This window comes from Sulfitobacter litoralis (genome assembly GCF_900103185.1).
Classification (GTDB): domain Bacteria; phylum Pseudomonadota; class Alphaproteobacteria; order Rhodobacterales; family Rhodobacteraceae; genus Sulfitobacter; species Sulfitobacter litoralis.
In genome coordinates this window covers 164854-276144 of the sequence record NZ_FNJD01000002.1, presented here as the reverse complement: position 1 = coordinate 276144, position 111291 = coordinate 164854, and the positions used below count along the sequence as shown (strand labels likewise).

General features: G+C 59.2%; 118 protein-coding genes (2 of these 118 cut by a window edge). 45 read left to right on the top strand and 73 right to left on the bottom strand.

Annotated elements, in window-relative coordinates; genetic code table 11:
* A protein-coding gene (locus tag BLQ98_RS03315; RefSeq protein WP_093731917.1) for a Hint domain-containing protein crosses the window boundary here: on the top strand, positions 1-76 show its 3' portion. The gene continues 677 nt to the left of window position 1, outside the view; 76 of the gene's 753 nt are visible here — the last part of the coding sequence; its start codon lies off the left edge, out of view; its stop codon occupies positions 74-76.
* Positions 77-112: 36 nt separating this feature from the next.
* Here the strand turns inward: BLQ98_RS03315 and BLQ98_RS03310 are convergent, their stop codons facing one another.
* The gene (locus tag BLQ98_RS03310; protein WP_093731916.1) at positions 113-613 is read right to left on the bottom strand and encodes an Lrp/AsnC family transcriptional regulator; all 501 of its coding nucleotides are present in this window, start codon (positions 611-613) and stop codon (positions 113-115) included.
* Positions 614-832: 219 nt separating this feature from the next.
* Here BLQ98_RS03310 and trxB point away from each other — a divergent pair, with 219 nt between their 5' ends.
* Together trxB and BLQ98_RS03300 are read left to right on the top strand one after the other, a co-directional pair.
* On the top strand, positions 833-1837 hold the full coding sequence (trxB, locus tag BLQ98_RS03305; protein WP_093731915.1) for a thioredoxin-disulfide reductase: 1005 nt from the start codon (positions 833-835) through the stop codon (positions 1835-1837).
* 167 nt (positions 1838-2004) lie between these two features.
* Entirely contained in the window at positions 2005-3717 is a 1713-nt protein-coding gene (locus BLQ98_RS03300; RefSeq protein ID WP_093731914.1) for a bifunctional sulfate adenylyltransferase/adenylylsulfate kinase, read from the top strand.
* 132 nt (positions 3718-3849) lie between these two features.
* Here BLQ98_RS03300 and BLQ98_RS03295 read toward each other — a convergent pair whose 3' ends face one another.
* The gene (locus BLQ98_RS03295) at positions 3850-4068 is read right to left on the bottom strand and encodes a DUF1150 family protein (RefSeq protein WP_009825186.1); all 219 of its coding nucleotides are present in this window, start codon (positions 4066-4068) and stop codon (positions 3850-3852) included.
* A 1-nt stretch (position 4069) separates the two neighbouring features.
* The gene (locus tag BLQ98_RS03290) at positions 4070-4486 is read right to left on the bottom strand and encodes an Hsp20 family protein (RefSeq protein WP_093731913.1); all 417 of its coding nucleotides are present in this window, start codon (positions 4484-4486) and stop codon (positions 4070-4072) included.
* Positions 4487-4647: 161 nt separating this feature from the next.
* On the opposite strand from BLQ98_RS03290, the gene BLQ98_RS03285 reads away from it, so the two are divergent.
* From BLQ98_RS03285 to BLQ98_RS03275, 3 genes are all read left to right on the top strand, one after another.
* Entirely contained in the window at positions 4648-4872 is a 225-nt protein-coding gene (locus BLQ98_RS03285; protein WP_005849528.1) for a YdcH family protein, read from the top strand.
* An 81-nt stretch (positions 4873-4953) separates the two neighbouring features.
* The gene (gene purE / locus BLQ98_RS03280) at positions 4954-5442 is read left to right on the top strand and encodes a 5-(carboxyamino)imidazole ribonucleotide mutase (protein ID WP_093731912.1); all 489 of its coding nucleotides are present in this window, start codon (positions 4954-4956) and stop codon (positions 5440-5442) included.
* Complete coding sequence (locus BLQ98_RS03275) at positions 5435-6508, top strand: 5-(carboxyamino)imidazole ribonucleotide synthase (protein ID WP_093731911.1); 1074 nt, start codon at positions 5435-5437, stop codon at positions 6506-6508. The genes purE and BLQ98_RS03275 overlap by 8 nt, the downstream gene beginning before the upstream one ends.
* Before the next feature lie 18 nt (positions 6509-6526).
* Here BLQ98_RS03275 and BLQ98_RS03270 read toward each other — a convergent pair whose 3' ends face one another.
* Positions 6527-7669 carry an alpha-D-ribose 1-methylphosphonate 5-triphosphate diphosphatase gene (locus BLQ98_RS03270; RefSeq protein WP_093731910.1) on the bottom strand — a complete coding sequence of 381 codons (1143 nt, stop codon included), beginning with the start codon at positions 7667-7669 and terminating at the stop codon, positions 6527-6529.
* The gene (locus tag BLQ98_RS03265; RefSeq protein ID WP_093731909.1) at positions 7656-8465 is read right to left on the bottom strand and encodes an esterase/lipase family protein; all 810 of its coding nucleotides are present in this window, start codon (positions 8463-8465) and stop codon (positions 7656-7658) included. The genes BLQ98_RS03270 and BLQ98_RS03265 overlap by 14 nt, the downstream gene beginning before the upstream one ends.
* A 73-nt stretch (positions 8466-8538) precedes the next feature.
* Between BLQ98_RS03265 and BLQ98_RS03260 the strand changes: the two genes are divergently transcribed.
* On the top strand, positions 8539-8991 hold the full coding sequence (locus tag BLQ98_RS03260; protein WP_208596009.1) for an NUDIX domain-containing protein: 453 nt from the start codon (positions 8539-8541) through the stop codon (positions 8989-8991).
* Here the strand turns inward: BLQ98_RS03260 and BLQ98_RS03255 are convergent.
* The 4 genes from BLQ98_RS03255 to BLQ98_RS03240 all read right to left on the bottom strand — a co-directional run bounded on the left by BLQ98_RS03255 (position 8957) and on the right by BLQ98_RS03240 (position 12784).
* Positions 8957-9805 carry a DMT family transporter gene (locus tag BLQ98_RS03255; protein WP_093731907.1) on the bottom strand — a complete coding sequence of 283 codons (849 nt, stop codon included), beginning with the start codon at positions 9803-9805 and terminating at the stop codon, positions 8957-8959. The two genes, BLQ98_RS03260 and BLQ98_RS03255, sit on opposite strands and share 35 nt — an antisense overlap.
* Before the next feature lie 110 nt (positions 9806-9915).
* A complete protein-coding gene (gene groL / locus BLQ98_RS03250) occupies positions 9916-11565 on the bottom strand; it encodes a chaperonin GroEL (protein WP_093731906.1) in 1650 nt (549 codons plus the stop codon).
* 73 nt (positions 11566-11638) lie between these two features.
* Positions 11639-11926 carry a co-chaperone GroES gene (locus BLQ98_RS03245; protein WP_005849542.1) on the bottom strand — a complete coding sequence of 96 codons (288 nt, stop codon included), beginning with the start codon at positions 11924-11926 and terminating at the stop codon, positions 11639-11641.
* A 177-nt stretch (positions 11927-12103) separates the two neighbouring features.
* Entirely contained in the window at positions 12104-12784 is a 681-nt protein-coding gene (locus tag BLQ98_RS03240) for a DUF2161 domain-containing phosphodiesterase (RefSeq protein WP_093731905.1), read from the bottom strand.
* Between the two features lie 133 nt (positions 12785-12917).
* Here BLQ98_RS03240 and BLQ98_RS03235 point away from each other — a divergent pair, with 133 nt between their 5' ends.
* Positions 12918-13838, top strand: a complete 921-nt coding sequence (locus BLQ98_RS03235; RefSeq protein ID WP_093731904.1) for a manganese-dependent inorganic pyrophosphatase — start codon at positions 12918-12920, stop codon at positions 13836-13838.
* 104 nt (positions 13839-13942) lie between these two features.
* Here BLQ98_RS03235 and BLQ98_RS03230 read toward each other — a convergent pair whose 3' ends face one another.
* The gene (locus BLQ98_RS03230) at positions 13943-14509 is read right to left on the bottom strand and encodes a carboxymuconolactone decarboxylase family protein (RefSeq protein WP_009825196.1); all 567 of its coding nucleotides are present in this window, start codon (positions 14507-14509) and stop codon (positions 13943-13945) included.
* 99 nt (positions 14510-14608) lie between these two features.
* On the opposite strand from BLQ98_RS03230, the gene BLQ98_RS03225 reads away from it, so the two are divergent.
* The 6 genes from BLQ98_RS03225 to BLQ98_RS03200 all read left to right on the top strand — a co-directional run bounded on the left by BLQ98_RS03225 (position 14609) and on the right by BLQ98_RS03200 (position 19220).
* Positions 14609-15181: a TetR/AcrR family transcriptional regulator gene (locus tag BLQ98_RS03225; protein ID WP_093731903.1), complete on the top strand. Its 573-nt coding sequence runs from the start codon at positions 14609-14611 to the stop codon at positions 15179-15181.
* A 90-nt stretch (positions 15182-15271) separates the two neighbouring features.
* Complete coding sequence (locus BLQ98_RS03220; RefSeq protein WP_093731902.1) at positions 15272-16144, top strand: TIGR01459 family HAD-type hydrolase; 873 nt, start codon at positions 15272-15274, stop codon at positions 16142-16144.
* 90 nt (positions 16145-16234) lie between these two features.
* Positions 16235-16678 carry a MaoC family dehydratase gene (locus BLQ98_RS03215; RefSeq protein WP_093731901.1) on the top strand — a complete coding sequence of 148 codons (444 nt, stop codon included), beginning with the start codon at positions 16235-16237 and terminating at the stop codon, positions 16676-16678.
* A 105-nt stretch (positions 16679-16783) separates the two neighbouring features.
* Positions 16784-17716 carry a bifunctional riboflavin kinase/FAD synthetase gene (locus BLQ98_RS03210; protein WP_093731900.1) on the top strand — a complete coding sequence of 311 codons (933 nt, stop codon included), beginning with the start codon at positions 16784-16786 and terminating at the stop codon, positions 17714-17716.
* Positions 17713-18183, top strand: a complete 471-nt coding sequence (locus BLQ98_RS03205) for a YcgN family cysteine cluster protein (RefSeq protein ID WP_093731899.1) — start codon at positions 17713-17715, stop codon at positions 18181-18183. Before BLQ98_RS03210 ends, BLQ98_RS03205 begins: the two co-directional genes overlap by 4 nt.
* Positions 18183-19220, top strand: a complete 1038-nt coding sequence (locus BLQ98_RS03200) for a threonine aldolase family protein (protein WP_093731898.1) — start codon at positions 18183-18185, stop codon at positions 19218-19220. Before BLQ98_RS03205 ends, BLQ98_RS03200 begins: the two co-directional genes overlap by 1 nt.
* 3 nt (positions 19221-19223) lie before the next feature.
* Here BLQ98_RS03200 and BLQ98_RS03195 read toward each other — a convergent pair whose 3' ends face one another.
* Together BLQ98_RS03195 and BLQ98_RS03190 are read right to left on the bottom strand one after the other, a co-directional pair.
* A complete protein-coding gene (locus BLQ98_RS03195) occupies positions 19224-20012 on the bottom strand; it encodes an alpha/beta fold hydrolase (protein WP_093731897.1) in 789 nt (262 codons plus the stop codon).
* On the bottom strand, positions 20009-20605 hold the full coding sequence (locus BLQ98_RS03190; protein ID WP_093731896.1) for a 2-hydroxychromene-2-carboxylate isomerase: 597 nt from the start codon (positions 20603-20605) through the stop codon (positions 20009-20011). The genes BLQ98_RS03195 and BLQ98_RS03190 overlap by 4 nt, the downstream gene beginning before the upstream one ends.
* A 109-nt stretch (positions 20606-20714) precedes the next feature.
* Here BLQ98_RS03190 and BLQ98_RS03185 point away from each other — a divergent pair, with 109 nt between their 5' ends.
* Positions 20715-21734 carry a ribose-phosphate pyrophosphokinase gene (locus tag BLQ98_RS03185; RefSeq protein WP_093731895.1) on the top strand — a complete coding sequence of 340 codons (1020 nt, stop codon included), beginning with the start codon at positions 20715-20717 and terminating at the stop codon, positions 21732-21734.
* Positions 21735-21765: 31 nt separating this feature from the next.
* On the opposite strand, the gene BLQ98_RS03180 is transcribed toward BLQ98_RS03185, so the two are convergent.
* From BLQ98_RS03180 to BLQ98_RS03150, 7 genes are all read right to left on the bottom strand, one after another.
* A complete protein-coding gene (locus BLQ98_RS03180) occupies positions 21766-22104 on the bottom strand; it encodes an H-type lectin domain-containing protein (protein ID WP_093731894.1) in 339 nt (112 codons plus the stop codon).
* 127 nt (positions 22105-22231) lie between these two features.
* Entirely contained in the window at positions 22232-22669 is a 438-nt protein-coding gene (locus BLQ98_RS03175) for a F0F1 ATP synthase subunit epsilon (RefSeq protein ID WP_093731893.1), read from the bottom strand.
* Between the two features lie 12 nt (positions 22670-22681).
* Positions 22682-24106: a F0F1 ATP synthase subunit beta gene (gene atpD, locus BLQ98_RS03170; protein ID WP_093731892.1), complete on the bottom strand. Its 1425-nt coding sequence runs from the start codon at positions 24104-24106 to the stop codon at positions 22682-22684.
* Positions 24107-24125: 19 nt separating this feature from the next.
* Positions 24126-25004, bottom strand: coding sequence for a F0F1 ATP synthase subunit gamma (locus BLQ98_RS03165; protein ID WP_093731891.1), 879 nt, complete (start codon positions 25002-25004; stop codon positions 24126-24128).
* A 14-nt stretch (positions 25005-25018) separates the two neighbouring features.
* Positions 25019-26557, bottom strand: a complete 1539-nt coding sequence (gene atpA, locus BLQ98_RS03160; protein WP_005849573.1) for a F0F1 ATP synthase subunit alpha — start codon at positions 26555-26557, stop codon at positions 25019-25021.
* Positions 26558-27118 (bottom strand): F0F1 ATP synthase subunit delta, encoded by a 561-nt coding sequence (locus BLQ98_RS03155; RefSeq protein ID WP_208596008.1) that lies wholly within the window; start codon positions 27116-27118, stop codon positions 26558-26560.
* A gap of 302 nt (positions 27119-27420) precedes the next feature.
* Positions 27421-28167, bottom strand: a complete 747-nt coding sequence (locus BLQ98_RS03150; RefSeq protein ID WP_093731889.1) for a methyltransferase domain-containing protein — start codon at positions 28165-28167, stop codon at positions 27421-27423.
* A gap of 151 nt (positions 28168-28318) precedes the next feature.
* On the opposite strand from BLQ98_RS03150, the gene gloB reads away from it, so the two are divergent.
* From gloB to BLQ98_RS03135, 3 genes are all read left to right on the top strand, one after another.
* Positions 28319-29086: a hydroxyacylglutathione hydrolase gene (gene gloB, locus BLQ98_RS03145; protein WP_093731888.1), complete on the top strand. Its 768-nt coding sequence runs from the start codon at positions 28319-28321 to the stop codon at positions 29084-29086.
* A gap of 175 nt (positions 29087-29261) precedes the next feature.
* Entirely contained in the window at positions 29262-31583 is a 2322-nt protein-coding gene (clpA, locus tag BLQ98_RS03140; protein WP_093731887.1) for an ATP-dependent Clp protease ATP-binding subunit ClpA, read from the top strand.
* A complete protein-coding gene (locus BLQ98_RS03135) occupies positions 31580-32548 on the top strand; it encodes a M23 family metallopeptidase (RefSeq protein WP_093731886.1) in 969 nt (322 codons plus the stop codon). The genes clpA and BLQ98_RS03135 overlap by 4 nt, the downstream gene beginning before the upstream one ends.
* Positions 32549-32550: 2 nt before the next feature.
* On the opposite strand, the gene BLQ98_RS03130 is transcribed toward BLQ98_RS03135, so the two are convergent.
* The 3 genes from BLQ98_RS03130 to BLQ98_RS03120 all read right to left on the bottom strand — a co-directional run bounded on the left by BLQ98_RS03130 (position 32551) and on the right by BLQ98_RS03120 (position 36109).
* A complete protein-coding gene (locus BLQ98_RS03130; protein WP_093731885.1) occupies positions 32551-34299 on the bottom strand; it encodes a peptidoglycan -binding protein in 1749 nt (582 codons plus the stop codon).
* Positions 34300-34301: 2 nt separating this feature from the next.
* The gene (locus tag BLQ98_RS03125; protein WP_093731884.1) at positions 34302-35504 is read right to left on the bottom strand and encodes a biopolymer transporter ExbB; all 1203 of its coding nucleotides are present in this window, start codon (positions 35502-35504) and stop codon (positions 34302-34304) included.
* Positions 35505-35578: 74 nt separating this feature from the next.
* Positions 35579-36109, bottom strand: coding sequence for a gamma-glutamylcyclotransferase (locus tag BLQ98_RS03120; RefSeq protein ID WP_093731883.1), 531 nt, complete (start codon positions 36107-36109; stop codon positions 35579-35581).
* A 70-nt stretch (positions 36110-36179) separates the two neighbouring features.
* On the opposite strand from BLQ98_RS03120, the gene BLQ98_RS03115 reads away from it, so the two are divergent.
* Positions 36180-37202, top strand: coding sequence for a DUF2125 domain-containing protein (locus BLQ98_RS03115; protein ID WP_093731882.1), 1023 nt, complete (start codon positions 36180-36182; stop codon positions 37200-37202).
* A 33-nt stretch (positions 37203-37235) separates the two neighbouring features.
* Here BLQ98_RS03115 and BLQ98_RS03110 read toward each other — a convergent pair whose 3' ends face one another.
* From BLQ98_RS03110 to rpsD, 3 genes are all read right to left on the bottom strand, one after another.
* Positions 37236-38156 carry a prephenate/arogenate dehydrogenase family protein gene (locus BLQ98_RS03110; RefSeq protein WP_093731881.1) on the bottom strand — a complete coding sequence of 307 codons (921 nt, stop codon included), beginning with the start codon at positions 38154-38156 and terminating at the stop codon, positions 37236-37238.
* A gap of 1 nt (position 38157) precedes the next feature.
* On the bottom strand, positions 38158-39240 hold the full coding sequence (hisC, locus tag BLQ98_RS03105) for a histidinol-phosphate transaminase (protein ID WP_093731880.1): 1083 nt from the start codon (positions 39238-39240) through the stop codon (positions 38158-38160).
* A 167-nt stretch (positions 39241-39407) separates the two neighbouring features.
* Entirely contained in the window at positions 39408-40028 is a 621-nt protein-coding gene (gene rpsD / locus BLQ98_RS03100) for a 30S ribosomal protein S4 (RefSeq protein ID WP_093731879.1), read from the bottom strand.
* 478 nt (positions 40029-40506) lie between these two features.
* Here rpsD and BLQ98_RS03095 point away from each other — a divergent pair, with 478 nt between their 5' ends.
* The gene (locus BLQ98_RS03095) at positions 40507-41430 is read left to right on the top strand and encodes a response regulator (protein WP_093731878.1); all 924 of its coding nucleotides are present in this window, start codon (positions 40507-40509) and stop codon (positions 41428-41430) included.
* Positions 41431-41460: 30 nt separating this feature from the next.
* Here the strand turns inward: BLQ98_RS03095 and BLQ98_RS03090 are convergent, their stop codons facing one another.
* Positions 41461-42048 carry a DNA-3-methyladenine glycosylase I gene (locus tag BLQ98_RS03090; protein ID WP_093731877.1) on the bottom strand — a complete coding sequence of 196 codons (588 nt, stop codon included), beginning with the start codon at positions 42046-42048 and terminating at the stop codon, positions 41461-41463.
* A gap of 133 nt (positions 42049-42181) precedes the next feature.
* Between BLQ98_RS03090 and BLQ98_RS03085 the strand changes: the two genes are divergently transcribed.
* The 3 genes from BLQ98_RS03085 to phbB all read left to right on the top strand — a co-directional run bounded on the left by BLQ98_RS03085 (position 42182) and on the right by phbB (position 45216).
* Complete coding sequence (locus BLQ98_RS03085) at positions 42182-43015, top strand: EAL domain-containing protein (protein ID WP_425263959.1); 834 nt, start codon at positions 42182-42184, stop codon at positions 43013-43015.
* A gap of 120 nt (positions 43016-43135) precedes the next feature.
* The gene (locus BLQ98_RS03080; protein WP_093731875.1) at positions 43136-44311 is read left to right on the top strand and encodes an acetyl-CoA C-acetyltransferase; all 1176 of its coding nucleotides are present in this window, start codon (positions 43136-43138) and stop codon (positions 44309-44311) included.
* A gap of 182 nt (positions 44312-44493) precedes the next feature.
* Positions 44494-45216 (top strand): acetoacetyl-CoA reductase, encoded by a 723-nt coding sequence (phbB, locus tag BLQ98_RS03075; RefSeq protein WP_093731874.1) that lies wholly within the window; start codon positions 44494-44496, stop codon positions 45214-45216.
* 93 nt (positions 45217-45309) lie between these two features.
* Here the strand turns inward: phbB and BLQ98_RS03070 are convergent, their stop codons facing one another.
* From BLQ98_RS03070 to BLQ98_RS03060, 3 genes are all read right to left on the bottom strand, one after another.
* Positions 45310-45474, bottom strand: a complete 165-nt coding sequence (locus BLQ98_RS03070) for a YdcH family protein (protein ID WP_093731873.1) — start codon at positions 45472-45474, stop codon at positions 45310-45312.
* Positions 45475-45586: 112 nt separating this feature from the next.
* Entirely contained in the window at positions 45587-46336 is a 750-nt protein-coding gene (locus tag BLQ98_RS03065; protein ID WP_093731872.1) for a tRNA1(Val) (adenine(37)-N6)-methyltransferase, read from the bottom strand.
* Between the two features lie 5 nt (positions 46337-46341).
* Positions 46342-46563 carry a putative signal transducing protein gene (locus tag BLQ98_RS03060; RefSeq protein ID WP_093731946.1) on the bottom strand — a complete coding sequence of 74 codons (222 nt, stop codon included), beginning with the start codon at positions 46561-46563 and terminating at the stop codon, positions 46342-46344.
* 59 nt (positions 46564-46622) lie between these two features.
* Between BLQ98_RS03060 and BLQ98_RS03055 the strand changes: the two genes are divergently transcribed.
* Complete coding sequence (locus tag BLQ98_RS03055; protein ID WP_093731871.1) at positions 46623-47621, top strand: polyprenyl synthetase family protein; 999 nt, start codon at positions 46623-46625, stop codon at positions 47619-47621.
* On the opposite strand, the gene BLQ98_RS03050 is transcribed toward BLQ98_RS03055, so the two are convergent.
* The 3 genes from BLQ98_RS03050 to BLQ98_RS03040 all read right to left on the bottom strand — a co-directional run bounded on the left by BLQ98_RS03050 (position 47618) and on the right by BLQ98_RS03040 (position 52006).
* Positions 47618-48475, bottom strand: a complete 858-nt coding sequence (locus BLQ98_RS03050) for a 4-(cytidine 5'-diphospho)-2-C-methyl-D-erythritol kinase (protein WP_093731870.1) — start codon at positions 48473-48475, stop codon at positions 47618-47620. The two genes, BLQ98_RS03055 and BLQ98_RS03050, sit on opposite strands and share 4 nt — an antisense overlap.
* Complete coding sequence (locus BLQ98_RS03045; protein WP_093731869.1) at positions 48472-50190, bottom strand: tetratricopeptide repeat protein; 1719 nt, start codon at positions 50188-50190, stop codon at positions 48472-48474. The genes BLQ98_RS03050 and BLQ98_RS03045 overlap by 4 nt, the downstream gene beginning before the upstream one ends.
* Before the next feature lie 166 nt (positions 50191-50356).
* Positions 50357-52006: an electron transfer flavoprotein-ubiquinone oxidoreductase gene (locus tag BLQ98_RS03040; protein WP_093731868.1), complete on the bottom strand. Its 1650-nt coding sequence runs from the start codon at positions 52004-52006 to the stop codon at positions 50357-50359.
* A 318-nt stretch (positions 52007-52324) separates the two neighbouring features.
* Between BLQ98_RS03040 and greA the strand changes: the two genes are divergently transcribed.
* Both greA and BLQ98_RS03030 read left to right on the top strand, forming a co-directional pair.
* Positions 52325-52795 carry a transcription elongation factor GreA gene (gene greA / locus BLQ98_RS03035; RefSeq protein ID WP_093731867.1) on the top strand — a complete coding sequence of 157 codons (471 nt, stop codon included), beginning with the start codon at positions 52325-52327 and terminating at the stop codon, positions 52793-52795.
* A 15-nt stretch (positions 52796-52810) separates the two neighbouring features.
* Positions 52811-53842, top strand: coding sequence for a hypothetical protein (locus BLQ98_RS03030; protein WP_093731866.1), 1032 nt, complete (start codon positions 52811-52813; stop codon positions 53840-53842).
* A 3-nt stretch (positions 53843-53845) separates the two neighbouring features.
* On the opposite strand, the gene BLQ98_RS03025 is transcribed toward BLQ98_RS03030, so the two are convergent.
* From BLQ98_RS03025 to BLQ98_RS03010, 4 genes are read right to left on the bottom strand one after another with little or no spacing between them, the layout of a single operon-like run.
* Positions 53846-55921 (bottom strand): molybdopterin-binding protein, encoded by a 2076-nt coding sequence (locus BLQ98_RS03025; RefSeq protein WP_208596007.1) that lies wholly within the window; start codon positions 55919-55921, stop codon positions 53846-53848.
* On the bottom strand, positions 55918-56409 hold the full coding sequence (gene mobB, locus BLQ98_RS03020) for a molybdopterin-guanine dinucleotide biosynthesis protein B (protein WP_093731865.1): 492 nt from the start codon (positions 56407-56409) through the stop codon (positions 55918-55920). Before mobB ends, BLQ98_RS03025 begins: the two co-directional genes overlap by 4 nt.
* Positions 56406-57008 carry a molybdenum cofactor guanylyltransferase MobA gene (mobA, locus tag BLQ98_RS03015; protein ID WP_093731864.1) on the bottom strand — a complete coding sequence of 201 codons (603 nt, stop codon included), beginning with the start codon at positions 57006-57008 and terminating at the stop codon, positions 56406-56408. Before mobA ends, mobB begins: the two co-directional genes overlap by 4 nt.
* Entirely contained in the window at positions 57005-57892 is an 888-nt protein-coding gene (locus BLQ98_RS03010) for a formate dehydrogenase accessory sulfurtransferase FdhD (protein WP_093731863.1), read from the bottom strand. Before BLQ98_RS03010 ends, mobA begins: the two co-directional genes overlap by 4 nt.
* A 48-nt stretch (positions 57893-57940) precedes the next feature.
* Here BLQ98_RS03010 and BLQ98_RS03005 point away from each other — a divergent pair, with 48 nt between their 5' ends.
* Entirely contained in the window at positions 57941-58675 is a 735-nt protein-coding gene (locus BLQ98_RS03005; RefSeq protein ID WP_093731862.1) for an AzlC family ABC transporter permease, read from the top strand.
* Positions 58675-59007, top strand: a complete 333-nt coding sequence (locus tag BLQ98_RS03000; protein WP_093731861.1) for an AzlD domain-containing protein — start codon at positions 58675-58677, stop codon at positions 59005-59007. The genes BLQ98_RS03005 and BLQ98_RS03000 overlap by 1 nt, the downstream gene beginning before the upstream one ends.
* On the opposite strand, the gene BLQ98_RS02995 is transcribed toward BLQ98_RS03000, so the two are convergent.
* The 5 genes from BLQ98_RS02995 to BLQ98_RS02975 all read right to left on the bottom strand — a co-directional run bounded on the left by BLQ98_RS02995 (position 58996) and on the right by BLQ98_RS02975 (position 63107).
* Entirely contained in the window at positions 58996-59598 is a 603-nt protein-coding gene (locus BLQ98_RS02995) for a hypothetical protein (protein WP_093731860.1), read from the bottom strand. The two genes, BLQ98_RS03000 and BLQ98_RS02995, sit on opposite strands and share 12 nt — an antisense overlap.
* Positions 59599-59629: 31 nt before the next feature.
* A complete protein-coding gene (locus BLQ98_RS02990) occupies positions 59630-59764 on the bottom strand; it encodes an aa3-type cytochrome c oxidase subunit IV (protein WP_005849635.1) in 135 nt (44 codons plus the stop codon).
* A gap of 89 nt (positions 59765-59853) precedes the next feature.
* Positions 59854-60339, bottom strand: a complete 486-nt coding sequence (locus BLQ98_RS02985) for a DUF6173 family protein (RefSeq protein ID WP_093731859.1) — start codon at positions 60337-60339, stop codon at positions 59854-59856.
* A gap of 3 nt (positions 60340-60342) precedes the next feature.
* Entirely contained in the window at positions 60343-61392 is a 1050-nt protein-coding gene (locus BLQ98_RS02980; RefSeq protein WP_093731858.1) for an MBL fold metallo-hydrolase, read from the bottom strand.
* Complete coding sequence (locus tag BLQ98_RS02975) at positions 61392-63107, bottom strand: acyl-CoA dehydrogenase (protein ID WP_093731857.1); 1716 nt, start codon at positions 63105-63107, stop codon at positions 61392-61394. The genes BLQ98_RS02980 and BLQ98_RS02975 overlap by 1 nt, the downstream gene beginning before the upstream one ends.
* Before the next feature lie 151 nt (positions 63108-63258).
* Between BLQ98_RS02975 and BLQ98_RS02970 the strand changes: the two genes are divergently transcribed.
* Positions 63259-64203 carry an L-threonylcarbamoyladenylate synthase gene (locus tag BLQ98_RS02970; protein WP_093731856.1) on the top strand — a complete coding sequence of 315 codons (945 nt, stop codon included), beginning with the start codon at positions 63259-63261 and terminating at the stop codon, positions 64201-64203.
* Positions 64204-64218: 15 nt separating this feature from the next.
* Here the strand turns inward: BLQ98_RS02970 and BLQ98_RS02965 are convergent, their stop codons facing one another.
* On the bottom strand, positions 64219-64779 hold the full coding sequence (locus BLQ98_RS02965) for a YqgE/AlgH family protein (protein WP_093731855.1): 561 nt from the start codon (positions 64777-64779) through the stop codon (positions 64219-64221).
* Between the two features lie 129 nt (positions 64780-64908).
* Here BLQ98_RS02965 and BLQ98_RS02960 point away from each other — a divergent pair, with 129 nt between their 5' ends.
* Positions 64909-65706: a protein-disulfide reductase DsbD domain-containing protein gene (locus BLQ98_RS02960; RefSeq protein WP_237271284.1), complete on the top strand. Its 798-nt coding sequence runs from the start codon at positions 64909-64911 to the stop codon at positions 65704-65706.
* Here the strand turns inward: BLQ98_RS02960 and BLQ98_RS02955 are convergent, their stop codons facing one another.
* The 5 genes from BLQ98_RS02955 to BLQ98_RS02935 form a co-directional block, all read right to left on the bottom strand.
* Complete coding sequence (locus BLQ98_RS02955) at positions 65707-69108, bottom strand: efflux RND transporter permease subunit (RefSeq protein ID WP_093731853.1); 3402 nt, start codon at positions 69106-69108, stop codon at positions 65707-65709.
* 3 nt (positions 69109-69111) lie between these two features.
* The gene (locus tag BLQ98_RS02950) at positions 69112-70572 is read right to left on the bottom strand and encodes an efflux RND transporter periplasmic adaptor subunit (protein WP_093731852.1); all 1461 of its coding nucleotides are present in this window, start codon (positions 70570-70572) and stop codon (positions 69112-69114) included.
* Between the two features lie 147 nt (positions 70573-70719).
* On the bottom strand, positions 70720-71262 hold the full coding sequence (gene moaB, locus BLQ98_RS02945; RefSeq protein ID WP_093731851.1) for a molybdenum cofactor biosynthesis protein B: 543 nt from the start codon (positions 71260-71262) through the stop codon (positions 70720-70722).
* The gene (locus tag BLQ98_RS02940; RefSeq protein WP_093731850.1) at positions 71259-71867 is read right to left on the bottom strand and encodes a LysE family translocator; all 609 of its coding nucleotides are present in this window, start codon (positions 71865-71867) and stop codon (positions 71259-71261) included. The genes moaB and BLQ98_RS02940 overlap by 4 nt, the downstream gene beginning before the upstream one ends.
* Positions 71860-72633, bottom strand: coding sequence for a uracil-DNA glycosylase (locus tag BLQ98_RS02935; protein WP_093731849.1), 774 nt, complete (start codon positions 72631-72633; stop codon positions 71860-71862). Before BLQ98_RS02935 ends, BLQ98_RS02940 begins: the two co-directional genes overlap by 8 nt.
* A 156-nt stretch (positions 72634-72789) precedes the next feature.
* On the opposite strand from BLQ98_RS02935, the gene BLQ98_RS02930 reads away from it, so the two are divergent.
* From BLQ98_RS02930 to BLQ98_RS02900, 7 genes are all read left to right on the top strand, one after another.
* A complete protein-coding gene (locus BLQ98_RS02930) occupies positions 72790-73737 on the top strand; it encodes an aspartate carbamoyltransferase catalytic subunit (RefSeq protein ID WP_093731944.1) in 948 nt (315 codons plus the stop codon).
* A complete protein-coding gene (locus tag BLQ98_RS02925) occupies positions 73734-74174 on the top strand; it encodes a hypothetical protein (protein ID WP_093731848.1) in 441 nt (146 codons plus the stop codon). Before BLQ98_RS02930 ends, BLQ98_RS02925 begins: the two co-directional genes overlap by 4 nt.
* Entirely contained in the window at positions 74171-74686 is a 516-nt protein-coding gene (locus BLQ98_RS02920) for a hypothetical protein (RefSeq protein ID WP_093731847.1), read from the top strand. The genes BLQ98_RS02925 and BLQ98_RS02920 overlap by 4 nt, the downstream gene beginning before the upstream one ends.
* A complete protein-coding gene (locus BLQ98_RS02915; protein ID WP_093731846.1) occupies positions 74683-75219 on the top strand; it encodes a hypothetical protein in 537 nt (178 codons plus the stop codon). Before BLQ98_RS02920 ends, BLQ98_RS02915 begins: the two co-directional genes overlap by 4 nt.
* A 155-nt stretch (positions 75220-75374) precedes the next feature.
* Positions 75375-76655, top strand: a complete 1281-nt coding sequence (gene pyrC / locus BLQ98_RS02910) for a dihydroorotase (RefSeq protein ID WP_093731845.1) — start codon at positions 75375-75377, stop codon at positions 76653-76655.
* 2 nt (positions 76656-76657) lie between these two features.
* Positions 76658-77269 (top strand): glycerol-3-phosphate 1-O-acyltransferase PlsY, encoded by a 612-nt coding sequence (gene plsY, locus BLQ98_RS02905; RefSeq protein WP_093731844.1) that lies wholly within the window; start codon positions 76658-76660, stop codon positions 77267-77269.
* Between the two features lie 4 nt (positions 77270-77273).
* Entirely contained in the window at positions 77274-77546 is a 273-nt protein-coding gene (locus BLQ98_RS02900) for a hypothetical protein (protein WP_093731843.1), read from the top strand.
* Here the strand turns inward: BLQ98_RS02900 and BLQ98_RS02895 are convergent.
* From BLQ98_RS02895 to BLQ98_RS02885, 3 genes are all read right to left on the bottom strand, one after another.
* Positions 77543-78913, bottom strand: a complete 1371-nt coding sequence (locus BLQ98_RS02895) for a glutamate--cysteine ligase (protein ID WP_093731842.1) — start codon at positions 78911-78913, stop codon at positions 77543-77545. The genes BLQ98_RS02900 and BLQ98_RS02895 overlap by 4 nt on opposite strands.
* Before the next feature lie 60 nt (positions 78914-78973).
* Positions 78974-79501, bottom strand: a complete 528-nt coding sequence (locus BLQ98_RS02890) for a hypothetical protein (protein WP_093731841.1) — start codon at positions 79499-79501, stop codon at positions 78974-78976.
* 97 nt (positions 79502-79598) lie between these two features.
* Positions 79599-80321: a 16S rRNA (uracil(1498)-N(3))-methyltransferase gene (locus BLQ98_RS02885; protein ID WP_093731840.1), complete on the bottom strand. Its 723-nt coding sequence runs from the start codon at positions 80319-80321 to the stop codon at positions 79599-79601.
* 12 nt (positions 80322-80333) lie between these two features.
* Here BLQ98_RS02885 and ubiA point away from each other — a divergent pair, with 12 nt between their 5' ends.
* The 3 genes from ubiA (at position 80334) to BLQ98_RS02870 (ending at position 83607) form a co-directional block, all read left to right on the top strand.
* Complete coding sequence (gene ubiA, locus BLQ98_RS02880) at positions 80334-81308, top strand: 4-hydroxybenzoate octaprenyltransferase (protein ID WP_093731839.1); 975 nt, start codon at positions 80334-80336, stop codon at positions 81306-81308.
* 63 nt (positions 81309-81371) lie between these two features.
* Positions 81372-83279, top strand: coding sequence for an OmpA family protein (locus BLQ98_RS02875; protein WP_093731838.1), 1908 nt, complete (start codon positions 81372-81374; stop codon positions 83277-83279).
* A gap of 1 nt (position 83280) precedes the next feature.
* Entirely contained in the window at positions 83281-83607 is a 327-nt protein-coding gene (locus BLQ98_RS02870; RefSeq protein WP_005849689.1) for a hypothetical protein, read from the top strand.
* Positions 83608-83623: 16 nt separating this feature from the next.
* On the opposite strand, the gene BLQ98_RS02865 is transcribed toward BLQ98_RS02870, so the two are convergent.
* From BLQ98_RS02865 to BLQ98_RS02820, 10 genes are all read right to left on the bottom strand, one after another.
* Complete coding sequence (locus BLQ98_RS02865) at positions 83624-84067, bottom strand: molybdenum cofactor biosynthesis protein MoaE (protein ID WP_093731837.1); 444 nt, start codon at positions 84065-84067, stop codon at positions 83624-83626.
* Position 84068: 1 nt separating this feature from the next.
* Positions 84069-84314 carry a molybdopterin converting factor subunit 1 gene (gene moaD, locus BLQ98_RS02860; RefSeq protein WP_093731836.1) on the bottom strand — a complete coding sequence of 82 codons (246 nt, stop codon included), beginning with the start codon at positions 84312-84314 and terminating at the stop codon, positions 84069-84071.
* A complete protein-coding gene (gene pgsA, locus BLQ98_RS02855) occupies positions 84314-84979 on the bottom strand; it encodes a CDP-diacylglycerol--glycerol-3-phosphate 3-phosphatidyltransferase (RefSeq protein ID WP_093731835.1) in 666 nt (221 codons plus the stop codon). Before pgsA ends, moaD begins: the two co-directional genes overlap by 1 nt.
* A gap of 121 nt (positions 84980-85100) precedes the next feature.
* The gene (uvrC, locus tag BLQ98_RS02850; RefSeq protein WP_093731834.1) at positions 85101-86966 is read right to left on the bottom strand and encodes an excinuclease ABC subunit UvrC; all 1866 of its coding nucleotides are present in this window, start codon (positions 86964-86966) and stop codon (positions 85101-85103) included.
* Positions 86967-87250: 284 nt separating this feature from the next.
* Positions 87251-88030: an SDR family oxidoreductase gene (locus BLQ98_RS02845; RefSeq protein ID WP_093731833.1), complete on the bottom strand. Its 780-nt coding sequence runs from the start codon at positions 88028-88030 to the stop codon at positions 87251-87253.
* A gap of 11 nt (positions 88031-88041) precedes the next feature.
* Positions 88042-88995, bottom strand: coding sequence for a calcium/sodium antiporter (locus BLQ98_RS02840; RefSeq protein WP_093731832.1), 954 nt, complete (start codon positions 88993-88995; stop codon positions 88042-88044).
* Between the two features lie 173 nt (positions 88996-89168).
* Entirely contained in the window at positions 89169-89966 is a 798-nt protein-coding gene (locus BLQ98_RS02835; protein WP_093731831.1) for a S49 family peptidase, read from the bottom strand.
* Between the two features lie 52 nt (positions 89967-90018).
* A complete protein-coding gene (locus BLQ98_RS02830) occupies positions 90019-90780 on the bottom strand; it encodes an ABC transporter permease (RefSeq protein ID WP_093731830.1) in 762 nt (253 codons plus the stop codon).
* Complete coding sequence (locus tag BLQ98_RS02825; protein ID WP_093731829.1) at positions 90777-91706, bottom strand: ABC transporter ATP-binding protein; 930 nt, start codon at positions 91704-91706, stop codon at positions 90777-90779. Before BLQ98_RS02825 ends, BLQ98_RS02830 begins: the two co-directional genes overlap by 4 nt.
* Positions 91707-91771: 65 nt before the next feature.
* Positions 91772-92296: an SRPBCC family protein gene (locus tag BLQ98_RS02820; RefSeq protein ID WP_093731828.1), complete on the bottom strand. Its 525-nt coding sequence runs from the start codon at positions 92294-92296 to the stop codon at positions 91772-91774.
* A gap of 105 nt (positions 92297-92401) precedes the next feature.
* Here BLQ98_RS02820 and BLQ98_RS02815 point away from each other — a divergent pair, with 105 nt between their 5' ends.
* Positions 92402-93382 carry a DMT family transporter gene (locus tag BLQ98_RS02815; RefSeq protein WP_093731827.1) on the top strand — a complete coding sequence of 327 codons (981 nt, stop codon included), beginning with the start codon at positions 92402-92404 and terminating at the stop codon, positions 93380-93382.
* Here the strand turns inward: BLQ98_RS02815 and BLQ98_RS02810 are convergent.
* The 6 genes from BLQ98_RS02810 to BLQ98_RS02785 all read right to left on the bottom strand — a co-directional run bounded on the left by BLQ98_RS02810 (position 93379) and on the right by BLQ98_RS02785 (position 99121).
* On the bottom strand, positions 93379-94341 hold the full coding sequence (locus BLQ98_RS02810) for an NADPH:quinone oxidoreductase family protein (protein WP_093731826.1): 963 nt from the start codon (positions 94339-94341) through the stop codon (positions 93379-93381). The genes BLQ98_RS02815 and BLQ98_RS02810 overlap by 4 nt on opposite strands.
* A 114-nt stretch (positions 94342-94455) precedes the next feature.
* Positions 94456-94566 carry a DUF2474 family protein gene (locus tag BLQ98_RS02805; protein ID WP_093731825.1) on the bottom strand — a complete coding sequence of 37 codons (111 nt, stop codon included), beginning with the start codon at positions 94564-94566 and terminating at the stop codon, positions 94456-94458.
* Positions 94566-95573 (bottom strand): cytochrome d ubiquinol oxidase subunit II, encoded by a 1008-nt coding sequence (gene cydB / locus BLQ98_RS02800; protein ID WP_093731824.1) that lies wholly within the window; start codon positions 95571-95573, stop codon positions 94566-94568. The genes BLQ98_RS02805 and cydB overlap by 1 nt, the downstream gene beginning before the upstream one ends.
* A gap of 10 nt (positions 95574-95583) precedes the next feature.
* Positions 95584-96999: a cytochrome ubiquinol oxidase subunit I gene (locus BLQ98_RS02795; protein WP_093731823.1), complete on the bottom strand. Its 1416-nt coding sequence runs from the start codon at positions 96997-96999 to the stop codon at positions 95584-95586.
* Between the two features lie 110 nt (positions 97000-97109).
* Positions 97110-98453, bottom strand: coding sequence for a sensor histidine kinase (locus BLQ98_RS02790; protein ID WP_093731822.1), 1344 nt, complete (start codon positions 98451-98453; stop codon positions 97110-97112).
* Positions 98450-99121: a winged helix-turn-helix domain-containing protein gene (locus BLQ98_RS02785; protein ID WP_093731821.1), complete on the bottom strand. Its 672-nt coding sequence runs from the start codon at positions 99119-99121 to the stop codon at positions 98450-98452. Before BLQ98_RS02785 ends, BLQ98_RS02790 begins: the two co-directional genes overlap by 4 nt.
* Before the next feature lie 157 nt (positions 99122-99278).
* On the opposite strand from BLQ98_RS02785, the gene BLQ98_RS02780 reads away from it, so the two are divergent.
* Positions 99279-100397: a Do family serine endopeptidase gene (locus tag BLQ98_RS02780; RefSeq protein WP_093731820.1), complete on the top strand. Its 1119-nt coding sequence runs from the start codon at positions 99279-99281 to the stop codon at positions 100395-100397.
* Between the two features lie 152 nt (positions 100398-100549).
* On the opposite strand, the gene BLQ98_RS02775 is transcribed toward BLQ98_RS02780, so the two are convergent.
* The 7 genes from BLQ98_RS02775 to BLQ98_RS02745 all read right to left on the bottom strand — a co-directional run bounded on the left by BLQ98_RS02775 (position 100550) and on the right by BLQ98_RS02745 (position 108221).
* Positions 100550-101695, bottom strand: a complete 1146-nt coding sequence (locus BLQ98_RS02775; protein ID WP_093731819.1) for an iron-containing alcohol dehydrogenase — start codon at positions 101693-101695, stop codon at positions 100550-100552.
* 5 nt (positions 101696-101700) lie between these two features.
* Positions 101701-103077: an aldehyde dehydrogenase family protein gene (locus tag BLQ98_RS02770; protein ID WP_093731818.1), complete on the bottom strand. Its 1377-nt coding sequence runs from the start codon at positions 103075-103077 to the stop codon at positions 101701-101703.
* 3 nt (positions 103078-103080) lie between these two features.
* Entirely contained in the window at positions 103081-104442 is a 1362-nt protein-coding gene (locus BLQ98_RS02765; RefSeq protein ID WP_093731817.1) for a glutamine synthetase family protein, read from the bottom strand.
* A 73-nt stretch (positions 104443-104515) separates the two neighbouring features.
* Positions 104516-105553: a TRAP transporter substrate-binding protein gene (locus BLQ98_RS02760; protein WP_093731816.1), complete on the bottom strand. Its 1038-nt coding sequence runs from the start codon at positions 105551-105553 to the stop codon at positions 104516-104518.
* A gap of 67 nt (positions 105554-105620) precedes the next feature.
* A complete protein-coding gene (locus BLQ98_RS02755) occupies positions 105621-106946 on the bottom strand; it encodes a TRAP transporter large permease (protein WP_093731815.1) in 1326 nt (441 codons plus the stop codon).
* On the bottom strand, positions 106936-107457 hold the full coding sequence (locus tag BLQ98_RS02750; RefSeq protein WP_093731814.1) for a TRAP transporter small permease subunit: 522 nt from the start codon (positions 107455-107457) through the stop codon (positions 106936-106938). Before BLQ98_RS02750 ends, BLQ98_RS02755 begins: the two co-directional genes overlap by 11 nt.
* Positions 107454-108221, bottom strand: coding sequence for an N-formylglutamate amidohydrolase (locus BLQ98_RS02745; protein ID WP_093731813.1), 768 nt, complete (start codon positions 108219-108221; stop codon positions 107454-107456). The genes BLQ98_RS02750 and BLQ98_RS02745 overlap by 4 nt, the downstream gene beginning before the upstream one ends.
* A 114-nt stretch (positions 108222-108335) precedes the next feature.
* On the opposite strand from BLQ98_RS02745, the gene BLQ98_RS02740 reads away from it, so the two are divergent.
* From BLQ98_RS02740 to BLQ98_RS02730, 3 genes are all read left to right on the top strand, one after another.
* A complete protein-coding gene (locus BLQ98_RS02740) occupies positions 108336-109196 on the top strand; it encodes a MurR/RpiR family transcriptional regulator (RefSeq protein WP_093731812.1) in 861 nt (286 codons plus the stop codon).
* A 131-nt stretch (positions 109197-109327) separates the two neighbouring features.
* Positions 109328-110422, top strand: coding sequence for a carboxynorspermidine decarboxylase (nspC, locus tag BLQ98_RS02735; RefSeq protein WP_093731811.1), 1095 nt, complete (start codon positions 109328-109330; stop codon positions 110420-110422).
* Between the two features lie 30 nt (positions 110423-110452).
* On the top strand, positions 110453-111291 hold the 5' portion of the coding sequence (locus BLQ98_RS02730; RefSeq protein WP_093731810.1) for a saccharopine dehydrogenase family protein. Its footprint extends 409 nt past the window's final position; 839 of the gene's 1248 nt are visible here — the first part of the coding sequence; it begins with the start codon at positions 110453-110455; its stop codon lies beyond the right edge, outside the window.

Below are 111291 nucleotides of genomic sequence, written 5' to 3'. Positions count from 1 at the left end.
CGATGCGTTTGTGTCGATGTTCCCCCATATCGGTGCGACGACGGGCTTTGGCCCGCTGTGTCACCCGCGGGCGTAAGGCCGAGGTTGGGCATTCTATACTGGGCGAAACGCCTTAGGGCGCGTTTTTCAGACGGCTTTCCAGCACATCAAAGGGCACACCCGGTTCATCCTTGGCCGGCCGGATCACAAGGCTGGTCTTGACGCTTTCGACATTTGGGGTGGTTAGCAGTTGGCCCGTCAAAAAGCTCTGAAAGCTCGACAGGTCAGGTGCAACGCATTTCAGCAGGAAATCCACCTCGCCATTCAACATATGGCATTCGCGGACAAGCGGCCAGTTGCGGCATTTTTCCTCAAAAGCGGTTAGATCGGATTCAGCCTGGCTGGCCAGTCCGACCATCGCAAACACCTGCACCTCGAACCCGAGCTCGCGTGCATTTACGTTGGCATGATAGCCTCGGATATAGCCGCTTTCCTCGAGAGTCCGGACCCGACGCAAGCACGGCGGTGCAGAGATGCCGACGCGTTTCGCCAACTCGACGTTGGTCATGCGTCCATCTGCCTGCAATTCGGCTAAAATTTTCCGATCAATCGGATCAAGCCGCGTCCCTGCCATAATACCCCCATAGGATTTTCAATTGTTATAGCACCAACAACGTTAGACGCAATAATCTTTCGCCGGTGCGCAATGTTCTGAATTCAAGCAAAAATCAACCGCATTTTCGATGACGGTGATCTTTGCAGAGCGGATATGCAAACTTGGGGTTTAAGGCAACACGAGCGGCGTCTATATCGGTTGGAACGCAACATATAATACACTCTGGGGTTCTTTATCATGGCCGAAACACGCGAAACCAAGCTCTTGATCATCGGCTCCGGCCCTGCGGGATACACTGCGGGCGTTTATGCCAGCCGCGCGATGCTGAACCCGATCCTTGTGCAAGGCATCGAACCGGGTGGGCAGTTGACCACCACAACCGAGGTCGAAAACTGGCCCGGCGATAGCGAAGTCCAAGGCCCCGATCTGATGATCCGCATGCAGGACCACGCCAAGGCGATGGGGACCGAAATCATCGGCGACATCATCACCGATCTGGACCTGTCCAGCCGCCCCTTCCACGCCAAAGGCGACAGCGGCACGACCTATGTTGCCGATGCGGTGATCCTTGCGACGGGCGCGCGTGCGAAATGGCTGGGGCTGGAAACCGAAGAGAAGTTCAAAGGCTTTGGCGTTTCGGCCTGTGCCACCTGCGACGGCTTTTTCTATCGCAATCAGGAAATTGTGGTTATCGGCGGCGGTAACACCGCCGTAGAAGAAGCGCTGTTCCTGACCAACTTTGCCTCCAAGGTGACATTGATCCACCGCCGTGACGAGCTGCGCGCCGAAAAGATCCTGATCGACCGTCTGATGAAAAACCCCAAGATCGAACCGTTATGGTTCCACCAGCTGGACGAAGTCTATGGCACCGATGCGCCGCTTGGCGTTGAAGGTGTGAAGGTCAAACATGTGGAAACTGGCGAGATTACCGACATCCCCTGTAAAGGTGTCTTCGTCGCCATCGGCCACGCGCCCGCGAATGAATTGGTCAAGGATACGCTGGAAACGCATATGGGCGGCTATGTCGTCACCAAGCCGGACAGCACCGAAACCTCTGTCCCCGGTGTATTCGCGGCGGGCGACCTGACCGACCACAAATACCGTCAGGCCGTGACCAGCGCCGGCATGGGCTGCATGGCCGCGCTAGAGGCTGAACGATTCCTTGCAGAGGTCGGCGACGACTCCGGCAAGGACACATCGCTGCCGCTTGGCTATGGGGCCGAGGTAAAAGACGACGCATAACGTTCGCCCTGAATGGCATTTGCTGGGATAAGATTGGCTTTTCCCAGCAAAAAACACGTCACTGTCCGTAATTCGCCATAAACCGGCGGCAAAGGTTGCCTAGCCCAAGCTGGGCGGTCTATCAGCCCGAATATCCGAATTTGAACCCAAAATATTGCGAGACGCCCATGCAAACGCCCAACCTTGCTCCGATCCCTGAACTTTATGTCTCTTACGATTCGGCGCAAAAGCTGAAGGTGGAAGCTGGCGATCTGGTCAGCCATGACCTGACGCCGCGCCAGATCTGCGATCTAGAGCTGCTGATGAACGGTGGCTTTAACCCTCTTAAGGGTTTCTTGACCGAAGAAGACTATGACGGTGTTGTCGAAAACATGCGTCTGGCGGATGGGTCGCTTTGGCCGATGCCGATCAACCTTGATGTGTCCGAGAAGTTTGCCGAAGGGCTCGAGATCGGGCAGGACATTGCGCTGCGCGATCAGGAAGGCGTGATCTTGGCGGTGATGACCGTCACCGACCGTTGGGTCCCGAACAAGGCCCGCGAAGCAGAGAACGTGTTTGGCGCGGACGACAGCGCGCATCCGGCGGTGAACTATCTGCACAACACCGCGGGCAACGTCTATCTGGGCGGCCCTGTGACTGGCATCCAGCAGCCCGTCCACTATGATTTCAAGGCGCGTCGCGACACGCCGAACGAGCTGCGTGCCTATTTCCGCAAGATGGGGTGGCGCAAGGTTGTGGCCTTCCAGACCCGCAACCCCCTGCACCGCGCGCACCAGGAACTGACCTTCCGCGCCGCGCGTGAAGCGCAGGCGAACCTGTTGATCCACCCTGTTGTCGGCCTGACCAAGCCCGGCGATGTGGACCACTTTACCCGCGTGCGCTGCTACGAGGCCGTGCTGAACAAATACCCCGCTGCCACCACCGCTATGAGCCTGCTAAACCTTGCCATGCGCATGGCCGGCCCCCGCGAGGCCGTCTGGCACGGTCTGATCCGCAAGAACCACGGCTGCACCCATTTCATCGTGGGCCGCGACCATGCGGGCCCCGGCAAGAACTCTGCCGGTGATGATTTCTATGGCCCCTATGATGCGCAGGACCTGTTCCGCACCCATGAGGAAGAAATGGGCATCGAAATGGTCGACTTCAAACATATGGTTTGGGTAGCCGAGCGCGCGCAATACGAGGCGATTGACGAGATCGAAGACAAGGATGACATCACCATCCTCAACATCTCGGGCACAGAGCTGCGCCGTCGTCTACAGGAAGGGCTGGAAATCCCCGAATGGTTCTCCTTCCCCGAGGTGGTTGAAGAGCTGCGCCGCACCAAGCCGCCACGCAACAAGCAGGGCTTTACCGTTTTCTTCACCGGTTTCTCCGGTTCGGGGAAATCGACGATCGCCAACGCTTTGATGGTCAAACTGATGGAGATGGGCGGTCGTCCCGTCACGCTGCTGGATGGGGATATCGTCCGCAAGAACCTGTCGTCGGAATTGGGCTTTAGCAAAGAGCACCGCGATCTGAACATCCGCCGCATCGGCTATGTCGCGTCCGAGATCACCAAGAACGGCGGCATCGCCATCTGCGCGCCCATTGCGCCGTATGCCACCACCCGCCGCGCCGTGCGCGAAGACGTGGAAAGCTTTGGTGCCTTCGTCGAGGTGCATGTCGCCACCTCCATCGAGGAATGCGAACGCCGTGACCGCAAGGGTCTGTACAAGCTGGCCCGTGAAGGCAAGATCAAGGAATTCACAGGAATTTCAGACCCCTATGACGTCCCCGCCGACCCCGAACTGCGCGTCGAGACAGAGAATGTCGACGTCGACAACTGCGCGCATCAGGTACTGCTCAAGCTGGAAAGCATGGGGCTGATCAAGGGGTGACCCTTTCACCAAGTCGAACAACGAAAGGCCAGCCTTCATGGGCTGGCCTTTATCGTGCGTGATGTTGGACGTCGTGCACAAAAAAGGGCCGCAAAACAGCGACCCTTTTCAGCAAATTTCAGGTGATACAGTTTAATGCACCATCACGGGCGCATAATCGTGATCGCGTGCAAGGCTAAACGCAAGCTTGCGGTCACCGACCAACGCCAGCTGCTGCCCTTCGGCGTCATGTACGGCGTAAAGCTGTTTCAACCCTTCCGCCTGCTCGCGCACCTCTAGGGGAAGGTCGGACACAGCGATCATCTTGACGTAGACGGTGCGATCCTGGACATGCGTTTCTTCGTTATGCATTTTATTCCCCTTTTCTGATCTTGATGGTCTGAACGACCTTTTCGGGTTTGGCGCGGGTCAGATCCACATGAAGCAGACCGTTTTCAATCAGCGCTTCACCGACATCTACGCCATCTGCCAGCACGAAAGACCGCTGGAACTGTCGCGCCGCAATACCGCGGTGCAGAAAGATACGTTCATCTTGCGCGTCGACCTGTCGGCCACGGATTACAAGCTGTCTGTCCTCAACGGTTATCGACAGATCTTGTTCCGCAAAACCTGCAACCGCAAGCGTGATGCGATAGCTGTAATCGGAAGTTTGTTCGATGTTGAACGGTGGATAGCCTTCGTTGCCGGCCTTTGCCGTACGTTCCATCACCCGTTCCAACTGCTCAAAACCCAGCATATGAGGGTAGGAAGCCAGCGTTAGTTTCGTCATAAGACACGTCCTTTAAGATAAGCGACAGTCAGTCATCTGGCCCCGCAATCGGCGACCTGTTTCAAATATGGGGGGCATGGGGACAGGACGCAAGGGCTATGCCTTTGAATTACAGACGCCTATATTCACAAGCCCAGATATAGCAAGAATCAGCCAGCCTTATGAATCCTCCCTCCGATCTGTCGATGAAGAATGACGATGTCCTGCGTGTCGAGCTCGAGGTTTTTCGCCGCGAGCATCGAGATTTGGACGACGCCATTCAAGCGCTGGTCGACAAAGGCACCGGGGATCAACTGACGCTGCAGCGGCTGAAAAAACGCAAGCTGCGGCTGAAAGACCTGATTGCCCAGATCGAAGACCGGCTGACCCCCGATATTACCGCCTGACAGCGCCTGCCAGCGGATTGCCACGCGGGCGATCATGGCTATAGTGCGCGCTTCTTATACGCTCTAGCAAAGGCCCTTTTCATGGAAAATCCACCTGTCGGCATCATCATGGGCTCGCAGTCCGATTGGGCCACCATGCGCGAGGCAGCAACGCTGCTGGATGAACTTGGTATCGCTTACGAGACCAAGATCGTCTCGGCACATCGCACGCCCGACCGGTTGTGGAGCTATGGCAAAACTGCCGCTGATCGTGGCCTGCAGGTCATCATCGCTGGTGCGGGCGGTGCTGCGCATTTGCCCGGCATGATGGCCTCCAAAACCCGCGTGCCTGTGATCGGGGTGCCGGTGCAGACCAAGGCATTGTCAGGTGTGGATTCGCTTTATTCTATCGTCCAGATGCCCCGTGGCTTTCCGGTCGCGACCATGGCAATCGGTGCGGCCGGCGCCGCCAACGCAGCACTGATGGCGGCGGGTATTCTGGCCCTCCAAGACCCTGCCCTTGCCACCCGTCTTGACGCTTGGCGCGATGCGCTCAGCGCGTCCATCCCGGAGGAGCCTTCGAATGACTGAAGCATTGCAAACAGGGGCCACCATTGGGATTTTGGGCGGCGGGCAATTGGGCCGTATGCTGGCTGTTGCCGCCGCACGTCTGGGATTTCGCACGCATATCTTTGAACCCGGTGCCACCCCGCCTGCAGGTGATGTCGCCCACGCGCTGACCACCGCGGGCTATGATGACGTCGACGCGTTGACCGCCTTTGCCAAGTCGGTTGATATTGTCACGTTCGAGTTCGAGAACATCCCGACCGACGCGCTGGATGTGATCGAAAACATCACCCCCATCCGTCCCAACCGCGAGGCCCTGCGGACCAGTCAGGACCGTTTGGTCGAAAAACAGTTCCTCGAAGGTTTGGGCCTGACTGTTGCCCCCTTTGCCGATATCGCCAATGCCGCCGATCTGGACGCCGCGATGACGACCATCGGCGCGCCGTCGATCCTGAAAACACGTCGATTTGGCTATGACGGCAAGGGCCAGTCGCGTCTGCGCAGTGCGGATGATGCGGCGGGTGCGTTGGCAGATATGGCGGGTAATCCCGCCGTGCTCGAAGGGTTCGTGAACTTCACCGCCGAAGTGTCGGTCATTGCCGCGCGCAGCCCCTCGGGCGAGGTTGCCTGTTTCGATCCGGGCGAAAATGTGCACCGCGACGGCATCCTGCACACCACCACTGTGCCAGCCCGGCTGAGCGCAGCGCAGCGCATGGACGCGGTACTTCTTGCCGCCAAGATACTGAATGCGCTCGATTATGTCGGTGTTCTTGGGGTCGAGCTTTTCGTCACGCGACAGGGATTCATCGTGAACGAGATCGCGCCACGGGTCCATAACTCGGGTCATTGGACGCAGAACGGCTGTGCGGTGGACCAGTTCGAACAGCATATCCGTGCCGTGGCCGGATGGCCGTTGGGCGATGGCAGCCGCTATGCCGATGTGGTGATGGAGAACCTGATTGGCGATGACATGGACCGCGTGCCCGAGCTGGCCAAACAGCGCGACACGGCGCTGCATCTTTACGGTAAGGCGGATGTTAAACCGGGCCGTAAGATGGGCCATGTGAACATTGTCAAACGGCCAAGCTAGGGCAAATTCCGCGCGAGCCTAACGAAGGAACCGCGCGGCAATATCACCGGACATATAGCTCACGCGACCGCCCGCCATGGTCATGGCGACGCGGCGTGTTTGCGCATCCAGCACCAGTAGATCGGCGCGTTTGCCTGTGGCGATTTCACCGCGATCGGACAGCCCCAGCACCGCCGCCGGACCGCCGGAAACCAGATGCCATGCCTGCGCCAAGGATAACACACCGCTGTCGGCCAGCATGAAGGCCGCGCGTCGTGGCGAGGGGTAGTGATAGTCAGAGGCAAGCGCCCCGCCGATCCCCATCGAAATCAGTTCAAGCGCCGACACATTGCCGTTGTGAGACCCGCCGCGCACCACGTTAGGCGACCCCAGCACAACGTGATCCCCGCCCGCCGCTGCGGCTTCCGCAGCCTCCAACGTCTCGGGGAACTCGGCGACGGAAACGCCCCGTTTGCGCCATGCGGCTCGGCCTTCGGCGGTGGTGTCATCATGGCTGCCCATCTGGATGCCACGCCCCGCCAAAACTTTGCATAGCCAGTCCAGCGCACCGGGCACGTCCGCGCTTTGGGCATGTAGGTCTTGCATCATTCTCAGGTGGTCATCGGGGTTACGCCCCGCCTTGAGCGCTTGGCCGACCATACGTTTGGGGACCTGCCCTTTCGCCAACCTGTCGTGTGGCAAATGGTCGTTGAACACAATATACGACAGTCCCCAACCGGCCATGCGCTCGGGTAGATCGGCGAAAAGATCCAGCAGATGCGTCTCTAGCCGAAGTTGACCGCGCAGATCGGTCACCAGCGTATCAGAGACGCTCTGGATCGCGCCGAACACTTGATCGGCAAACTCATATCCGCGCAAGCCGCCTTCCCAGCTGATGAATTGCGCAAGAACGGCGGTGGTGATCCCATTGGCCGCCAGTTCTGCCTCGGCTGCGACCAGCCCTTCATACATGGTTTTCATCGCACCGCGACGGGGGGCCAGATGCCGTTCGAACCCGTCACCGTGTACGTCTACGATTCCCGGCATGATGATATAGCCGCACAGATCGACGCTGGCGGGTTGCGCGACATCGGTAATCAGCCCCTGCGCAACCGCTAACGGACGGGTCTCTAGCGTTTGCGCACCCAAGACCTGTGCGCCGGTAAATTCAACGTTCAGCATCGTCAGCCTCTTGTCCCGGCAGGCAAGCCCCATCGGGGCATCCAATTGAATCGAGCACGGCGTCCACGAACCCCAGCGACCGGTCGAATTTACCTGTGTTCAGATAGGTCATCGTCTGCGCAATCACCGTCGGGTTCATCATCATGAACGTATGCGTCACCGGCAGCATCAAAAAATCCCGCATGCCGTCGACACGCGCGGATTGCACCGACACCTTGCCATCATCTCGCCCCGGCAGCAGCGACGAGAAATAGGGGTTCAACGATTGCGTCCCCGCGATCACACCCAGATCAAAGGTAACCGGGGGCAGACGCAGCGGGAGGGAGTTTTCACCCGTGCCCATCTGCGCCCCTGCCGGTCCGTTCATCCAGTCAAACGCGGCCAGATCACCCAGTGTGTCCACGACCTCGCTGCCGTGATTGGGCGGGGCCAGCATGACGACGCGGCCAATACGCGCATCGCCCGTTTCGGCCACCCATTGCCGCAGAAGGATACCGCCCATGGAATGGGTCACGAAATCGACCGATGCCGTCCCGCAGGCCGCGACTGCGTCGGGCAAGGTGCGGCGGGTCAGCTCTTCGACGGGGGCGGTGGTTGACGGGTAGCCGGGGCGCACGACGGTGTAGCCTTCGGTTTCCAGCGCGGCTTCCATCAAAGCGAATGACGTTTCTGTTCTGGCAAGCCCGTGCAAGAGCACCACGCAACGCCCCTCCCCCGCCGTAGATAGCGTTGACTGCGCCTGCGCCATGCCCGACAGCACAGCGAGCGAGAAAGTGATTGTGACCAGTGTTTTCATAGCTAGGGTCAAATAGACTGAAAACGCCGCATGTGAAATACTTTGACGCATACACCGCGAGATTGAGGGTAATATGGCGGAAAATAGCCCGCGTTTGGCGGTACGGGCCGTGTTGGTCCATGACGGGCGGCTGCTGTTGGTCAACGCCTATCCCGATGGCAAAAGCGACCTGATGTGTGCACCCGGTGGCGGGGTAGAACGCGGAAGCGCCCTGCCCGACAATCTGATCCGCGAAGTCTATGAAGAAACCGGCCTGCAGATCGCCGTGGGTGCGCCCTGTCTAGTGAATGAATTCCACGACCCTCAGGGGGATTTCCATCAGGTGGATATCTACTTTCGCTGCACTGTGATCGGCTCTGCCGATGTGGACCCCGCGTGGCAGGACGCCGAAAGGATCGTGACCGACCGCCGCTGGGTCACCCCCGACGAGATGCGCGACCTGCGGGTCAAGCCGGACAGTCTGGCGCAGGTTGCCTTTGGCAATGATCCGGTCACTTACGACCCGTTGGAGCCGATCGTGCGCTGACCGCCAGCGCGATCCCACCAAGCACCAGTGCGGTGGCGACAACAACCTTTGCCCCGAGCGGTTCGCCTAGGATCAAAGCGCCGGCAATGATCGCGATCACGGGCACCGACAGTTGCACCACCGCCGCCGTCGCTTGCGCCAGCCTTGGCAACACAGCATACCACAGCGCATATCCCAGCCCAGAGGTCACCGCCCCGCACAAAACGCCAAGTGCAATCCCTGTGGGTGAGTAGAAGGTTGGCTGCACGAGCAGCAGCGCCGCAACCAGCGGTGTGCAGATCACAAAGTTCCCCGCGCTGCCTGCCAGCGGGTCGGACGCGCCACGGCCAATGATCGTATAGGCGGCCCAGCCGAGCCCTGCGGCGATCATCAACGCGGCTCCCAATGGGTCAACCGCCACGCCTTGCGACGGCCACAGCACCAGCACCAATCCTGAAAAGGCCACCGCCGCCCCCAGCAACTTGCGCGGTGTCGGGGTCACGCCGAACAGCGCGCCATGGGTGAACATTGCAATTTGCACCACGCCGAAAAGGATCAGCGCACCCAGCCCTGCGTCCAGCGTGAGATAGGCGAGGGAAAAGCCGATGATATAGATCGCAAGCGTGATCGCCCCAAGCCCCTGCTGACGTCGTATCAGTGGCACCCGCCCGCCGCGTATCAGCACCAGCATGGCAAGCAGCACCGCGCCGGACAGCACCCGCACGACGGCAAAACCAGTGGGGTCTATATGCCCCCCTGCAATGGCAAAACGGGTCAGAATGGAATTGGCAGCAAAGGCGACCATCACAAGGGCGGTTAGGCAAAGGATACGCATGGCGTTTGCTTAGGCCACCCTTGCACGACGCGCCACGAAAAAGGGGCGCATCGGGTGATGCGCCCCTTCATTCTGTCAGCACAAGGGCGTGATCGCCCCGGCGGCGTGATTTACATCATGCCGCCCATGCCGCCCATGCCACCCATGTCGGGCATGCCGCCGCCTGCGCCGCCGTCTTTCGACGGTTTATCGGCAACCATGGCTTCGGTTGTGATCAGCAGACCGGCAACGGATGCCGCGTCTTGCAGAGCTGTACGCACAACTTTGGCAGGGTCGATAACACCAAACTTGAACATGTCGCCATATTCTTCGGTCTGAGCGTTAAAGCCAAACTTCAGGTCGTCGCTTTCGCGGATTTTGCCGGCCACTACGGAACCGTCAACACCTGCGTTTTCAGCAATCTGACGCAGAGGCGCTTCGAGTGCTTTACGAACGATGCTGATACCAACGTTTTGGTCTGCGTTGTCGCCTGTCAGGCCTTCGAGCTTTTTGCCCGCTTGGACCAGTGCAACACCACCACCAACAACGATACCTTCTTGAACAGCAGCACGTGTCGCGTTCAGGGCATCATCAACGCGGTCTTTGCGCTCTTTTACTTCAACTTCGGACATGCCGCCGACGCGGATCACGGCAACACCGCCTGCCAGTTTGGCAACGCGCTCTTGCAGCTTTTCTTTGTCGTAGTCGGATGTGGTTTCTTCGATCTGGTTACGGATCTGAGCAACACGTGCTTCGATCTCTGCCTTCTCGCCAGCGCCGTCAACGATTGTTGTTTCGTCTTTGGTGATGGTGACTTTCTTGGCCGAACCCAGCATGTCCATGGTCACGGACTCGAGCTTCATACCCAGATCTTCGGAGATCACTTGACCGCCTGTCAGGATTGCAAGGTCTTGCAGCATGGCTTTGCGGCGATCGCCGAAACCAGGTGCTTTGACCGCTGCGATTTTCAGGCCGCCTCGCAGTTTGTTAACAACCAGAGTTGCCAGCGCTTCGCCTTCAACATCTTCCGAGATGATCAGCAGTGGTTTTTGCGACTGGATCACTTGCTCAAGCAGGGGAACCATTGGCTGCAGCGAGGAGAGTTTTTTCTCGTGCAGCAGGATGATTGCGTCTTCCAGCTCGACAGTCATTTTGTCGGAGTTGGTGACGAAGTAGGGGGACAGGTAACCGCGGTCGAACTGCATGCCTTCAACAACATCGGTCTCTGTTTCCAGGCCTTTGTTCTCTTCGACGGTGATCACACCTTCGTTGCCGACTTTCTGCATCGCGTCTGCGATCTGACGGCCGATTTCTTTCTCGCCGTTTGCAGAGATGGTGCCGACTTGGGCAACTTCGTCGCTGTCGTTGACAGGGCGCGCCGCTGCTTTAATCGCTTCGACGACTTTCAACGTGGCCAAATCGATGCCGCGCTTCAGGTCCATCGGGTTCATGCCAGCGGCAACCGATTTCATACCTTCTTTAACGATGGCTTGGGCCAGAACGGTTGCGGTTGTTGTACCGTCACCCGCTTCGTCGTTGGTCCGGGAAGCAACTTCCTTAACCATCTGTGCGCCCATGTTTTCGAACTTGTCTTCCAGTTCGATCTCTTTGGCTACGGATACACCGTCTTTAGTGATGCGTGGTGCGCCAAAGGATTTGTCCAGCACAACGTTACGGCCTTTGGGGCCCAGTGTGACTTTGACGGCATCGGCAAGGATGTTCACACCCTTAAGCATCTTGTTACGGGCGTCGGTCCCGAATTTTACGTCCTTAGCAGACATAGTGTCTCTCCTAAAATCTTGGGTTGATGTCAGCGTATCTTGGGTGAGGCGCTAGGCCCCGGTCTGCCTGAGCTCAGGACAGGATCCCCATAATGTCGCTTTCTTTCATCATCAGCAGTTCTTCGCCGTCCAGGGTGACTTCTGTGCCGGACCACTTGCCGAACAGAACCTTGTCGCCGGCTTTTACAGCCATTGCGATCAGCTCACCGCTGTCCTTGCGCGCGCCTTCGCCACAAGAAACAACTTCACCCTCAGAGGGTTTTTCTTTCGCGGAATCAGGGATGATCAAGCCACCCTTGGTTTTTTCTTCGCTTTCGGTGCGGCGCACCAGCACACGGTCATGCAGCGGTTTAAATGCCATCTTTCAGCTCCTTAAGGCTCAAAGTTATTCTCCCAAGCCGTCCCTCCGGTCGAGGGATCTAGCCATTAGCACTCAGGCCCGCCGAGTGCTAACGAGGGATAGCTAAGGGCGTCACCCGCACTAGTCAACCACGGTAATTTGAAAAATTTTAGGCAATCCACCCCTTGCAAAGCAGGGCTAGTCAACGCCCAACACGCGGCCCGCGGCTGAAACGGCGTCGGCACCTGTCGGGGTTAGGCCGTATACGCCTGTCTCGATCTTTTCAAACCACCCATAATGATTGTCACGCATCATGGCGGTTGCCCGCTGAACCCCGGCTTCGCGGGCGACATGCGCGCCCTTGCTGGCCCCTGCCTCGAACAGATACATCGCGAGCTTTAGCGCATCCTGCCGGTACGCAGTGACCAGCCCTGCCCGCGTCTGCCCCCCGTCATTCGGGTCGCCCTGCCGCCGTGCGAATTCGCGCAGCAGCCGCGCCTGCCGTTTCGCGTTCTTGCGCGGCGCATATGGCCCCGGATCGCAGTGCACCTCGACCAACCCGTCCTTCAACCGCACGGTGATCAGCCCCAACCCCAGACGCCGCGCCAGCGCTGTATTATCCTTGACCGCCTTGGCAAACCGTTTACCGGGCTGGCGCGCGACAGCCAGATAGACGTCATCACTGACGGACAGGCGCGCGATACATTGATGAAACAGCGTCAGGCTAAAGCCGAGCTTCAGCTCTACCACCACCGGCGGCTCTGCCCCCCGTACGGCCACGACATCCGCCGCGCCCACCTCGGATTTAACGACATAACCCTGATCCTCCAGAAAGGATTTGATCGGCGGGTAAAGGTCGGTTTCGCGCGGGTTTGTCATAAACGCAGTGCTACCAGCTTTGCCCCGCCGCTGAGAACCCCAAAGCTGCGCGTATCAGGCAGGTGGTGACAAGTGGTGCAACCAGCCATATAAGGCGCGCAAATCAACACTCTCCCACTTCAGGATATCCCCTATGACAACGCTTGTTTTTGGCCATAAATCCCCCGACACCGACAGCACCGGCAGCCCGATCATCTGGGCATGGTATCTGAACGAAATCAAAGGCGTCGCCGCCGCCCCCGCCCTGCTGGGCGAACCCAACACCGAAGCGCTGTTCATGCTGGACCACTGGAAACTGGACAAGCCACAGATCATCGAAGACGTGCAAGCCGACCAACCCGTTGTGATCGTAGACACCAACAACCCTGCGGAACTGCCTGCCAGCATCAATGACGCGAACATCACCGCCATCATCGACCACCACCGTCTGGTGGGCGGGCTTGAAACCAAAGGTCCCGTCAACATCGTGATGGAAACGCTCGCCTGTACAGCGACGATCATGTACAAAATGATCGGTGATGACATGGCGCAGATGCCCGAGAACATCAAAGGCGCGATGCTGACCTGCATCCTGTCCGACACGCTGGAATTCCGCAGCCCGACCACCACGCAAGAAGACACCGCCATCGCCCACGCGCTGGCCAAAGATCTGGGCGTCGACATTGCCGAATACGCGGCGCAGATGTTTGCGGCGAAATCCGACGTTTCGTCTTTCTCCGAAGCGGAACTGCTGCGGATGGACAGCAAGGAATACGAAGTCGGCGGCAAGAAATTCCGGGTCTCTGTTCTGGAAACCACTTCGCCTGCCACGGTGCTGAACCGCAAGGATGCACTGATGGCTGCGATGCCCGGCGTTGCCACAGAAGACGGGGCCGATCAGGTATTGCTCTTCGTTGTCGACATCCTGAACGAAGAAGCCACCATGCTGATCCCCAACGACTTTACCAAGTCCGTGGCAGAGAAAAGCTTTGGCGCGACCGTCACCGGTGACAGCGTTGTCCTGCCGGGCGTGATGAGCCGTAAAAAGCAGATCATCCCGAACATCAAAGCCTAAACAGACCCATCTGCCCCCCGCCTGGCGGGGGTAACAAACGCAAAAGGCCCCCTGCGATTAGGGGGCCTTTTGTCATTCCAGCGCAGCGCAGAAGCGCAGGTGGCTTATACCTTCAAAGGGGTATCGCCGCGTTCCCATGCCAGCGGCTTGAACACGTCGTCGACGGGCGTCTGTGCGACGTGGTTCACGTAGTTGGACATGGTTTTCTGCGCCATACCAAGGATCACATCCAGCACGGCACGGTGGCCATAGCCCGCGTCAAAGAACGCTTTCATCTGATCGTCAGAGACGTTGCCACGCTGGCGGAACATCTGAACGGTGAACGTACGCAGTGCCTCCAGCTTGGGTGTGGGCAGCGCGGTTTCGTTGCGCAGAGCATCGGAAATTTCGTCCGATACCTTCATCATTTTGGCAATACCGGTGTGTGCAGGCACACAGTAGTGGCATTCGTTTTCAACGTTGATCGCCTGCCAGACAACCGTCAGCTCTTCCGCATCAAAATCGGTTTCGGTGAACAGCTTGTGCAGCACCTGATAGCCTTCATAGGCCTGCGGGCTCTCAGCCAGAACCTTGTGCAGACCGGGCAAACGGCCAAAAGCTTTCTGCGACTGCTCAAGCAGCGGCTTGGAGGCTTCGGGGGCGGTATCAAGATCGTGGGACGGGAAGGACATGGAAAAACTCCTGTAAATGTTTCGTTGAGATACATTTAGGGTTTATTGAGCGATCACTCAAGTATATAATTGAGCAATCATTCAAGAAAAGGTGATCCTATGCCTCGCAAGCCGAACTATGACCGTGACGATCTGATCGAACGCGCGCGCGATCTGTTCTGGCAACGTGGCTGGGCTGGCACCTCGCTTAAGCATCTGGAAGCGAGCCTGCAGATGAAGCCGGGCAGTTTTTACGCCGCCTTCGGGTCTAAGGACGCGTTGTTCGAGCTTGCACTGGATAGATACGCCGCCGACGGGACAGAGCGGATGAAGACGCTTGCCCGCACCGAAGGGCCCCTCCCCGCGCTGCAAAAATTTCCATGTATGGTCATTTCAAACGACACCGCCCCCGCCAAGGCCTGCATGTTGTCGAAGACTTTGCTGGAACTTCAGGCCCACCGTCACCCGCTGGCCAAAAAGGCAAACACCCACTTGCTGAAGATGGAGCAGATGTTCGCAGAGCTGTTTGCCCAAGCCCAAGCCGCGGGCGATATCAGCGCCGGTCACAACCCGCGCAGTCTGGCGCGGCGCTATCAGTCTGACGTGTTGGGGTTGCGCGTTTCTGCGGAACGTGAGGGCGTGGATGCCGCCGCCATCGCGGGCGAAATCGCGGACGGGCTGGCGCGGTTATAACCCCTGCGCCAACGACACGCTGCCCAGTTGCCCCGCGGAGGGATGTGTGCTTTCTGCGGTGCAAACCTCTTGCAGATTGGAAAGCGGCCCATGACCCAGATTATCAGTAACCTTTTCGAAATCTCTGACCGCTATGACGCGTTATTTGTCGACCTCTGGGGTTGTGTCCATGACGGCGTCAAGGCGCTGCCAGACGCGGTGACCGCACTGCAAGCCTACCGTAAAGGTGGTGGCAAGGTGGTGCTCGTTACGAATTCCCCCCGCCCCCGCGACGGCGTGATCAAACAGCTCGCGCATTTCGGCGTACCGGATGATGCGTGGGACGATATTGCCACCTCGGGCGACTCTGCGCGCACGGCGATGTATCGCGGCATGGTGGGCACGCAGGTTTGGCACCTTGGTCCGCCCAGCGATAAACATTTCTTTGACCCAAGTGATGTGCTTGATGATCCCGCCGACATCCATCGCGTTGACCTAGAAGACGCCGAAGGCATCGTGTGCACCGGCCCGTTCGATCCATCCGAAGACCCCTCTGTGCTGCGCCCACAACTGCTTTATGCCAAGCAAAAGGGGCTCAAGCTGCTCTGCGCGAACCCTGATATCGTGGTGGACCGTGGCGATGTGCGCGAATGGTGCGCGGGGGCTGTGGCGGCGCTTTATACCGAGATGGGCGGTGAAAGCCTGTATTTCGGCAAGCCGCACCCACCGATCTATGATCTGGCCCGCCGCAAGCTTTATGCCTTGGACAAAGACATCTCTGACACTGGCATCCTCGCCATCGGTGACGGCATTCATACCGACATCAAAGGAGCCATGGGCGAGGATATCGATTCGCTTTTCATCTCTGGTGGGCTTGCCGCGCGGGAGACGGAAACCGAAACCCAACCCGATCCCGATGCGCTAACCCGCTATCTTGAAAAGGAAACGTCGGCCCCGACTTACACTATTGGGCACCTACGCTGACCTACTTTTTCCTTGCGTTTCTGCGCCCGCAAAGTAATTAAGTTTCACACCACCGGAAACTGGCGTCACTTTATTACTGAAAGGGCTGGCATGTTGGATAATCTGCCCCGCGGAACGATCTGTATCGAAGATATCGAAATCGGCATGACGCGCTATCTGCGCAAGGTCGTGACCGACGAAGACATCGAGATGTTCGCCCAGGTGTCCACCGACCGTAATCCGGTGCACCTGGACGACGCCTATGCGCAGGATACCATCTTTGAAGGGCGGATTGCCCATGGGATGCTGACCGCCGGCCTGATTTCTGCTGTAATCGGAGAGCAACTGCCGGGGCATGGTACCGTTTATATGGCACAGTCGCTCAAGTTTCTGGCCCCCGTGCGCCCCGGCGATCTGGTCTATGCAGAGGTGAAGGTCACCAATATCGAATTCGACAAACGCCGTGTAAAACTGGATTGTCACTGTGCAATTGACGGCAAAAAGGTCCTGATTGGCGAGGCAACCGTTCTGGCCCCGTCGCGCAAGTTCGACTGACCCCACATCTGTGATACCTGCGCTACCGACGACGCTGCGGTTTTTCACCACCCTGTGCCACCCCGCTGCTTGTAAGCGGGGGCAGACGGGGCTACCACCTAGCGCATGGAAATCATTCGCGACTATCAATTTGTAACGGCTTCCGATCAGGGGGCAACTGCCGCTATTGGCAACTTTGACGGCGTGCATCTGGGGCATCTGTCGGTCATCGACATGGCCCGTGCTGCCCTGCCCGAAGCACCTTTGGGGGTGGTCACATTCGAGCCGCACCCGCGCGAATACTTCGCCCCAGACGCCCCCCCTTTCCGCCTGATGGGTGCAGAGGCGCGCGCGCACCAGTTGCAAAAGATCGGCGTCGACAAGCTGTATGAGTTGGGGTTCGATGCCACTTTGTCCAGCCTGAGCCCCCGCGCCTTTGCGCAGGAGGTGATCGTTGACGGGTTGGGCCTGCGCCATGTGGTCGTGGGCGCTGACTTCCGCTTTGGCAAGGCGCGCGCTGGCACGGCTGAACAGCTGCAGGCCTTCGGTGCCGAGATGGGATTTGGCGTGACGATCGCGCCGCTGATGGCGAAGGGACCCGATACCGTGTCTTCGACCGCGATCCGCAACGCACTGACAGAGGCACGTCCCCGCGATGCCGCCGCGATGCTGGGACATTGGCATCGTGTTGAAGGCCCCGTCTTGCATGGTGAAAAGCGCGGCCGTGAACTGGGCTACCCAACGGCGAATATGTCGATCGACGGGCTGCACCCGCCAGCCTTTGGTGTCTACGCTGTGCTGGTTGATGTGCTTGAGGGGCCGCAATCCGGTCGGTACCACGGCGTCGCCAGTCTTGGCGTGCGCCCGATGTTCGGGGAGAACAAAGCCAACCTCGAGACCTTCATTTTTGACTTCAAGGGCGATCTATACGGCAAGCATGTCTCGGTCGCGCTGGTCGACCACCTGCGCGGCGAGGAAAAATTCGACGGTCTTGAGGCGTTAATCACCCAGATGGATGCGGACAGCGCTCAGGCCCGCAGCATTCTGGCCGCGCTATGACCGATCCGATTGCCGCCAAAGGTCTTGCCAAACGGTTCTGGGAAAAGAAGCCGCTCACCAAGATGTCGCAAGACGAATGGGAAGCGCTATGTGACGGTTGCGGTAAATGCTGCCTGAACAAGCTCGAAGACGAAGACACCGAAGAAGTCGCCCTGACCAGTGTGGCCTGCCGTCTGCTAGATGACGCGACTTGCCGGTGCAGTCACTATCAAAACCGGCACCAGTTCGTGCCCGACTGCATCGTCCTGAAGCCCGAAAACCTTGATACCCACGCCTATTGGATGCCGCTGACCTGCGCCTATCGGCTGCTGTGGCAGGGTAAACCACTTTATGATTGGCACCCGTTGATCAGCGGTGATCCCGACAGTGTGCATCGCGCCGGTATTTCTGTTCAAAACAAGACTGTTTCGGAATTCGACACCCCATTCGAGGAATGGGAAGACCACATCATCGAGGAGCCAACCTGATGTTTTTTGCTTCTGACAACGCGGGCCCTGTCCATCCCCAGATCATGAACCGTCTGGCGCAGGCGAACAGCGGCCACGCGATGCCCTATGGCAATGATGCGATCATGGACGAAGTCCGTGACGCGATCCGCACCACGTTCGAGGCACCCGAGGCCGCGGTCTATCTGGTCGCAACCGGCACCGCTGCCAATGCGCTCGCGCTGGCTTGCTATACCCAGCCGTGGCAGACGATCTTTTGCTCGGTCACCTCGCATATCCACGAAGACGAATGTAACGCGCCCGAATTCTATGCCGGCGCTGCAAAACTGACCATGGTTGAAACAGACGATAAGATGACCCCCGAGGCGCTGACAAAGGCGATCGAGAAGCACCCAGAGGGCAATGTGCATGGCGCGCAGCGCGGACCGGTGTCGATCACGCAGGTGACCGAACGCGGTTCCGTTCATTCGCTAGAGGAGTTGAACGCGTTGACCGCCGTTGCCAAACGCTATGACCTGCCGGTGCATCTGGACGGGGCGCGGTTTGCCAATGCGCTGGTTGCCTTGGGATGCAGCCCGGCAGAGATGACATGGAAAGCGGGCGTCGATGTCGTCAGCTTTGGCGGCACCAAGAACGGCTGCATGGGTGTCGAGGCAGTGATCTTCTTTGACCCCGCCAAAGCGTGGGAATTCGAGCTGCGGCGCAAACGCGGTGCGCATCTGTTTTCCAAGCACCGTTTCCTGTCAGCGCAGATGGCGGGCTATCTGCAGGACGATCTGTGGAGGGCGACCGCCCGCCAAGCCAATGACAATGCGCGCTATCTGGCGGACGGACTACGCGCTGCGGGCGCGACAATGTTGCATGAACCCGACGCCAACATGATCTTTGCCAAATGGCCTCGCCGCATCCACCAAAAGTTGCAAGCTGCGGGGGCCAAATACTATGTCATGGACGGCCCGCTGGACAGCGGCGATCCAGATACGCCTTTGTCTGCACGGTTGGTCTGTGACTGGTCGGTCGGCACAGAGGCGATCGACCAGTTCCTGTCGTATTTCTGACTGTTATACCGTTTCAAGAAAGCTGCGGATTTCAGCGGCGACGGCCTGCGGGTGGGTGATCGGGGCCATGTGCCCTGCCCCGTCAATCGCCTTGCGTGTCACTTTCGGCAGGCGTCGTGCAATGGATGTGCTGATTGCGTCCACCATATCGCCCGACGCACCGCCGTCGATCAACAGCACCGGCATCGTGGCGCGGGCGAACCTGCCGGGTTCTAGCAGTCCGGCATTGTCGTCACGCAAGAACGGCTGGCTGGCGGGCACATAGTGGATACGGTCCGCCATATACTGACGCAGCTTTTGGGGCGTCTTTTCCCATCCGCTGCCGTCACCCCAGCCGGTGTTAAAGATGCGCGCCGCTTCCATCCGGTCGCCCGCGTCAAACGCTGCGTCGAACCCGCCGGAGTTACGATCCCCCGCGGCCACCCGCGCCGGATCATCGGCAAGTGCTGCGGCGAAGTAAACCGGTTCGATCATCGTCAGGCTGCGCACCAGTTCGGGATTTTCGATCGCAATTCGCAGACCGATCGTCGCACCGAAGGAATGACCAATGATGTCAGTAGGTTCGGTCAGCAAATCCCGCACCAAATCTGTCGAACGTTCGTGCAGATCACCGTCTCCGTCCCAATCCTGCGATTTACCATGGGAGGGCAGATCGCAGCACAAAAGCGTCAGATCGTCTGCCAGCGCTTCACCCACGCCGCGCCACGCGCCGGAATGGGCGAGTGTGCAATGGATCGCCAGCGCCTGACGCGGGCCATGTCCGAAGCGTCGGGTAAACAAGGCTGAAGTCACAGTTTGCCCGCCATCACAAGGTCAAGGTCGTCCAACCGGTCCTGCCCCCAGAACTTGTGTGTGTCATCTAGGATATAGAAAGGCGCACCAAAGACGCCCTTTTCAACGGCTTCCTCCAGATTGCGTGCATAGGTATCGGCGCCCTGTAGCAGCCCTTTGTCGGCCAGCGCGGGATCAAAGCCCGCCTTTTCAAGGCAATCGCGGACGACTTCGTCATCGGCAATATCACGTTCCTCGGCCCAAACGGCGGTCATAAAGAGCTGGCATAGCTTGCCCACATCGCCGCCTTCGTTCTGTGTCGCGATGATTGCATAGGATGAAGGCGCACCGTTGGTGGGCCAATGCGCGGGTTTGAGGTTGAACGGCATCCCCAGCTTCTTGGCCTGACGCGGCAGTTCAATCGCGCGGTATTCCTGCCGCGACGGGTGCCGGTCCTTGGGCGGCTGACCACCGGTTCGCCCAAAAGCGGTAATCAAATCGAAAGGTTTATAGGTGATCGTTGCCCCGTGTTTAGCGGCAATTTCCTCAAGCCGGTTTCCCGCCAAATAGGCATATGGTGAAAGTGTCGCAAAAAAATAGTCGATATGGGCCATTTGGGGTCTCCGATCAGGGCTGTGCAGCTTTGCCAGACCGTAAGGCCATGCTAAGCGGTGTCAACGTCACGATTCTGTCACATGTTCTGCATCCAGGGACCCTTTGCACATGGCTCAAACCACCGAACCCAAACTGATCTCAGGTAACGCGAACATGCCGTTGGCCAAAGCCATCGCACGGCGGATGTCGCTGCATCGGGGGGTCAACGTAGGGCTGGTCGACGCACGTGTCGAACGGTTCAATGACGGCGAAATCTTTGTCGAAGTTTACGAAAACGTCCGCGGCGAGGATATGTTCATCATCCAGCCAACGTCGAACCCCGCCAACGACAACCTGATGGAACTGCTGGTCATGGCCGACGCGCTGCGCCGGTCATCCGCCGCGCGTGTCACAGCGGTTCTACCCTATTTCGGCTACGCTCGTCAGGACCGCCGCACCAAGGCGCGCACACCGATCACGGCCAAGATGGTCGCGAATATGATGGTGGGCAGCGGCATTGAACGCATCCTGACGATGGATTTGCACGCCGCACAGATCCAGGGCTTCTTTGATATTCCCGTCGACAACCTTTATGCGTCGCCCGTATTCGCGCTGGATATTCAGAACGAATTCAAGGGCCGCATGGATGAGCTGATGGTCATTTCCCCTGATGTGGGCGGCGTTGCCCGCGCGCGTGAATTGGCCAAACGCATCAACTCCCCCCTCGCTATCGTGGACAAGCGCCGCGAGAAGGCTGGCGAGATTGCTGAAATGACCGTGATCGGCGATGTGACCGACAAGGTGTGCCTGATTGTGGACGATATTTGCGACACCGCCGGCACCCTGTGCAAAGCCGCCGAAGTGTTGCTCGAGAATGGTGCGAAGGAAGTGCACTCCTACATCAGCCACGGCGTGATGTCTGGCCCTGCGGTTGAACGCATCAGCAATTCCGTGATGAAGTCGCTGGTTATCACTGACAGCATCGCCCCCACACCGGCGGTAAAGCAGGCCGCTAACATTCGGATCGTGCCCACGGCACCGATCTTTGCGCAAGCGATCCTGAATATCTGGAACGGCACGTCTGTCTCGTCGCTGTTCGACGCCGACACACTCGAACCGATCTATGACGGCATGTACAAGCCCGGCTAAGCGCCCCTGAAACAGCGGCTGGGGGCCTGTATTAGAGCTCCCAGTCGTCTTGCGGTGACAATGGCCCAATGGCCATCCAAGACGCCCTGACGCGCGCGATACGCGTATCGCCCCAGGTGCGGAACACCAGTTCAAACCCCTCGTTTGTCAAATTCTCTGCCCGTAGATCCGCGCGCATAACTGTCGCGTTATCCACGTCCCACAACGCGAGGGACGTGTGTACAGTGGGGATATCGCGGTACGGTGTTGCAAACCTGATCGAGTTACGCCGCTCGCGCTGGCCCTTCCCTGTCCACATTTCGCCCCCATCTTGAAAGTCGGAAAACAAAACAGCCTCTCCGCTGTCGACACCTACACTACTTGCGTTCATTCGTTTCATCGAGATGGTCTGCCCTACCCTGTCCTACCCAAACAATCAGACAACCTTATGTTAAGGGTAACAAATAGAAAAGGCCCCGCGATTGCAGGGCCTTTTCATCAAAACGGGCAAGGAAACGTCAGAGGCTGGGTTGCTTGCTCGACAAGCCGATTTCGTCCCCCATGGCAACCATGTCGGACAGCAGCTTGGCTGCGTCGTCTACGGGGCCAGGTTCATTCACGAAACCCTCTTTTGCCGTTGTGTACATGGCTTTGGCTTCGGCGATCATTTCATCCAGATGCTCTTGGGTCATATCACCCTTGGGCACGGCGCGTTCGGCCAAAACCGACACCCCATCAAACGAAATTTCAGCGAAGCCGCCGGTTACCACATACTCAGCAGTGCCTTCCGGGCCTTCAACACGCAGCACACCGGGGCGCAGCGTGGTGATGGTGGGGGCATGATCAGGCATTGCTGTCATGTCCCCGTCCGCACCCGGAATCTGAACGGCCGTCACCTGCATCGAGGCCAGCCGCCGCTCGGGCGAAACGAGGTCGAATTGCATTGTGTCTGCCATTTTCAGCGCTCCTTAAGCGGCGTCTGCCGCCATTTTTTCAGCTTTCGCTTTCACTTCTTCGATGCCACCAACCATGTAGAAGGCACCTTCGGGCAGGTGATCGTATTCACCGGCTACAACCGCCTTGAAGGAGGTGATTGTCTCTTCCAGTGGGACCTGCTTACCGTCGGAACCTGTAAATACTTTCGCAACGTCGAAAGGCTGGCTCAGGAAGCGTTCTATCTTACGCGCACGGGCAACGGTCAGTTTGTCGTCTTCCGACAGTTCGTCCATGCCGAGGATCGCGATGATGTCCTGCAGCGACTTGTAGCGTTGCAGGATACCCTGAACGTCACGCGCCACGTTGTAGTGCTCTTCGCCAACGATGGACGGGTCCATCAGACGCGATGTGGAGCCGAGCGGATCAACAGCAGGGTAGATACCCTTTTCAGAGATCGAGCGGTCCAGAACGGTCGTCGCGTCAAGGTGCGCAAAGGATGTCGCAGGCGCAGGGTCGGTAAGGTCATCCGCAGGAACGTAAACGGCTTGAACCGAAGTAATCGAACCGGATTTGGTCGATGTAATACGTTCTTGCATCTGGCCCATGTCGGTCGCCAGAGTTGGCTGGTAGCCCACGGCCGAAGGGATACGACCCAACAGAGCCGAAACTTCGGAACCGGCTTGGGTAAAGCGGAAGATGTTGTCGACGAAGAACAGAACGTCGGTACCGGATTGGTCACGGAACTGTTCGGCCAGTGTCAGACCGGTCAGAGCAACACGCATACGCGCTCCGGGAGGTTCGTTCATCTGGCCGTACACCAGCGCAACCTGCGATTTCTCAAGGTCATCAGGGTTGATAACATTGGATTCGATCATCTCGTGGTACAGATCGTTCCCTTCACGCGTACGTTCACCAACGCCCGCGAAAACCGAATAACCGGAGTGCACTTTGGCGATGTTGTTGATCAGTTCCATGATCAGAACGGTTTTACCAACACCGGCACCACCGAACAGACCAATTTTACCACCCTTGGCGTAGGGTGCCAGAAGGTCGATTACCTTGATGCCTGTTTCCAGCACTTCGGATGTGGTCGACTGTTCCGCGAACTCGGGCGCATCCGCGTGGATCGAGCGGCGCTCGGCCGATACGATTTCGCCTTTTTCGTCGATGGCTTCGCCAACAACGTTCATGATGCGGCCCAATGTGGCGTTGCCCACTGGGATCGAGATTGGCGCGCCTGTGTCTTCGACGCGCTGGCCACGCACCAGACCTTCGGTCGCATCCATCGCGATGGTACGCACGGTGTTTTCGCCAAGGTGCTGAGCCACTTCGAGGATCAGTTTCTTGCCGTGGTTTTCAGTTACAACAGCGTTGAGGATCTCTGGCAGGTGATCCTCGAACTGCACATCGACGACGGCGCCGATGACTTGTGTGATTTTGCCGACTGCATTTGCCATGTCGTTTCTCCGATTTGTTCTACAGCGCTTCCGCGCCGGAAATGATTTCGATCAGCTCGTTGGTGATGACGGCCTGACGCGAACGGTTATACTCGATGGTCAGATCTTCGATCATATCACCGGCGTTCCGTGTTGCGTTGTCCATTGCCGACATCCGGGCACCCTGTTCAGAGGCCGCGTTTTCCAGCAGAGCCGAGAAGATCGCCGTTGCAACGCCGCGCGGCAGCAGGTCGGCCAGAATGGCCTCTTCGCTGGGCTCGTAGTCGAACAGTGTTGCTGCCTCGTCCGCGCCTTCGGTCTCTTCGAAGGTCGCCGGGATGATCTGCTGTGCCGTCGGGATCTGACTGACAACGTTCACGAACTTCGAATAGAAGATCGTGGCGATGTCATATTCACCCGCGTCAAAACGGCCAAGTACGTCCTTGGCGATCCCCTGCGCATCGGCATAGCCAAGGCGCTTGACGTCGCTGAGGTCAACGTGGCCGACCAATAGGTCTGCAAAGTCACGACGGATGCTGTCGCGGCCTTTCTTACCAACGGTCAAGATTTTGACCTCCTTACCCTTGGCGATCAGGCCGCGGGCATGGGCTTTGGCAAGCTTGGCGATGTTGGCGTTAAAGCCACCGCACAAGCCACGTTCAGCGGTCATGACAACCAACAGGTGAACCTGATCCGACCCCGTGCCGCTTAGCAGCTTGGGGGCGGTGTCAGACCCACCTACCGAGGCAGCCAACCGCGACATCACAGCGTTAAAACGCTCTGTGTAGGGGCGGGACTGCTCGGCAGCGTCCTGCGCGCGGCGAAGCTTCGCCGCGGCAACCATTTGCATGGCTTTCGTGATCTTGCGGGTCGATTTGACCGACGCGATCCGGTTTTTTAGGTCCTTGAGGTTTGGCATCTGCCCTCCCTCCCTTAAGCGAAGTCAGCGGCGAAAGAATCGATGGCAGCTTTGATCTTGTCTTCCAGCTCACCCTTCACCTTGCGGTCGTTGTTGGTGATGTCAGCCATCAGGTCGGCGTGCTTGCTGCGCAGGTGCGCCAGCAGGCCCGCTTCAAAGCGGCCGACTTCTTTGACGTCGATCTTGTCGAGGTAGCCGTTTGTACCCGCATAGATCACGCAGACGATTTCCGCGTTGGTCAGAGGGGAGTACTGAGGCTGCTTCATCAGCTCGGTCAGGCGCGCACCACGGTTCAGCAGCTGCTGAGTGGAGGCGTCAAGGTCGGAACCGAACTGAGCAAAGGCCGCCATTTCGCGGTACTGAGCCAAGGACAGTTTAACCGGACCAGCAACAGAAGACATCGCTTTGGTCTGAGCCGAGGACCCAACGCGCGAAACCGACAGACCGGTGTTCACAGCAGGACGGATACCTTGGTAGAACAATTCGGTTTCCAAGAAGATCTGACCATCGGTGATCGAGATCACGTTGGTTGGAATAAACGCGGAAACGTCACCACCTTGGGTTTCGATGATCGGCAGAGCTGTCAAAGAGCCGTTGCCTGCGTCATCGCCCAGCTTCGCCGAACGCTCGAGCAGACGGGAGTGGAGATAGAAAACGTCACCTGGGTAAGCTTCACGCCCGGGCGGACGACGCAGCAGCAGGGACATCTGGCGGTAGGACACGGCTTGCTTGGAAAGGTCATCATAGATGATCAGCGCGTGACGGCCGTTGTCGCGGAAGAATTCCGCCATAGCTGTTGCGGAGTATGGTGCGAGGTACTGCATAGGCGCAGGCTCGGACGCGGTGGCGGCAACAACGATGGAATAGTCAATCGCGCCTGTTTCTTCGAGCTTTTTAACCAGCTGGGCAACAGTCGAACGTTTTTGGCCGATCGCAACGTACACGCAGTACATTTTCTTGCTCTCGTCGTCGCCTGCGGCGTCGTTGATCTGCTGTTGGTTCAGGATCGCGTCCAGAGCAACGGCAGTTTTACCGGTCTGACGGTCACCAATGATCAATTCGCGCTGGCCACGGCCAACGGGGATCATCGCGTCAACGGATTTCAGGCCAGTCGCCATTGGTTCGTGAACCGATTTCCGTGGGATAATGCCGGGGGCTTTGACGTCCGCGAGGCCACGCTCGGTGGATTCGATGGGGCCTTTGCCGTCGATGGGGTTACCCAGACCGTCAACAACACGACCCAGCAGACCGTTGCCGATTGGCACGTCCACGATGGAGTTAGTGCGCTTGACGGTGTCGCCTTCTTTGATGTCACGGTCGGAACCGAAGATAACAACACCGACGTTGTCTGTCTCGAGGTTCAAGGCCATGCCCATGATGCCGCCGGGGAATTCGACCATCTCGCCAGCCTGGACGTTGTCCAGACCATACACGCGAGCGATACCATCACCAACGGACAGAACGCGGCCGACTTCGGCAACTTCTGCTTCTTGACCAAAGTTCTTGATCTGGTCCTTCAGGATCGCAGAAATCTCTGCAGCTTGGATACCCATTTATCCGACCTCTTTCATTACATTCTGGAGGGAATTGAGCTTTGCGCGGATCGACGTGTCGATCATCTTAGAGCCCACTTTTACGATAAGACCGCCGATGAGGGAGTCATCAACGGTCGCATTCAACGTTACTTTTTTGCCTGTGGTCGCGGCGAGCGACTTGGACAATTTTTCGGACTGCGCCTTGGTCAACGCCTTGGCCGAAATCACATCAGCAGTTACTTCGCCCTTTTCGACGGCGATAATATCGCGCAGGTTCTGGACCAGCTGCGGCAGGACGAACAGACGCCGCTTGTTGGCCATCAGTTCCAGCGTGCTTGCCAGCGTTTGGGACAGGTCCATCTTTTTGGCGATGGCACTGATCGACGCGGCTTGCTGTTCGCGCGTGTAGATCGGCGAATGGATCAGATCGCGGAAATCTTCGCTTTCGGCCAATGCGGCTTGCAGCGCATCAAGATCTTTCTCGATCTGGGGAAGGGCTTTGGCCTCTTGGGCCAGCTCGTACACGGCGGTCGCATAGCGTTGTGCGATACCTGTAGAGATTGATGCTGTTTCGGACACGTCCATCCTCTCATACGTCAGGGCCGGATAAGCGAATACATCGCGTCACCGGGGTGTTGGCGCGACTTGAAATTACCCAAGACGTCTAAATCAGGGCGGATGTAGCAGACGGACCCGCATCCCGCAACACAGTATAGTGTGCTTGCCTCACGAAAGCGCCCCTTATTCTTAACGTAAAGCACCGCTGCGACGCTTTGACCTGATCGACCTGCCTAAAAATCAATGGACATCCGGCTTTCTCGGGCAAGATAACGATTCTTGCCACCGTGGCGCGGTGGTCACATCGGCTGCGACAGCAACGCTTAGACCATTGCGGGCGTTACCGCGCCGACCCCCTCAAGAACGCGGATAGACCGGCGCGCAGGCGTCCGCGCGACCTTGCCCTTGGGCGGATACACAAGCTTGGTCACCTCGACCATAAAGGCACCGCCTGCCATGATCGTCGGCATGTGCCGACCAACCTTTTCAAACAGCGGGCCAGAGCGGCGAAAGGCGCGCCGCGTCGAGGGCATCAGATAAAGCGCGCCCAACTGGCGTTCTGGTAAAAACTGGTGCTTGCGAAGCTGCGTTTCCAACTGCCCCAGCGAATACGGTCGCCCATAGCCAAACGGCGTGATATCACTGCGCGCCCAAAAGCCAGCGCGGTTAGGAACGATGAACAGTGCCCTGCCCCCCGGCCCCAACACGCGCCAGCATTCCTCAAGCAGATCACCCTGCCGGTCCGAGGTCTCAAGCCCGTGCATCAATACCAGCCGGTCAACATGGCCGGTTTCAATCGGCCACAGTGTTTCCTCGGTCAGGACAGAAGTATTGGGCATCCCGGCGGGCCACGGCATCACCCCTTGCGGCCCCGGCATCAAGGTCATCACCCGCCGCGCATCCGCAAGATAGGGACGCAGCAAGGGGGCGGCGAAACCGAAACCCACGACCGTCTGGCCCTTGGCCTCGGGCCAAAGTTCAAGCATGCGAGTGCGCAAGGAGTGTTGCGCCGCGCGACCAAGGGCACTGCGATAGTAAAAGTTGCGCAGGTCTTGGACATCAAGGTGCATGGGCAAGGGGCCTTGTTGGGTGGATCGCCCCGACCCTAGACCAAAGCCACGCGCCGCAAAAGAGCGGACTGCGCGAAACCCGTTTGCAGCACCGCCCTGCCCGCGCTAGCGTGGTGATCCGCATCCCGAAACCCCGACCGGAGCCGCTGCCATGCCCTTTGATCTTGTGACCATCCCCTGCCTGTCCGACAACTATGCCTTCTTGCTGCGCGACCAGACCAGCGGCAAGGTCGCCCTGATCGACGTGCCCGAAGCCGCGCCGATTGCCGCCAAACTGGACGAGCTGGGCTGGACGCTGACAGAAATCTGGCTGACCCATCACCACCCAGACCACATTCAAGGCGTGCCCGATCTGATTGCCGACCACCCCGCCCGCGTGATTGGGGCCAAAGCTGATGAACACCGTTTGCCGCCGCTGGATGCCGCTTATGACGACGGGCAGTCCTTCACCTTTGGTGACCATACTGTCGATGTGATCGACGTGTCGGGTCATACCGTCGGTCATATCGCTTTTCACGTGCCCGCCGCCAAATGCGTCTTTACTGCTGACAGCCTGATGGCGCTTGGCTGTGGCCGCCTGTTCGAAGGAACACCGGCGCAGATGTGGGACAGCCTGCAAAAGCTGATGCAACTGCCAGCCGACACTACCGTATGTTCGGGCCACGAATACACCCAGTCGAACGCAAAATTCGCCCTGACGGTTGATCCCGAAAATGCGGCGCTTATATCTCGTACAAGAGAGATCGATCAGGCCCGTGCAGATGGCGTGCCGACAGTTCCCTCGACGCTCTCAACGGAACTTGAAACCAACCCGTTTTTGCGCCCGTCCGATCCGGGCATTCGCGCGCAACTGGGGATGGTCAACGCCACCGACACCGATGTGTTTGCCGAAATTCGCGCGCGCAAAGACCGTTTCTGACCGCCGCAATCATGGTTAAAAATCGACGTTCACGATAAATGTGACAACGATATTGCAGAAAAACCTTGAAGCTGCGCCGTGATCAACCAAACTCTAATACTATGAGGCCATGCTTGGTTGTGGCGCGTCTTGTTTCTGACGCCCCTTCCGACACAGATCGAAAAGGAGCACGCCTGTGCCTTCATTCTCGTCTACCCTAGAACAAGCTATCCACTCGGCGTTGGCGCTTGCGAATGCTCGCAAGCACGAATTCGCCACGCTTGAGCATCTTTTACTGGCCCTGATCGACGAACCCGACGCCGTGCAGGTGATGAAAGCCTGCTCTGTCGATATGACCGAACTGCGCGAGACGCTGGTCGAATTCGTCGATGAAGACCTGAATAATCTGGTCACCGACGTTGACGGTTCCGAAGCGGTACCCACGGCAGCCTTCCAGCGGGTGATCCAACGCGCGGCGATCCACGTGCAATCGTCGGGCCGGACCGAGGTGACGGGTGCCAATGTGCTGGTCGCCATCTTTGCCGAACGCGAAAGCAACGCGGCCTATTTCCTGCAAGAGCAGGACATGACGCGTTATGATGCGGTGAACTATATCGCGCATGGCGTCGCCAAGGACCCTGCTTTTGGCGAACCACGCTCTGTTTCGGGTGCCCCCGACCACGAGGAAGATGCCCAAGGCGTCACAGACGGTGACAAAAAAGAATCCGCGCTGGCGAAGTATACTGTCGATCTGAATGCCAAATCCCGCGAGGGTGATGTCGATCCGCTGATCGGCCGCTCGGACGAGGTGGAACGTTGCATTCAGGTGCTGTGCCGCCGGCGTAAGAACAACCCGCTGCTGGTGGGTGATCCCGGTGTCGGTAAAACCGCTATCGCAGAAGGGCTCGCGCGCAAAATCGTCGCCGGTGAAACACCCGAAGTACTCGCCAACACCACGATCTATTCGCTCGATATGGGCGCGTTGCTGGCCGGCACCCGCTACCGCGGCGATTTCGAAGAGCGCCTCAAGGCCGTCGTGACCGAGCTGGAAGCCCACAAAGACGCCGTGTTGTTCATAGACGAAATTCACACCGTCATCGGTGCCGGTGCAACTTCCGGTGGGGCCATGGATGCGTCCAACCTGCTCAAACCCGCCCTTGCGGGCGGCAAACTGCGCACCATGGGGTCGACCACCTACAAGGAGTTCCGCCAGCATTTCGAAAAAGACCGTGCCCTTGCGCGTCGTTTCCAAAAGATCGACGTGAACGAGCCTTCGGTCGAAGATGCGGTGAAAATTCTGCGCGGGATCAAACCGTATTTCGAGGATCACCACTCGGTCAAATATACATCTGACGCGATCCGCACCTCGGTTGAATTGGCACATCGCTATATCAACGACCGCAAACTGCCGGATTCTGCGATCGACGTGATCGATGAAGCCGGTGCTGCACAGCATCTGCTGTCTGCATCCAAGCGGCGCAAGACCATCGGCACCAAAGAAGTCGAAGCCGTGGTCGCCAAAATCGCACGGATTCCGCCCAAGAACGTGTCGAAGGACGACGTGATTGTGCTCAAGGATCTCGAGGCATCGCTGAAACGTGTGGTCTTTGGTCAGGACAAAGCGATCGAGGCGCTGTCCTCGGCGATCAAACTGGCCCGTGCCGGTTTGCGTGAACCTGAAAAACCCATCGGCAACTACCTGTTCGCAGGGCCGACAGGTGTGGGTAAGACCGAGGTGGCGAAACAGCTGGCGGATACGCTTGGTGTGGAATTGCTGCGCTTTGACATGTCTGAGTATATGGAGAAGCACGCTGTTTCCCGTCTGATCGGTGCCCCTCCCGGCTATGTCGGGTTTGACCAAGGCGGCATGCTGACCGACGGCGTAGACCAGCATCCGCACTGTGTTCTGCTGCTCGACGAGATGGAGAAAGCGCACCCGGACGTCTACAACATTCTGTTGCAGGTGATGGACCACGGCAAGCTGACTGATCATAACGGCCGCACGGTGGACTTCCGTAATGTCGTGCTGATCATGACCTCGAACGCAGGCGCGTCTGACCAAGCGAAAGAGGCAATCGGCTTTGGTCGTGACCGTCGCACCGGCGAAGACACCGCAGCGATTGAACGGACATTCACGCCCGAATTCCGCAACCGTCTTGATGCAGTGATCAGCTTTGCGCCGCTGCCGAAAGAAGTGATCCTGCGCGTGGTCGAAAAGTTTGTGCTGCAGCTCGAAGCGCAACTGATGGACCGCAACGTGACCATCGAATTGTCGACAAAAGCCGCCGAATGGCTGGGTGAAAAAGGCTATGACGCTCGGATGGGTGCGCGACCTCTTGGCCGTGTTATTCAAGAGCACATCAAAAAGCCCCTCGCCGAAGAACTGTTGTTCGGCAAGCTTGCCAAAGGCGGCGTGGTCAAGATCGACGTCAAGAAGGGCGAACTGGATCTGACGATCCTCAGCTCGGAAAACCCCAAACTGACGGGCAACAAGCCACCGTTGCTGACAGCTGAATGATACCACGCAGCGCCGTATTTGCGCTTGCCCTGCCCTTTGCCAGCCCCGTGCTGGCAGAGGGTTTTCTTATTTCCCCACCCCTTGAATGTGACCTCGAAAAAGACTGCGATATCCAACAGTATGTCGATAGCGACCCGTCATCCGATGCGATGGATTTCACCTGCGGCGCGCTTAGCTATGACGGTCACAAGGGCACCGACTTCGCGCTCCCCGACCGTGCGCGCATCAACGACAATATCCCCGTGCTTGCCAGTGCCGCGGGCCGCGTCAGCGGGATGCGTGATGGTATGGCCGACAGCGGCTATAGCAGCGCAACTGCCGACGATATCGACGGCAAAGAATGCGGCAATGGCGTTGTGCTCGACCACGGGAACGGCTGGGAAACGCAGTATTGCCACCTGAAACAGGGCTCCATCAGCGTTAAGACGGGACAAGAAGTGGCATTGGGAGAAACCCTTGGCTTTGTCGGGCAGTCGGGCAAGGCCGCTTTCCCCCATGTTCATCTGTCCGTGCGTCAAGACGGGGCGGTCATCGACCCCTTTGATCCAGACGGCACTGTCACCTGCGACACGCCAGGTGACAGCAGCCTATGGTCACTGCGCCCTGAATATCGCGGGGGCGGATTGATCAGCATCGGTTTTTCGGATGCCGTGCCCGCCTATAACGCGATCAAGCATGGCGACGCCGCAGCGCCCTCTTTGTCGGTGCAGGCCGATGCGCTGGTGATCTGGGGCCATATGTTCGGCACGCGGGCCGATGATATTATCAATCTGTCGATCACCGGACCTGACGGTATGGTGATCTCTGATGATGTGACACTGACGAAAACCCAGGCGCAGGCCTTTCGCGCGATCGGCAAACGCGGCCGCGTGGATTGGCCCGCGGGCACCTATACCGGCACGGTGACGATGATCCGTGGTTTGCAGATCATCAGCCAGCGCAGTACCGACATTGAAATAAGATAGCGTTACTTTTCGGTCAGCTTCAATTCGATCCTGCGGTTCTGGGCGCGGGCGGTTTCCGTTTTCCCGTTGGCAACTGGTTGGTACTGGCCAAATCCATTTGCCGCCAGGCGCTCTGGCGCGATACCGAGGAAGCTGATCATATACTTAACCACTGACAAGGCCCGCGCTTGGCTCAGCTCCCAATTGTCGGCGAAGGCACCCAGGCCCGACAAAGGCTGGTTATCCGTATGCCCGTCAACGCGAATGACCCAGTCGATTTCAGGCGGAATGTCGGCCGCAATATTGCGTAAAATACCGGCGACTTTGGCAATTTCTTTTCGGCCCTCGGCTGAGAGCGTCGCGGCACCGGGTGGGAACAGCACTTCGGAAGAGAAGACGAACCGGTCACCCTCGATGCGAACCCCCTCTTGATTCCCTAAAAGCTCTCTCAACCGCCCGAAGAACTCGGAGCGGTATTGTTCAAGGTTCTTGGTCTCCGCCTCAAGCCGCGCACGCTCTGCCGCCTCTAGCTCGGCGCGGCGACGTTCTTCGGCGGCGACGCGCGCGAGCGCGGTGTTCAGATCGGAGCCAAGCGATTGCAGTTGCACTTCTTTCACGGCATCCCGTGCGACGGCATCATCCAGTAAAGACTGGAGTTCCCCCAGTTGGCCACGCAGCGCTGCAACCTGCTGGTTCAATAGCTCTGTCTGACGCTGTGCCGCAGCGGTGGCGGCCTCCTCCTGCGCCAGCTCGGCCCGCGCCGCATTCAGCAAGGCTGCTCGTTTTTCCGCATCCGAACGCGTGTCCTCGGCCCGGCTTTCTGCCGCCAACTTTGCGGCAAGCGCGTCGGCCAGCTTGGCACGCAGCGCGGCACGGTCTGCCTGCGCGGCCTCAAGGGTTTCTGTCTCTGTAAGGGCGGCAGCAAGCTCAGCGTCCAGGGTTTCCTTGGCGGCACGTGCGGCAGCCAGCAAGGTCAGCGTATCCTCTGCCTCTTGGCGCTGAGTCTCAAGCGCCAAAGTCATCGCTGTCAGCTCTGCATCCGCGTTTTGCAGCTTTTCACGCAATTGCTCTGCCGCGGCGGCTTCGGCCAGACGGGCAGCTTCGGCGTCTGAAAGCGCTGCGGCATTTGCGTCGGCAGCACTTTGCAATGCGGCCTGGGTTTCTTGGTTCTTGGCGCGCAGGTCATCGACAAGCGCTGTCAAAGCATCGCGACGGGCCGCCGCAAGCCGCGCAGCTTCAGCCTGTGCATCTGTTTCGGATCGGGCCTGCGTCAACGCGAGGTTCAACGCGTCTTGCGCGCTCAACAATTCTTTCTGACGTGCCTCGAGCGTTTCACCACGCGCGACGGCTGCATCACGTTGGGACAACAAGTTAGCGACCTGTGTCTCGAAACCGGTTATCTTGGCCTCGGCGGCGTTCAACTGCACGGCTTGGGCATCGCGTGTAGCCGACAACGACGCAATCATCGCCGCCTGTTCTGCCGCCTTATCACGTGCCGCCGTCAGCGACGTGGTGAGCGACCCCAATTGGGTTTCAAGATCTGCAGCATTTTGTCGTTCCATTCCAAGTGCTTGGGCCAATGCAGCGACTTCACCCGACAGAGAATTCAGTTCGCTTTCCTGCCCATTGATGCGTTGTGTCTGCACGGCTTGCAACACCATGAAGATGGTCAGTACGAACATCAAAACCAGCAACAGGCCGGTCATCGCATCCACGAACCCGGGCCAGATCGAACCCTGAAAGCGTGACCCTGTACGTCGGGAAAGCGCCATCCTCAGCTTTCCTCGGTGTCGGAACGGTCAGGGGTGCGCAAACGGCGGGGTTCAGCACCGCGTGGCGCGGAAAGCGCCTTGGCCAGCAACGAAATATCCTTGCGCAATTCAGCCATGGTTTCCTGCCGCCCCGCAGATATTTCCTCGAGGATACGCAGCATCTGTACATCGATCGACCGCAGGCGCATCCGGCTTTCCGCATCCGCCCGTTCATGGTCGCCCTGCCCTTCAAGTACGGCGACCATGCGTTCTTGCCCCTTGGCGATCCGGTCCAGACTTTCCGCCGCTGTATCGGTTTGGGCGGCCCGTGCCGACAGCTCCTCCATCGTGGTGGCAAGCGCGCCGATCTCGCGGTTGAGCACAGTCTGGCTCTCGGTGGATTGTCCGATCAGCTGGCGCAGGCTGTCCATTTGTTCTGCCATATGATCCAGCACGCCGGCCACAGCAACCTGATCCGACGCGCCGTCCTCGCCCGAGGAAAAGCCAACACGGGTGATCGAGCTGAGCCAGTCTTCCAACTCCTGATAAAAGCGGTTCTGGCCATGGCCTGCAAAGAGTTCAAGCAGACCGACAACCAGCGACCCCGCCAGCCCCAAAAGGGAGGACCCAAAGGCCACACCCATGCCGCCAAGCTGCGATTCCAGTCCGGTCATCAGCCGCGCGAACATATCGGTGCTGCCGTCGCCTTCTTGGGGCGCGAGGCTGCGGATCGTTTCCACAACTGCCGGAACAGTCGTGGCAAGCCCATAGAAAGTACCCAAAAGACCGAGAAAAATCAGCATGTTGACGATATAACGTGTAATCTCGCGTGCTTCGTCGATGCGGGTTGCCACGGAATCCAGAATAGAGCGGGTCGAGGTTGCGTTCACCTGCATGCGCGCGCCGCGTGTGCGCAACAACGATGCAAGCGGGGCCAAAAGCTGCGGTGCTACGGCATCTGCATTCGGCTCGTTTGAGGCAAAGTTTTCAATCCACCTGACAGAGCCGATCAGCTGCAACACCTGATAAAAACAGGCGATAACGCCGATAAAGAAGACGACGATAATCACGCCATTCAGATAGGGATTTGCTGCAAAAATAGGCAAAACGCTTGGCAGCGCCAGAAAAGCCCCGATGCCGGTGAGCGCAAGGGCGATCAGCATCAGCGTGATCTGCCGCACCGGCTGGGAAAACTGTGGTTTGGATTCGCGGTCTGACTGCGCCATGCCTCGTGGCTCCCGACACTTTTGTGCTTCTATCGCCGCAGCCTACACTTAATCCCGACTGTTATGCCACGGGTTTATGCGCCAAGAGACTTCACACGGTCATGAAGCCATGCAAGCGACGGATCATGCAGCCCGATCTGGGTCAAATGGGATGCCGTGTTAAACAGATATTCGGTATTCGGCCCCATCCCGCCTACCGCGCCCGAGATGATCTGCGCCTGCTCCTCCAGCGGCAAGCCGCCGCAATATTGCTCGTGGGCGGCATCGATCACATAGACCAATGCCTCGACGGTGCGGCCATCCTCTAGCTGTACCTCAAGCGTCTTTTCAACATAGGCCGATGACACCAGCTCGCGTTCGCGCAAATAGGTTAACGTGGCATCTTCGGTCCCCGGCGCAACACGCAGCGCCATACCATCGCAGGCCGTGCCTGTATCGGCATCCAGCGCCAGCACCAGCCCCGGACGGTCAACCGATCCGCGATGGTGGATCGACCGCATGCAGAACGACCGCGCGTACCCGGGCAACCGCCCGATCACGCTTTCCGCCACGTCAAACCCCGGTTTCCACAATAAGCTGCCGTAACCGAACACCCACATCGCCATGTCTCTGGTCCTTTATCGTTGGCTTGTTTAAAGCTGCGCTATCGCAGGCGTTAATAAGGTTTTAAGAAAAATGGGCAAGCTCGTGTTGATTATTGTCGTCCTAGCGGCGGTTTGGTGCGGATGGTGGTTCGCTGCGTCTTCGGGGCTGCAAAGGGGCATCGCCAAACTGATCGAAACACGACGTGCAGCCGGATGGCAGGCTGACGTGGGCGAAATGAACAAACAAGGCTTCCCGGTGCGGCTACAGACCCGCCTGACCGATGTGTCCCTGACACCGCCTGCCGCAAGTGCGCAGCGGGGCATCGCCAGCGCTGTCGCTGCCAAGCGTATCGATATCTCCACCCCCGCCTATTGGCCGGGCTATATGACGGTGTCCACCCCCTACGTTGAACTCGGTCTGTCCGGCCCCAAACTGCGTGCCATGCTGACCGCAGAGGACGTCACCACCGATTTGCGCCTGCGGCCAAGCGTTTCTGGCCAACTGGACCGGCTAACGTTGGACGGTGGCGCCTGGTTGCTTGATCTGCCGGCAACAGGCCCCGTCGAAGGGCGCGGCCTGAACGTCAGCGCCGTTCAGCAGACCGTAGGTCAACCCATCTATGACCTAGCCTTTGATGCGCAGAGCGTTACCCCAAGCACCGCGCTGCGCAATATGTTCGGCCTGCCTGACGACTGGACGGATGCCTTTGAAACGGTGACGGCCAAGGCGACCATCACCTTCGACCGCCTGTGGGACCGCAGCGCGCTTGGCCGGACCCGCCCACAGCCGCGCGTCATCGACCTGCGACATGCGGAACTGGCATGGGGGGATGTGGCGCTGACGCTAAAAGGGACGATGGCCGTTGCCGAGGACGGTCTGGCGACAGGGACGCTGTCGGTACAAGCGCAAGATTGGCCAATGATGCTGACCATGGCGGAAAACGCCGGTTTTATCCCGCCCAACTTTCGCCCCCAAGCGGAACAAATGCTCAAGGGGCTGGCTCAAATGTCTGGCAACACGAATGGGCTGGATCTGGACATCAGCGTGAAGGACGGGAAAATGTCGATGGGGTTCATCCCCTTAGGACGCGCACCCAAGATTATCTTGCGCTGAGGCGAGACAGCGCCACAAACCCCGCCGCCTGGATTATTTGTTGCCCGGTTGGCGCCCAAAGTTCGGCGCATCCGTGTCCTGACCCGCCTCGATAATTCCACGGCGGATGGCACGGGTGCGGGTAAAATAATCATGAAGATGATCACCGTCACCCATGCGGATCGCCCGCTGCAACGCAAAAAGTTCTTCGGTGAAGCGACCCAGTATCTCGAGTGTGGCGTCCTTGTTGGTCAGGAAAACATCCCGCCACATGGTCGGATCGCTGGCAGCGATACGGGTGAAGTCACGAAAGCCGGCGGCCGAGTATTTGATGACTTCGCTGTCGGTCACGCGGCGCAGATCATCTGCCACCCCGACCATCGTATAGGCGATCAGGTGCGGGGCATGGCTGGTCACCGCAAGCACCAGATCGTGATGCTCCGCGTCCATTTCCTCGACGTTGGCCCCCATGCCGTCCCATAGGTTTCGCAACCGTGAAATCGCATTGGCGTTGGTGTCGGGCACGGGCACCAGCAGGCACCAGCGGTTGTCGAACAGTTCTGCGAAACCGCTGCGTGGACCGGAATGTTCGGTCCCCGCCAACGGATGCGCTGGAATAAAATGGACGCCCTCGGGCAGGAGCGGGCCAACCTGTGCGATCACATCCGCCTTGACCGATCCCACATCCGTGACCGTGCAGCCCGGCTTCAGATATCCGGCCATTTCCGCAGCAACCGAGCCCATGACGCCCACGGGCACACAAAGAACCACCAGATCCGCATCTTTCACGGTTTTCGCAATGGAATCGCAGACCTCGTCGCACAGGCCAATTTCGCGTGCGGTGTCGCGGGTGTCCGCACTGCGCGCAAAGCCCGACACATGGCCCGCAAGCCCGCCGCGTTTCATCGCCCAGAACATCGAAGAGGCGATCAAGCCCAACCCGATTAACGCTACTTTTTCATAAATTACGGGCATATTAGTCGCCTTTAAACTGTCGGATCGCATGAACCACGCGGCGGCATGCGCTTTCATCGCCCACGGTAATGCGCAGGCAATTGGGCAGCTGGTATCCGGCAACGCGCCGCACGATCAAGCCTTGGGTCTTGAGGTGTTCATCACAAGCCTCGGCCTCGGCCTGCGACTTGAACCGCGCGAGAATAAAATTCGCGCAGGACACATCCGATGGAACGCCAATTTCGGCTAAGGCATCAGCCATCCAGGTGCGCCATTTCGCATTTTCGCTGCGGCAATGAGCAGCATACCCTGTGTCCTTGATCGCCGCCGTCGCCGCGTTCAACGCGGCTTGCGACAGGTTAAACGGCCCCCGCACCCGGTTCAGTACGTCGATGACATGGGCCGGCGCATAGCCCCAGCCGATGCGCAAGCCACCCAAGCCATACAGCTTTGAGAAGGTTCGCGTCATCACAATATTATCGTGGCTGTCGACCAAAGCAGCCCCGCCGTCATATCCTTCGACATATTCAGCATAGGCCCCGTCCAGAACCAGAATGGCTTTTTCGGGGATACCCGCGGCCAGCCGTTCAATTTCACTTAGCCCGATCATTGTGCCTGTGGGGTTATTCGGGTTCGCGATAAACACCAACCGTGTCTTGTCGGTGCAGCCCGCGAGCAATGCGTCCACATCCGTCACCCGTTCATTTTCGGGCACCTCGACCGGGGTCGCCCCATTGGCCAGCGCGGAAATCCGGTACATGCCAAAGCCGTGCACCGTGTGCAGCACCTCGGTGCCCTCGCCCGAAAACGCTTGGCACAGAAATGCAATAATCTCGTCCGAACCGGCCCCACAAATGATGCGATCGGCGTCGAGCCCGTGCACCTGCGCAATGGCTTGACGCAGTGCTGCGTGATCGGATGACGGGTACCGATGCAGGTCATATGACGCATCCCGGAACGCTTTGATGGCGACGTCGGACGGGCCAAGCGGGTTCTCGTTCGAGCTCAGCTTGATCACATTTTCAAGCCCTGCCACATGAGACGCCCCGCCTTGATACAGCGCGATGTCCATAATGCCGGGTTGCGGGCGAATAGCGGTTGTCATGTGTCATATCTCCTGTCCGGCGGACCATAAACACGCACCGGGACCAACGCCACTACGATCTTGTCTCGGCGTCACTTTGCCCAACGCTAAAGTCGCAGCACCAAACGCAAAAAGGGCCACGCCGGTCTTTCCAGCGGGGCCCCTTCGGCATTGATATGCGAGGAACCTTAGTTCTTCGCGTAGAATTCGACCACGAGGTTCGGTTCCATCATGACAGGGTATGGCACGTCGCCCAAAGCGGGGGTGCGCACGAAAGTCGCTGTCATCTTGGAGTGATCTGCTTCGATGTAGTCAGGCACGTCACGCTCTGCCAGCTGAGTGGCTTCGAGCAGCGCAACCATCTGCTTGGAACGATCACGCACTTCGATCACGTCGCCTTCTTTGACGCGGTAGGAAGGAATGTTAACCTTCTTGCCATTCACTTTGACGTGGCCGTGGTTTACGAACTGGCGCGCAGCAAAAACGGTCGCTACGAACTTCGCACGGTAGACAACGGCGTCCAGGCGACGTTCCAGCAGACCGATCAAATTTTCACCTGTGTCGCCTTTTACACGCTCAGCTTCACCATAGATGCGGCGGAATTGCTTCTCGGTCAGATCGCCGTAGTAGCCTTTCAGCTTCTGCTTTGCGCGCAGCTGAATACCAAAGTCGGACAGTTTGCCCTTGCGGCGCTGACCATGCTGGCCGGGGCCGTATTCACGACGGTTCACTGGGGACTTTGGGCGGCCCCAGATGTTTTCGCCCATACGGCGGTCAATTTTGTGCTTGGCAGCTGTACGCTTAGTCACGGCTGTTCTCCTTTTTGAGGCCCTGCAGAATTGCGGCGGGCGGTAAAGGGCGTTGTCCTTTGGCCGAAGCCTGACAGGGTTCCCCTTGCGGGGTCCACCAACACCAATCAAGCGGCGCTTATACGGCGCTGCGGCGCGGAGTCAATGATGGAACTCGGGTCAATTTGCTACAAATCAAGACGCATACTTCCGCAGCCCCCCATTGCGGTGCAAATGGCCCGCTGATCAAATCCATTCACCCGCTTGGCATCCGCACTTTTGAGCCCCGCGGTGCCTCAAAATCTCTTAATTCATTAACAAATGGTTAACGCGGCTAATTTTAAGTTGAAATCAGCAAAATTGTCGCTCACCATCAGTATGTTGATGAGTAAACAAGGGGGGCTAGTGTGATGGAAAACCTGCACGATCGCCGCAAGAACAATCTGCATTTGGTCCGCATGACCCCGAAAACGGTGTCCAAAACTGCCGAGTATCTGGTATGAGGATACTTGCCGTTGAGGACAATCAAGATCTGCGTAATTTGTTGGAAGAATATCTTCGGACGCAGGATCACGAGTATGTCCGGACGGCCGCCTCCGGTAAAGAAGCCCTTGAAGTCATTCATGGTGCACCGGTTATATTCGACTGCTTGCTACTGGACATCCAGATGCCTGAAATGACTGGCATCGAGCTAATCTCTCATATCCGCAAAATTGAAGGCTACGAATTTGTACCGATCATTATGCTCACCGGCGTTAAGAACAATGAAAGCATAGCGAAAGCTTTTGTCGCTGGCGCGTGGGACTATATTGTCAAACCGTTCGAGTTTTTCGATCTCGAAGCCCGCATTCACGGTGCAGAACTGCGCAATGCAGAATATGTGCGTCACCTCCGACGCCCCCATGAATCCCCGAACCAAGAAAATTTCGACATTTTGAAAGAACTCGCGCTTGATCGAGCATTGGTGCCATCCGAGCTTTCGGAAAGCGGGCTTGTGCCCCAGGATGCGTTCGAAAATTGCATTATGCGGATGCAGTCCGAATTTGGCGGCGGCATGCAGATTGCCGTTATCGTGCTGCAGGATTTTGCGAAGGTCCTGTCCAGCATACCCGAGGGCCAGCGTGTCAATTTCTCTGTCAGCCTCGCCCGCAAGCTTACTGATGCGCTCAGTAGCCTTAACCTGATCGTGACCTATCGGTCCAACGGGGCATTTGCCGCGCTGTCTCCCGCGCTCAAGACCCAATCAAACTTGAACATCGTGGACGTAGCCACAGCTGCGATTCAATCGGCCACCGAGGACTTTTCGGCAAGCGGCATCACGGTCAAGATTGACTATTGCCGCACCAAAGCGTTTTCGACCAGCAGCGACACAATCGTGGTGTTGGACCAGCTGGCAAGCTCCCTTGGCGCTATCCCCGCGTAAGGCGACCCAGGTCAACTAGACACCGACCGGTTATCGCAGCGCCCAATCGTGCTTGGGCATCTGTGCTACGATGGTATGGCGGTGGCAGCAGGTTAAATGGTCATTCACCATCCCGACCGCCTCCATAAACGCATACACTATTGTTGGACCGCAGAACTTAAACCCCTGTTTTTTCAAATCGATCGATATTTGTTTCGAAAGCGGCGTCCAGGCCGGAACCTCCGCCTGACTCTCAAACCGGTTTTGCAGCGGTTCAAAATCCACATACTTCCATAGATATCTGTCAAATCCCTCCTTCTGCTCAATCTGCTGCCACACGCGGGCATTGGTGATCGCCGCCGCGATCTTTCCGCGGTGACGGATGATACCGGGGTTCGCCAGCAACCGTTCAACGTCTGGCTCACCCCATGTAGCGATGACGTTAGGGTCAAAACCGGCAAATGCCTCGCGAAAATTCTCTCGCTTTTTAAGTATCGTGATCCAGCTGAGCCCAGCCTGAAAGCCATCAAGGATAAGCTTTTCCCAAAGAGCACGGCTGTCATACTCGGGCACACCCCAGTCAGTGTCATGATAATCCAGATAAATCTGCTCTGGCCCCGCCCAGTCACATCGCTGCATCGGCTCCCCTTCTTCACGCTAAATGGCGGTATATTTAAAATTGGTGCTGCATTGTCGCGTTAACCCCGCGTTATGAGTTTCGGGGCCAAGGTGGCACAAGAAACGCGATAGATGGAAGCACCCCTTGGAAGAAATGTCGCAACACCCGCTCGCTGATTTGCCCGAAGGCACACGAAATCCACTGGATTATGCCGTCAACCAACGCGACAGCAGCACAATCTCGATGGTCAAAGACGCAATCGCGCACAATCAAACCTTGATGGCCTACCAGCCCGTCATGCGCGATGAAGAAGATCCGAAAGTTGCCTTTTACGAGGGCTTTATCCGGATTTTGGACCCAACGGGGCGGGTCCTCCCTGCTCGTGAATTTATGCATCTCATCGAAAAGACGCAGCTTGGCCGCGAGATAGACGTGCTGTCGCTTCAGGCGGGGCTAACGGCGCTGAGCGATAACAAAAACTTGCGGCTATCTATCAACATGTCAGCCCGCTCTATCGGCTATGCGGGATGGACGAACTTGCTGAATCGTTGGCTCGCGCGCGACGGCACCATAGGCGAACGACTGATTCTGGAAATTAGCGAAAAATCCGCGATGCAAATGCCAGAGCTTGTCGCCAGCTTTATGGACCAAGTGCAGACACGGGGCGTCTGCTTTGCCCTAGACAACTTCGGGGCCGATTACATTGCAATCCGCTATCTGAAAGATATGTTTTTTGATATTTTGAAAATTGACGGGCAATTTACGAGTGGCATCACCACCAACCCTGATAACCGTGCAATTGTATCGATCATGGTCTCAATCGCGCGTAACTTTGACATGGTATGCGTTGCCGAACAGGTCGAAAATCAGGAGGATTCATCGCTTTTGCACTCTCTTGGCGTCGACTGCCAACAGGGGTTCTTATACGGCGCACCAACCACCCAACCTTTCTGGCATAAGTCGACCGAATTGCGTAAAAATGCGTAGGCCCGCAGGGCGTGATTGCCGCATCTGTAGCGATAGGATATGTCCCAAAGCATAGAAGACTGGGGAGCGGGCAACCACCGCGTCAATACCCTACGTCAGCAGTTCAGGGGAAGAACACATATGACCAACGTCGTCATCGCATCCGCAGCCCGCACGGCCGTAGGCAGTTTCAGCGGATCTTTTGCAAACACGCCTGCACATGATCTAGGTGCCGCAGTTCTGAAAGAGATTGTCACACGCGCGGGTATTGACCCTTCCGAGGTGAACGAAACTATTTTGGGCCAAGTTCTGACCGCGGCCCAGGGACAAAACCCTGCACGCCAAGCACATATCAACGCGGGCCTACCCATCGAAAGCGCGGCATGGTCGATTAACCAAGTGTGCGGATCGGGCTTGCGTGCCGTGGCGCTGGCGGCCCAGCATATTCAACTGGGCGATGCTGATATCGTGGCCGCAGGCGGACAAGAAAACATGTCGATGAGCCCCCACGCGCAGAACCTGCGTCCGGGTCAAAAGATGGGCGACATGCAGCTGATTGATACGATGATCCGCGATGGTCTGTGGGATGCGTTCCATGGTTACCATATGGGGCAAACCGCTGAAAACGTTGCGGCAAAATGGGAAATCAGTCGCGACGCTCAAGACGAATTTGCGGTCGCCTCGCAAAACAAGGCCGAGGCCGCGCAAAAAGCCGGTAAGTTCCAAGACGAGATCGTGCCTTTCACCGTCAAAACCCGTAAAGGCGAGATTATCGTCGATCAAGACGAATACATCCGCCATGGTGCCACAATGGAGGCCATGCAAAAGCTGCGCCCCGCTTTCGCCAAAGACGGCTCTGTCACAGCGGCCAACGCGTCGGGTCTAAACGATGGGGCGGCAGGCGCATTGCTGATGTCGGCAGATAACGCTGAAAAACGGGGTATCACCCCGTTGGCGCGCATCGCATCCTATGCCACCGTCGGCCTTGACCCAACGATCATGGGGGCCGGTCCGATTTACGCGTCGCGCAAAGCATTGGAAAAAGCCGGCTGGAAGGCCGAAGATCTGGACCTTGTCGAAGCAAACGAAGCTTTTGCCGCCCAGGCCTGTGCCGTTAACAAAGACATGGGCTGGGATCCTTCGATCGTAAACGTTAACGGCGGCGCAATTGCGATCGGTCACCCGATCGGTGCATCCGGCGCGCGCATTCTCAATACGCTATTGTTTGAAATGCAGCGTCGCGGTGCTAAAAAAGGGCTCGCAACTTTGTGCATTGGTGGCGGCATGGGCGTCGCGATGTGCTTAGAGCGCCCGTAACGCCACATAACCAAGCTCTCGTGGCGTGCTCTCGACGATTTCGCGCGCCACGAGAAAAACAAATGCTCTTTCCTTGCGTAAACTGTTGCAAAGGAATTAAAGCGTGACTACAAATTCTTCACGTAATTTAATTACGAAATTACTACGGCAAACGAAACAACATTGCCACTAGGGAGAGTTTTATGTCACGTGTTGCACTTGTAACCGGAGGGAGCCGCGGGATCGGGGCGGCTATTTCCACAGCATTGAAAGACGCCGGATATACTGTCGCGGCGACTTATGCCGGCAACGACGATGCTGCCGCGCAATTCACAGAATCAACTGGGATCAAAACCTATAAGTGGAACGTTGCAGACTACGAGGATTCCAAAGCCGGAATCGCCAAAGTCGAAGAAGAACTAGGCCCTGTTGAGGTGGTTGTTGCGAACGCGGGCATCACACGCGACGCGCCTTTCCACAAAATGACACCCGACCAATGGAATGAAGTCGTTGGCACGAATTTGACCGGCGTTTTCAATACCATTCACCCCGTTTGGCCTGGTATGCGCGACCGGAAGTTCGGTCGGATTGTGGTCATTAGTTCGATCAACGGGCAAAAAGGCCAATTCGCACAGGTAAACTACGCGGCGACCAAGGCGGGTGACCTCGGGATTGTAAAATCCTTGGCTCAGGAAGGTGCGCGCGCCAACATCACTGCGAACGCAATCTGCCCCGGCTATATTGCAACAGATATGGTGATGGCTGTGCCGGAAAAAGTGCGCGATTCCATTGTGGCGCAAATTCCGACAGGCCGTTTGGGCGAGCCGGAGGAGATCGCACGCGCGGTTGTATTCCTAGTCAGCGATGACGCGGGTTTTATCAACGGGTCGACGATCACCGCGAATGGAGCCCAGCATCTGGTCTAGGCATCTGTCGTAGAACTGCGAAAGGCCAGTGCATTCCGCACTGGCCTTTCTGCCGTCGGCACATTGGGCACGCCGGTCAAACATATAATGATATCAGGTGGAAAGCCGGGTAATTTCCTCTTTCAAACGCAGCTTCTCTTTTTTCATATTCGCAACTTTCAGCCCGTCGATACTCGGTGATCGTTGAGCCTGTTCTACAGCGTCACTCATGGCCAAATGCTTGCGTTTCAGAGCATCCAGATGTGCGTCAAAAGACATGTAACTCTCCTTAGGTTATGTTGCGTAGGAGGAGTGAAGCACGAAATATTTCACCTGTCACGCGGCACCGCAGCAAAACTATCGACAAGTTGAGATATCGGCGAGAGGTTGCTTAGAATGGCAACGCCGCGCCCTCGCGCAGGGCCGCCCGGATTTGCGGCACATAGCTGTCGCCATCTACCATATGTCGTGGCCCTTCGTGCATCACGAGCGGCGCGTTCAGCCGAAATGCCCCCCGCCCGCTTTTACGAGCCCGCAGGATCACCAGCTCGGCCAGCCGACCGATGCGCGGCGCGATTGGCAGCACTTCGATACTGCCCATATCATGAGGCAGCGCGCGGATAAGATCGGGCAGCCGTTCGGCGCGATGGATGAAATGTGCCTGCCCCTTGGGGGCCAGTCGTTTGGCCGCAACCTTGACCCATGTTTCCAGCGGTGTCGCCTCGCCCAATGCCGTCTCGCGTCCTGAGTTCGTTGCAGCAATAGAGGCATGACGGTCGAAATACGGCGGGTTGGCAAGCACATGGTCAAATTGTCGCTGCCGCAGCGCCAAGGGCATGGCGTCGATGTCGGCTTCGACCACTTCGAATGTCGGATCGTTCAGCCTTGCGAGCGCGGCATAGGCAGGCTGGATCTCGACTCCTGTTAGCTGCAACCCCGATACACGCGCGCCCAAACAAAGCGACGCAGCCCCTACCCCGCACCCAAGCTCCAGCACGCGCTGGCCTGCCCGCGCAGGGATGGTTGCAGCCAATAAAACAGGGTCCACACCCGCGCGATAGCCTTTGCGTGGCTGCCACAAGTGCAGCTTCCCGCCAAGGAAAGCATCCTGCGTCAGCGTGTCTGGGCCGAAGCTGTCCATCGTCGTTAGTCGGGCAGTCCGGTGGGGATGTCATTGTCGCGCAGCACCCGTGTCGCGGCACCGTGATCATCGTCATGCACCATCAAACGACGGGGGAAAATACCGATCCCGCCCTCAAGCACGCTCATGTTTACGTCGAGCGGAAAGCAGTCTATATCCTCGCCCTGAAGAAGGGCGCTGGCAAAGGCGATTATTGTCGGATCGGTTGTGCGTAAAAGTTCCTTCATAACAGAGATGTAAGGGCAATCGACATTGATTGTCGAGCCTTCCAATTAGGGTCGTGTAGATGACGAGCGAAAACACCCAGAAACCGCATGATCAGATGGCGGCCTATCTGAGCGCAGATATGACTGCCGTGAATGACCTGATCCGCGACCGCATGGCGTCTGAACATGCGCCGCGCATCCCGGAGGTCACCGCCCACCTGGTCGAAGCGGGCGGCAAACGGTTGCGCCCGATGCTTACCCTCGCGGCGGCGCGTCTGTGTGGCTATGACGGCCCTTACCATGTGCATCTGGCAGCCACGGTAGAGTTTATTCACACGGCGACGTTGCTGCACGATGACGTGGTCGATGAAAGCGCGCAGCGGCGCGGACGACCGACTGCGAACCTGCTTTGGGATAACAAATCTTCGGTGCTGGTGGGCGACTACCTGTTTGCACGCAGTTTCCAGCTGATGACCGAAACCGACAATATGCGCGTGCTGGCGATCCTTTCGAACGCCTCTGCCACGATTGCCGAAGGCGAAGTGCTGCAACTGACGGCGGCGCAGAATTTGGCGACGGACGAAGGTATCTACCTGCAGGTCGTGCGTGGAAAAACCGCGGCGCTGTTCTCGGCGGCGACGCAGGTGGGCGGGGTCATCGCCTCAGCCCCCGACGCGCAGGTCCAAGCGCTGTTCAATTACGGTGACGCCTTGGGCATCGCGTTCCAGATTGTCGACGATTTGCTGGATTACCAAGGCGATCCGAGTGCGACCGGCAAAAACATCGGTGACGATTTCCGCGAGCGCAAGTTGACCCTGCCGGTGATCAAAGCGATTGCTAAAAGTGATGCCGAAGAACGCGCCTTCTGGGCCCGCACCATCGAAAAGGGGCGGCAGGAGGAAGGCGATCTGGACCACGCCCTGTCGCTGCTGCACAAACATGGCACGCTGGACGAGACTAAGGCAGAGGCGCTGGCGTGGGCGGAGAAAGCCAAAACCGCGCTCGACACCCTGCCCGATCACGACCTGACCCGGATGCTGCGCGATATGGCCGATTACGTCGTGGCGCGGATCAACTAGCCAAGCACCGGCGCGGCGACCACCCACCAACCGGGGTGCTTGTCCGCGACACGGGCAGCGGCGCGTTGTGCAAACGCTTGGGTCTCGTACAGGCCGAAGCAGGTGGCACCGGATCCCGACATACGGGCTAGCAATGCATCCTGAAGGCTTTGTAGACAGGTCGCCACCTCTGGCACCACTTGAACAGCTGGAGCCTCGAGGTCATTGCGCTGCGTCGCCAGCCATGCGGCGAATGCGGTGGCGCTGGTAAACTCGGGCAGCTCTTTCGGCATGGGTGCATTGGCGCGGGCTTCCAGTCGCGAAAATACTTCGGGTGTGGCGGCAGATTTATTCGGGTTGATCAACACCAGCCAACAGGGCGGCAACTTGGGCGCGGGCGTCAGTACCTCGCCGATCCCCTGCATTCGCTGGGGTATGTCAGACAGGCAGACCGGCACATCCGCCCCAAGCCGGGCGATGTCATCGGGTACGGGCAGGCCCCAGTGGGCCGATAGCAAATGGAGCGTTGCGGCGGCGTCTGCTGATCCACCGCCGATCCCTGCCGCAGCAGGCAGATTTTTCGTCAGGTGCAGCCGCGCCCCTCTTCCAGCGCCAGCGTCGAGCAGGCGCGCAGCACGCACAACGAGGTTGCGGTCATCATTGGGGGCAGCCGAACCATATGGGCCGTCGATGAACAGCTCAAGCTGGTCAGACGGCGTTACCGCGATCTGATCACCGACGCCGGCCCGTACCACAAGGCTGTCGAGCAAGTGATACCCGTCGCTGCGCTGCCCTGTGACGTGTAGCGTTAGGTTCACCTTGGCCCAAGCGCTCCGGTTGCTGGCAACCCCGAGGGATGCGGCCTTGGCGGTCATTTTTCAGCGGAGGCTTTGCTCAGCGGTTCGGCCCCTTCTTCGGCCAATACCGCATCTAGTCCGACCTCGAGCTTGCGCCGCATGCGTTTCGGGTCTGCCTCGCTGTCCTGATCTTCAGGGTCGACGAAAGACAGGGCGCGACGCCATTGGAATTCGGCCTCGCGCTGGCGACCCACGGACCAATAGACATCACCCAAGTGGTCGTTCAGTACGGGGTCCACCGCAACGAGCTCTACCGCGCGTTCCATCTGGTCTACGGCCTCTTCGTAGCGGCCCAGCCGGTAAAGCACCCAACCAAGAGAATCGACGATATACCCGGAGTCCGGGCTGGCTGCGACCGCGCGCTCAATCATATTCAGCGCCTCGTCCAGATTGCGACCTTGTTCGACCAACGAATACCCTAGGTAGTTCAGTACTTGCGGTTGGTCGGGATTGATCTCGAGCGCGGTGCGGAAATCGCGTTCGGATGCTTCGCCGTTGCCCAAGCGTTCTTCGGCAATGCCACGTGCATAATACAATACCCAGCGTTGCGGGTTGCTGTCAGGTGTCAGTTCAATCGCCTTGTCGTAGGATTTTATCGCGGCCTTGAAATCGTCCTGTGCCCGCAGCGCATCGCCCAAAGCGGAATGGACCGACGGGAGCGTCCCATGGCTACGCGTCAGCTGTTGCAGCACTTCGATCGCTTGTTCAGGCTTGTTAGACCGTCGCAATGCCGCAGCACGTCCCAGTTCAGCCGCATGGTAAGCGGGGTTGTCGGCAGGCACGTCTTGCAGTTCCTGAATTGCCAGCTCGTACTGGCCGATGTTTTCCAGCAGGTCCGCCGTCAGCAACAGATCGTCGATGTGATCGGGGCGCAGGTAGCGCGCGATGCGCGAATACAGCAGCACATAATAGTCACCGGCGCTTTCGTTGCGCAGCACAGCCGCGAAGGTAAAGAACACTTCGGCGATACCCGCCTTGGCATCAGGGATTTGGGTAAAGGCGACCTGCCCGTCCCCTTGCAAGGCCGCGACCAGATCATCTAGTTCAGGGTCACTGTTGGCACCAAAACTGTCGGTTAGCAGCGCGAGCGCTTGTTCGTTCCGCCCCAACTGGCCCAAAATTTCGACCCGCGCGATCACCCCGCGTCGAGTTTGCCCGGCGGACCCCGACTGGTTCGCGGCAAAGATCGCCTCCGCCCCCTCGTAATCGCCGACAGACGCCAACGCCAAAGCCTTGTGATACATCACAAACCCCTGCATCCCAGCTTCTGTGCTCAGGGCGTCGAACTGGGCAAGGGCGGCAGTCATATCGCCGGCGCCTACTTGCGCCCAAGCTTTGACCAGCCCGTCGACCCAGGGGCCAATCCCACCCTCGTCCGCTGACTGCGCGATCAGGCCGGCATAGTCTTCTTCTTGTGCCATGCCTGCGGTGGTTACCAGATAGGCAATTTGCCCAGGCTGATCCGACGCTGCCATGACCCGCGCCAACGGCAAGGCGCGTTCGATATTTCCGAGCGACAAAAGCGCCAGCACCGTACTTTCAAGGAATTCAGGGTTCTTGGGATCAAGCGCCAACGCCTCGCCATAGTATTTGGCGGATTCCGCAAAATCGCTACGGACCGCAGCATGTCTCCCCGCGAGATAGGCACCGGCAGCCGATTGCGCCTGTGCGGGCATCGAAACAGCACCGGTCAGCGCCAAAACGCTAGCGGTCAACAATAGGTTACGGATCATACTGGCACGCCTCATTTATATTTAGGCGCAAGGCTAACAGGTTCGCGTCCAAGCGCAATGCCGCCTATCCAAAGGAGCATACCGCTTACCCTCTATCGGCGGAACCTCGCATGAAAAAAGGCGCGCCGAAGCACGCCTTTGATCGAATTCGTCCCGTAAGCGACGCTTACATGTTGGGGTAGTTCGGGCCATCCCCACCCTGCGGCGTGGTCCAGACGATATTCTGTGTCGGGTCCTTGATGTCGCAGGTTTTGCAATGCACGCAATTCTGGAAGTTGATGACAAAGCGCGGGTCCTTGCCGTCTTCCTCGACGAATTCATACACCCCCGCTGGGCAATACCGCGCCGAGGGGCCGGCGTATTCTGGCAGGTTGATGTTCACCGGCACCGATGGGTCCTTGAGCGTCAAATGCGCAGGCTGGTTTTCATCGTGGTTGGTGAACGAGAACGCCACGTTGGTCAGACGGTCAAAGCTAAGCTTGCCATCGGGCTTGGGGTAATCGATCTTTTTGTGCTTGGCGGCCTTTTCGGTCGCCTCGGCATCAGATTTCCCATGCCCAAGCGTCCCTAGCAGCGAGAAGCCGAAGGTATTGGTCCACATGTCGAACCCACCCACGGCGAGCGACGTCATGAGGCCGTATTTGCTCCACAATGGTTTGACGTTACGGACCTTTTTCAGGTCTTGGCCGATCTCACCGTTGCGTACGTCGTCCTCGTAGGCGGTCAGCTCGTCGCCTGCGCGGCCTGCTTGAATCGCTTCATAGGCGCGTTCGGCAGCGGCTTTGCCCGACAGCATCGCATTGTGGTTGCCCTTGATGCGCGGCACGTTGACCATGCCAACCGAGCAGCCCAGCAGTGCTACACCCGGTGCAACCATCTTGGGCATGGACTGATAGCCGCCCTCGGTGATCGCACGCGCGCCATAAGCGATACGTTTGCCGCCTTTCAGCAGCTCGGCTACCATGGGGTGATGCTTGAACCGCTGAAATTCCATGTAAGGGAAGACATGCGGGTTCTTATAGCCAAGGTGAACAACGAAACCGACATACACCTGATTGTTTTCGATGTGATAGATGAACGACCCGCCGCCCGCGTTCTTGCCCAAAGGCCAGCCCATCGTGTGCGTAACGGTGCCCTCTTTGTGCTTGGCGGGGTCGATCTCCCAGATTTCTTTCATGCCAAGGCCGTATTTTTGCGGCTCTTTTCCGGCATCCAGATCGTATTTCGCGATCACCTGTTTCGACAGGCTCCCGCGGACGCCTTCGGAGAGGAACACATACTTGCCGTGCAGCTCCATACCGGGTTCATAGCCATCGCCCTTGGTGCCGTCGGGGCTGATGCCGAACTCACCGGCCACGACGCCTTTGATCTCGCCGTTGTCACCATACACCAGTTCAGAGCACGCCATCCCGGGGAAGATCTCTACGCCCAAGGCTTCAGCTTGCTCGGCCATCCAACGACATACGTTACCCATGGAAACGATGTAGTTGCCGTGGTTCTGCATCAGCGGCGGCATGGGGAAGTTCGGCACGCGGATCTTGCCCGCCTCGCCCAGCATATAAAAGTTGTCTTCTTCGACCTTGGTTTTGATCGGCGCGCCTTTTTCTTTCCAGTCGGGCATCAAGGCGTCCAGACCAATCGGGTCCAGAACCGCGCCGGACAGAATATGCGCACCCACTTCGGAGCCTTTTTCCAGCACGACCACATTGCAGTCGGCGTCCAGTTGTTTCAGACGGATCGCGGCGGAAAGCCCGGCAGGGCCCGCACCGACGATAACGACGTCATATTCCATTGCTTCGCGTTCAACTTCGGCCATTTGGGGCTCCTCTTCGGGCAGAAAACGGTTTGGATTTCGCTAAACCAGCACAGTAGGTATTGCAATCGCAACACAGCGTAAATTAGCGCACCCACGACAGTTTGCATCATATATATTGCAGGTGCAGCAATATTGTTTCGCCACGTAAAATAGCGCGTCCCCGCGGCTTGCCAATATGGACGTGCGGATTGTCGCGCTCTGGCAGACACCCCCTTGCATTCGCACGGCAGTTTGGGTCAGGTAAGGATCAATTCAAATCGGTTGCACTCTCGGACATCAGTTCGCGGGCTGTGACCCTCATTGCGTGGATGCCCCCCGATGGAAAAAATCCCCATGACCCGCGCCGGTCACACGGCTTTGGAAACCGAGCTGAAGCACCTGAAGTCGGTTGAACGCCCTGCCATCATCAAGGCCATCGCCGAAGCCCGCGAGCACGGCGATCTGTCCGAAAACGCAGAATACCACTCTGCCAAAGAAAAGCAGTCGTTCATCGAAGGCCGCATCAAAGAGCTTGAGGGTGCGATTTCCCTGGCTGATGTGATCGACCCCAAAAAGATGTCCGGCGCGATCAAATTCGGCGCGACGGTGACGTTGGTTGACGAAGATACCGACGAAGAGAAAACCTATCAGATTGTCGGTGAATACGAGGCCAACATCGAAAAAGGTATGCTGAACATCAAATCCCCTATCGCCCGTGCCCTGATCGGCAAGGAAGAAGGCGACAGCGTCGAAGTGCGGACGCCGGGGGGGGACAAATCCTATGAGGTTCTCAAAATCGTCTACGTCTAAGTCGGGGACAAACTGATGACCGAAAAACTGCAGCTGAACCCGAACGCACCGCGCCAATCCGCGCGGTCGACCCCGACCGGCGTTTACTCGCGCCCCAGCGACGGCGGAGGCTTTAGCATAGAGGTCATTGCAGCCGCGCTCACCGTCGTCTGGCTGCTGGGCTCCGTGATCTTTTTTATGGTGCTGCCGTCCGACGAGGCTTCTGACAGTGGGGCCGGTGTGCGTGTATTGATGACCATGCTTGCGGTTGTCATGCCCGTGGGCATGATCTGGGTTGCCGCCATCGCCGCCCGCTCCAGCAGTGCCATGCGCGAGGAAAGCAAACGGTTGCAGACTGCGATTGATGCGATCCGACAGGCCTATATTGCGCAGCAGCAGGGGCAAAGCCCAGGTGCCGATGCGACAGTCGCGCGCAAGCTCGATGAAATCGCCGCCGCCGCGCGCAAGACTGAAAGCACGCTGGCCACCTTCCACAGCCGCCGTGACGCACCGACCCGTCTTGCGCCTCTCAAGCCGGTCGTGGTTGACGATCAGCCAGCTTTGGCGCTTGGCACGTCGGCTGCGGATATGACGCAGCCGCTTTCGCACGAAGATTTCATCCGTGCGTTGAATTTTCCCGAAACGGCAGAGGATACCGAAGGCTTTTCAGCGTTGCGCAAGGCATTGAAGGACCGCAATGCGTCCCAGCTGGTTCAGGCGTCCCAAGATGTGCTGACGCTGCTGAGCCAGGACGGCATCTATATGGATGACCTCGTCCCCGACCGCGCCCGTCCCGAAATCTGGCGTCAGTTTGCCCAAGGCGCACGCGGCCGTCCGATTGCGGCGTTGGGGGGCATCCGTGACCGATCTTCGCTAGCGCTGACAAGTGCGCGTATGAAACAAGACCCGATCTTTCGCGATGTCGCGCATCACTTCTTGCGGCGCTTTGACCGCGCCTTTGCCGCCTTTGAAGCAGAGGCATCTGACGCGGATATCTCTGCGCTGACAGACACACGCACAGTGCGGGCCTTTATGTTGCTCGGGCGTGTGGCAGGGACGTTCGACTAGGGCCTAGGTGACCCCGAAGGATCCATAGGGGATATAGCGCACCAGATCGCCCGGCTGAACGTCGGCTGCGGCATCTGGTAGTTCTACCAGACCCTCGGCCCAAGACAGCCCGCTGATCCGGCCCGACCCTTCAGAGGCAAACACCTGCACCCGACCGTCGCGCATCCGCGCGCGCAGATACTCGCGTCGGCCCGGTTTCTTGCGTTTGCTGAAATCTGCGGGCACGTCAAAGCCTTGCGGCACAGGCCAGTCCTGCCCCGCCAACCGCGCCAACGCAGGGCGCGCGAATATCAATGTGCAGACCATGGCGGCCACGGGGTTACCCGGCAGGCCAAAAACCGGCGCGCCCTGCCACATGCCAAGCGCCAAGGGCCGCCCCGGTTTGACCGCGATACGCCACAGATCCAACGCTCCTGCCTCGGATAAAAGTGCGGACACGTGGTCCTCGTCGCCCGCCGACGCACCGCCGCTGGTCAGGATCGCATCGACCTCGCCTTGCGCCGCATCAAGCCGGGTGCGCAGCGCCTCACGGTCGTCGCCCACATGGCCCAGATCGACGCCCCGATGCCCGAACTGCGCCAGCAAACCCAACAGCATCGGGCGGTTTGCATCGAATATCTGCCCCTCCGCCGCGATTTGCCCCGCCTCGACGATCTCGTCGCCTGTCGACAGCACGCCAACCCGCAACTGTTTATGAACCAACACAGATGCGGTGCCGGTGGCCGCCAACAAGGCAATATCCGCCGCCGTGATCCGCCGCCCTGCGGCAAGCGTCACCGCGCCTGCCGTGACGTCCTCGCCTGCCTTGCGTGTGTTCGCGCCTTGTTTGACCGGTCCATTGAACCGCAGCGTGTCACCAACAATCGTCACGTCCTCTTGCAGCACCACGGTATCGACACCGGCGGGCAGCGCGGCCCCCGTCAGCACACGTATCGCATGACCGGCGGGTAAGCTCCCCGGCGCATCCCCCGCGGCTGCGCGGCCTTCGGCGAGCGGCAGCGCATGGGCACCGGCAGCACGTCCGCCCGCGAACCCGTAGCCGTCTACTGCCGTGTTCGGCAGTGGCGGGTTCGCACGCTGCGCCCGCACGTCGGCTGCTGCAATCCGCCCCAACGCCTCGCCAAGGCCCACCTCTTCGGCAGGCAGCACCGGATGCAAACGTGCGCGTAACCGTTCCAGCGCGTCGTCTACGGGCGTCCAATGCACGCCGGGCGGCAGGGCAAAGCAATCATTGCGCAGGGGTGGTGGTGCCTTGAGCAGGTGTTCAACCCCCAGCCCCAAGATCCACCCTTCTTCCGGTGCCTGCACGTCAAATACCTGCGCCAGTTCGGCAGGGGTCAAGACCGAGACCTGCCGCGCAAGTTCCTGCACCTGCCACGCATCCTTGATCATGTCATCTGGTGCAGGTCCGACGGTCAGTGATGGCCAGACTTCAACAAACGCAACGGGGGCATCGGGCGTCTCGAACGGCCAGACCGCGACGCGCCCTGCAAAGCGGGCACGCAGGCGCGAAAGGACAGGCAGCCCCATGACCACCTGCGACCCGACAGCCCCTGCCCCCGCCAGTTGCCAGCAGGTAAAGCTGCCCTTGGCCAGCAGTTCAGCTGCACGTTTCTCGGCAAAGGGATTTGTATAATCGGACTTGGTACGCGGCAGCCCCGTGATGTCACGGTTCGGCAGGCCGTTGGCCCAAAACGGCCCCTGACCGCCGCCCAGACCCAGATTGATCTCTCCGGCCAGATCGAAACGGTTGTTGGCCTTTGGCGCGTCTTCGACCCGCGCCTCGAACCAGTCCCACACAGCGAACGGATCGGAGCTGCCCGTCAGCGCTCCGGCAAAGTCTGCGGGGTAGCCAAAAGGGAAATCGAACCCGACCATCACGCGATGGCCCTGCGCCAGCTCTGCGTCGATCAGCGTGGCGATCCAAAGCTCTGCCTCTGACCGGTTACGCAGATAAACGGGGGCATCTGATACGCCCCCCCGCGACACCCCCGCCCAGATCGCGTCCTTGCGCGGGGTCGGGCCGGTGTCGTTGCCGCCGGACCAATCGACCATGACGATGGTGTCAAATGCGCTCACAACCCGACCTCGGACAGGATGAAATCGGCGATGGTGCCTGTGTCATTCAGATCGAACACGGGGCGATCCGATGTCATTGGTGTATCACTGGCAATGGCCTTGATCGTCGGATCCTGCGGCGCGATCAACGCGTTGCCCGTTTCCGCCCGATGCGCTTCGACTTTGGCGTGACCGTCACGCTTGTAGCCTTCGACCAGCACCAGATCGACGGGCGCAAGCTTGGCCAGCAGCGCGTCGAGCGTCGGTTCATCCTCGCCGTGCAACTCATGCATCAGGGCAAAGCGGTTGCGCGAGGCCAACAAAACTTCGCGGGCACCCGCGACGCGGTGGCGGTGGCTGTCCTTGCCCGGATGATCGACGTCGAAACTGTGATGCGCATGTTTCACGGTAGACACTGAAAAGCCGCGCCCCGTGATTTCGGTCACAAGGCGTTCCATCAACCCTGTTTTGCCGGCGTTCTTCCAGCCGACAACGCCGTAAACTCTCATAGCATCTCCTGTGCGCGGGCCAGATCCTCGGGGGTGTTGATGTTAAAGAACGCGTCCTCATCGGGGAACAACGCCTCGCGGCCATCGTGCGTTTGCGTCCACATTACGACCTTGCGCAGGCCACCCTGCAAGGCAGCACGCAGATCGTCGCGCAAGGCCACAGGCCACAGGCCAAAGGTCGGGTGCCGCGCCGTGCCGCGTTTAGCGTCCGGCGTGGCGGCGAGCACCAGCGGGTGGGTCATCCCCTCGCTTGCCAGCAACAGTTGCGGGACCAGATCACCGGGGAAGAACGGCGTATCGGCGGCAGCAGTCACAATCGTATCAGCGCCATGTGCGGCAGCCCAATCCAGCCCTGCCAACACCCCCGCCAGCGGTCCGGCAAAGCCGTCAATACTGTCGGGCAACACCGGCAGTTTCAGCCCCGCAAACCGCGCGGCATCGCCATTGGCATTCAACGCCACACGCGCCACCTGCGGCGTCAGCCGTTCGATCACATGGTCCAGCACGCTTTGACCGCCAAGTTGCAGCAGCCCCTTGTCGCCGCCGCCCATCCGCGTCGCCTGCCCTCCTGCAAGGATCACCCCAAATGGCTGTTTCATGCGCTGCCCTTTCGGCCTGATCGTTTAGGTTCATCCCTAATCTGGTCGGGGTCTGCATCGCGGATCAGCCGGTCCTCGCCCGCAAGGCAAATAAAGCGTTTTCCCTTCATCCGCCCGATCAACGTCAGCCCGACCTGCTGCGCGATCTCTACCCCCCAGGCGGTAAAGCCGGAACGTGACACCAGCGCGGGGATGCCCATCATCGCGGTCTTGATCACCATTTCCGACGTCAGCCGCCCCGTGGTATAGAGTATCTTATCCTCGGCCGAGACTTTTTCAGAGAGCATCCAGCCCGCGATCTTGTCGACCGCGTTGTGACGCCCCACGTCCTCCATATAGACCAGCGGGCGATTGCCCTGACACAGCACCGTGCCGTGGATCGCCCCGGCTTCCAGGTACAGGCTCGGCGTGCGGTTGATCTGCGCGCTAAGGTCATAGATCCACGAGGTTCGCAGCGGGGTCGACGGCAGGGAAACGCCCTCCAGACCCTCCATCATATCGCCAAAGACAGTGCCCACAGCGCAGCCACTGGTGCGGGTCTTCTTGCGCATTTTGTCTTCGTAGTCGGTTTTGCGGGCGGTGCGGACGATGACGACTTCAAGCTCTTCGTCATAGTCGACGCTGGTGATATCCTCGCCGTCGCGCAGCATACCCTGATTGCGCAAGAACCCGAGCGCGAGGTATTCGGGGTAATCGCCAATCGTCATCGCGGTGACGATTTCCTGCGCGTTCAAAAAAATCGTCAGCGGGCGTTCCTCGACGACGTTGATCGTTGTCTCGGTCCCCAAATGATCCCGCCCGACGACGGCACGTGTCAGCCGCGCCAATCCTGGCTGCGGTGCGATCAAATAAGCATCGGTGTCTGTCTTGACGGACAATTGCATCCCCCCAAAGCGGCAGTTAAGCATGTCCCGGCAATCTAGGGGGAACGCATGGCCATCACCACCACGAAATCGGCCTTTCGCAAAGGTCTTGCCGACGCAGCGCCCTTTATTCTGGTGATGATCCCGTTTGCCTCGCTGTTTGGCATCCTTGCCACCGAAGCAGGGCTGAACGTGTTCGAAACGCTCGCCTTTTCGGTCGTGGTCATTGCGGGGGCAGCACAGTTCACCGCGTTGCAACTGATGCAGGAACATGCCCCGACAGCGATCGTGCTGGCCTCTGCGCTGGCGGTGAACCTGCGGATGGCGATGTATTCGGCGTCGCTGACGCCCTACATCGGGTCCGCGCCTTTGTGGCAGCGCGCGCTGGCCGCTTATCTGACCGTTGACCAATCCTATGTCTGCGCGATGGCGCAATATGAGAAAGAGCCGGATATGACCATCCCGCAGCGGATGGCGTATTTCTTCGGTTGTGTGACCCCCATCGTGCCGTTGTGGTATCTTTTCACCCTGGTCGGCGCGATGGTCGGGGCACAAATCCCTGACAGCTGGGCGTTGGATTTCGCCCTACCCATCACCTTTCTCGCCATGATCGCTCCGATGTTCCGCACCTCGGCACATATCGTCGCGGCGCTGGTGGCATCCCTCGCGGCGCTGTTGACGGCGGGTGTGCCCTATTCGCTGGGCCTGATCCTGGCAGGGCTGGCGGGCATGATCGCCGGTGCCCAAACCGAACTTTGGCTGGAAAGACGCCAGCCCCACCACCCTGAACAGGACGCGGTATAATGACTGATATCGACACCGGCACGCTTTGGTTCGTGATCATCGCCCTTGGTCTTGGCAGCTTTGGGCTGCGCTTTGTCTTTACCGGACTGGTGGGGGACCGCGAAATGCCCGCGTGGCTGTTGCGACACCTGCGCTATACGGCGGTGGCGATCCTGCCCGCTCTTGTGGCCCCGCAAGTGATCTGGCCCGCGGCCACGGACGGGCAGCTTGATCTCCCGCGTATGGCGGCGGCGGCGGCGGCGCTGACTGTGGGGGTGCTCACCAAAAACGTGCTGCTCGCCATTATCAGCGGCGCAGCCACGCTTTATGGTTTGCTTTGGTTACTGGGCTAGAAGCGACGCCTGTACGGCATCAATTACGTCGCCTTCGTCGTCTTCATAATATTTCGTCGTCTTCACGCCGGGCAGGCTGGCAAATTGTTCGCTGAGCTTGGCAGGGTAGAACGTCTTTGAAATACTCTCGAATCCCTGAACCTGCGTCAGGATATCAGAGGTCGCATTGGCGCAGAACGCCCCCGCCACCTGACCGTTTGACATCACAAGCTGCAAGATCTGTTCTGCCTGTGCGTTGCTGACCTGCAGCTCCTGGCTGACGACATGGTAGGTGCTGCGCGCATGAGAGGATTTGTACCCCTGTATCCACTTAGGCGTCATGCCGTACAGCACGTCGCCGCGTTCGATCACACGCGGATCACGGAAGGAACCGGCAGGGTCAAATATCACCTGCTGCGACCCGTTGACCACCAGTGCCGTATGGCCTCCGCTGCCGGTACGGTTGTTGATCATCGTCATCAACGTAATGGATTTTGGTCCCGGTGCCACATAAGCAGCCGCTGCGACTTCTGCGGGGGTGTTGTCGATCCCGGTATCATTCGCACAGGCCGCAAGCAGCCCGACGCAGGCCAAAGCCATCCAAACACGCATAGAAATATCCTGTCGGTTAGGTTTGCCCGCCTTAGCGCGCGAAGATCGCCATAAAGACCAGAATGGCAATAATCACGATGCACGACCATTTGACGAAGTTCATGAAGCTGTCAAAAGTCTTCTCGTGCGTGCTGGTGTCCATCGAGCCGTGTTCATGTTTGGCCATTTGCGCGATCCTTGTCTTAACGTGCGTATGATTTGGTCTGGGGAATACTGTATTCATTTGCCTATGTCACGGCATCAAAATGCGCGAGCTCAGGTGTTTTCGCCTGCGGGGGGCTCGTCTTGCGTCTCGAGGCCTTCGACCAGACGAAAACCGATGCGATTCGCGGGGGCTTCCTGCACCGCTTTGGGCAGCGCACGTAGGGCCACGTTCAACTGTGTGACATGCTGCACAAGCTGCATCCGCGCGCCGGTATTGTCCTTGCCATAAAAGGTCACGATATCGGGATCGAAATAGCCCATCCCCTCGATCCGCAACACGCCGGCGTCACCGCCTGCAAACCCCATGGCGACCTCGTGATCGCCGTCAAGCTGCTCTTCGAAATTCTTGAGGTACAGCACAACACGCTCATAGGCCCATTGCGCAGCTGATTTCTGCGCGGCAGGCTTTTGGGTCATCCCCTTGGGCACAGGCTGATCCGAGGCGTTGCGGCTGGAGGGGTCCGAATGCACTTCGTAAAGCCGTGGCAACGCGTCTGCTTCGATGGCTTCGGCAGCAGTCTTGATCTCGTTATCCATCGTTCAACCCTTTGACTGATATACCCACGCCCCGTCCTGCGCACGCAAGCTGCGCGTGGCGCGGCCCGTCTGGTACAGATGGCTAAGATGCGCCACCGCTTCGACCAACGCCAGACCGTATTCGCCCTCGCCGATGTTGCGTTTGAACAGGGTAGAGAAGCATTCCGACGCAGACTTGGGCTCTGCAATCGCCTTTTCCAGACGGCGCAGGGCGCTGTGGTGGTTTTCGATCAACTGGCGCATGCGGGTAGGCAGACCCGTGAACGGCAGCTTGTGCCCGCCAAGCACCAAATGATCCTCGCGCGCGAGCAGTGACAGACGGTCACAGGCTTCGATCCATTCGCCAATGGGGTCGGCCATCGGCTCGGTGGCATAGACCCCGACATTGGGGCTGATCGAGGACAGGATCTGATCGCCCGCAATCACCAGATTGTCGTCCCGGCTCCAGAAGGTGGCGTGTTCGGGGGCGTGGCCACTACCCATATGCACGTCAAACACGCGTCCCCCGATGGTGATCTCGTCGCCTTGCTTGATCCGCGTGAAACCCAAAGGCAGCGGCGACACAATATCGGCAAAGTTGAACGGCCGCTCGGAGGCGCGTTTCTCATATAGCGCGGCGTCCATACCCGACAGCTTGTAGAACGCCAGCGTTTCGGCCGGGGGTGTCTCTTGCGGGTCCAGCGTCAGCATTCGCGCGGTCAGCCATGCGGTGCGCGTTGTCACCAGCTCTGCCCCGTGTTCGGTCTGGAACCAGCCCGCCAACCCGATGTGATCGGGATGATGGTGGGTCACGACCACCCGCGACACCGGCTTGCCGCCCAATGGCCCCGCGATCAGGTCGGTCCACAGCGCCTTGGATTTTTTCGACGCAAAGCCGGTGTCGATGATCGTCCAGCTGTCGCCTTCATCGAAGGCATAGACGTTGACGTGATCCAGCTTCATCGGCAGCGGCAAACGCAGCCAAAGAATGCCGGGTGCGACCTCTATCGCGGCATCATGGGCGGGTGGCGTCTCCCAGGGGAAACGCAAACCGGTGGGCGCTGTATCAGGCATCAGGCGGCCAGTTCGTCAGCGGAAAGCGCGAAAAGATCGGCCTCGCCCGCCTGGGCATGGGCCAGCAGTCCGACGTGTTCCGGCAGCAAGCGCAGGATGTAGAACCGCGCCAGCTTTTCACGTGCGCCGCCCTTGTCAGCCAGCGCCGCCTTGAGGTGCAGATGCGCCCCAAGCACCCGCGCAAAGGCCCGCAGGTACGGCACAGCACCGGCAAAGCGCGTGTCCATATTCGATTGCTCTGTCAGCCAATCGGTCGCTTCGCGCAGCGTTTCCGAGGCCTGCCAGAGGGCATCCGCCATATTCGGGAATGTCTCGCGGGCCGCTTCGGCATCGGCTTCGATTTCATCTAGCAGACGGTTCGCCGCCTCGCCGCCGTCCATCATCTTGCGCGCCACCAGATCCATCGCCTGAATGCCATTGGTGCCTTCGTAGATGGCTGTCACACGTACGTCACGGCTGTACTGCGCGGCCCCTGTTTCTTCGATAAAGCCCATGCCACCGTGGACCTGAACGCCCATTTCAGCGACGGCCATGCCGGTGTCGGTGCCAAAGGCCTTGGCGATCGGGGTCAGGAAGGCTGCGCGGGCTTTCCATTCGGCCTGTCCGGTCGCGTTCGTCATGTCGATGGCCTTGGCGCAGCACAGCGCAATGGCGCGGGCGGCAAAGGTTTCCGCCTTCATCGTCATCAGCATGCGGCGTACATCAGCATGATCCACGATGGTGCCGGTGCCGTCGGGGCGTGATGTCTTGCCCTGTTTGCGGTCCAGCGCATAGGCCAGCGCGTGTTGATAGGCCGCTTCGGCGATGCCGATGCCCTGCCCGCCCACACCAAGCCGTGCGTTGTTCATCATTGTGAACATGGCTGCCATACCGCCCTGTTCGGCCCCAACCAGCCAGCCCGTCGCCTTGTCATACTGCATCACACACGTGGGAGACCCATGAATCCCGAGTTTGTGTTCCAGACTAACGACGTTCAGCGTATTGGCATTCCCAAGGCTGCCGTCCTCATTGGGCAGGTATTTCGGCACGAGGAACAGGCTAATGCCTTTCGTGCCCGCAGGCGCACTGGGCAGACGCGCGAGAACCAGATGGCAGACATTGCCGCCAAAATCATTGTCACCCCATGTGATATAGACCTTCTGGCCTGAGATCGCATAGGTGCCGTCGCCGTTGTCTTCGGCCTTGCTTGCCAGCGCACCCACGTCCGAGCCCGCTTGCGGTTCGGTCAGGTTCATCGTGCCGGTCCATTCGCCGCTGATCAGCTTGGGCAGGTACAGTTCCTTGATCGCGTCGCTGGCGTGATGTTCAAGCGCTTCGATCTGGCCTTGGCTCATCAACGGGGCAAGCTGCAAGGACAGGCAAGCCCCGCTCATCATTTCATTCACGGCAGTCGTCAGGGTCATCGGCAGGCCCATGCCACCGTATTCAGGGTCGGCGGACATGCCGATCCAGCCGCCTTCGGCCACGGCCTTGAACCCGTCAGCGAAACCGGGCGACGTGCGCACGACACCGTTCTCAAGCTTGGCGGGCGTCTGGTCACCTGCGCGTTGCAGCGGGGCCAGAACGTCATTGGTCATCTTGCCCGCTTCTTCGAGGATCGCGCGGGTGACGTCTTCGCTGGCATCTTCAAAACGTTCGGTCTGACGCACAGCGTCCAAACCTACGACATGATCAAACAGAAAGGCAAAATCTTCGACAGGGGCGCGATAGGGCATAGTTTTCCTCCGTTAACGCGTTCGTCTGCTTGGCAAACCGAACAGCGACCTGATAAGCCCAAGACGATACTTCGGGCTGTTGCGGCGAGAATGTCGCTCAAGTCTGCGTACCGCAACCCAAAACGCGGCGTCATCCCCATAAGAGAAGCCCATGACCGACATTCTACTTCCCGACCCCTCAGGCATTTCCCGCGCCGCCGCCCTTTTGCAACAAGGTGCACTGGTCGCTTTGCCAACTGAAACGGTCTATGGCTTGGGCGCGGATGCGCGCAACGGGACGGCAGTGGCAGGGATTTACACGGCCAAGGGACGGCCCAGCTTTAACCCGCTCATTATCCATGTCGCCGATGTGGATCAGGCACGCCAATATGGGCGCTGGTCCGACACAGCAGAGGTTCTGGCCAGCGCATTCTGGCCGGGGCCAATGACCCTCGTGCTGCCTCTAGCCGACGGGCACGGGCTATCGTCACTGGTGACAGCGGGGCTGGACAGCATCGCCATCCGCATCCCCGCACATCCTACGGCCCGCGCCATATTGCGGGCGTTTGGCGGGCCGGTGGCGGCCCCGTCTGCCAACCCCTCGGGCAAGATCAGCGCCACCACGGCGCAGCATGTCCTGTCGGGGCTGGAGGGTCGGATCGCCGCTGTGGTCGATGATGGCCCCTGCACGGTCGGGCTGGAAAGCACGATCATCGGGCTGAACCAGCCACGCCCTACCCTCCTGCGCGCAGGCGGTCTGCCGTCCGAAGCGATAGAGGCGGCGCTTGGGGGGACGCTGGATGTGGCCGACGGCGCAGAAATTATCGCCCCCGGCCAATTGGCGTCCCACTATGCGCCCCATGCCAGCGTGCGGTTGAACGCGCATGACGCAAAAGAAGACGAGGTCTATCTTGGCTTTGGCGCAGCGAAGGGGACTGGCGCGGATGATCTAACCCTGTCGGCCAGCGGCGATCTGGTGGAAGCGGCGGCGTATCTGTTTGACCGGCTGCACGCGCTTGACCGGCTGCGCAAACCCATCGCAGTGGCCCCGATCCCTGAAACCGGTCTGGGCCGTGCCATCAACGACCGTCTGCGTCGCGCGGCTGCTCCGCGTTGATCCACCTTGCGTTTGTTAGGCGCGCCCCGCTGTCGCGCTCAGCCCCAATGGGTCCACCCCGATAGAGGTCAGCGCCGCTTCCCATTTGCGTGCATCAGGCAGGGTAAACAGGATGTCAGTGTCGCAGGGGCAGGTCAGCCAGCCATTCTGCGCGATTTCGCCTTCCAGCTGGCCTGCATCCCAACCGGCATAGCCCAGCATCAACATCGCCTGTCGCGGGCCCTTGCCGCGGGCGATGTCTTCGAGAATATCAAGCGTCACAGTCACCGCCACGCCCTGCGCGATATCGGTCGTCTTCATCACCGACCGGTATTCGGCGCTGTGCAGTACGAAGCCACGCTCTGTCTCGACGGGACCACCGACATGCACCCCCAGACCGGTGATGTCGTCCATGTCCACATCACTAAGCCGGTCAAGCACGTCGCCCAGCTTGAGATCAGCGGCAGGTTTGTTGACGATCAACCCCATCGCGCCCTCGTCGTCATGCGCACAGATAAAGATCACCGAATGATCGAACCGAGGATCCCCCATGCCGGGCATGGCCACCAAAAGCTGGCCGGTAAGATCCATTGTCATGCTGTCGTTCTTTTGCGTCATCCCCCTAGCATGGCGTGCGCCCCTGCTGCTTACAACCCCTACGGCTGCAACGTTTCATAATGCAAACGTGACTTGGCAAACGGGGGGCAGTTGGCCCATGAAAGCACCATGACCAGAAAACTCCTTGGCCTGATGGCCGCTGCCCTTCTCGCCCCGATGCCTGCTTTTGCGATGGAGGTGATCCACGGGGAGATCCTTCAAGGTTGGGTGCTGCCCGATGGCAACCGCATGGCCGCGATCCGCATGACAGTTAAACCGGGGTGGAAGACCTATTGGCGTGCGCCCGGAGATATGGGCATCCCGCCCAGCTTTGACTGGTCCGGTTCACGCAACCTGTCGGCGGTGGCCGTTGAATGGCCGGCACCTACGGTTTTTCGCGAAACCAACCTGACGACCATCGGGTACAAGGATCAGGTGGTATTGCCGTTGCGGATTACGGTGCCGGAAAAAGGCGCCCCTGTGACCATGAACACCACGATTGATCTGGGCGTGTGCAGCGACATCTGCGTGCCCGCCTCGCTAGAGCTCAGCGGCGTTATCAACACAACCACGACCCGCGCCGATCCTGCCATCGCGGCCTCGCTCGCGCAGCGCCCGTATTCAGCGAAAGAGGCCCGCGTATCGGATGTCACCTGCACCATTGGCCGGACCGGCGAAGACCTGACACTGGACGCTGCTATCACGGTTCCGCCCTCGGGTGGACAAGAGCTGGTGGTGATTGAAACCGGCAACCCCGATCTATGGGTCAGCGAGGCCGACACGACGCGCAAAGGCAATACACTGCACGCGCGCGTGGATGTAGGCCATGTCAGCGGCGGCCCTGTGGCGCTGAACCGGTCGCATATCCGAATGACGGTTTTAGGCAGCAATCAGGCCGTCGATATTGTCGGATGCAACGCAGGCTGATCAGCCCGCTGCTTTCTTGCGCGACGAGGCATAGATCACGGCCCCCACGACATAGCCCGCCAGCGCGATCGCTGCGGCACCTGCCAAGAACAGCAGCAGCGCCGCGCTTCGTGGTGAGAGCACCCCTAGGGTGGGCACTATTTCAGCCAGCGCCGGATGCAAGCCGCCAGTCACCGCGACCCACCCCAGCGTCGCCCCGCCCCATAGAAGCATCAGCAGCCATAGCCCCAAAATACCGGTCCGCAGCCCCCCAGCCCGCGCCCGCATGGCGCGGCGCATCGCACGGATTTGACGGCCGATATCATGCTGTGCCGCGACCAGCGCAGGCACGACCAGCAGCACTAGGAACATGCCAAAGCCCAGACCATAGACCAGCGTGATCACAGTGGGTTTCAAAAATTGCGCCTGCTGGCTTTGTTCATAAAGCAGCGGTGCCATCCCAAGGACCGTCGTCAACGTGGTCAACATCACCGGACGCAACCGATCCGCTGCGCCGTCGATGATCGACGGGATTACCCCGCGCGTGGCACCATATTCGTCGATTGTCCCAACCAACACGATGGAATCGTTGATGATGATCCCCGTCATCCCTAGCAGGCCAACAACTGTGAACATGCTCAATGGGACCTCCCACAGGGCGTGGCCATAGATCGTGCCCACCAAGCCGAATGGGATCACCGCCATCACCACCATGGGGCGTGTCCAGCTGCCGAACACCCAAGCCAGCACAAGATAAATGCCCGTCAGCACAAGGATTAGCCCGGTCAACGCATCCGACAGGAAGGTATCCTCCTGCTCGCTCAGCCCGCCGATGCGGAAATCCACCTGACGTTCAGAGGCGATACGCGGCAGAATTTCGTCACGCAGGGTCGTCGTGATTTCGGTCGCGCGGGCGGGGTCATCCTCTGAGATATCGCCAGTGACTGATATCAGCCGGATACCGTTCTCGCGCCGTACCGTGCTGAACCCCGTACGCCGGTCCACGCTGACGATATCTGCCAGCGGCACATATTGCCCGCCCGGCGTACGCATCTGGGTACGCTCAAGGAAATCCGCGGTCAGCTCGCCCTCGGGCAGTTCCACGCGAATGGTGGCCGATCGGGGGCCATCTGGATAGGTCGCGGCCTCGATCCCGCCAAGACGGTGACGCAAGACCCGCCCCAACATATCAATCGTGAACCCGAGCGCTTGGCCCTGAGGCGTCAGATCGAGGATCAGCTCTTCTTTGTCGTAAGCCAGATTGTCCTGCACGGCGCTGACTTCGGGATATTGCCGTAGCGCATCCTGCAAATCCTGCGAGGCGGCTTTCAACACCTGTGTGTCGGCCCCATAGAACTGCACATCCAGTGCATCGCCGCCAGGACCGGAACGCCAGCCGCGAAAGCTTACGGTTTCTGCAAGCGGATGGTGGACCACGGCATCCTGCAAAGCCGCGACGAAGGCAAAGCTGGAATAGGGCCGCAGGTCCGCGTCGATCAGCTCGATCGAGATGCCGCCCAGCAAATCACCGTCCTTGCTGTCAGCCCCGTCGAGCCCGCGACCCGCGTTGCCCCCGACCTGCGCAATGACATAATCGATCGGATTGGTGCCATATTCCTCGGCATATTCCGCGCCCAGCGCTTCTGTCGCGCGTTGCATTTCGTGCATCATCGCCAGCGTATCGGCACGGGTGGCCCCATCGACCATGGCAAAGTTACCGGTTACCGACCCACGTTCGGGCGCGTTGAAAAATCGCCATTGAACGTCGCCTTGAATGAAAAGCGCCGCCTGAGACGCCAGCACTGCGACAACGCCCGCCAGCACCACATAACGCGCGCGGATAACTCCTGCCATGAAAGGGCGGAACAGCCGTTCGCGCACCCAGAGAAACCCGCGATTGACCACACGGCTGGGCAGGTCATACCACCGTTGCTTGGCCCCCGCTGCCATCGCATGCGCCATATGGTTCGGCAGGATCAAAAAGCATTCGACCAGTGACGCCGCCAGCACTGCAATGACGGTCAGGGGGATATCCCCGATCAGGCTGCCAAAGCGCCCGCCAACGGCCAGCAGGCCGAAGAACGCGATGATCGTCGTCAGGGTTGCGGCAAAAACCGGCATTGCCATGCGCCGCGCGGCGTTCTCTGCCGCTTGCATCGGGGGCTCGCCCAGTTCGTTATGCCGGTAGTCGGCATGTTCCCCCACAACGATCGCGTCATCTACAACGATCCCAAGCGTGATAATCAGACCGAACAACGAGATCATGTTGATCGTGATCCCACCCGCATACATTAGTGCAATTGCCGCGGCCATCGACGCCGGAATACCCGCGGCCACCCAAAAGGCCGTGCGCGCGTTCAGGAACAGGAACAGCAACCCCACCACAAGCGCGAGGCCCATCAAACCGTTATCAATCAGCAAATCCAACCTACCGGTAATTGCCTCGGCGCGCGTGCGGATCAGGTTGATCGCCACCCCCTTGGGCAGCATCACTGCCATATCGGCAGCGACCCCTTCGACGCTTTGCTGAATACCAATGGCATCCCCCCCGTCAGAGCGGTCAATGCGCACCGATATTGCCGGATCGTCGCCGACAAAATACCCCACCTCGCGGTCAGAGCCTTGTTCGATCACCCGCGCCACATCGCCCACCAACAGTGAAGACCCGTCGGCATTGCTGCGCAAGACGACACGCGACAAGGCGTCGGCACTGCGCTTGGCGGTCCCGGTGCGCACGCGGGCATTGGCACCGGTCACATCCCCGGCGGGGCTGGCATCGACCTCAGCAGCGATCGCCGCCGCGATCTCGGCCATCGTGATATTATAGCGGATCAAACGGAGAGAGGGGACCTCGATCAAGGTTTGCGGCGCGGCGACCCCCTGAATGGTGCTGCGGGTGACCCCCGCCGCGAAAAGACGCGTGACAAATTCATCTGCGAAACGGCCTAGCTGTTCCGCACTGATCGGGCCTGTGATCACGACATCGGTGACGCGGTCACGCCAGATGCCACGGCGCACCACAGGGTCTTCGGCATCTTCGGGCAGTGTGGCGACGGTATCTACGGCGGTTTGCACATCGGTCGCGGCGCGGGCCATATCCCAGTTCGGCTCGAACTCCAGCGAAATGGTGCCGCTGCCCTCACGCGACGCGGCGGTAGAACTCTCCACCCCTTCCACAGCCAGCAAGACAGGTTCAAGCACCTGAACGATGGCGTTGTCGACGTCATCCGCGCCGGCCCCCTCCCAGACGGTCGAAACCGAGACACTGTCGATGACCACATCGGGAAAGAACTGCGCCCGCATGTTGGGCGCAGCAGCCGCCCCGCACACAAGCAGCACCACGAGCAACAGGTTCGCCGCCGTCCGGTGACCCGTGAAATACGACAGGATTCCGCCTGCTGGGCCGGACATGCTACGGGCCATAGATCAGCCCCCCATCCGGCTTTCGATGCGTTCGATCACCCGCGCAGGGACCTGTGGCTCGGCCAGTTGCGCCAGAACCCGTGCCTTAGCATCCTGCGGCATCCGCGTGTTGCCTTCGACAAAGGCGACAAGCTTTGCCCGACGTTCCTTTGTCAGCGCGATCATTGCGGGCGCATCTACCTGCGCCGTGTCCCGAGCCCCCGAGCGCAACGGCTTTACCGCAATACCGGCCCCCAGCAGTGGCGAGCGGGCCTCGACGACATCGCGGCCCTCGATTGGTCCCCGCACCAAGACCTCATCCCCCACGCGACGCAACACAGAGACCTGAACGCTTTCAAGCCGGTTTTCCGGATCCAGTACCAACACTGCCCCCTGCGCATCCAGCGCCGAGCTGGGGATCCGAATGACGTCGTCCAATGCCGGTTCGCTCACCCGTACCGTCGCGAAATCCCCGGGCTTGAACCCCGGTGCTTGCGGCAGCGTGGCAAAGATCAACCGGCCACTGGCCCCCTCACCCGCCGCAGCACCTGCACGGGTAATCTGTCCATGTGCCTCAAGGTCGGCCCCCGCAACGTCGAGGCTTGCCGTAACATCCGCTTTGATCATCCGGCCCTGCGCATCCAGCAGGCGCGCGAATTGTGTGGTGGAAATACGAAAAGAAATCTCGAGATCATCCGGGGCAATCAACTCCGCCAGCCGTTCGTTCGGTGAAACAAGCCGCCCCTCAACAACCGAAGTCTCGCTCAGCGCCCCATGGAAAGGCGCGGTGATCGTGGTTTCCTTTAATGCGCGCTGTGCATCGGCCAACGCGATCTGCGCATTGGACAACAAGCGCACGGCCTGATCCACGCGGGCCTCGGTTTGGGTCACCACCTGACGTCGCGCCAGAACCGCTTGGCGGGCGCTTGATGCCGCAAGCTCTGCTGTCTCTGTTGCCGTCGCGGTCCCGACACCCCGTTCACCCAAATCGCGTTGACGTTCAAAGGCACCGATGCGCAAGGCGGCCTGTTCTTCGGCGGCGGCCAATTCGTCCCGCCCCAAGGCCAGCGCACGGTCGGCATCACGCCCCTCTGCCTCTGCATTGCGCACAGCGCTTTGTGCCCGCGCGACTTCAGCCAAAGCGTCCGATCGATCAAGACGGACGAGAACCTGCCCCGCGACAACCCGACCGCCGGCCTCGAATTCAGGCGCAAGCTCGACCACGCGCCCCCCGACGGCGGCGCGCAGCTCAAGTGTCCGGCGGCTTTGCACGGCCCCAAAGCTTTGCAAGATAGGCACTTCGGTGCCTGACACGGCGCGCACGACATTGACAGAAAACACCCGTTCACGCGGGGCGCGGTCAGGCGGCGCGTCGGTCAGCCGTTGCTGCACAGCCCCGCCGATAAGGTCCGCTGCCAGCAGCAAGAACCCCACCGTCGCGGCCGCCAGAAACAGCCCAATCATGCTTTGCCGTAAAAATCGCATCTTGCCCCGATCTTATCCATCTGTGGCAGCAGTTTACCCCGCACGCCCACAAAGAACAAAATCACAGTTGAGACAGCCACGCACGGCCTATCATACGCAGGCCCAGGCGGTTTCCATCGTTCTTCGTCCCAAAAATCGCAAAGGCCGCTACTTCCGGCGCTGGTGCTCGTCTAGGCGGGGCATGATTTCGACAAAATTACAGGGCCTATGGCGGTAATCGAGCTGCTTGACCAAAATCTCGTCCCACGCATCCTTGCAGGCACCCGGCGATCCGGGCAGCGCGAACAGATAGGTGCCTTGCGCGACCCCGGCAGTGGCGCGGCTTTGCACCGCAGAGGTGCCGATCTTTTGCATCGAGACGATGGTGAATACCGTACCGAAGGCGTCGATCTCTTTCTCGTAGACATCACGATGCGCCTCTACGGTGACATCGCGGCCTGTCAGCCCCGTGCCACCGGTACTGATCACCACATCAATCTCGGGGTCGGCACACCAAATGCGCAATTGCGCTGCTATCTCGGCCTGTTCGTCCCGTATGATGGTGCGTGCGGCAAGCGCGTGACCTGCATCGGCAATGCGCGCAACCAGCACATCGCCTGACCGATCATCTGCCAGGCTGCGCGTGTCTGACACCGTCAGCACGGCAATGCGCACAGGAATAAAATCAAGCGTGTCGTCGATCCGGCTCATGTCCGCTCCAATATTGCTAGCCGTGCGGCGAGGGCTATGAAAATACCGCTGCTGATCCAGCGCAGAGCTTGCCCGCCCCCGACCATCCGGCGGCCTAAACCGCTGGCAAACACACCGACCAAAGCGTTGATGATAAACCCGCCCAGCGACAGCACCGAGCCGAGCATCAAGAACTGTAGCAGCACTGGCCCCGCCTCTGGGACCACGAATTGCGGCACAAAGGCCAATACGAACAAGATCACCTTGGGGTTGGTCAGGTTCACGATCAAACCGCTGCGAAACGCCGATTTCGGCGCGGGCAAGACCGCAGGTGCCGCTCCGCTGCTACGCCAGGTCTGCACAGCCAGCCACAGCAGATAGCCGACCCCGATCCAGCGGATCACGTCAAAGGCCCAAGGCAGCGCAGCGACCACCGCACCCAAGCCCAGACCGGCCAGCGTGACATGTACCATCCCGCCAAGCGCGACCCCGGCACTGGCCGCGACCGACGCCCGCGGACCAAAGCGCATGCCCTGCCCCAGACAGAACATCATATCCGCACCGGGCGTGAGGTTCAGCGCCAGCGCAGCGGGTACAAAGGCCAGCACCGTAATCGGATCAACCATTCTTTAATTTCGCTTTCAATGACAGCAAATCGGCCCATGCCTCGCGTTTGAACTCGGGGCTGCGCAACAGATAGGCGGGGTGGAACATGGGCAGTGCGGGCAGCCCCTCCGCCTGGGTCCACTGCCCGCGCAATCGGGTGATTCCACGTTTGCCCAGCAACGCCTGTGCGGACCAATTACCAACGATCACCAGAACCTCTGGCTTGGCCAAGGCGATATGCCGTGCAAGAAACGGCTTCATCATCGCGATTTCATCGGGCTTAGGGTCGCGGTTCTGCGGTGGCCGCCAAGGCAGCACATTTGTGATATAGACAGGCGCGGTCTCATGATGCCGGCCCATATCGATCGTCGCCAACATCTTGTCCAACAGCCCGCCGGCACGCCCGACAAAGGGTCGCCCCTCGCGGTCTTCGTCGCGGCCCGGAGCCTCGCCAACAATCATGACGCGGGCCCCCGGCGTGCCATCGGAAAATACCAGATTGCGGGCCCCACGCTTGAGCTCGCAATGCTCGAACGCGGTCATCGCGGCGCGCAATTCATCAAGCGTGGTTGCTGCCGCGGCGGCACGTGTAGCTTCCGCCACCACATCAGGGCCAGAGGACGCAAGCGGCACAGGCCCCGTCTTGCCCTTTTTCGCCTTCGGTTTCTCGACCGCTGCGGGCACTTCGTAGCGGTTCACCGGCGCGTCACAAATCGCCTCGGTCGCGCCAAGTTCAATCTGCCAGTGCAAAAGTGCAAGCGCCTGATGATAATCCACTGATTCCATGTGCCCAACTTACGCGCTGATGCGGGCAATAAAAATGCCAAGTTCCAAATGGCCTTAAATCCAATTCCACCCCCGCCTCGGGATGACGCCGCCCGACGACTTGCCCCGCCCAGCGCCGCCGCCTATAACGCCAAAAATAACGTGGGGTCCGCCGTCATGAGTTTCGCACACCGCCATCTTCTGGGCATTGAACACCTGTCCCAAGACGACATTACCACCCTTCTTGATCTGGCGGACACATACGCCGATTTGAACCGCCAGCCTCATAAACACAGTGATGCGCTGAACGGGCTGACGCAGATCAACATGTTCTTCGAAAACTCGACCCGCACGCAGGCGAGCTTTGAGATCGCGGGCAAGCGGCTTGGCGCGGATGTCATGAACATGGCGATGCAGGCGTCGTCGATCAAAAAGGGCGAAACGCTCATTGATACGGCGATGACGCTGAACGCGATGCATCCCGATCTGCTGGTTGTGCGCCACCCCCAGTCCGGTGCGGTCGATCTGCTGGCGCAAAAGGTGAACTGCGCCGTGTTGAACGCGGGAGACGGGCGGCATGAACACCCAACCCAAGCCCTACTGGACGCGTTGACGATCCGCCGCGCCAAGGGGCGCCTGCACCGCCTTTCCATTGCCATCTGCGGCGACATCGCACACAGCCGCGTGGCACGGTCCAACATCATGCTTCTTGGCAAGATGGAAAACCGCATTCGCCTGATCGCCCCCCCGACCCTGATGCCGGCGCAGATCGGCGAATTTGGCGTCGAGGTGTTCGACGATATGAAAGAAGGGCTGAAAGACGTCGATGTCGTAATGATGCTCCGCTTGCAAAAAGAACGCATGGACGGCGGCTTTATCCCCAGCGAACGTGAATATTATCACAGATATGGTCTGGATGCTGAGAAACTGGCCCACGCCAAGCCCGACGCGATTGTCATGCACCCCGGCCCGATGAACCGCGGCGTAGAAATTGACGGAACGTTGGCAGATGACATCAATCGCAGCGTTATTCAGGACCAGGTAGAGATGGGCGTGGCTGTGCGCATGGCCGCGATGGACCTGCTCGCGCGCAACCTTGTGGACAGCCGCAAGGCAAACGCATGACCGCACGCCCGCCCGAAGAACACGACCTGCTACACTGGCGTATTTCGCCGCGGGCGTTCTTTTGGCGGTGCATGGCATTGGCTGTGCTGACCATGCTGTTCTGTCTGCCGCTGCTGATCTGGCTGGACCCGATTACATGGCTGCTCGCCTCGGTTCTGATCGCGGTTTTCTACATGTGGGTCTTTGACGAATTCCAGATCTGGTACAGAAACCGCAATACCGCCTGGCGGCTGACCAACCGTGCGCTCTACATAAACTCCCCCGATACCGCAGAGCCGCTTGTCCTGCCGCTGACCGATATCCGGTCAATCGGGAAACTGTCGCTGTGGTCGATCACCCTTGGCTTGCCGGACGGCCAGCGCGTCACCCTGCCGCTGGTGCCGCAGCTGCGCGAGACCAAGGCGCGTCTTGCCCAAGCGATAGAGGCCACGCGATGACCGACAGATTTTGGCAAGACCTGCTAGAGCCGGACGAAGATCTATTGTGGACAGGTCGCCCCAAGCCAAAGCTGTCACTGCGCAATTTTCAGTTGCTCGGTCCCTTTGTCGGCGCAATCGGTACCGTGATCGCTGGCGCTTTTTTGCTGCAAGGCAACAGCTTGCCTGTGTCTCAATCGGTGGTCGTCGCGGTGATCGTCGCCCTGGTGGCCCTGTCGCTTTATCGCGGGATGACCCGCCTGACCGATCTGCGCCGCACCCGCTATGCGCTGACCAACCACCGCGCCCTGTTTTTCAAGCTGACCCGCGATGGCACCCGCGCCAAAGCTTTCCCCCGCAGCGCCGAGACGAAGCCCGATCTGCGTCCGACCAGCCCGCCCTCCGTTTTCTTTATCCGGCATGAACAAGCCGACAATCCCGCCCGCACCGCGCATCTAGGGTTTGAATATATCGAAGACAGCGACAGATTAAGTGCATTGATGGTAACTGCGTACAAAGGTGCACCCCGATGACACAACTTGAGATCCCCAAAGGCGAAATCGGCCAGATCCGTCTGTTTGCCGTAAACCGCCCGATTGACAAACTGGCCCGCGATCTGCGCGATGGCAGCAAGGAAGCGTTGATCGCCGATCTGCTTGGCCGTTCAGTACCCGAAGGCTCGGCCGAGCTTTTTCCCGTCTCCGACCTAACGGGCGTGGGGCTGGCGCGCTATCTGAATGATGGCTACGCCGTGCCCCCTGACCAGATCAGCCGCGACCGCGCCCGTTTGGATGCGCTGGACGGCTATGTGCTGTTGCTGTTTTCCTCGGCCTTTGAGGGGCAAGAGACGACGCTAAAGCTTGGTCCCGACCTGACCATGATCGGCACATACGGCGAGACCCAACCGGATATGTCCGTTATCCCGCTCGAGGCTGAATCCGCGCAACCCTACACCGGTGCTGCGGACATGACTCCGAAATCGCCGCCCAAGGGCGGGGCTGGTGGTATGATGGTGCTGCTGGCAGTCATCGTGCTGATCGGTCTTATTTTATGGTGGCTGCTGTGAAAGAACCCAAACCTGATCCCAAAATGTCGGGCCGCGTCGCCATGATCGCCCTGCTTGTCGCCTTTGGTGTGGCAGGCATGATGGTGCGGATCGGGTCCTGATCCAACCTGCCGCCGCTGCTGCGCCTCTGTTTCCTTAACTATGAAAGCCTCTCCATGACCCTGCATTTTATCAACGCGCAGCTGATCGACCCCGAAGCAGGCACCGTCACGCACGGCACGATCAAGGTCGAGAATGGCAAGATCGCGGCGATACTGGACGCGACCGCGTCGATACCGAGCGATGCGCAGATTGTGGATTGTCGTGGCAAGTACCTCGCCCCCGGGATCGTCGATCTTGGGGTCAAGGTCTGCGAACCCGGCGAACGGCACAAGGAAAGCTTTCGGTCCGCGGGATTGGCGGCGGCAGCAGGTGGGGTCACGACCATGGTCACGCGCCCTGACACCAACCCCACCATCGACAGCCCCGAAGTGCTGGAATTTGTCACCCGTCGCGCCAACGAGGCCGCGCCGGTCAACGTCGTGCCCATGGCCGCCCTGACCAAAGGTCGCGAAGGCCGCGAGATGACCGAGATCGGGTTTCTGATGGATGCGGGTGCCGTGGGCTTTACCGATTGCGACCGTGTTGTGACGGACACCAAGGTGTTTTCCCGTGCGCTGACCTATGCCCGCAGCCTTGGTGCGCTGGTCATCGCCCACCCGCAAGAACCGATCCTGAGCAAAGGAGCGGCGGTGACCTCTGGCAAATTCGCGTCGTTGCGCGGGCTGCCCGCCGTGTCGCCCATGGCCGAGCGCATGGGGCTGGACCGTGACATCGCGCTGGTCGAAATGACAGGTGCTCGCTATCACGCCGACCAGATCACCACCGCCCGCGCCCTGCCCGCACTTGAACGCGCCAAGAACAACGGGTTGGATATCACCGCAGGTGTCGGCATTCACCACCTGACGCTGAACGCGCTGGATGTGGCCGACTACCGCACCTTCTTCAAGCTCAAGCCACCGTTGCGCGACGAAGAGGACCGCATCGCCGTGGTAGAGGCCGTGGCCTCGGGGTTGATCGACATCATCTGCTCTATGCACACGCCGCAGGATGAGGAATCCAAACGTCTGCCGTTCGAAGAAGCCGCGTCGGGGGCCGTCGCACTGGAAACGCTGCTGCCTGCGGCCCTGCGACTGGTCCACTCAGAGATGATCGACATCGCGACGCTATGGCGGGCGCTGTCGTTCAATCCGGCGAAACGTCTGGGCCTGCCCGGTGGGCGCATGTCGGTGGGCGCCCCCGCCGATCTGGTGCTGTTCGACGACGGTGCGCCCTTTGTCATGAACCGCGAGACATTGCAGTCGAAATCGCGCAACACCCCCTTTGATGGGATGCGCATGCAAGGTAAGGTTTTGGAAACTTACGTTTCTGGCACCTGCATCTATAAGGCCTCCTGATTATGCCCCTGATCGATTCCACCCTATTCGTGCTCTTGTTCTGGGCTATTGCGGCCTATCTGGTCGGGTCTATCCCCTTTGGCATGGTGCTGACCCGCGCGATGAATCTAGGGGATCTGCGCAGTATCGGGTCGGGCAATATCGGTGCCACGAACGTACTGCGCACGGGCTCCAAGAAAGCGGCCGCGCTGACCCTGATACTGGATGGTGGCAAAGGGGCCGTCGCGGTATTGCTGGCGCGGCTCTTTGCAGGCGAAGACGCCGCACAGATCGCAGCACTGGCCGCGATGCTGGGGCATTGCTACCCGGTATGGCTGGGGTTCAAGGGTGGCAAAGGCGTAGCGACCTTCCTTGGCGTGCTGCTGGCATTGGCATGGCCCGTCGGCATCGCGAGCTGTCTGGCATGGCTGATCGCCATGGCCGTGACACGTACGTCCTCCATCGGCGGGCTTGCCTCGGCGGCGGCATCGACCTTCTTTATGATATTCCTGGGGTACGGCAGCGCCCTGCTGTTGGGCATCGTGCTCACCCTGCTGGTATTCTGGCGGCACCGTGAAAACATCAAACGCATCCGTGCGGGCACAGAGCCCAAGATCGGTGCCCAGAAAGACTGACCCGGTGACGGCCACCGTAGACGCGCGCTTTTTGGCCGCGTTCCACGCGCTGCCCGACGGCACCCACACCGGCAGATATCAAACCCGCCGCTATGTCTGGTCAAAAAGCACCTTCAACACAGGTAAAAGCTGGAAACTGGTTGCCGAGGAGTTGGGCGGTTCGGACTATATCAGTCTGAACCTTTATGCCCTCGCCAGCGGTACACGGCTTTACCCGTGCGAGATGCCCGCGGCCAAGGTTACTGCCTTTATCCGCGGGCTGGTCATCGAAAATTAGTACGAATAGTCGGCGTAGATCCGGCTGAGATCGCCATTCCATTTGCCGTTATAGTCATCCAAAAGCTCGTCGGCAGGTACTTTGCCCGTCTCGATGCTTTCCTTCAGGGCGTTCAGGAAATGGGTTTCGTCCGGAACCATGCCACCTGCGCCGCTGCGTGCGCGTGCTTTCAGGCCGTGCTCTGACAAGGCCACGGCCTCGCGCGCGATATCGTGCATGTTCACGCCGCCAACCTTGGCCTGCAACCCGTCAACAGACGCCGCCACGCGTAATGCTTCGCGGGTTTCAGCATCCCAGCCTTTGACCAGATCCCAAGCACCGTCCAGCGCCTGCTGGTCATAGGTCAGACCCACCCAAAACGCGGGCAGCGCGCAAAGCCGGCGCCACGGGCCACCATCGGCACCGCGCATTTCGATAAACTTCTTGATCCGCGCCTCGGGGAAGGCCGTGGTCAAGTGGTCCGCCCAATCGCTCAAGGTCGGGATCTCACCCGGCAGTGCGGGCAGCTTGCCCTTCATGAAATCACGGAATGATTGCCCCAAAGCATCAATGTATTTGCCGTCGCGGTAGACAAAATACATCGGCACATCGAGCGCATATTCCACCCAACGCTCGAATCCCATGCCGTCTTCGAATACCCATGGCAACGTGCCAGTACGCGCCGCATCCAGGTCGCGCCACACACGGCTACGCCAGGATTTATGACCATTGGGCTTGCCCTCGAAGAAGGGGGAGTTCGCAAACAAGGCCGTCGCTACGGGCTGCAACGCCAGCGCCACACGTAGTTTCTTGACCATGTCGGCCTCTGACCCGAAGTCGAGGTTCACCTGCACGGTGCAGGTCCGACGCATCATGACCCGGCCCATCGTGCCGACTTTGGTCATGTATTCGTTCATCAGTTTATAACGCCCCTTGGGCATCAGATCCATCTGGTCATGTGACCATTCCGGCGCAGCGCCCAGACCAATGAAACCGGCCCCGATGCGGTCTGCTACATCGCGCACTTCGCGCAGGTGCGCATTCACCTCGTCGCACGTCTCGTGGATGGTTTCGACAGGGGCACCCGACAGTTCCAGCTGGCCGCCCGGCTCAAGCGAGACATTGGCCCCGTCCTTGACCAAACCAATCAGCTTGCCGCCTTCTTCGACAGGGTCCCAGCCGTGACCGTCGCGCAGGCCTTCGAGCATGGCGCGGATGGAACAGTCGCCCTCATAGGGCAACGGCAACAGCGTCTCTTTGTTATAGCCGAATTTCTCGTGCTCGGTACCGATGCGCCAATCTTCTTTCGGCTTGCACCCGTCTGCCAGGTAATTGACCAGTTGGTCGTAACTTTCGATCGGGCCGCCGCCGGATTGAGGGATGGACATGTGGGGTGGCTCCGAATTCAATTTCTGTGGTCTTAGGGATGGTGCGATTTCTGCGGGGTGTCAATGCAACAGGGTCGAAACCGGGCGCATCGACCGACGCTCCCAGATCACGACCGACAGGGTCTTGTCGTCTGCCAATTCCGCCAACATGCGTTCGGTGCGAAGTCCCGGCAGCGCGGCAAAAGCGTCAAACAGCGCGTCTGCGCCAGCCGCATCCACGGGGATCATCACGGGATTTTGTCCGGGTTGTTCCAGTTTCCAATGGGCTGGATAGGCACCGCGTTCAAGGCTCAGCCGCTCCATCTCGCGCAGGGCGATGACCCCGCCTGTCAGCGGTCCAAAATAGGCGATCTGCCCCTCATCCACCTGCACTGCGCCTGCGCCAAGGCTGGTCTTGCGAAACCTGACCCGCTGGCCGCCGATCCAGACAAAGACCACCCCCGCAAGGATCAACGCATACCCCGGTATCGCCAGCAGCAGCCCTGGCCCCATCACGAGCCAAAGCCCGACCAGCGCCACCGCAATGCCGCCCAGAACCTCACGCCAGCGCCACAGTTCGGCCTTTGCCTCAGGTCGCAAAAAACTCATCGCCCTCTCCCGATACCGGCTTCATTTTGCCCGTTAAACTCCACGGGGGCGTGGGGGTGTGAAACCCCCACTTCGACAGGCGACACACACACGGCGCTCACGTCCAATCCCCCAAGGTCTTCTGCCACAACGTCATCGCCGCCACCGCAGCGGTATCCGCCCGTAGGATCCGAGGGCCCAACGCCACGGGGCGGGTCCACTCCAATCCGTTCAACCGTTTGCGTTCAGTGACAGAAAATCCGCCCTCCGGCCCGATCAGAATGGCCCAGGGACCAGGCTGTGCGGATGTCAGATCGCCCTCTTCGCCGGCCAGTGCTTCGTCGCAGAACATCAAGGATCGCTCAGGCTCCCAGCTGTCGATCAACCGATCCAAACGGACCATTTCAGCAACTTCGGGTACGAAAGTACCCCCGCATTGCTCTGCCGCTTCTATCGCATGGGCCTGCAACCGGTCGCGTTGCACGCGGCCCGCATTGGTAAATTCACTTTGCACCGGCACAATACGACGTGCGCCCATTTCAGCAGCTTTCTCGACAATGAAATCCGTGCGCGCCTTTTTGATCGGCGCAAAGATCAGCCACAGGTCGGGCGGCATTTGCAGCGGTTTGGTCTGCTCGGCACAGACCATCACGCCACCGCGCTTGCCTGCCTCGGCGACCTCGGCACGCCATTCGTCATCGATGCCGTTAAACAGCAAGATAGACGCCCCGACCGCCTGGCGCATCACGCCAAAGAGGTAATGCGCCTGCGCCTTATCCAAAGGAACGGATTGCCCCTGCCCCAGTGGATGATCTACATAAAGTCTGATTTTAGCGTTCATGGGCACAGATATATGCACGACACCTCGCCGACACCAGATGGCAATGATGCGGCGCGCGTCGTCGATGCCCCTGCGGACAATTGGGTCGACCGTTCTGCCCCGCGTTTCACCCGACCTTTTTTGCGGCTCAGCCGCGCGGATCGCCCCATCGGGACGTGGCTTTTGCTGCTGCCGTGTTGGTGGGGATTGACGCTTGCGATGCTGTTTGACCAGCAGCCGCGCTGGTTCGATCTGTGGATATTTATCGGCTGCGGTGCGGGTGCATGGTTGATGCGCGGCGCAGGTTGCACATGGAACGACATCACCGACCGCCATATCGATGACAAGGTTGCACGCACCCGGTCGCGGCCGATCCCGTCGGGACAGGTCAGCGTCAAAGGCGCCTTGGGCTGGATGATCGCGCAGATGCTGATCGCGCTGTGTATCCTGCTGTCCTTTAACGGAGCAGCGATTGCACTTGGTGTGTTGGCCTTGCTGCCAGTCGCAATCTATCCCTTCGCCAAGCGCTTTACGTGGTGGCCCCAGGTCTTTTTGGGCATCGCTTTTAACTGGGGGGCTTTGCTGGCCTGGACCGCCCATACCGGCAGCCTCGGCGCGCCTGCGGTTGTGCTTTATGCTGCTGGGATCGCGTGGACACTGTTCTACGACACGATCTATGCCCATCAGGACACAGAAGACGACGCGCTGATCGGTGTGAAATCGACCGCTCGCCTGTTCGGTGACAACACCGCCCAATGGCTGCGCCGGTTTTTGATGGGCACCGTGGGCCTGATGGGGCTGGCCGTGATCTTTGCCTTGCGTGATTCTGCATCGTTTCTGGCGTTGATCATCGCGCTGTCAGGTCCGTGGGCAATGGGCTGGCATATGGCATGGCAGCTGCGTAGCGTCGACATCAACGACAATGATAAACTTCTACGGTTGTTTCGCGTTAACCGCGATACCGGCATGATCCCGCTGGTATTTTTCGCCGCCGCCCTTTTGGCCTGATTGCACCCCTGCCCCCGCAGGCGTATCAAAGCCTCCAATATCAACGGTCTCAGAAACGAGTTTATGCGCCTATCTGTACTTCTGATCATCGCGATGACCTTTACCGCTGCAGCATCCGTCTCTTTGGTGGCGGCAAGCTTTTCAGTCACATTGATCGAGGAGAACTCCGAGATCGGCGTTCGCGATGCCCTTGATGTAAAAGAGATGACATGGGCGGAGGTTGAGGCAGACGGGCTTCAGGTCACGCTGTCGGGCACGGCACCGAACGAGGTCGCCCGCTTTAATGCGCTCAGCACGGCCGGCACGATCGTTGATGCTGCGCGTGTCATTGACCAGATGGAGGTGACGGCGCAGGCCGCCATCGCCGCGCCAAAATTCTCGGTCGAGATTCTGCGCAATGATTCTGGCGTGTCCATCATCGGGCTGATTCCCACCACCACGGACCGCGACGCTGCCATTGACCGTTTCAAATCCATCGCGGGTCAGGACCATGTGGCTGACCTGCTGGAATCCGCGAACTACCCGGCCCCCGACGGCTGGGAGGACGCCTTTGGATTTGCCATCTCGGCGATCGGAAAGCTGCCCCGCGCCAAAGTCTCTGCCGCGGCAGGTCGTGTGTCGATCACCGCCATCTCCGACAGCGCAGAGGCCAAGGCGCGTCTTGAAAACCAGCTCAAACGCGCGGCCCCTTCGGGGCTCGTGGTCACACTGGATATTGCTGCCCCCCGCCCGGTGATCACGCCCTTCACGCTACGCTTCCAGATCGAGGAAGGCAGCATCGGGTTTGACGCCTGCAGCGCGGACACCGAACAGGCCAGCGCCCGCATCCTCAAAGCAGCCGTCGCAGCCGGGGCCCCCGGTTCTGCCCGTTGCACCGTGGGGCTTGGTGTCCCAAGCCCGCGTTGGGCCGAAGCGGTAGAGAAAGCGATCGGCAGCCTTGCCAAAATCGGCGGCGGATCGGTCAGCTTTGCCGATGCCGACATTAGCCTGATTGCCGCCGAAGGCACCGAACGCGCCGTGTTCGACCGTGAAGTCGGAGAGCTGGAGAACGCCCTGCCAGACGTCTTCGCGCTGAAAGCAAGCCTGCCCAAGGCCGTAGACCCCGATGCGGGACCGCCTGAATTCGTCGCCACCTTGTCGCCCGAAGGTCAGGTGCAGCTGCGCGGTCGCCTCAGCGACGACGCGCTGCGCGAACTGGCCGACAGCTACGCCAAGGCAAGCTTTGGCTCTGACAAGGTCTATACCGCCGCGCGCATCGTCGACGACCTCCCAGCCGATTGGCCGACCCGGGTCCTGTCCTCACTGGATGCGCTGTCCAAGCTGGCGAACGGCACCGTGATCGCCACCCCCGACAGTGTCAGCGTCACCGGCAACACCGGAAACCCTGATGCCAGCACACAAATTGCAACCCTGCTGGCGGGCAAACTGGGCGAAGGCAAGGACTACGAGGTCAAAGTTACCTACCAGGAAAAGCTGGACCCCGTTTTGGGACTGCCCACGCCACAGGAATGCGAAGCCGAGATCGCCAAGGTCGTCGCCCAAGGCAAGATTAACTTTGAACCCGGCAGTGCCACGATTGATTCGTCGGCCCTTGGGACGATGGATAAGATCGCTGAAATCCTGAAGGATTGCCGCGACATTGCACTTGAGGTGCAGGGCTATACCGACAGTCAGGGCCGCGAGGAAATGAACCTTGCGCTCAGCCAGTCGCGCGCGCAATCGGTGTTAAACGAACTGCGTGCCCGTCGCGTGATTACCGGTTCATTCGTTGCCAAAGGCTATGGCGAAGACTCCCCTGTCGCCTCTAACGATAGCGAGGATGGCCGCGAAGCGAACCGCCGCATCGAATTTAAATTGATCAGTGAACAAACGACTGCGGATTCTGATGAAACAGCGCTGGAAAACGGCGCGGATACAGGCGATACAGGCGATACAGGCACACCATCCGACCAGACCCAAGAAGGCAACTAACATGAGCAGAACCGAATTTGTCATCGCGACAGCGATTATCCTATTCGTCGCCTTCTGTCTTGGATGGTTCGCCAACTGGCTACTGCACCGGTTCACCCGCGTTGCCGCAGACGATGTCGCGCAGCTTGATCGGATGAGCCAGGAATTGCACGAAGCGGAAGAAACCCGCGATCAGGCAATCACCTATCTGCAACAGCGCGAGGCCGAGCTGACCAACCAGCTTAACCAGACCGAAGCAGAATTGCGTGCCGCGATGGACGGGCTACGTGATGCACGCCACGAGGCGGAAGAAATGCGCGCTTATATCGATCGCCAGCAGGCCAGCTAAGGGCCCGGCTGGTCCGCTACCAACGTGCCAGCGCGTCTTCGTCCTCTGATTTGGACGCCACCCAATCCGCACCCTTTTCAGTAATCTCGCGCTTCCAGAACGGAGCGCGCGATTTCAGGTAGTCCATCAGAAACTCTGCTGCCTCAAACGCATCCTTGCGGTGCCGCGCAGCAGTGGCGACCATCATGATCATCTCGCCGGGCAGCAACCGACCGAACCGATGAATGACCAGTGCATCCCCTAGCGAAAAACGGGCCATCGCGGTCTCTGCCATCTCGGTCAGGGCCGCTTCAGTCATGCCGGGGTAATGTTCGATCTCCATCGCTTTTAACGGATCATCGGGCAGATCCCGCACGATTCCCGTAAACGTCACAATCGCGCCCATATCACGGTGACCGGCGGCGAACGCCTGCGTTTCTTGTCCCAGATCGAACGGGGCGTCCTGAACCGAGATTTTCATCCTAGCCCCCTGTCATCGGCGGGAAAAATGCCACTTCGCGAACACCTTCCAACGACGCGTCAAAATCGGTCAGCTGCTGATCCACTGCCACCCGAAGGCCAGCAAGATCGGAAAACGCGACAGCATAGCGTTCCTCGCGGGCGCGCAATTCGTCGACCAACTCCGCGACATTGCGGGCAGTTGTCTCTACCTTCTCGCGGGGAAGACCGATGCGTTCGCGCACCCATGCAAAGTACAAAATATTCATCAGCGTGGCTCCACCAAATGGGGCAGGGATTTGCGAAGGTAATCATAGCCGGTGATTGCCGTCAGCGCCGCTGCAATCCACAGCAGAACAAGCCCGACACGGCCGGCCCAGATCATTCCGTGGAACTTCCATGTCAGTCCCAGAACGTCTTCTTCCTCGCCCGAAAGAATAGCGCTGACCATCGCGTTATCCATGCCGAAGATCGACATGCCGAAATAGTGTTCGAATAATCCCTGACCAAACAAAACCGCAATCGCAACCATCTGTGCTGTGGTCTTCCACTTGGCCAAGGCTGTCACCTTCAATGTGCCCGACACATCGCCTAGAAACTCGCGCAGGCCGGAAACGAAAACTTCGCGGAACAGGATCACGGTGGCGGGCAAAACCAACCACGGCGACCAGCTTGAGAAGGCGACGATCACCATCAGCGCGATCACCACCATCGCTTTGTCGGCAATCGGATCAAGCATGGTACCAAGCTTGGTCTCTTGCCCCCAGGCGCGCGCCAGATAGCCGTCAAACCAATCGGTCACCGCTGCGGCAATGAACAGGAACATCGCCAGAGCGTCCGCATAGGGTCGCGTAAAATACAAGAACATCACAGCCACGCTCGGGGCTGCGACAAGACGCATCAGCGTCAGGATATTTGGGATATTCCACTTCATTCTGTCACCCTACAGCGCCAAGACGACAGGGGAAAGTGCCAAGACATCGCCTTCATTTTGCAAAGTAAACTCCCCGCGGAGCGTCCCGCCCTTACCGCCACCCGAAGGCCGAAACCCCAAACTACCCGCGTTCATGGAAAAACGCATAAATTCGTTCAGCCAAAGCTACTGACACGCCATCGACAGCCTTCAAGTCGCTCAGGTTGGCGCGCCCCACCGCCTTGGCAGATCCGAAATGTGCCAGCAAGGCCCGCTTGCGCGCCGCACCGACACCAGGCACATCGTCCAGTGGCGTTGCCCCAACGGCTTTCGCGCGTTTCGCGCGGTGCGTGCCGATGGCGAACCGGTGGGCCTCATCGCGCAAACGTTGAATGAAATACAGCACCGGATCGTTGTGCCGCAGCGCCATGGGCCGCTGTCCCACACGGTAGAATTCCTCTTTGCCCGCATCGCGGTCCACGCCCTTGGCGACGCCCACCATCGGAATATCTTCGACCCCGTATTCGCGCATGATCGATGCGACAGCGCTCACCTGCCCTGCCCCGCCGTCGATCAGCAGCAGGTCTGGCCACATGCCAAGGCTGCGGTCTGGATCCTCTTTTAACAGCCGCTTGAATCGGCGCGTCAGTACCTCTTTCATCATGCCGAAATCGTCCCCCGGCGTCAGGTCATCGCCGCGGATATTAAACTTGCGATACTGGTTTTTCATCATCCCTTCGGGGCCGGCGACGATCATTCCCCCGACGGCGTTTGTGCCCTGAATGTGCGAGTTATCGTAGACCTCTATCCGTTGGGGCGGTCCCGGCAGACCAAAGGCGTCGGCGATGCCTTTCAGAAGGTTCGTCTGGGTCGCAGTCTCTGCCAATTTGCGCGCAAGGGATTCGCGGGCATTGCGCAGTGCCCCATCCACCAGTTCCGCCTTCTCGCCGCGTTGGGGCACCACGATATCAACCTTGCGCCCCAGTTTGCCCGACAGCGCTTCGACCATCAGGTCAGGGCTTTCGATCTCATTCGACAAGATCAGCTGACGCGGCGGCTCACGGGTGTCATAGAACTGGCCAATAAAGGCCTCCAGCACTTCGGCGGCATCCACGTCGGGTCCGACACGGGGGTAGTAGTCGCGATTCCCCCAGTTCTGATTGGCACGGATAAAGAAGACCTGCACGCAGGCCTGCCCCTGATCCAGATGCAGCGCGATTATGTCGGCTTCGGCCACCCCTTGCGGGTTGATACCTTGGGCTGTTTGTACTTGCGTCAAGGCTTTGATGCGATCCCGCAATGCAGCGGCGCGTTCAAACTCCATCGCTTCAGAAGCCTGCGCCATCTCGGAAGCAAGCCGCCCTTGAATATCAGTCGATTTGCCGTTCAGGAATTTCTCGGCGTCCTGCACGGTTTTGCGATATTCGTCGGGCGAAATCTTACCCACACAAGGGGCAGAACAGCGTTTGATCTGATGCTGCAGACAAGGGCGCGAACGGCTTTCGAACATAGCATCGGAACAATCGCGCAGCAGAAACACCCGTTGCAGCTGGTTCAGCGTCCGGTTGACGGCACCGGCACTGGCAAAGGGGCCATAGTAATTGCCCTTTTCCTTCTTGGCCCCGCGGTGCTTTTTGATCTGCGGATAATCATGGGTGGCTGTTACCAGAATATTGGGAAAGCTTTTGTCGTCGCGCAGCAGCACGTTGAACTTCGGCTTGAGCTGCTTGATCAAATTCTGTTCGAGCAGCAGCGCTTCGGTTTCTGTTTTCGTGGTTAGAAACATCATCGACGCGGTGTTCGAAATCATCCGCGCGATCCGCCCCGAATGCCCTGACGGGCGCGCGTAATTGCTGACGCGTGCGCGCAGGTTCCGCGCCTTCCCCACGTAAAGAACACGGCTTTCCGAATCTAGCATGCGGTACACGCCGGGCGAGCCGTCAATCGTTTTGAGGTACGAATGAATCACCTGATGGCCGGTCTTCGGGTTTTTGTTAGCGTCTGACATTGATTCGAGCGTCCGGAACTTTTGGCTGCAACAGTGTTAATGGCGAAACAAGGTTAAACATACCCACGACTCTTGTGGATAACCTTGCAGATAACTTTCATGGAAATACAAAATCCCCATGTAACATTGGGCCTTTCGGTGTTTGCCTAAAATTTAGGCACGCTTTTAAGTCATTGAAATATATCATAATTTTAATTAACACCTTGCAACCCACTGATAATGCGATCCTTTTTGTAACAGTTTCGCTTCGGCTGTCGCGGCAGTGCAAAACTTTACTGGAAAGCCTATTCGAGCCCTTGCACGTCGGGTGTTTTCCAGCCTAGGTGCTGCCCCCCGTCGGTACAAATCAACTGCCCCGTTACCGACGGTGCATCAAGGAAATAGCCCAATGCAGCAGTGATATCCGCGGGATTCGCCCCGCGCTCAAGAATCACCTTCGCGCGCTGACCGGCGAAATGAGCGTCCGTCTGCTTGGCCCCTTTCAGGGTTGGCCCTGGCCCAATCGCGTTCACCCGTATCACTGGTGCCAACGCTTGCGCAGATGTCTGCGTCAACGCCCACAGCCCCATCTTGCCGATGGTATAGGTCATGAACTCTGGCGTGAGCTTGCGCACACGTTGGTCCAACATATTTACGATCAAGCCCGCCGCGAAAGGTTCGCCCTGCGCGTCGGTCTTGGCCTCTAGGTTCTGGGCGGCCATGGCTTGGGTCAGGACAAAAGGCGCGCGCAGGTTGCTCCCGATATGTCGATGCCAACTCTCCTCGGTCGCGGTTGAGATATTGTCATATTCAAAGATCGACGCGTTATTCACAAGGCAGGTAATCGGTCCGCCAAGCGCCTCTGCTGCACGGGTAAGCAGCGCCTGCGTGGCGGCTTCATCCAGCAGATCAGCCTGCAAGGCCACGGCGCGTTGACCTTTGGCTTTCAGCGCAGCTACGACCTCATCAGCCGCTACGGATGAACTGTTGTAGTGCACCGCGACATCATATCCGCGATCGCCCAGATACAGCGCCATCGCACGTCCAAGGCGCGCCCCTGCTCCGGTTACCAACGCATGTTTCATATCGCACCTCTTTAGAGCAAAATCGCCGCCATATACCCTGCATAAATAGCGCAAAGCAGGATGCCCCAGAGGCGGGTGATATCACGCCGCAGATAAACAAAGGGGATCAACATAAGGGACGCACCCAACATCACCCACAGATCAATCCGCAAGAATTCCGGATCAACAGTGATCGGTCCCACAAGGCTCGCCACCCCGATGATGCCGAGAAGATTGAAAAGGTTCGACCCGATCACGTTCCCCAAAGCGATATCAGCCTGACGCCGGAGCGCGGCCATCACGGTCGTCGCAAGCTCTGGCATCGAGGTGCCGATGGCCACGAGCGTCAGACCGATGACCGTATCGCTCACACCATACGCCCGTGCGATGATCGACGCATTGTCGACCAGCAGTCCTGCACCAAGCGGCAGCCCCACAAGCCCGAGCACCAGAAACACAGCGATACGCCAGCCCGGCATATCAGGGTCTGCCCCCTCGGGCTCGTCCAGATCACCGACGTCAGCGCCCTTGCAAGCGTGGCGGTGCTTTCTGCTGTCACGGTACATATCGAACAGAACAAAGGCCAACGCCCCCAACAGGATGAAACCGGCCCACAGATCAAACACACCGCGCATGGCAAGCGCGATAAACAAAAGCGAGGCGATGATCATCATGTTGAAGGTTTTACGGGTGTTGCATTCAGATGTGTGCATCGTGGCTAACAAGGCCGGCACGCCCAACACCAATAGAATGTTCGCCGTGTTCGACCCCACAACGTTGCCCAGAGCGATCCCCGGAGCATTATCCAACACCGCTTTAATCGACACCAGCAGTTCAGGCGCAGACGTCCCGAAAGCGACAATCGTCAGGCTGACGATCAAAGCGGGCACGCCAAGGCGCAGGGACAGGTTCACCGCCCCTTTTACCAGCGCATCCCCGGCCAGCAACAAAATCACCAGCCCCAAAACACTTAGAACCCAAGGCATAATCATCCGCGTTTACCCCCGCATCCGCACGGAGATTTCCCAATGCGATAGCGTCCACAATTGTTACATTTCGTCTGGCTCAGACGCTTGCTGCCTAGCCAGTGCATTTTTCCGAACCATGCAAGCGTGCCCATGGCGACCAGAAACAATAAGACAATTTTAAAGATCATGCGTCAGAGCCCAAACCGCGCATAGGCCGCGCGTTCTTCGATACTGTCTACCGCGTCGCCGATGACCTGCGCGCCAAAGCGGGACAACAGCCCCTTCTTCGTGCCGTAGCGGTTGAATTTCACCTTGTCGCCAAAACGTTGTTTTATCATCGGCCGAAGATGACCGATGCCATCGATCAAGCCCAGTTCGGTTGCACGCTTCGCCAGCCATACCTCGCCAGTAAAAAGATCCGTATCAGGGGCCAGTTTTGCGCCGCGACGTGATTTTACGTGGTCGATGAAATTCTCGTGGATGTCGTCCAGCAGTTGTTTCAGCCGCGCGACGTCCTCGGGCTTTTCGGGGCGGAAAGGGTCCAGCATCGATTTCGACTGACCAGCGGTATAAACCCGCCGTTCAACCCCATGGCGCTGGATCAACTCGTCCGCGCCAAAAGATGCCGAAATGACACCGATCGACCCCAAAACAGAGCTGGGATCGGCATAGATTTCATCTGCCGCCGCAGCCAACCAATATCCGCCAGATGCCGCGACATCTTCGACAAAGGCGATGACAGGGATGTTCTTTTCCTCGGCCAAGCGACGGATACGCGCGCCGATCAACGAAGATTGGACAGGGCTGCCACCGGGGCTGCTGATCTCAAGCACGACAGCAGCGGGCTTACCGCGATTGAAGGCTTTATCGATGGCAGGGCCGATACCGCTGTCGTTCAGGCCACCGCGTGTGCGGCCACCAATCACACCAGACAACCGCACCACGGAAACCGTCGGGCGGGAGGCCAAAAAGGGAAGGTATTTTCTCATACCTTCCCATGTAGAGTGCACCATACCGGCAAACAAGGAGGCCACGCGAGACTTACTGCCTAATCCGCCAGCCGGTCCGGAAAATCCAGCCAATCACCGCCAAACACAGCGCCGTAAAGCCTGCAATGGCAAACAAGCTGGTCACAATTGGTACATCTGCCGATCCGAAGAATGCCCAGCGAAAGCCCGAGATCAGATAGACCACAGGGTTGAAATGCGAGATCACCTGCCACACCGGCGGCAGCATGGAGATCGAATAGAATGACCCCCCAAGGAAAACCAAAGGCGTCACGATCAGCAACGGGACAAGCTGCAACTGTTCAAAGTTGCCCGCCCAAATACCGATGATGAATCCCATCAACGAAAAGCTGATGCAGGTCAGCACCAGAAAGGTCACCATCCAGATAGGATGCTGAATGGTGATATCTACAAAGAAAAACGCCGTAATCAGAATGATCACCCCGATAAACAACGCCTTCGTCGCCGCTGCCCCGACATATCCGCAAACAATTTCGATAAAGTTAACGGGCGCAGATAAAAGCTCGAACACCGTGCCGATAAACTTGGGGAAATAGATCCCAAAGGACGCATTCGAGATCGACTGCGTGATGACGCTCAGCATGATCAAACCGGGCACGATAAACGCACCATAGCTGATGCCCTCGACCTCTTGGATACGGCTGCCGATGGCGGCACCAAACACCACGAAATACAGCGATGTGGACAGCACTGGCGAGATCAAGCTTTGCGTGATAGTGCGAAAGAAGCGCGCCATTTCAAATGCATAGATAGATTTGACTGCGATCCAGTTCATGCCGCGTCCTCCTTTACCAGATCGACGAAAATATCCTCGAGACTGCTTTGCGAGGTCTCTAGATCAGACAGAACCAAGCCCGCAGCCGCCACGTCAGATAGGAGCTTCGTAATCCCCGTTCGCTCTGCCCGCGTGTCATAGGAATAGATCAGCGCGTGCCCGTCGCCAGACAGGGTCAGCGCATCAGACGCAAGGCTTGCGGGAATTGCGTCAATCGGCTGGGTCAGTTGGACGACCAGTTGCTTTTTGCCCATACGCGACATCAGCTTGTCTTTATCCTCGACCAACAGCAGCTCGCCGTGGGCAATCACACCGATCCGGTCGGCAATCGCCTCGGCTTCTTCGATGTAGTGGGTTGTCAGAATGATGGTGACGCCACTGGCCTTTAGATCGGCGACGATGTTCCACATATCGCGGCGCAGCTCGACGTCGACACCGGCGGTGGGTTCGTCAAGGAACAAGACCCGAGGTTCATGCGCCAATGCTTTGGCGATCAGGACGCGCCGCTTCATCCCACCGGACAAGGCACGAATCTGACTGTCTTTTTTGTCCCACAACGACAGCTGCCGCAGAATCTTCTCAATTGCAGCATCATCTTTGGGCTTACCGAATAACCCGCGCGAGAAGCGCACAGTGCTGATGACTTTCTCGAAGGGTTCAAGGTTGATCTCTTGCGGGACCAGCCCGATCATCGAGCGTGCGCCACGGTATTCGGTGACCGTGTCAAAACCGCCCACCGTAACGCTGCCGCCAGTGCCGGTTGTAATTCCGCATACCGTTGAAATCAGGGTCGTTTTTCCTGCGCCATTGGGGCCAAGCAAGGCAAGAATCTCGCCCTCACGGATGTTCAGCGACACGCCTTTCAGCGCCTCGAACCCATCTGCATAGGCCTTGCGCAGGTCGGTAATCTTTACGATGTCGGGCATTGGCGTCTCCGGTGTTGTTGGCCGGAAACTAGACTGATTACGGCAGAGTGAACAGGCCCAACCCGTCAGCTTTTGCTGCGACCGAACCAGCCCTTTTTCTCTGCAGATGCCTCCGCCCCTTCAACGGCCTCGGCAGATACCGCCTCCGCGGGGCCTTCAAGTGTCTCTTGCAGGTTATTAAAAAACTGATCCGCCATTTTTTTGGCAAACCCGTCAATGATCCGGCTGCCAAGCTGCGCCAGTTTGCCACCCACCTTGGCTTCGACGTCATAGGTCAGCGCGGTGCCGCCATCGACAAGGGCAAGCGACACGTCCGCCGCGCCCTTGGCAAAGCCCGCGGCCCCGCCCTTACCTTCGCCGCTGATCTTGATCGACTGGTCGGGCACCATATCGGTCATGGTGACCTGCCCCTTGAACGTCGCTTTGACGGGGCCGACCTTTTGCACAACCGTCGCCTCGAACCCTTCCTCGGCGGAGCCCGTGACTTCGGTCGCCCCCGGCACGCATTTGATCAACATGTCAGGGTCCAGCAGCGCGGCGTATACGTCGGCCGGGCTGGCTGCGATCTGGCGGGTCTCTGACATTTTCATGGGGCGCTCTCCGTTGGGGGTTTTGCCACAGCCTAGCGCAGTTCAATTGACGACGCCAAGGCGAAACGCGCTGGACAGGATTTCGCGACATGGTAGAGCGGTGGAATGGAAGTACACGTACAAAACCGCGCTGGTGCCGCGATCGTTTTTGTCCTCGCGGGGATATTTGCGATTTCGATCAACGACATGCTGATCAAGCAACTGTCGGGGGGCTATCCCTTGCATGAAATCGTCTTTGCGCGGGCCCTGATCGGCATCATCGTTGGATTGGCTTTGGTGCAGATCGAGGGTGGCTGGCGCATCCTGAAAACCCGTCAGGCTCATTGGCACGTGCTGCGCGGATTGCTGGTGGTGATCGCCAATATGACCTTCTTTCTTGCCCTCGCCGCGATGCCGCTGGCAGATGCCACGGCGCTGTTCTTTGTTGCCCCGCTGTTCATCACGCTGTTGTCGATCCCGATCCTTGGCGAAAAGGTCAGCGTCATGCGGCTTAGCGCGGTGGCCGTCGGATTCGTCGGCGTGATCATCATGCAGCGCCCTTGGGCCGATGCGCAGGCGCTACAGGCCTCGCGGTTGGTGCTGTTGTTGCCTGTGGTCTCGGCGTTGACCTATGCGCTGAACCAATTGATGACGCGCAAGCTGGGGGTGCATAGCAAGGCCTCGGCCCTGTCGGTCTATATTCAAGGCGTGTTCCTGTGTGTGTCGCTCGGCTTTTTCTTGGTCGCGGGGGATGGCAGCTTTGTCGCGACCGACAGCACGCCGTCGATGGTGTTTTTGCTGCGCGCTTGGGTTTGGCCTGCCGCAGGTGACGCATGGATTTTCCTCGCCCTCGGGTGCAATGCGGCGGTCATCGGATACTGCCTCAGCCAAGCGTACCGCATCGCCGACGCCGCCACAGTCGCGCCGTTTGAATATATCGGTCTGCCACTGGCCGTGCTCTGGGGGCTGGTCATTTTCGGCGACTTGCCCGTGTGGGAGGTCTGGGTTGGCATCGGCCTGATCCTCGGATCTGGTCTGTTCGTGTTCCTGCGCGAACGGCAGAAAGCTAAGGTCGCGGTCAAGTCACCGACGGGGCGGCGCCACTAGCTGACCTGCACGATGACCTTGCCCGTCGCCTTGCGCGTGCGCAGCAAATCCAGCGCTTCGTTCGCCTGATCCAACGGCAATACATGGCTGACATGGGGCTTTATCTTGCTCGAGCTATACCAGTCGATCAGCACCTTGAAGCTGTCGGTCAGCACCTGCGGTTTAAAGTTCTTATACCCGCCCCAGAAAAACCCCAGCACATGGATGTTTTTGACCAACAAGATATTGGCAGGGATTTGCGGCACCTCGCCCGAGGCAAACCCAAGCGGCAGAATACGGGCTTCGGGGTTGCAGGCACGCAGGGCGGCTTTGAACTGGTCGCCCCCGATAGGATCATAGACCACATCCGCCCCGCCCAAGGATTTGACCACCTCGCGGATGTCATCCGTTTCTGAATCAATCAGATGATCCGCACCGGCGGCGCGGCAAATCTCTAGCTTGGCGGCCCCACGGGCGCAGGCGATGACCTCTGCCCCCATCAGCTTGCCCAGCTCAACCGCGGTCAGACCCACCCCGCCCGAGGCCCCCAGCACCAGCAGTCGTTCACCAGGTCTCAGCCGCGCCTTATAGTCCAGCGCCACATGGCTGGTGCCATAGGCCACAAGAAAGGCAGCGGCATCCTGTGCGGGCATGTCATCGGGAATCGGCACGCAAACATTGGCGGGAATGGCCGCATATTCCGCCAGCCCCAGCAGACCACTATACGCCGCGATACGCTGACCGACGGCAAGATCGGTAACCCCTTCGCCCACGGCGGCAACGCTGCCCGCCAGTTCCATCCCCAGTGTAAAGGGCAGATCGGGCTTTTGCTGGTATGTGCCTTTGATCATCAACAGATCGCCGAAGTTAAGGCCGCAGGTTTCGACCTTGATCAGCACCTCGCCAGCGGCGGGCACGGGCATTTCCAGCTCTTGCTCTGACAAAGGCTGATCATAAGCGGTGACTTGCATGGCACGCATGGGGGCTCCTTGGGTTATTCAACGCAAAAGGGCCAGAGCGTCGGCGGCTTTGCAACCCCCTGCTCCGGCCCTCGTGAAATTACCCAACGGCAAATGCGCCCCGTCTTGAGCCCCTCAGGGGATGACCATCAACCTGATACCGTAGGCCACAACCCCAAGCGCTGCGACGCTCAGCACCCAGATCAGTACAAACCAGCCTGTGCGTGCCATCCAGCTGCGTCGCATCAGTGGTATCCCTCTTCGGGGTCAATTTTCCCGCGAAAGACCCAGTAGGTATAGATCGTATAAGACAGGATCATCGGCAGCAGCACCAACGTGCCCACCAACGCGAATTTAAGGCTGCTGTCGGGGGCAGCGGCTTCGACGATGGTCAGCGAAGAGGGCACGATATAGGGGTAAAAGCTGATCCCGATCCCGATAAAGCCCAGCACGAACAGCGCTAGCGCACACAGAAACGGCGTCAGATCCCAATGGCGTTGCAACCCGTGAAACAGGCCATAGATCGCCGCGGCTACAAGACCGGGCACCAGAATGCTGAAGATCGCCGTCGGAAAGGCGAACCAGCGGCCAAAGAACGCGTCATTCAAGAAGGGCGTCCAAAGGCTGACCAGCCCCATGAACACCAGCGTTGCGATGGCAAACGGCCAGGCCAACCGCCGCATATGCGCCTGAATACGCCCTTCAAGCTTCATGTTCAGCCATGTGGCACCCAGCATCGCGTAGCCCACGGTCACGGCGAAACCGGTCAGCACGGAAAACGGCGTCAGCCAGTCCCACCAACCACCCGCATAGGCGCGGTTTTCGATCTCTATCCCCTGGACCAAAGCCCCAAGCGCGATCCCCTGACACATGGAGGCCACCAGCGATCCGCCGAAAAACGAGATATCCCACAACGGTTTACCCCGGATGGTGCGCCAGCGATATTCAAAGGCGACGCCGCGAAAGACCAGCCCCAATAGCATCAGGATGATCGGCATATAAAGCGCGGGCATAACGGTGGCATAGGCCAGCGGGAACACGGCAAACAAGCCGCCACCGCCCAGAACCAGCCACGTCTCGTTCCCGTCCCAGATCGGCGCGACAGAGTTCATCATCACATCACGCTCGCCCTCGTCCTTGGACAGCGGGAACAGCAGCCCGACCCCAAGGTCAAACCCGTCGAGAATGACATAAATCAGCACCGCAAGCGCGATGATGCCGGCCCAGATAAACGAAAGTTCTAATCCAAACATCTGCTGTTTCCTACTCTTGCTCTGCCATATCTTGGCTCTTGTCTTGCGCCACAGTGGTGGTACCGGCAGCCCGAACGGGGCCATCGGTGATCTCTCCCTTGGCACCCACATGAGGACGTTTGCGCATCAACCCGAGAATATAGAACACCCCCGCCCCGAAGACGAAGAAATAGACCACGATGAAAGCGATCAGCGACGCGCCAACCGCAGGTGCGCTGACGGGCGCAAGGCTGTCGGAGGTGCGCAGCAGACCATAGACGGTAAAGGGCTGGCGCCCGACTTCGGTTGTGATCCATCCGGCCAGCACTGCAACAAAGCCCATCGGCCCCATGACGATCGCCGCACGGTGTAACATCCGCGAACTATGCAGTTTGCCGCGCCAGCGCGCGAACCCGCCCCAAAGGCCCAACGCCAGCATGGCAAAGCCCAAGCCCACCATGACGCGAAACGAGAAGAAAACGATCGCAACGGGAGGTTCGTCCTCGTCGGGGATCGTGTCCAACCCGTCCAGCGGAGCGTTCAAGTCGTGTTTGAGGATTAGCGACGACAGTTTTGGCACTTCGATCGCATAATCGACCCGTTTTTCTGCCTGATTGGGAATGCCGAACAGGATCAGCGGCGCGCCCTCGGGGTGGCTGTCAAAGTGCCCCTCCATCGCCATCACCTTGGCGGGCTGATGCTCTAGCGTGTTGATGCCGTGAAAATCGCCCGCCACAATCTGCAAGGGCGTGACCAACAGCAGCATCCACATCGCCATAGAGAACATCCGCCGCGACGCCGGCCCCTGATTGTCTTTCAGCAAATGCCACGCGCCCACGGCCCCCACGACCAGCGCCGTGGTCAGATAGGCCGCCAGCACCATGTGCAGTAAACGGTAGGGGAAGGACGGGTTGAACACGATCTTCCACCAATCCAGCGGAATGAACTGCCCCACATCATTGATCCCATAGCCCGCGGGGGTCTGCATCCAGCTGTTCACCGACAGGATCCACGTGGCCGACAGCAAGGTGCCAAAGGCCACCATCGCTGTGGCAAACATATGCAACCCTGGTCCGACGCGTTTCAGGCCAAACAGCATAATTCCCAGAAAACCGGCCTCGAGGAAGAAGGCGGACAACACCTCATACGCCATCAACGGTCCGACCACCGGCCCCGCCTTATCCGAGAAGACCGACCAGTTGGTCCCGAACTGATACGACATGACAATGCCCGACACGACGCCCATCCCAAAGGCGACCGCAAAGATCTTTTTCCAATAGTCGAAAAGGACCCGATAGGTCTCGTCCTTGGTCCAAAGCCAAAGCGCGTTCACGACAGCCAGAAAGCTGGCCAACCCGATCGAGAATGCCGGAAAGATAATGTGAAACGAAACGGTAAAGGCGAATTGGACCCGTGCCAGAACCTCGGCGGAAAACCCATCAAGCATGTCGTACCTCGTAATGTATGGCCAAAAACAAGGGGTTTGGCCCTTACACCCTAGATAGCGCCGCACCGAGCATATGTCACATGCTCAAATCGCCGCACAAGGCCGAGGGGTTAAAGCGTGATGCGCACACGCAGCCCCGGCGCATTATCGAGCAGCGCAATCTGTCCACCGTGCAGCTTGACCACGCCTTCAACAAGGCTCAGCCCCAAGCCGTTGCCCGGCGTGTGGCGGCTGGCGTCCAGACGGTACAGCCGTTGCAACACCTTGGTGCGGGCGTGTTCGGGGATGCCGGGACCATTGTCAGCGACTTCGATCACCGGCCGGTCGTTGGCGCGGTAAAGCGTTAGGGTAATCTCGCTGCCCGCAGGGGTGTGGCGCATCGCATTTTCCAGCAAGTTCGACATCATCTGCCCCAGCAGGTTCTTGTCCCCCTCCACGGTCAGCTGCGCGTCGGGTACAACACTGTCTAATGTCTGGTCTTTTGCAGCGGCGGCAGGGTCATAAACCTCCGTCAGGGTTAGGCAGAGCCGGTTCAGATCAACGGGGGCAAAATGCGTCTTGGGCGACCCTGCCTCGACCGAGGCAATCTGAAGCAGCGACTGGAATACCGAAGCGATCCCCGCAACCTCGTCCTGCGCTTTGGCCAGCAAGGCCCCTTCGTCCGTGTCTTCGGGCAGGGTACGGGCCAGATCATCCAGATGCACGGCCACCCGCTGGATCGGGGTCTTTAGGTCGTGGGCAATGTCTGACGATACCTGCCGCAGCATCTGGGTCTGCGCCTCTTGCGCGCCCGCCATCTGGTTTACCTTGCTGCCGATGCGCTGCAAATCATCCGCCCACCCCGGCGACACGGCCACGCGTGCCGCAAGGTCGCCGGTCGTCAGATCATCCAGCGTACGCCCGATGACATCCACATGCCGCTTGCTGCGCCGCGCCAGATAGAGCCCCCCCGACAAGGCGACCAGCACCGTGGGCAGCAGGCTGATCAGCAGGATATTCAGGAACACCGTGCGCAGCCCTTCGATTTGGGCGCGGCTGCGCGCGACGGTCAGCTGCCCGCCATAAAGCCGCGTTGTCAGCGACAGATAAACCCCGTCATATTCCGCCCGCCCTTCGGCCAGCGACACGATGTGATAGCCTTCGTCATCACGGGCGATGGCCCCGTTGCCATAGATGCGACCGGAGGGGGTGATATAGCTCAGCACCACGCGGCTAGGATCGGCATCACGCGATTCAGCGTCGACCAGCAGGGCCACCGCGCGGGCATTGGGGGCGGCGCGAAACCCCGCGATATCCTGTTCAAGGTCCGCACGAATTGCGGCTTCAAATGAATTTTGCGTCACCGCATAGCTGGCCGCCAATCCCATCAGACTGACGGTCGAGAACAGCAGCACCAGCAGCAGCGCCAGCCGCACCGGCATAGACCGCCAGAGCTGCGCGAGACGCGACCTCATCCGTCAATCCGGTAGCCAGCACCGCGCACGGTCTGGATCAGCTCGCGGTCAAATGGTTTGTCGACCTTGGCACGCAGCCGGCTGATGTGGGTTTCGACCACGTTGGTCATCGGGTCAAAGCTGATGTCCCATACCGCTTCCAGCAGCATCGTGCGGGTCTGCACCCTGCCCTTGCGGCGCAGTAGATGTTCCAGCAAGGCGAATTCCCGCGGCAACAGGTCGATTTCCTGTCCGGCACGGGTCACCTTGCGGGTGATCAAATGCATTTCAAGGTCGCCTGCACGCAGCACGGTTTCCTGCTCCATCGCCTGCGGACGGCGCGCAAGAGCGGTGACACGGGCAGAAAGCTCGCCAAAGGCAAAGGGCTTGACCAGATAATCGTCGCCGCCTGCATTCAGCCCACTGATACGGTCATCAACGCTGCCCATGGCAGTCAGAAACAATACCGGTGTCAGGTTCCCCGCACCGCGCAAGGTCTTGACCAACGTCAGCCCGTCGATCTCCGGCAGCATCCGGTCAACAATCAGCACGTCATAGCTGCCGGAGGTCGCCTGTATCAGCCCTTCGCGCCCTTCGGCGACAAGATCGACGGTATGCCCCTCTTCGCGCAGACCCCGTGCGATATAGGATCCGGTGGTGGCATCATCTTCGACGACAAGCAGTTTCATAAGCAGGGGTCCATTGCAGCGTTGATCCTTGGATACCTGATATAGGGCGCGCTGCCACCCGCGAGAGGCAAGTTAACACATTTGTATAGCTGACGGAAACGCGCTGTTAGAATGGGCTGCCATTTAGGTGTCATCCCTGAAGACGAAGGAACCCCAAATGACATCTCTCTTTTCCTCCCCCCGCCGTGCCGCACCGTTTGTACTGGCGGCGGCCCTTGCCTCAACCTCGGCGGTGACGCTTGCACCCACAGCCGCGTTGGCCGTACCGGCTGGCGGCTATGCCGATCTGGTCGAAGAAATCTCGCCCGCCGTCGTATTTATCGAGGTGACCGGCACCGCGGAACAAGCCAACGCGCAAGTGCAACTACCCGAAGGCATGCCCGAAGAACTGCGCAAACGGTTTGAACAACTGATGCCACAGGGGCCGACCAGTGCGCAGCCGATGCACGGGCTTGGGTCAGGCTTTATCGTATCCAAGGACGGGGCCATCGTGACGAACAACCACGTTGTCGCAGGTGCCGATACCGTTAAGGTCAAACTCGCCGACGGGCGCAGCTTTGATGCCAAAGTTGTCGGCAGCGACGTCCTGACCGATATCGCCGTGCTCAAGGTCGAAGCGGACGTGGACCTGCCCGCTGTCAAATTCGGGTCGTCCGATGACATGCGCGTCGGCGACGAGGTCGTCGCTATGGGCAACCCCTTTGGTCTGGGCGGCACTGTCACCACTGGCATCATCTCGGCCAAATCGCGCAATATCAACGCGGGCCCCTATGACGACTTTATCCAGACGGATGCCGCCATCAACCGAGGCAACTCGGGTGGGCCCCTGTTCAACAACGCCGGCGAGGTGATTGGCGTGAACACGGCGATCCTGTCGCCTGATGGCGGCTCTGTCGGGATCGGCTTTTCCGTACCATCCGATCTGGTGCAGGACATCGTGGCCGACCTGTCCGACGACGGGGAAATCACCCGCGGCTGGCTTGGCGTTCAAATCCGCCCGATGACGGCCGAGGTCGCGCAGGTGCTGGGGCTGGACGCGCCGAAAGGGGCGGTGATCGAAGCCATCGGCGATGACAGCCCGGCCAAGAAAGCGGGTCTTGAGAAAGGCGATATCATCCTGTCGTTCAACGACACAGAGATCAAGGAACTGCGCGATCTGACCCGCGCTGTGGCCGAAACCGATCCGGAAGCCGAAGCCGAGGTCATGGTCCTGCACAAGGGCAAAGAGGTCACGCGGACGGTCACCATAGGCACATTGGCCGATCAAAAAGCGTAAGCGTCTTCCAGCGGGCTTACCTCGTTCCCTGCTGGATTTGCCCGACCGCGTTCCCCAACGCGGCGGGCCCCACCGCCCGTCCCCCCGGTGCGGCAGACCACCTCCGACGCAGAACGTCGGGGGTGGCTTTCTTTTGGGCCTTCTACGGAGGTTTAGATTGTCGCCTCGAACAGCTTGCGAAGGTTCTCCGTGGTCAATGTCACAGGGTTGCCACCGCACGACGGATCTTCAAGCGCCATCGCGACCAGATCGTCGATCCGGTCTGCGCTCACGCCCATATCCGACAGTTTGCGCGGGATACCGAAGCTGTCGTTGAACTTCTGCACGAAGGCGCGGAAGCCGTCATAGCCGCCGTCGATCCCCAGATACCCTGCCGCGCGGTCAAAGCGTTCGCGGATTTCAGGCTCGTTCAGGTCCAGTACAGCAGGCATGCAGACCGCATTGGTGGTACCGTGGTGCGTGTTGAACACCGCGCCGATCGGGTGGCTCATGGCGTGAATCGCGCCCAGACCCTTCTGGAACGCCGTCGCCCCCATCGCCGCCGCCGACATCAGCTGCGCGCGCGCTTCGATGTCTGTCCCATCCGCATAGGCACGCGGCAGATAGTCGATGACCAGCCGCATGCCCTCTAGCGCGATACCCTGCGACATGGGGTGGTAATGCGGGCTGCTGAACGCCTCGACGCAATGGGCAAAGGCATCAAGGCCGGTGCCTGCGGTGATATGTTTGGGCATGCCTACCGTCAGCTCAGGGTCGCAAATCACGACACTGGGCAGCACTTTGGGGTGGAAGATGATCTTTTTGACGTGGGTTTTCGAATTGGTCAGCACTGATGCGCGGCCGACTTCGGACCCTGTACCGGCGGTTGTGGGCACGGCGATGATCGGTGCGATGGCGTCGGCATCGGCGCGGGTCCACCAATCGCCCACATCTTCGTAATCCCACACAGGCCGCGACTGCCCCGCCATGAAGGCGACCATCTTGCCCAGATCAAGGCCAGAGCCACCGCCAAAGGCGATCACACCGTCGTGCCCGCCCTCGCGGTAGACCTTAAGCCCCGCCTCGAGGTTCAGTTCGGTCGGGTTCGCGTCCACTTCCGAGAACATCGCACGGCCAAAGCCTGCGCCGTCCAGCAGGTCCAGCGTGCGCGTCGTGATCTCCATCGAGGCAAGACCTTTGTCCGTCACCAGCAAGGGGTTTTTCATCCCCGTGGCCACGCAGGCCTCTCCGATTTCAGAAATACGGCCCGCGCCAAAGCGGATGGCGGTGGGGTAGGACCAGTTGTTTTGCAGTGCCATAAGGATCAAGCCTTTTTCAGGTGGTAAGATTTGGGGCGCGTGAGCGCCTGATAGCCAAGCTCGGACAGGCCCGCGCCCTGCCCTGTATCCTTGCAGCCGGTCCAGCACAGGGCCGGATCAAGGTAATCGCAGCGGTTCATGAACACAGTGCCGGTTTCCAGCTGCGCGCCGATGGCATCGGCAGCATCGGCATCCTTGGTAAAGATCGCGGCGGTCAGGCCGAACTGGCAGTCGTTCATCAGCGCAATCGCTTCGGCGTCGTCCTTGACGGGCATGATGCCAACGACAGGGCCAAAGCTTTCGTCGCGCATCACGCGCATGTCATGGGTGACGTTGGTCAGGATCTGCGGCGTAAGATACGCCCCGCCGTCATCCGCCTCAAAGGTCTCAATCAATGCGGTGGCACCGGCCCCGACAGCCTCGGAAATCTGGGCGCGGACTTCTTTGGCAAAACGGACGTTCGCCATGGGGCCGATATCGGTATCCGTCTCAAGCGGGTTGCCAAGCTTGAGCGCATTGACCCAAGCCACGGCCTTTTCGACAAAGGCATCATACAGGCTTTCGTGCACATAAATCCGTTCGATACCGCAGCAGCATTGCCCCGCGTTGAACATCGCCCCATCCATTAGCCCGTCAACGGCGGCGTCAACATCCGCGTCGGCGCGCACATAGCCGGGGTCTTTGCCCCCCAGTTCCGTCGCGACGGGGGTGAAGGTGCCTGCGGCGGCCACCTCCATCGCCTTGCCGCCCCCGACCGAGCCGGTGAAGTTCACGAAGCCGAACTGCCGTTCAGCGATCAGCGCCGAGGTGGTGTCGTGATCAAGAAAGACGTTCTGGAAGACATCGTCGGGGATACCTGCGGCGTGGAAAGCTTCGGCCAGACGTTCACCCACTTGCAGGGTTTGGGTGGCGTGTTTCAGCACCACGGTATTACCTGCGATCAGCGCTGGCGCGACCGTGTTGATCGCCGTCATATAAGGGTAGTTCCACGGGGCCACGACCAGCACTACGCCGCGCGCTTCGCGGGTGATCTTGCGGGTGGCCTTGTCGCTGTCTTCAACAATCGTCGGGGCCAGCGCCTTTTCGGCAATGTCGGCCATATAGTTGCCGCGCTCGGCAAAGCCGCCAAACTCGCCGCCATAGCGCACGGGTCGACCCATCTGATGCGCCAGTTCCTGCGCCATACGATCGGTGGTTTTGCCCACCTCGGCAATGGCGTCGCGCACCAGTTGGACACGTTCGGACAAGGGGCGCGCGGCCCATGCGCCTTGTGCTGCCTTGGCGCGGGCGCAGACATCGCGTGCCGCCTCCAGCGACAGGACAGGGCGTTCAAGGTAAACCGATCCGTCAATCGGTGAGATACATTTCAAAGTGTTTGTCATGGTTTATGCTCGCTCAAATCCGCGGTTGATTTCCCAGTCGGTCACGACCTTGTCGTATTCCTCCTGCTCCCATTCGGCTGCGCGGGTGTAGTGGTCGACCACGTCGTCGCCAAGGGCCTCGCGCAACATGGCAGAGTTGCGCAGCGTTTGGGTCGCGGCACGCAGGGTGCGGGGGATTTCGGTGACGTTGGCGTCTTCGTAGACATCGCCCAACGTCGGCTCTTGCAGGGGCAGCTTTTCCTCGATCCCCTTCAGCCCTGCCGCAAGCAGCACAGCCTGCGCCAGATAGGGGTTCAGGTCAGACCCGCCGATGCGACATTCAACACGAATCCCCTTGGTGCCATCGCCACACAGCCGGAAGCCCGCGGTGCGGTTATCGACAGACCAGACGGTTTTCGTGGGCGCAAAGGTGCCTTTGGCAAAGCGTTTGTAGCTGTTGATATAGGGCGCGAAGAAATAGGTGATATCAGGGGCATAGGCGATCAGACCCGCCATAAAATGCTGCATCATCTGCGACATGCCCAGCTTTGCATCCTTGTCATAGAACGCGGGCGTGCCGTCTTTCCACAGCGACATATGCACGTGGCTGGACGACCCCACCTTATCCGCCGACCACTTGGACAGGAAGGAGGCAGAGAACCCCTGCTGATAGGCGATCTCTTTCACCGCTTGTTTCGAAATTGTGTGGTGATCGGCACAAGCCAGCGCGTCGGCATAGCGGATGTTAAGCTCTTGCTGGCCGACTTCGGCCTCGCCCTTTGTGCATTCGACCGGAATCCCCGCCCCTACCAGATGGTTGCGCAGCGGCTGGAGGAAGCTTTCCTCCTTGGTGGTTTGGAACAGGCAGTAGTCCTCGTTGTGCCCGTTCAGCGGCACGAGGTTGGCGTATTTCTCTTTCTGCAAGGTGCGGTAGTCGCCCTCGAACAGAAAGAACTCAAGCTCGGTTGCCATCATCGCATCAAAGCCAAGCGCGTCCAGTCGGGCGATCTGCTTTTTCAGCATGGCGCGCGGCGAATGGGAGACAGGTTCGTGGGTGTGGTGATCCAGCACATCGCCAAGCACCAACACGGTTTTTTCCAGCCACGGCACATGGCGCATGGTAGACAGATCGGGCCGCAGCACATAGTCGCCATATCCGGTTTCCCAGCTGGTCGAGGCAAAGCCCTCGGGCGTGGACATCACCAGATCGGTTGCCAGCAGATAATTGCAGCAATGGGTTTCCGCGTGAGAATGATCGATGAAATTCGTAACGTGAAAACGCTTGCCCATCAGGCGGCCCTGCATGTCCACCAGTGCCACCAGCACCGTGTCCACCTCGCCTTTGGCGGCCAGGTCCTTGAGCGTGTCGAAAGTAAGGTTGCCCATCTGCAAACGTCCCTTTTGATGTGAGGGGGCGGCACAGATGCGCCGCCCCTATGGTCATGATGTCAAAGTCGGATCAGCCGAAAGTATAGGGCGGGCCCGCTTTCGAGATGACGTTGTTATAGTCGCGGAAAATCTGCACGATCTTGGCGGCGGTTTCGCCTTCTTCCGCCATCTCGTCCCAGAATTTCACGGCCGCTTCCTCGACCACTTTCCATTCGTCCTGCGGTACGGATGTCAGCTCCAGCTTCTCACCCGATGCACGCAGGCGCGCCTCGCCGCCCCAGTACCACTGGTTGCGGTAGGTGTGGCTTGCCTCGATCGCGGAGTTTACGATCTGCTTGAGGTGATCCGGCAGCTCTGCCCACTTCTCGGCGTTGACAAAGAACGACCCGATCCATGCGCCCGAGATGTTGTTGGTGCAGAAGTAGTTGGTCACATCGGCCCAGCCGACGGTGTAGTCTTCGGTGATGCCCGACCACGCCATACCGTCCAGCTCGCCCGTCTGCACCGCGACTTCGGCGTCCTCGTAGGGGATGTTGACCGGCACGACGCCGAATTGCGACAGGAAGCGGCCCGCCGTCGGGAAGGTATAAAGCTTGAGCCCGTCCATGTCGGCCAGCGATTTGATCGGCTTGACGGTGTTGAAGTTACACGGGTCTTGCCCCGCCGCAGACAGCCAATGCACGCCGACCTTGGCGTATTCCTCGCGCCAGATGTCTGCCAGACCGTATTGATTGAACAGCACCGGCACGTCGAGCGCGTGTTTCGTCGCCAGCGGGAAATACCCGCCGAAGGACCGTACAGGCGTGGGCGACGCCATGGAGTCATCATCCGAGTGCACGCCATCGATGGTGCCGCGCTGCAATGCTTGGAAAAGCTCGCCCGTGGGGACGATCTGGTCCGCATAAAACAATTCGATCTCAAGCTCGCCTTGTGCCGCCGCGTTGATCGCGTCGATGGCGGGTTTGGTCACCTCTTCCCCGAGCGCAGACCCCGCATAGGTCTGGAAACGCCAGCGTATCGGCTCTTGGGCGTGCAGGATTGACGGCGCGGCAAGGGTCGCGGGGCCGGCAATGGCGGCACCTTTCAGGAACTTACGTCTCGTTGTCATGTCTCATACTCCTTGTTGGGGTTGGGTTGAAACGGGCCAGCTTCTCTGACCACTTGGTTGGTAATGCTTATTTCGCGTAGACATAGTTCGGCAGCCAAAGCGCGATCTGCGGAAAGATCATGACGACCGCGAGCGCCAGTACCATCACGCCAACAAAGGGGATGATCGACCGGTAAATGTCGCGAATCGTGATCTCTGGCGGGGCCATGGCGCGCATCAAGAACAGGTTATAGCCGAAGGGCGGCGTCATATAGGCGATCTGGCAGGTGATCGTATAAAGCACACCATACCACACCAGATCGAACCCGAGCGCGCCCACCAGCGGTACATAGAGCGGGGCCACGATGACCAGCATCGCCGTGTCGTCCAGAAACGTCCCCATGATCAGAAACGACAGCTGCATCAGGATCAGGATCACCCAAGGGTTCAGGCCCCATTGTTCGGTAAACAGGTTTTCAATCGCCTTGACCGCCCCAAGCCCGTCGAACACCGCACCAAAGGCCAGCGCGGCGAGGATGATCCACATGAACATACAGGTGATCGCAAGGGTCTGGCGCACAGAGTTTTCAAAAACGGTGCGCGTCATCCGCCCTTTCAGCACAGCCGCTACAAATGCGGCGATTGCCCCAATGGCAGAGCTTTCGACAAGCGAGGTCCAGCCGTTCACAAACGGCACCATCATCACGGCAAAGATCACCACAGGCAGCAGGCCCGCACGTAACAGACGCAGCTTTTCAGGCCAGCCCACATCGCGCTCTTCGGCGGACAGGGTCGGGCCCAGATCGGGATTCATGCGACAGCGGATGGCGATATAGATGATGAACATCGTGGCCATCATCAGCCCCGGGATCGCGCCCGCCAGCCACAGCTGCCCCACAGGTTGCCGCGCGATCATCGCATAGAGCACCAGCACGACCGAAGGCGGCACGAGGATGCCAAGGCTCGATCCTGCTTGAATGACCCCGGTCACCATCAGTTTGTCATAGTTTCGCTTCAAAAGCTCGGGCAGCGCAATTGTTGCACCGATCGCCATGCCCGCCACCGACAGGCCGTTCATGGCGGAAATCAACACCATCAGCCCGATCGTCCCGATGGCCAGCCCGCCGCGCAAACCGCCCATCCACACGTGAAACATTTTATATAGATCGTCGGCAATTTTACTTTCCGACAGCACGTAACCCATGAAGATGAACATCGGCAGGGTCAGCAGCGGATACCAACGCATCAGCTTAATCGCGGCAGAGAAGCCGATGTCATAGCCGCCGCGATCCCCCCAAAGAAACAGCGCCGCAATCACCGCGACAAAGCCGATCGCCCCGAACACCCGCTGCCCAGTCAGCAGCATCAGCATCATGGTCGAAAACATCAGGATGGCGATCAACTCATAGGGCATCGCGCGTGTCCTCTGCGGATTTAAGGAAAAGGATGTCCTTGAACAGCTCAGAGACAGCTTGAAGCAGCATTAAGGTGATGCCGATGCACATGGTCACTTTGACCGGCCACATATAGGGGCGCCACGCGGTCGGGCTGCGCTCTCCGCCGTATTTGAAGGAATACATTGTGGATTCGATACCGCCCCACAGCAGGATCACCAGATAGACCAGCAGGAACAATACAGTGATGCAATCGGTCCACGCCTTTTTGCGCGGGGTCAGCTCGGCATAAAATAGATCCATCCGCACATTCGCGCCCATCTGCAGCGCATACGGCCCGCCCAGGATGTAATACCCCACCATCACAAACTGTGCCATTTCCAGCGTCCAAAGTTGTGGCGATGCAAAGGTTTTGTTATACGACGACCACAACAGGATCCCCATCAGGACGAAAATCCCGTACATCATGATCCGGCCTAGGCCATAGTTGAAGCCATCCACCACCCGAATGTATCTGCGCATCGCCTTCATCTGGCGGCCTCGCTGTTGGGGGCGGGAAAGGCTCGGGTCAGGCTCTCGGCCAGATGCCCTGCCATGGCCTGCGCTTTTTCGGGTGTGTCGATCAGATCATTGCGTATCTCGATCATCACGGCGGGCAGCGCCTGCGCCTCGCCATGTTTTTCAAGCGTATAGGTCACGCCGTCTGTCGCTGCATAGGGTTCGTTCAGCGCCGAGGCATAGCGCCCGCGTGCCTGTTCGACCGCCAGCAACGCCTGCGCCGCGGCGGGCTGAGCGTGGTAGAGAAAGCCCAGCTCGACCGCGCGGGTCGCCCCGTTATAGACAGGCGTAAAGCTGTGGATCGTGACCAACACCGGTGCTGCTTGGGTCGGTTTCCAGCTGGTGCGCACTTTGGTGACCGCATCATGGAACGGCGTATGTACTTGGTCATACCGCTGCTGCCGGCGGGCATCATCCAGCCCCGCATTGCCGGGAATATCATAGACTTCGCTGCGCGCCGGAACGCAGTCGGGGGCTGTTATCGGGCGGTTGCAATCATAGACCAGCCGCGAAATATCGCCCGCAACCAAAGGCGCGTCCAGCGCATCTGACAGCGCGTGCGCCACATCCAGCGCGCCGATGTCCCAAGCCGCATGCGACCCGCCCGCCGCAGATGACAGCCCCAACCCGCCTAGCGCATCAGGAATCCGGCGCGAGGCGTGTTCACACACCAGCAACCAGCCCCCCTGCCCCTGCGGGTTTATGATGTTTACGGCATTCCAATCGGTGTCAGTCACGGTGACCCTGTCAATTTGTTGCCTCACAATCACTACAGAATTTTCTAGCCTGTCAAGATTTTTTCTGTAATCTTTGCTTCACACCACCACGCGCTGTACCGAAAGGAACATGACTTGCATAAAAAAGTACTGGTCCGCGACCTGCTGAAAGAAAAGCAGGCCGAGCTGACGGCGGCAGAACGAAAACTGTCGGCTGTTTTGCTGGACGACCAGCTGCTTACGGGGCTGCAATCTATCAACCGTCTCGCTGAGTTGGCCGAGGTATCATCGCCCACAATCGTGAGGCTTGCACGCAAGCTTGGGTTCGACGGGTACTCTGATATGCAAGACGCCATCCGCGGTGAAATCGGCGCACGGATGAAAAAACCACTGGCCAAGCTCGAGACCCCCAGCGACAGCAGCGATCACATGGTGTCACGCTTTATTCAGGCTGTGTCGGGCAATGTGAACCGCACGCTGGAACGGCTCGATCTGGCCGAGTTTGACGATGTTGCGGCGCTGCTCTCTGATCCTTCGCACCGGCTTTTTCTGTTGGGTGGACGCATCACGCGGTCCAACGCGCATTATTTTTTCAATCACCTACAGATCATCCGACCGCAGGTTACGCTGCTTGATTCCTCCCCCAGTGCATGGCCGCAATCCTTGCTCGATATGGACGCAGGCGCGGTGTTGATCGTGTTCGACATCCGCCGCTACGAGAAAGAGCTCGAAAAGCTGGCGGATCTCGCGGTGAAGCAGGGGGCGACCATCGTGCTGTTCACCGACGCATGGGGATCGCCCATCGAAAAACACGCCCGCCACTGTTTCCGCGCCATGGTAGAGGTCCCGTCGAGCTGGGATTCAACGCTGGCGATCAACTTTCTGATCGAAGCGCTGGTCGCCGATGTGCAATCGCGCAGCTCTGACCAAAGCGCCGAGAGGATCGCAGCGCTTGAACAGATGATCGGCGAATCCCGTATCTTCCGCAGCAATTGATCTGGCGCTGAAGGAGGGCCGATCACGGTCCTTTCGTGATAGTCGCGCGACGCATCAGAGTTTGCGTTGAACGGCAACATCCCCTAATCGGAACGCGCACCGCGTCTGCGTCGTTTTGTAAAGGATCTGCCATGAAGACCCCATATTATCTGATCGACAAATCCCGCCTCCAGACCAACATGGAAAAGATCGCCTGGCTGCGCGAGGCGTCGGGCGCGAAATCCTTGCTGGCGTTGAAATGTTTTGCCACATGGTCAGTCTTTGATTTCATGGCGCAATATATGGATGGGTCCACGTCCTCCTCGCTGTATGAGGTCAAGCTGGGTTACGAGAAATTCGGCGGCGAAACCCACGCCTATTCAGTGGCCTACGATGATGACGAGATCGCCGAGGTGCTGGCCAATAGCGACAAGATCATCTTCAACTCCATCGGCCAGCTGGACCGTTTCGATGCGGCATCGGCAGGGCATACGCGCGGGCTGCGGGTGAACCCCGGTGTGTCGACATCGGAATTCGATCTGGCCGATCCCGCCCGCCCCTTCAGCCGTTTGGGCGAACATGATCCGGCGCAGATCGCCGCCGTGGCCGACCGCATTACGGGTCTGATGTTTCACAACAATTGCGAGAATGACGATTTCGACCGGTTCGCGGATATGCTGACGTTGATCGAAGACCGCTTTGGCGACACGATCCACCGGATGGACTGGATCAGCCTTGGCGGCGGCATCCATTTCACCGGCAAAGGCTACCCGTTGGACCGTCTGGCCGCGCGGCTGAAAACCCTGTCCGACACCTATGGCGTTCAGGTCTACCTTGAACCCGGAGAGGCCGCGATCACCGGCGCTGCGACGTTAGAGACGACCGTGCTTGATACCCTGCATAACGGCAAGAACCTTGCCATCGTCGACAGCTCTATCGAGGCGCACATGTTGGATCTGCTGATTTACCGTGAGCCCGCCAAGGTGGCCCCGAACACCGGTGCCCACGACTGGATGATCTGCGGTAAATCCTGCCTTGCGGGCGACATCTTTGGCGAGTTCAAGTTCGACGCGCCGCTAAAACCCGGTGACCGCATTTCGTTTCAGGACGCTGCGGGCTATACTATGGTCAAGAAGAACTGGTTCAACGGCGTCAAGATGCCCGGCATCGCCATTCGTGAACTTGATGGAACGATTACATCGGTCCGGTCATTCGACTACGAGGATTTTAAGTCCGCCCTCTCCTAACCCTTTCCTTACAAGAGGTGTAATGAATACATGAAACGCAATGTTCTTATCATCGGTGCCGGTGGCGTCGCGCAGGTCGTCGCGCATAAATGCGCGCAAAATAATGACGTGTTGGGCGATCTACATATCGCCAGCCGCACAGTTTCAAAATGCGAGGCGATCATTGAAAGCGTGCATGCCAAAGGCGCGATGAAACAGGACGGCGTTTTTGATGCCCATGCGGTCGACGGTATGGACAGCGACGCGGTAGAGGCGCTGATTAACGACCTTGGCGTGCAAATTGTGATTAACGTCGGCTCCCCTTTCGTGAACATGACCGTGCTTGAAGCCTGCATTCGCACCGGCGTCGCCTATATCGACACGGCCATTCACGAAGATCCGACCAAAATATGCGAAACGCCGCCTTGGTACGGCAACTATGAATGGAAACGCCGCGAGGATTGCGCCAAGGCGAACACAACCGCAATTCTGGGCGCGGGCTTTGATCCCGGTATGGTTAACGCCTTCGCCCGTTTCGCCGTGGACGAATTCATGGACGATGTGACATCCATCGACATCGTCGACATCAACGCGGGCAGCCACGGCAAGTATTTCTCGACCAACTTCGACCCAGAGATCAACTTCCGAGAATTCACCGGCACGGTCTACAGCTGGCAGGAAGGCGCGTGGCAAGAGAACAAGATGTTCGAGGTCGGCCGCGAATGGGATCTGCCCGTCGTTGGCAAGCAAAAGGCCTATATGTCAGGCCATGACGAGGTGCACTCGCTTGCAGCGAATTACCCGCAGGCCGATGTGCGCTTCTGGATGGGCTTTGGCGATCACTACATCAATGTTTTCACCGTGCTGCAAAACCTTGGCCTATTGTCCGA

Bases quoted from the DNA above. Each gene is read 5' to 3' on its own strand.
- BLQ98_RS03215 (WP_093731901.1), top strand. From the start codon at position 16,235: ATGTTGGATAATCTGCCCCGCGGAACGATCTGTATCGAAGATATCGAA.
- BLQ98_RS03300 (WP_093731914.1), top strand. From the start codon at position 2,005: ATGCAAACGCCCAACCTTGCTCCGATCCCTGAACTTTATGTCTCTTAC.
- BLQ98_RS02915 (WP_093731846.1), top strand. From the start codon at position 74,683: ATGACACAACTTGAGATCCCCAAAGGCGAAATCGGCCAGATCCGTCTG.
- BLQ98_RS03295 (WP_009825186.1), bottom strand. From the start codon at position 4,068: ATGCATAACGAAGAAACGCATGTCCAGGATCGCACCGTCTACGTCAAG.
- BLQ98_RS02810 (WP_093731826.1), bottom strand. From the start codon at position 94,341: ATGCGTGCCATGCAAGTCACCGCTTATGATCAGCCTTTGTCAGAGCAA.
- BLQ98_RS03040 (WP_093731868.1), bottom strand. From the start codon at position 52,006: ATGGCCGAAGTTGAACGCGAAGCAATGGAATATGACGTCGTTATCGTC.
- BLQ98_RS02885 (WP_093731840.1), bottom strand. From the start codon at position 80,321: ATGAACGCTAAAATCAGACTTTATGTAGATCATCCACTGGGGCAGGGG.
- BLQ98_RS02960 (WP_237271284.1), top strand. From the start codon at position 64,909: ATGACCAGAAAACTCCTTGGCCTGATGGCCGCTGCCCTTCTCGCCCCG.
- BLQ98_RS02980 (WP_093731858.1), bottom strand. From the start codon at position 61,392: ATGCCTGATACAGCGCCCACCGGTTTGCGTTTCCCCTGGGAGACGCCA.
- plsY (WP_093731844.1), top strand. From the start codon at position 76,658: ATGCCCCTGATCGATTCCACCCTATTCGTGCTCTTGTTCTGGGCTATT.
- BLQ98_RS03240 (WP_093731905.1), bottom strand. From the start codon at position 12,784: ATGACAAACCCGCGCGAAACCGACCTTTACCCGCCGATCAAATCCTTT.
- uvrC (WP_093731834.1), bottom strand. From the start codon at position 86,966: ATGTCAGACGCTAACAAAAACCCGAAGACCGGCCATCAGGTGATTCAT.
- BLQ98_RS02890 (WP_093731841.1), bottom strand. From the start codon at position 79,501: ATGAGTTTTTTGCGACCTGAGGCAAAGGCCGAACTGTGGCGCTGGCGT.
- BLQ98_RS03255 (WP_093731907.1), bottom strand. From the start codon at position 9,805: ATGCGTATCCTTTGCCTAACCGCCCTTGTGATGGTCGCCTTTGCTGCC.
- BLQ98_RS03205 (WP_093731899.1), top strand. From the start codon at position 17,713: ATGACCGATCCGATTGCCGCCAAAGGTCTTGCCAAACGGTTCTGGGAA.
- phbB (WP_093731874.1), top strand. From the start codon at position 44,494: ATGTCACGTGTTGCACTTGTAACCGGAGGGAGCCGCGGGATCGGGGCG.
- BLQ98_RS03095 (WP_093731878.1), top strand. From the start codon at position 40,507: ATGAGGATACTTGCCGTTGAGGACAATCAAGATCTGCGTAATTTGTTG.
- greA (WP_093731867.1), top strand. From the start codon at position 52,325: ATGGAAAAAATCCCCATGACCCGCGCCGGTCACACGGCTTTGGAAACC.
- BLQ98_RS02815 (WP_093731827.1), top strand. From the start codon at position 92,402: ATGGAAGTACACGTACAAAACCGCGCTGGTGCCGCGATCGTTTTTGTC.
- BLQ98_RS03000 (WP_093731861.1), top strand. From the start codon at position 58,675: ATGACTGATATCGACACCGGCACGCTTTGGTTCGTGATCATCGCCCTT.
- nspC (WP_093731811.1), top strand. From the start codon at position 109,328: ATGAAGACCCCATATTATCTGATCGACAAATCCCGCCTCCAGACCAAC.
- BLQ98_RS02965 (WP_093731855.1), bottom strand. From the start codon at position 64,779: ATGACAATGGATCTTACCGGCCAGCTTTTGGTGGCCATGCCCGGCATG.
- moaD (WP_093731836.1), bottom strand. From the start codon at position 84,314: ATGAATATTTTGTACTTTGCATGGGTGCGCGAACGCATCGGTCTTCCC.
- BLQ98_RS03310 (WP_093731916.1), bottom strand. From the start codon at position 613: ATGGCAGGGACGCGGCTTGATCCGATTGATCGGAAAATTTTAGCCGAA.
- BLQ98_RS02835 (WP_093731831.1), bottom strand. From the start codon at position 89,966: ATGAGAAAATACCTTCCCTTTTTGGCCTCCCGCCCGACGGTTTCCGTG.
- BLQ98_RS02865 (WP_093731837.1), bottom strand. From the start codon at position 84,067: ATGAAAATCTCGGTTCAGGACGCCCCGTTCGATCTGGGACAAGAAACG.
- BLQ98_RS02950 (WP_093731852.1), bottom strand. From the start codon at position 70,572: ATGCGATTTTTACGGCAAAGCATGATTGGGCTGTTTCTGGCGGCCGCG.
- BLQ98_RS02995 (WP_093731860.1), bottom strand. From the start codon at position 59,598: ATGCGTGTTTGGATGGCTTTGGCCTGCGTCGGGCTGCTTGCGGCCTGT.
- mobB (WP_093731865.1), bottom strand. From the start codon at position 56,409: ATGAGAGTTTACGGCGTTGTCGGCTGGAAGAACGCCGGCAAAACAGGG.
- BLQ98_RS03230 (WP_009825196.1), bottom strand. From the start codon at position 14,509: ATGTCCTTCCCGTCCCACGATCTTGATACCGCCCCCGAAGCCTCCAAG.
- BLQ98_RS03115 (WP_093731882.1), top strand. From the start codon at position 36,180: ATGGGCAAGCTCGTGTTGATTATTGTCGTCCTAGCGGCGGTTTGGTGC.
- BLQ98_RS03270 (WP_093731910.1), bottom strand. From the start codon at position 7,669: ATGCTGAACGTTGAATTTACCGGCGCACAGGTCTTGGGTGCGCAAACG.
- BLQ98_RS02935 (WP_093731849.1), bottom strand. From the start codon at position 72,633: ATGGAATCAGTGGATTATCATCAGGCGCTTGCACTTTTGCACTGGCAG.
- BLQ98_RS02920 (WP_093731847.1), top strand. From the start codon at position 74,171: ATGACCGACAGATTTTGGCAAGACCTGCTAGAGCCGGACGAAGATCTA.
- BLQ98_RS03110 (WP_093731881.1), bottom strand. From the start codon at position 38,156: ATGCCCGTAATTTATGAAAAAGTAGCGTTAATCGGGTTGGGCTTGATC.
- BLQ98_RS03125 (WP_093731884.1), bottom strand. From the start codon at position 35,504: ATGGCGCAGTCAGACCGCGAATCCAAACCACAGTTTTCCCAGCCGGTG.
- BLQ98_RS02875 (WP_093731838.1), top strand. From the start codon at position 81,372: ATGCGCCTATCTGTACTTCTGATCATCGCGATGACCTTTACCGCTGCA.
- BLQ98_RS03235 (WP_093731904.1), top strand. From the start codon at position 12,918: ATGACAACGCTTGTTTTTGGCCATAAATCCCCCGACACCGACAGCACC.
- BLQ98_RS03225 (WP_093731903.1), top strand. From the start codon at position 14,609: ATGCCTCGCAAGCCGAACTATGACCGTGACGATCTGATCGAACGCGCG.
- BLQ98_RS03090 (WP_093731877.1), bottom strand. From the start codon at position 42,048: ATGCAGCGATGTGACTGGGCGGGGCCAGAGCAGATTTATCTGGATTAT.
- BLQ98_RS03065 (WP_093731872.1), bottom strand. From the start codon at position 46,336: ATGGACAGCTTCGGCCCAGACACGCTGACGCAGGATGCTTTCCTTGGC.
- BLQ98_RS03290 (WP_093731913.1), bottom strand. From the start codon at position 4,486: ATGACGAAACTAACGCTGGCTTCCTACCCTCATATGCTGGGTTTTGAG.
- mobA (WP_093731864.1), bottom strand. From the start codon at position 57,008: ATGAAACAGCCATTTGGGGTGATCCTTGCAGGAGGGCAGGCGACGCGG.
- BLQ98_RS03175 (WP_093731893.1), bottom strand. From the start codon at position 22,669: ATGGCAGACACAATGCAATTCGACCTCGTTTCGCCCGAGCGGCGGCTG.
- BLQ98_RS03045 (WP_093731869.1), bottom strand. From the start codon at position 50,190: ATGATCCGTAACCTATTGTTGACCGCTAGCGTTTTGGCGCTGACCGGT.
- BLQ98_RS02955 (WP_093731853.1), bottom strand. From the start codon at position 69,108: ATGGCCCGTAGCATGTCCGGCCCAGCAGGCGGAATCCTGTCGTATTTC.
- BLQ98_RS03135 (WP_093731886.1), top strand. From the start codon at position 31,580: ATGATACCACGCAGCGCCGTATTTGCGCTTGCCCTGCCCTTTGCCAGC.
- pgsA (WP_093731835.1), bottom strand. From the start codon at position 84,979: ATGAAGTGGAATATCCCAAATATCCTGACGCTGATGCGTCTTGTCGCA.
- BLQ98_RS03070 (WP_093731873.1), bottom strand. From the start codon at position 45,474: ATGTCTTTTGACGCACATCTGGATGCTCTGAAACGCAAGCATTTGGCC.
- BLQ98_RS02750 (WP_093731814.1), bottom strand. From the start codon at position 107,457: ATGAAGGCGATGCGCAGATACATTCGGGTGGTGGATGGCTTCAACTAT.
- BLQ98_RS03055 (WP_093731871.1), top strand. From the start codon at position 46,623: ATGACGAGCGAAAACACCCAGAAACCGCATGATCAGATGGCGGCCTAT.
- BLQ98_RS02765 (WP_093731817.1), bottom strand. From the start codon at position 104,442: ATGGGCAACCTTACTTTCGACACGCTCAAGGACCTGGCCGCCAAAGGC.
- BLQ98_RS02790 (WP_093731822.1), bottom strand. From the start codon at position 98,453: ATGAGGTCGCGTCTCGCGCAGCTCTGGCGGTCTATGCCGGTGCGGCTG.
- BLQ98_RS02925 (WP_093731848.1), top strand. From the start codon at position 73,734: ATGACCGCACGCCCGCCCGAAGAACACGACCTGCTACACTGGCGTATT.
- atpA (WP_005849573.1), bottom strand. From the start codon at position 26,557: ATGGGTATCCAAGCTGCAGAGATTTCTGCGATCCTGAAGGACCAGATC.
- BLQ98_RS03130 (WP_093731885.1), bottom strand. From the start codon at position 34,299: ATGGCGCTTTCCCGACGTACAGGGTCACGCTTTCAGGGTTCGATCTGG.
- BLQ98_RS03220 (WP_093731902.1), top strand. From the start codon at position 15,272: ATGACCCAGATTATCAGTAACCTTTTCGAAATCTCTGACCGCTATGAC.
- pyrC (WP_093731845.1), top strand. From the start codon at position 75,375: ATGACCCTGCATTTTATCAACGCGCAGCTGATCGACCCCGAAGCAGGC.
- BLQ98_RS02840 (WP_093731832.1), bottom strand. From the start codon at position 88,995: ATGCCTTGGGTTCTAAGTGTTTTGGGGCTGGTGATTTTGTTGCTGGCC.
- cydB (WP_093731824.1), bottom strand. From the start codon at position 95,573: ATGTTTGGATTAGAACTTTCGTTTATCTGGGCCGGCATCATCGCGCTT.
- BLQ98_RS02985 (WP_093731859.1), bottom strand. From the start codon at position 60,339: ATGGATAACGAGATCAAGACTGCTGCCGAAGCCATCGAAGCAGACGCG.
- BLQ98_RS02845 (WP_093731833.1), bottom strand. From the start codon at position 88,030: ATGAAACATGCGTTGGTAACCGGAGCAGGGGCGCGCCTTGGACGTGCG.
- BLQ98_RS02940 (WP_093731850.1), bottom strand. From the start codon at position 71,867: ATGGTTGATCCGATTACGGTGCTGGCCTTTGTACCCGCTGCGCTGGCG.
- BLQ98_RS03210 (WP_093731900.1), top strand. From the start codon at position 16,784: ATGGAAATCATTCGCGACTATCAATTTGTAACGGCTTCCGATCAGGGG.
- BLQ98_RS02770 (WP_093731818.1), bottom strand. From the start codon at position 103,077: ATGACAAACACTTTGAAATGTATCTCACCGATTGACGGATCGGTTTAC.
- BLQ98_RS03260 (WP_208596009.1), top strand. From the start codon at position 8,539: ATGGCGGAAAATAGCCCGCGTTTGGCGGTACGGGCCGTGTTGGTCCAT.
- gloB (WP_093731888.1), top strand. From the start codon at position 28,319: ATGCCCTTTGATCTTGTGACCATCCCCTGCCTGTCCGACAACTATGCC.
- BLQ98_RS03245 (WP_005849542.1), bottom strand. From the start codon at position 11,926: ATGGCATTTAAACCGCTGCATGACCGTGTGCTGGTGCGCCGCACCGAA.
- BLQ98_RS02870 (WP_005849689.1), top strand. From the start codon at position 83,281: ATGAGCAGAACCGAATTTGTCATCGCGACAGCGATTATCCTATTCGTC.
- BLQ98_RS03120 (WP_093731883.1), bottom strand. From the start codon at position 36,109: ATGGCGATGTGGGTGTTCGGTTACGGCAGCTTATTGTGGAAACCGGGG.
- BLQ98_RS02990 (WP_005849635.1), bottom strand. From the start codon at position 59,764: ATGGCCAAACATGAACACGGCTCGATGGACACCAGCACGCACGAGAAG.
- BLQ98_RS02795 (WP_093731823.1), bottom strand. From the start codon at position 96,999: ATGCTTGATGGGTTTTCCGCCGAGGTTCTGGCACGGGTCCAATTCGCC.
- BLQ98_RS02775 (WP_093731819.1), bottom strand. From the start codon at position 101,695: ATGGCACTGCAAAACAACTGGTCCTACCCCACCGCCATCCGCTTTGGC.
- BLQ98_RS02780 (WP_093731820.1), top strand. From the start codon at position 99,279: ATGACATCTCTCTTTTCCTCCCCCCGCCGTGCCGCACCGTTTGTACTG.
- BLQ98_RS02895 (WP_093731842.1), bottom strand. From the start codon at position 78,913: ATGTCCATCCCTCAATCCGGCGGCGGCCCGATCGAAAGTTACGACCAA.
- BLQ98_RS02930 (WP_093731944.1), top strand. From the start codon at position 72,790: ATGAGTTTCGCACACCGCCATCTTCTGGGCATTGAACACCTGTCCCAA.
- purE (WP_093731912.1), top strand. From the start codon at position 4,954: ATGGAAAATCCACCTGTCGGCATCATCATGGGCTCGCAGTCCGATTGG.
- BLQ98_RS03165 (WP_093731891.1), bottom strand. From the start codon at position 25,004: ATGCCAAACCTCAAGGACCTAAAAAACCGGATCGCGTCGGTCAAATCG.
- groL (WP_093731906.1), bottom strand. From the start codon at position 11,565: ATGTCTGCTAAGGACGTAAAATTCGGGACCGACGCCCGTAACAAGATG.
- BLQ98_RS02975 (WP_093731857.1), bottom strand. From the start codon at position 63,107: ATGCCCTATCGCGCCCCTGTCGAAGATTTTGCCTTTCTGTTTGATCAT.
- BLQ98_RS02830 (WP_093731830.1), bottom strand. From the start codon at position 90,780: ATGAACTGGATCGCAGTCAAATCTATCTATGCATTTGAAATGGCGCGC.
- BLQ98_RS03050 (WP_093731870.1), bottom strand. From the start codon at position 48,475: ATGACCGCCAAGGCCGCATCCCTCGGGGTTGCCAGCAACCGGAGCGCT.
- BLQ98_RS03275 (WP_093731911.1), top strand. From the start codon at position 5,435: ATGACTGAAGCATTGCAAACAGGGGCCACCATTGGGATTTTGGGCGGC.
- BLQ98_RS02825 (WP_093731829.1), bottom strand. From the start codon at position 91,706: ATGCCCGACATCGTAAAGATTACCGACCTGCGCAAGGCCTATGCAGAT.
- BLQ98_RS02970 (WP_093731856.1), top strand. From the start codon at position 63,259: ATGACCGACATTCTACTTCCCGACCCCTCAGGCATTTCCCGCGCCGCC.
- atpD (WP_093731892.1), bottom strand. From the start codon at position 24,106: ATGGCAAATGCAGTCGGCAAAATCACACAAGTCATCGGCGCCGTCGTC.
- hisC (WP_093731880.1), bottom strand. From the start codon at position 39,240: ATGACAACCGCTATTCGCCCGCAACCCGGCATTATGGACATCGCGCTG.
- BLQ98_RS03190 (WP_093731896.1), bottom strand. From the start codon at position 20,605: ATGGCCCATATCGACTATTTTTTTGCGACACTTTCACCATATGCCTAT.
- BLQ98_RS03185 (WP_093731895.1), top strand. From the start codon at position 20,715: ATGGCTCAAACCACCGAACCCAAACTGATCTCAGGTAACGCGAACATG.
- BLQ98_RS03085 (WP_425263959.1), top strand. From the start codon at position 42,182: ATGTCGCAACACCCGCTCGCTGATTTGCCCGAAGGCACACGAAATCCA.
- BLQ98_RS02820 (WP_093731828.1), bottom strand. From the start codon at position 92,296: ATGAAAATGTCAGAGACCCGCCAGATCGCAGCCAGCCCGGCCGACGTA.
- BLQ98_RS02760 (WP_093731816.1), bottom strand. From the start codon at position 105,553: ATGACAACGAGACGTAAGTTCCTGAAAGGTGCCGCCATTGCCGGCCCC.
- BLQ98_RS02805 (WP_093731825.1), bottom strand. From the start codon at position 94,566: ATGCGACGCAGCTGGATGGCACGCACAGGCTGGTTTGTACTGATCTGG.
- BLQ98_RS03010 (WP_093731863.1), bottom strand. From the start codon at position 57,892: ATGCAATTGTCCGTCAAGACAGACACCGATGCTTATTTGATCGCACCG.
- BLQ98_RS03060 (WP_093731946.1), bottom strand. From the start codon at position 46,563: ATGAAGGAACTTTTACGCACAACCGATCCGACAATAATCGCCTTTGCC.
- BLQ98_RS03080 (WP_093731875.1), top strand. From the start codon at position 43,136: ATGACCAACGTCGTCATCGCATCCGCAGCCCGCACGGCCGTAGGCAGT.
- BLQ98_RS03030 (WP_093731866.1), top strand. From the start codon at position 52,811: ATGACCGAAAAACTGCAGCTGAACCCGAACGCACCGCGCCAATCCGCG.
- ubiA (WP_093731839.1), top strand. From the start codon at position 80,334: ATGCACGACACCTCGCCGACACCAGATGGCAATGATGCGGCGCGCGTC.
- BLQ98_RS03005 (WP_093731862.1), top strand. From the start codon at position 57,941: ATGGCCATCACCACCACGAAATCGGCCTTTCGCAAAGGTCTTGCCGAC.
- BLQ98_RS03180 (WP_093731894.1), bottom strand. From the start codon at position 22,104: ATGAACGCAAGTAGTGTAGGTGTCGACAGCGGAGAGGCTGTTTTGTTT.
- BLQ98_RS03285 (WP_005849528.1), top strand. From the start codon at position 4,648: ATGAATCCTCCCTCCGATCTGTCGATGAAGAATGACGATGTCCTGCGT.
- BLQ98_RS02785 (WP_093731821.1), bottom strand. From the start codon at position 99,121: ATGAAACTGCTTGTCGTCGAAGATGATGCCACCACCGGATCCTATATC.
- BLQ98_RS03150 (WP_093731889.1), bottom strand. From the start codon at position 28,167: ATGCACCTTGATGTCCAAGACCTGCGCAACTTTTACTATCGCAGTGCC.
- BLQ98_RS03265 (WP_093731909.1), bottom strand. From the start codon at position 8,465: ATGAAAACACTGGTCACAATCACTTTCTCGCTCGCTGTGCTGTCGGGC.
- BLQ98_RS03200 (WP_093731898.1), top strand. From the start codon at position 18,183: ATGTTTTTTGCTTCTGACAACGCGGGCCCTGTCCATCCCCAGATCATG.
- BLQ98_RS02755 (WP_093731815.1), bottom strand. From the start codon at position 106,946: ATGCCCTATGAGTTGATCGCCATCCTGATGTTTTCGACCATGATGCTG.
- trxB (WP_093731915.1), top strand. From the start codon at position 833: ATGGCCGAAACACGCGAAACCAAGCTCTTGATCATCGGCTCCGGCCCT.
- moaB (WP_093731851.1), bottom strand. From the start codon at position 71,262: ATGAGCCGGATCGACGACACGCTTGATTTTATTCCTGTGCGCATTGCC.